The organism is Variovorax sp. OK212 (assembly GCF_900112425.1).
Lineage (GTDB): Bacteria > Pseudomonadota > Gammaproteobacteria > Burkholderiales > Burkholderiaceae_C > Variovorax.
Genome location: NZ_FOLP01000020.1, coordinates 1 through 110,774, shown reverse-complemented (window position 1 = coordinate 110,774; position 110,774 = coordinate 1). Strand labels below are relative to the sequence as shown.

The following is a 110,774-nucleotide window of genomic DNA, read 5'->3' as shown; positions in this document are numbered from 1 at the left end:
GCCACCGCCTGTACCCCGCCATGCCGTACCCGTCGTTCGCCCGCGTGAACGACGAGGACATGCACGCGCTCTTCACCTTCTTTCGCGGCGGCGTGCAGCCCGTCGCGCAGAAGCCGCCGGCCACCGACCTGCCATGGCCCTTCAGCATGCGCGGCCTGATGATCGGCTGGAACTGGCTCTACCTCGACAAGGGCGTGTACCAGAGCGACACCGCACGCAGCGCCGAGTGGAATCGCGGCGCCTACCTGGTGCAGGGCCTGGGCCATTGCGGCGACTGCCACACCCCGCGCAGCATGCTCGGCGGCGTGAAGGCGGCCAGCGACAGGAAGGGCGAGCTCTTTCTTTCGGGCGCGGTCATCGACGGCTGGTATGCGCAACCCCTGCGCCACACCGACCGCCCGACCATGGCGCAGTGGTCGTCCGAAGACATCGTGCAGTACCTGCAGACCGGGCGCACCAGCCACACCGCAGCATTCGGCGCGATGGTCGACGTGGTGCAGAACAGCACGCAGCACATGTCCACGCAGGACCTGCAGGCCGTGGCGGCGTACCTGCAATCGCTGGGCATGAAGGACGATGCGAAGGGTGCGTCTTCCCCGTCTTCCCCGTCGTCTCCGCCATCCCCGGCCTCGCTGGTGGCGGCCGCGCCCAAGCACCCCACCGCGCTCGCATTGCGCAACGGCACCGTCGAAGGCAACAGCGGCGCGATGGTCTACCTGAACAACTGCAACGCCTGCCACCGCTCCGACGGCACCGGCGCGGACAAGACCTTTCCGGCGCTTGCCGGCAACAGCGTGGTGAATGCGAAAGACCCGACCTCGCTCATTCGCCTGGTGCTCGCCGGCTCGGCCATGCCCAGCACCGCCAAGGCCCCGTCGCCCATCGCCATGCCCGACTTCGGCTGGCGCCTGACCGATGCCGACGTGGCCAGCGTGCTGAGCTTTGCGCGCTCGAGCTGGGGCAACCAGGGCGAGGCCGTGACGGCCGCGCAGGTGGCCAAGGTGCGCGACACGGTGAAGCCGGTGGTGGCGAAGAACCCCTGAGGCTGAGGCGCCCGAAGTACGGCCGAGCCCGACGGGGCCCGCCCGCTACTTCAGCGCCTTGCCCGCCGACGCGCCCAACGGCGTGTGCAACTGCGAGGCCACCCACGCACCGCTGTTGTCGTCGCGCCCCTGCAGCAGATAGCGCGTGTCGGCCTTGCCGTAGTTCTGCACGGCCATGGCCGAGAACTTGCCGATGTCCGTCTTCGGGTCGCGCAGGCGGTTGACGATCAGCACCTTCTTCGTGTCCGCAAAGTCGGCCATCATGTTCTGGTCGCCCTCGCTGTCGCCGGCCACAAAGCTCGGGCCGTAGCCGTACTTGGCGACCAAAAAGCGCTGGATGTTCTTCGTCTTGCCCGGCCCCTGCGTCTGGTCGTAGCCGCGGCGGAATTCGGGCTGAATCACGCCCTTGGCATCGCGCTCCAGCTCCATCGCCAGCACGCGCTCGGGCGGGTTGTTGTAGCCGAAGGCCGGGTTCGAGGAGATCTCCTTGATCACGTCGACGAACGAGGCCGAGCACACCCACACGTCGAAGCCCGCGTTGCGGAAAGCCGCATAGAGCTGCTGCATTTCGGGCTGCAGGCGCAGGCCGTTCTTCCAGCTCACCGACACCACGCCCGCGCGGCCCGGCAGCGCGGCCGGCGAGGTCCACTTGACCTTGGCGACCGGCTCCTTCAACTGCCACGCCACCGTGTCGGCCGTGAGCTTGCGCACCTGCGCCTCGGTCATGCCGACGAAGAGGTACGTCACCCACGGGTAGGCCGTGTCGTGGTCGAAGGTGTCGCCGATGGCTTCGTACAGGTAGCGCACCTTGGTGATGAAGGCGCCGTAGTGCGGGCTCATCGCCACCACCGCCAGCGACTGGTCGCCCTTCAGGCCCTTGTAGTTCTGGTACAGCCACGTGTAGCTGGCGACGATGTCGGGCACCACGCGGTCGATGTTCACGGCCTGGCCGGCCGCGTTGTTGTACGCGGGCAGGAAGTCTTTTTTCGGAATGTTCTTGCGCAGCGCCACCTCGAGCTGCGCGGGCGTGGCGCCGAAGACCAGGTTCTCGAGCTGGTAGATCAGCGAGGCTTCCTCGATGTCGAGGAAGACGCTGGTGTTGTCCCAGTCGAACACCACGTACGGCGGCTTGGCCGCGTTGTAGCCGGGGCTGGCCTTGCCCTGGCTGGCGATCAGGCCTTCGATCTGCGCGCGGTTGAACGCGTCCCAGTGGCCCGCATCGAGGCCGGCGCCTTTACCGGACGAGAGGCTGGCGCAGCCGGCGGCGACGAGCGCGGCGGCCATGGGGGTGAGAAGGACGAGACGGCGTTGCATGCGTTCCCTGTAGTTGTGCGTTGTTGAAGAGAGCCACGGAGCGTATGCAACGCCTGTGACAGTTCCGCGCGGAACTACGCATCAGTCGTGCCAGGCCGTTCGAGGCGTGGCGCGTACACGGCACGCGGCGGCGGCAAAGCTACAGTGAATGCCCCTGTGACCGTCCCCGTTTGAACCCACGGAGCCTCCGCGGGCTGGCGCGAGACCGGGACCGTTCAGCACCCTCAGACCCTGCAACCCCAAGCACGGAGACCCGAATGAGAAAGCTCAAAGTCATGGAACACATCTCGCTGGACGGCGTGATTCAGTCCTCCGGCGAAGACGACTTTCCTTACGCCGAGTGGACCGCGCTGTACCGTACGCCCGCAGGCCGCGACGAAGTCTTCGCCGCGCACGGCGATCGCTTCGATCTGCTGCTCGGGCGTCGCACCTACGACCTGTGGTCGGGCTTCTGGCCGAAGGCGCCGAGCAGCCCGATGTCCGACGGCTTGAATGCGGCGACCAAATATGTCGTGACGCACCGCCCGGAAAGTCTGGCCTGGGGCCCGTTCGAAGGCCTCGGGCCGGACATCGTCGAGGGCGTTCGCCGCATCAAGTCGCAGGCGGGCCCGGACCTGGTCCTGTGGGGCAGTTCCACGCTGACGTCGACGCTGTTCGAGCACGGGCTGGCAGACGAAGTGACGCTGATCGTCTATCCGGTCCTGCTGGGCACCGGGAAGCGCCTCTTCGCGCAGGGAAGCCCGCCACGTGCCTTCGAACTCGTCAGCACGAAGGCCATGCCGTCCGGTGTGATCCTCAGTTCCTACAAGTTCGCCGGCCCTCTGGCATCCGCGGCGAACTAGCGCCGGTGCCCTCGACGAGACCCAGCTCGCACCCCATGCAGCGACGAGCCAAAAGCTGACGTCGTCGTTGCGGGCAGACCGGCAAGAGATAAAAGCCAGGCTGATAGAACCTGTGATTCAACGGCACGCGTGCATTTGCACGCGCCGGTCGAACACACAGGAGAGTTCCGGATGTCCGAGACCCACAAGACAATTCTGCAGAAGGCCAATGCGGCCATCACCCAAGGCGACTGCGAGGGGTTCCTGGCGTTCTGCACCGACGACACGCAATGGAATTTCGTTGGCGACAGGACCCTCAGCGGCAAGCAGGCCGTTCGCGAATGGATGGCGACCGCCTACAAGGAGCCGCCCCGGTTCGAGGTGCATCGCCTGATTGCCGATGGCGACTTTCTCTCGGCCGTTGGCGAGATCACGCTGAAGGACGAAGCCGGCAAGACGGCGCGCCATGCGTACTGCGACGTCTGGCGTTTTCGCGATGGCAAGCTGGCCGAGCTGCAAGCCTTTGTCGTCGAGGCTCGCCTGGAAGGCGATGCACCCGCGCGGCAGGGCTGACGACGCTATTTGGGAAGCCCGGCTGCCCGCCCAAGCTCCGCCGCCCCACGCTGCTGCAGCACCGCCAGGTCGCTCTCGTCCTTCAGCCCGACGCCGGTCAACCCCCGGCGCAGCGACTCGCGCATCAGCCACGCCAGCTTGAACGCGGCCGTCTCGTACGCCAGCCCTTCGGGCCGCACGTTCGAGATGCAGTTGCGCTCGGCGTCGTGCCGGCCGCGCTTGGGGGAATGGGTCAGGTAGATGCCCAGGCTGTCCGGCGAACTCAGGCCCGGCCGCTCGCCGATCAGCATCACCGACAGCGCCGCGCCGAACAGCTCGCCCACCTCATCGGCCAATGCCACGCGGGCCTGCGTGGCGATGACCACGGGCGCGAAGCTGGTGTCGGCGGGCAGGTGCGCGCGCAAGGCGGCCAGCAGCGGCGCGGCATGGCGCGCCACCGCGAGCGATGAAAGGCCGTCGCCGACGACCACGCACACATCGCAGCCGTAGCGCCGGTCGCGCAGCAGGTGCGTGGCGTCGTCCTCGTGCAGCTGGCGGCCGAGGTCGGGGCGGCGCAGGTATTCGGTGCGGTCGGCGGCGCAGCTGTGTGCGCGTACCACTTGCCAGTGTTGTGCGCTCAGTGCGGCTTCGAGCGCATCGACGTCCAGCGGCGCGTGGATCGCGTCGCGCGCCATCGCGTGCGCCCAGCCGAAGCGCAAGGTCTCGTCGGTCGGCATGCCGGCGCCGGCGCGGCCCAGCGCCAGCCGCGCGGGCGTGGCCGAGCGCCATTGCGCCCAGGGGTTGGGGGTGACGGCGTCGCTCATGGTGTGAGTGCGCTGAGGCCGTTCAGGCCACTCAAGCCGCTCAAGCTGCTCATGTCGGCCAGCAGCCGGTTGGCCGATGGCGGCGCGAGTTGCCCCGCAGCGTCGGTGATCTGCATGCGCTGCAGCCAGGCCTCGAACTCGGGTGCGCGCTTCAGGCCCAGCGTGTCGCGCAGGAACAGCGCGTCGTGGAACGAGGTGCTCTGGTAGTTGAGCATCACGTCGTCGGCGCCCGGAATGCCCATGATGAAGTTGATGCCCGCCGTGCCCAGCAGCACCAGCAGGGTGTCCATGTCGTCCTGATCGGCCTCGGCGTGGTTGGTGTAGCAGATGTCGCAGCCGATGGGCAGGCCCAGCAGCTTGCCGCTGAAGTGGTCCTCGAGCCCGGCGCGAATGATCTGCTTGCCGTCGTACAGGTACTCCGGGCCGATGAAGCCGACCACCGTGTTGATGAGGAAGGGCTTGTAGCGCCGCGCCAGCGCATAGGCGCGCACTTCGCAGGTCTGCTGGTCGACGCCGAAGTTGGCGTTGGCCGACAGCGCGCTGCCCTGGCCGGTCTCGAAGTACATGACGTTGTCGCCGATGGTGCCGCGCTTCAGTGACAGCGCCGCCGCGTAGGCCTCGTCGAGCAGCTCGGGCGTCACGCCGAACGAGAGGTTGGCCTTCTCGGTGCCCGCGATCGACTGGAACACGAGGTCGACCGGCGCGCCGGCCTCGGCCAGCTTGAGCGTGTTGGTCACGTGCGTGAGCACGCAGCTCTGCGTGGGAATCTCGAAGCGCTGGATCACCTCGTCGAGCATGTGCAGCAGGCGGCCCAGCACGGGCATGCTGTCGGACGCCGGGTTCAGTCCGATCACCGCGTCGCCCGCGCCGTACAGCAGGCCGTCGAGCGTGGAGGCGGCCACGCCGCGCAGGTCGTCGGTCGGGTGGTTGGGCTGCAGGCGCACGGCCAGGTGGCCGGGCAGGCCGATGGTGTCGCGAAAGCGCGTGACCACGCTGCACTTCTTCGCGACCGACACCAGGTCCTGGTTGCGCATGAGCTTGGACACGGCGGCCACCATCTCGGGCGTGAGGCCCGGTGCGAGCGCGCCGAGCGTGGCGGTGGTGGCCGCTTGCGAAAGCAGCCAGTTGCGGAAGTCGCCGACCGTGAGGTGCGCCACCGGCGCGAAGGCCTGCGCGTCGTGGCCGTCGATGATGAGGCGCGTGATGTTGTCGCTCTCGTACGGGATCAGCGCCTCGCTGAGGAACTGCCTGAGCGGCGTGTCGGCGAGCACGTGGCGCGCGGCCATGCGCTGCTGCGCGGTGGCCGCGCCGATGCCCGCGAGGTAGTCGCCCGAACGCGCCGGGCTCGCGAAGGCCAGGACCTGCCGAAGGTCTTCGAAGCTGAAGACCTGGCCGGCGATGGTGGTGCGGTACAGCATCTTTTCGGTGTGCGGCTTCGCGTGTCAGGCGCCGGTGGTCGAAGACAGCATCTCGTCGGGCGCGGCGGCCTCGCGCTGCCCCGAGGTCAGCAGGAAGTAGCCGTAGGCCGCGGCCATCAGCACGATGAACAGCAGCGTGAGCATGGCGTTGAACCACACCATCGCGCCCAGGCACACCACGCCCAGGCCCAGCGCAATGGCCGGGAACACGGGGTAGAAGGGCGCGCGGTAGGTGCGCAGCAAGTTCGGCTCGCTATTGCGCAGCTTGAAGAGCGCGGCCATCGAGATCAGGTACATCACGATGGCGCCGAGCACGGCCATGGTGACGATGTTGGCCGTGAGCGTCTGCCCGCCGAACTGCACCCACTCGTCGCTGAAGATGGCGATGACGCCGATCACGCCGCCGGCCAGCAGCGCGCGGTGCGGCGTGTCGAAGCGCGGGCTCAGGCCGGCGAAGTAGCGCGGCAGGTAGCCCGCGCGCGCCAGCGCGAAGATCTGGCGCGAGTAGCCCATGATGATCCCGTGGAACGAAGCGATCAGCCCGAACAGGCCGATCCACACCAGCATGTGCAGCCAGCCGCTGTTCTCGCCCACCACCGCCTTCATGGCCTGCGGCAGCGGGTCGTTGATGTTGGCGAGCTTGCGCCAGTCGCCCACGCCGCCCGCGAAGATCATCACGCCGAAGGCCAGCACCACCAGCGTGACGATGCCCGTGGTGTACGCGATGGGAATGGTGCGGTGCGGGTCGCGCGCCTCTTCGGCCGCCATGGCCGCGCCCTCGATGGCCAGGAAGAACCAGATGGCGAACGGGATCGACGCGAAGATGCCCGAGATGGCCGCGCCGTTCAGCACGCTGCCGCCGGCCCAGCCGTTGGCCGTGAAGTTGGCCAGCGTCCAGCCCGGCGTGACCACGCCCATGAACACCAGCAGCTCGACGATGGCCAGCACCGTCACGAAGAGTTCGAAGGCCGCCGCGATGCCCACGCCGATCCAGTTGAGCCCGATGAAGATCACGTACGCGCCCAGCGCGAACCACTTCGGGTTGATGCCCGGGAACTGCACGTTGAGGTACGCGCCGATGGCCAGCGCGATGGCCGGCGGCGCGAACACGAATTCGATCAGCGTGGCAAAGCCCGCCACGAAGCCGCCGTTGGGGCCGAACGCGCGCCGCGCATAGGCGAAGGGGCCGCCCGCGTGCGGAATGGCGGTGGAGAGTTCGGTGAAGCTGAAGATGAAGGTGGTGTACATGGTTGCCACCAGCACCGTGGCCACCAGGAAGCCGAGCGTGCCGGCGGTGTTCCAGCCGTAGCTCCAACCAAAGTACTCACCCGAGATGACGAGCCCGACCGCGATGCCCCAGAGCTGGAAAGGGCCGAGCACTTTCTTCAGATGGCCGTGGCCTCCCTGTGCGGGGGAGGCGGCCGGCGTGGCGTCTGTGGCGGGCATGGAGCGTCCTCTCTTGGTGGATGGTGACAGTGCACCAGCAGCAAAGCAAGGGCTGTTCCAACGCAGGGGCAAGCCGGTGAAAGGCCCCGAATATCCCCTTACAGGCGCGACACGTGCGCTGGCCATAATCGGGGCCTCTCAACCTTCGAGGTGTTTCGTGAAGTCTCTTTTCTGTGCCGCGCTCGTGTCCGTTCTTGCTGTTCCCGCTGCCTTCGCGCAGTCCGCCCCGGTGACCACGCCCAGCGGCCTGATCTACCAGTCGCTCAAGGAAGGCACCGGCGCTTCGCCCGCGGCCACCGACGTGGTCAAGGTGCACTACCGCGGCACCTTCCCCGACACCGGCAAGGAATTCGACAGCTCCTACAAGCGCGGCGAACCCACCGAGTTCCCGCTCAACGGCGTGATCCCGTGCTGGACCGAAGGCGTGCAGAAGATGAAGCCGGGCGGCAAGGCCAAGCTGACCTGCCCGCCGTCGATTGCCTACGGTGCGCGCGGCGCCGGCGGCGTGATTCCGCCGAACGCCACGCTGAACTTCGAAGTGGAGCTGGTGTCGGTCAAGCGCTGAGCTGGCTTGAACTGACTTGAACTGAACTGCGGCCTGGCCCGGCCGCGGGTGGTTCAGATCTGCGCCATGCCGCCGTCGACGAACAGCTCCGCGCCGTTCACGAAGCTGCTGTCGTCCGAGGCCAGGAACACCACGGCCTTGGCGATCTCGTCGGGCGTGCCCACGCGGCCCAGCGGAATGCCTTGCGCCTGGCTTTCGATGAAGCCCGCCACCTGGTCCTTCGTGAGGCCGAGCAGGTCGTAGGCGGGCGTCGGCACCACGCCGGGGCTCACCGCGTTCACGCGGATGCCGGCATCCTTCAGGTCCACCGTCCAGCTGCGCGCAAAGCTGCGCACCGCGGCCTTGGTCGCGCTGTAGACGCTGAAGGCCGGCGTGCCCTTGATGCTGGTGATCGACGCATTGAGCACGATCGACGCGCCCTTTGGCATCAGCGGCAATGCCTTCTGCACCGTGAAGAGCAGGCCGCGCACGTTGGTGTTGAAGATCTTGTCGAAGTGTTCTTCGGTGATCTGTCCCAGCGGCAGCAGGCTGCCGCCGCCGGCATTGGCGAACAGCACGTCCAGGCGCCCCTTCTGTTGCTGGATGGCGGCGTAGAGCCGGTCGAGGTCTTCGAGCTTGGAGACGTCGCCGAGCACGCCCGTCACGTTGCGCCCGATGGTCTTCACGGCTGCGTCGAGTTCGGCCTGGCGGCGCCCGGTGATGAACACGTAGGCACCTTCGTCGACGAAGCGCTGTGCCGTGGCCAGGCCGATGCCACTGGTGCCGCCGGTGACGAGGGCGATCTTGTCGTTGAGCTTGAGGGTCATGATTTCTTCCTTGGTGGTTGTCGATGGAAGGAAGTTTGGGCGCGACCCCCGTGCGGACCAAGAGCCCGCACGCCATTTGTTTATTCACGATTCACCAATAATCCGGCGATGGACCAGATCACCGCCATGCGCGTGTTTGCCCGTGTGGTCGAGGCCGGCACCTTCACCCGCGCCGCCGACTCGCTGCAGATGCCCAAGCCCACCGTGACGAAGCTGGTGCAGCAGCTCGAAACCCGCCTGCGCGTGAAGCTGCTGCAGCGCACCACGCGCCGCGTGACGGTCACGCCCGAGGGCGCGGCCTACTACGAGCGCACCGCGCGCGTGCTGGCGGAGCTGGAAGACATCGAGTCGGACCTGACGAACGCGCAGGCGCATCCGCGCGGGCGCCTGAGGGTGGACATCGGCTCCTCGTTCGCCAACATGATCCTGATCCCGCAGCTGCCGGCGTTCCATGCGCGGTATCCGGAGATCGAACTCGAGATCGGCGTGAGTGACCGGCCGGTGAACCTGGTCGGCGATGCGGTCGACTGCGTGATCCGCGCCGGCGAGCTGACCGACCAGTCGCTGGTGGCGCGCCGCATCGCGACCCTGCGCTTCGTGACCTGCGCGACGCCGGCCTACCTGAAGCGCCACGGCGTGCCGAAGACGCCGGCCGATCTGGGCGACGGCACGCACCGCGTGGTGGGCTACTTCTCGTCACTGAGCAACCGGCCGATTCCGCTGCGCTACGGGCGTGACGACGAACGCGTCGAGATCCACGGCCATACCGTGGTGGGCGTGAACGAGAGCACCGCGCACCTGACGGCGGTGCTCACCGGCATGGGCGTGGCGCAGGTCTTCGACGTGATGGTGGCGTCGCACCTGGAGAGCGGCGCGCTGGTCGAGGTGCTGCAGGGCTGGACGCCGCCTCCGTACCCGCTGCACGTGGTGTACCCGACCAACCGGCACCTGAGCGCCAAGCTGCGCGTGTTCGTCGACTGGGCGGTGGAGCTCTTCGCGCCCTACAACGCGCGTGCAGCGCGTTGAGGGCGACCCGCGCGCAGCGCATTGAGGGTGGCCCGCGCGCAGCGCGGTGAGGGCGACTCGCGCACAGCGCATCGAGGGTGGCCCGCGCGCCGCGCGTCGAGGGTCACCCGCGCACGCCGAGGCCGATCACCCCGGTTGGTACTGGTACAGCCAGGTCTCGGTGAGCGTCTGGTCGCCGACCTTCAGGTACATGCGCATGTCGACCGGCTCGTTGCCTTCGGGCGTGAAGTCGAACTGCGCGCGCCAATGGCCCGGCACGCCGTTGGGCACGGCCTCGGCGAACACGTAAGAGAACTTGCCGCGCGCGGCCGTCAGCACCACCTCGGGCTTCACGCCGAAGGGCACGGTGGCCAGCGGCTCGCCGATGAACTCGACCATGAACTTGCGCACGCCCTGCGGCCGCGGCTGCCCCGGCTGCCCGCCGCGGCCGATGCGCGTGGCCACGCAGCGTGCGAGCGGTGAAGGAAACGGCTCCTGGTCTGTCCAGTGCAGGCGGTACTGCAGGCTGTAGCTGGAACCCGCCTTGGCTTCGGCCTTGGGCACCCAGAAGGCGACGATGTTGTCGTGGATCTCGTCGTCGGTCGGGATCTCGATGAGCTGCACCGAGCCTTCGCCCCAGTCGCCCAGCGGTTCGATCCACAGGCTCGGGCGCTTCTCGTAGTTCACGCCGTCCTGGTAGTGGTCGAACGCGCGGTCGCGCTGCAGCAGGCCGAAGCCGCGCGGCCGGGTGTCGGCGAAGGCCGAGGCGCGCGTCTGCGTCGGGTTGTTCAGCGGGCGCCAGATGCGCTCGCCCGCGCCGTTCCAGATGGCCAGGCCGTCGGAGTCGTGCACCTCGGGACGCCAGTCGATGGCGGTGGGCTTGATGGTTTCCGAGTACCAGTACATCGAGGTCAGCGGCACCAGGCCCAGGCGCGACACGTCGCGGCGCAGGAACATGCGCGCGTCGATGTCCATGATCACGGCCTTGTTGCGCTGCATCACGAACTTGAAGACGCCGGTGACGCTCGGCCCCTCGAGCAGCGCGTAGACCGTCATCGAGGTGGTGTTGTTCGCAGCCGGCGTCTCGAAGTAGAAGCGCGTGAAGGTCGGGAATTCTTCCGCCTTGTGGGGCACCGCCACGTCGAGCGCGAGGCCGCGCGCCGACAGGCCGTACTGGTAGAGCTCGCCGATGGCGCGGAAGTACGAGGCGCCCAGAAAGGCGACCCAGTCGTTCTTCTGCCAGTCGAGCTTGCTCTGGTCGCCCAGGCGGCTTTCCTGCAGGCGGAAGCCGGCAAAGCCGGCGCCGGGCGGCAGCGCGCGCGCGGGGCTGTCGGGCGGCATCGAGAAGTACGAGGGGTTGTAGAGCACTTCGCGCGCGAAGGCGTCGCCGTCGGTGTTCTCCAGCACGTGCATGCGCACCGGCGTCTGGAAGAAGCGCCCGAGGTGGAAGAAGGTGACCGGGAACGCGCCGGGGCCGTCGCGGAAGAGGGCGTTGGCGGGGTCGAACTTGATCTTGCCGTGGGCGTCGTAGTCGATGCGGTCGAGCACTTCGGGTGCCAGCGGCGCGGCGGCCACGTAGGGCTTGGCCGCGAGCGTCTTGGCCTGCGCCACCAGCGCGTCGAACGAGAAGGGCGTGGGCTGGCTCAGTTGCAGGCCGTTGGCGGCGAGCGCCTCTTCGGGCAGTCCGAGGGTGGCGAGCGCGGCAGCGGCACCGCCGGCGGCAAGGAAGGATCGGCGATCAAGCATGTGGTTCTTGAGGGTTGCGAATCTTGCGAGTCTGGGGAGAGAGGGGAGAAGCGGAAAGTGGGTGGCCTGCAGGGTCCGCGGGCTTTGAAACCATCGTAATGCAGGCCGCGCCACGGGGATTTTCCTCCGCGACCGGGAACAGCGCCCAGCTTGCGCCCTGCCGCGCCCGCGGCGCGTCAGCCATTCCGCGCACCCCGGGCCGGACAAAGCCGCCAATTTGCGGGATTCCGCGAAATTGTGCGTTTATGTATCGGCCTCGTCGACCGCCTGCAGCGCATACACCGCGTACAGCGGCACGCCGAGCAGCAGCATCACCATCGGCGCGAAGAGCGTGTAGGGCAGGCCGATGCCCTCGAGCACACGGAAGGTGGTGTCCAGGCGCAGGCGCGGATGGGCCTGTGCCAGCTCGCCGGTGCGGCGGATGCCCCAATGGAACTCCGCGCCCGTCGCGCGCACCGACGGATGCTGCTTCGCCCGGCCCACCGCGAGCCAGCACATCGCGTCGAAGGCCAGCACCGAGCCCGCGGGCGCGCGCTCGCCGAAGGTGGCGAGCACCGCCTGCACCTGCGCGGGCTGCAGGTACATGAACACGCCCTCGGTGAACAGGAACACCGGCTGCGCGTTGCGCTTGCGCGGCAGCCCGAGCTGCTCCCACCAGTCGGGCGCGGTGAGGTCGAGCGTGCGCACGTCGTGGCGCTCGTGGGTCTCGGGAATCAGCTCGCGGCGCAGCGCGAGCACCTCGGGCAGGTCGGCGTCGGTCATGCGGGACTTGCCGTCGTCCAGCCACTGGAAGTAGTGGCTCAGGCCGCAGCCCATGTTCACCACGCGCGCGCCCGGGTGCTGCTTGAGGAACTCCTGCGCCAGGCCGCGGAAGCGCCGCGTGCGCGAGAGGATGCCGTAGATGGTGGCCCGGTCTTCCGGCAGCGCGTGCCCGTCGTCGCGGATGCGCTCCAGGATGGCGGCGGCGTAGGCGTCGCCCACGGCCACCTGGGGAAACATCGCATCGCCCGAAACTCGCGCGGCCAGCGGAATACGCAGGGTGGAAGGAACTGCCGACAGGCCGCGCGCGGGTTTGGGAAGGGTCATGGATGCTCGGAATGGACCAGCCGCCAGTCTGGCCGCTCCGGCATCGGCGGGCAAGTCAGTCTTTGGTTGTGCCGGCCGGCGCATGGCGCGCGTCGACGTAGGCCCAGGCGTGCAGGCCCGAGGCCAGCACGACGCGGTCGCGGCGGTAGTCGTCGACCTCGTAGGCATCGGCATGCGCCAGTTCGGCCGGCGTGATGGCGAAGACGGCGCCTTCCACGGCGTCGCCGGGCACATCGCTCGGCGTGGCGATGGGGTGGTGCGTCTTGCCGCTGGTCGCGACCACGGCCGGGTCCTGGATGGCGAGCTGCGCGAGCCGGTAGCCGGGCAGGCTGTCGGCGTTGCCGTCGAGCGTGCGGCCGAAGGTGGCGACCTGCACGGCGGGAAGCTGCAGGGTGCCGTAGGAGAACAGTTGCTCGGTTGCTTCGGTCATGGCTCAGTCCGTGACCAGCTCGGCAATGGCCGCTGCGTCGTTCGCAGGCGGCACGTCGTCGGCCATCAGCAGGTCTTCGTAGAACGCGCCGAAGGGCCGCGTGGGGTGCGCGATCTGGATCTCCAGGATCCAGATGCCCGTGGCCGGGCACAGGCCGAAGTCGCCGAGCTTGCCGGCCTGGTAGATCGCATGCGGAAAGTCGCAGACGCGGTGGCCCTTGATGTCGAGGTTCAGCCGCCAGCCCATGGCCTCGGCGCGTTCGGCAGCGTAGGCATAGAGCGCCTGCCCGCTGAGCCGGTCGGCGCGCCAGCGCTCGGCCACGTCCTGCCACAGCACGCGCGCGGCCTCGGCGCAGGCGTGCATCTGCGGGTCGTCGCCCATCACGAAGGTGTCGCCGGCATCGCCCTCGTGGCCTTCCCACACCGGGCCAATGTCGACGAAGAAGATGTCCTGCGCGCCCAGCACGCGATCGGGGTCGGAGGTCTCGCGAAAGATCTTGAGCGTGTCCTCGCCGAAGCGGATGACGATCGGGTGCCAGTTGCGCTCCATGCCCAGCTTCTGCAGCGTGGCCATCGCGAGCTCGTGGCCCTGCGCATGCGTCATGCCGGGGTGCATGCCCGAGGCGATGCGGCTCACCGCGCGCTGCGACAGCGTGCGCGCCGCGCGCATCGCGCCGAGCGAAAACCGGGTGCCCGTGGCTTCGGTGCGGCCGGTGTCAGGTCTTGTCATTTGCAATGTCCAGGTTCAGGTTCGAGTTCAGGTTCAAGGGGTCAGCAGGCTGGCGGAACGGGTCGGCCTGGGCGGCGGCCCGCGGGATTGCGGACGGCACCCACGCGGACCACACCTGCCCCGGCAGCGCGTGGCTGCGCGGCGGTGGCGCCTCGACCACGCTGCCCAGGCTCACGAAGCCCGCGAGGAATTCCTCGGGCTTGACGCCGAGCTCGGCACTCAGGACCGGGTCGAAGCAGCGCTCGCCGCTGAGCATGATGGCGCCGAAGCCGAGCTGGTGCGCGGCATTGAGCAGGTTGCCCAGCGCGGCGCCCGCGCTCAGCCACTGCTCGCGCGCGGGCACCTTGCTGCGCGCGCGGGGCACCACGATGAAGGCCAGCAGCACGGGCGGGCGCGTGGCGTGTTCGCGCGCGCGGCGCAGATCGGCCGGCGAGGCCAGCGGATCGCGGCGGCGCTTTTCGGCCTCGAAGCGTTCGGCCAGCGCGGCACGCTGTGCCTCGCGAAACTCCACCACGCGCCAGGGATGCAGCCCGCCGTGGTCGGGCGCGCGCAACGCGGCCTGCAGGATCAGGTCGATGTGTTCCGCCCCGGGCCCGGGCGCGCGCAGGCGTTTCGGCGAGACGGAGCGGCGTTCCAGCAGCGGGGCGATGGCGCTTTCCTGTTGCACGGCATGCAGCTCGCGGCGCAGGTCTTCGCCGTGCTGCAGGAAGCTGCGCGCCCAGGCCAGCACCTGTTCGCCCTGCGGCGTGAAGCCCTGAAAGCCGCCTGCGCGCGGGCCGGGTTCGAGCAGTGCGTGGCCGTATTCCTCTTCGAGCGCGCGGATCGCCTCGCTCAGCTCGAGCTGCGAAACCTGGGTGGCCTGTGCGGCGCGCCCGAGGTGCCGCGCCTGCCCGAGCGCGACGAGGCAGCGGAGTTGACTGGTGACCATGGCGTGCGTGTTCTGTGTTCCAACGATGCTTCGCTGTATTTTAAGGAGCATAGCGCTGCGTTGCGGCATCGCTGCCGGCACGCCCCGCGGGAGGCCGGGGCTTGGGTGCGGTCTTGAGTGCGGTCTTCAGTGCGCCGGGGGCTTGCCGCGTTGCCGCGCGAGGTGGCGGTAGACGGTGCTGCGGTGCACGCCCAGCCGGCGCGCGGCCTTCGCCACGTCGTGGTCGCTGCCCTTGAGGGCTTCGTCGATCGCGTGGCGCGTGATGGCCATCAATGGTTCGGCATGCGGCGGTGCGGCGAAGGCGTTCGCGTCCGCGCACGCCGCTGCGGATGCGGGCGCCGGTGTGCCGAGCAGGTGCGCGGGCAGCATGGCCGCCGTCACCGCATCGCCCGCGTCGGCCAGTGCGACGACGGCGCGCAGCGTGCTGCGCAGCTCGCGCACGTTGCCGGGCCAGCGGTAGGCGGCCAGCGCCTCGAGCGCGTCGCTCTCCAGCCGCAGGTGCCTGGCCGCGCCGCCCGACTCCATGAACATGCGCGCGATCAGCGCATGCCGGTCGGCGCGCTGGCTCAGCGAGGGCAGCGCCACCGTGAACCCGGCCACGCGGTACATCAGGTCGGCGCGAAAGCGGCCCGCCGCCACCAGCGCGGGCAGGTGGCCATGGGTGGCGCAGACCAGGTCGAAGTCGACCGCCACGCCCTGGCCGCCACCCAGCGGCGTGACCACGCGTTCCTCGAGCACGCGCAGCAGCCGCGTCTGCAGGGCCAGCGGAATCTCCGCGATCTCGTCCAGGAACAGCACGCCGCCGTGGGCCTCGCGGATGCGGCCCGCCATGCCCTTGCGCCGCGCGCCGGTGAAGGCGCCTTCGTCGTAGCCGAACAGCTCCGACTCGATCAGCGTCTCGGGCAGCGAGGCGCAGTCGACCGCCACGAAGGGCCCCGCGGCGCGGCGGCTCGCGGCATGCAGGCGGCGCGAGAACACCTCCTTGCCGCTGCCGGTCTCGCCGTTCACCAGCACCGGCACGCCTTCGTTGAGCACGCGCACGGCCTTGTCGAGCAGCGGCTGCACGGCGTCGGCCTGGGCCGTGGCTTCATGCATGGCAGGCGCTGGCGCATTCGTCGGGGCACGTGCCAACGGCCGGCCCGCGGCGGGTGCATGCGAACGCTCCATCACCGTGGCAATCTGCCGCCCGTCCGGCAGCGTGAGCAGGCTGCGCCGGTGCGCCATGCGCGGCCAGTTCGTGCCCAGGAAAAGCTCGGCGTCCAGGTCGAGCAGGCCGTCCCACGAGCGCCCGAACAGTTCGAGCGCCACGCGGTTGGCCGCGACGATGCGTCCGCCCTCGATCACCATCAGGCCCTCGCGCGCGGTGCCGATCAGCGCCGGGCGCGCGTGGAAGCGCAGCACGTGGCCGCTGGCCTCGGCCAGCAGCATGCGGTGCTCGACCTGTTGCGCCGCCATGCGCACCAGCCCCAGCGCATGCTGGTTCACCCGCACCGTCTCGCCCGAGATGTCGAGCGCGCCGGCCACTTCGCCGCGCCCCGTGAAGATGGGCGCCGCCGCGCAGCCCAGTGCGCCGTTCTGCGCCAGGTAGTGCTCGCCGCCCAGCACCATCAGCGCCTCGCGCTCGGCCAGCGCGGTGCCGATGGCGTTGGTGCCGCGGTTGTGCTCCGACCATTCCACGCCGGGCTGCAGCGCGATGCGCTCGGCCTTGGGCAGGAAGTCGGGGCTGCCGACTTCCTCGAGGATCAGACCGCTCGCGTCCGACAGGATCACCACGCAGCCGTTGCCGGTCGCGTGCTCGGCCAGGCCGTCGAGTTCGGGTTGGGCGCAGTTCAGCAGCCGCATCGCCTGCTCGCGCCGTTCGCGCAGCAGGGCCAGCGCCATCGGCTCGGGGTCGATCGCCTGGTGGTCGACCGGGCGGCTGCGTTGCCACGAGCGCGAGATGTGCGGTGCGATCCAGGGCGCGGGGTCTCGCCCCTGCCCGAAGAAAAGCTCGCGGGCCTGCTCCACTCTGACCGATGGCAACTGCGCTTCGCTCATGCGTGTCTCCGATAGGGGTTTCGCCTTGTGCGACATCCTAGTCGCTATGTTCGCGGGAACATGTCGCAGATTGCGAATGAAAACCCGCTGCGGCAGCCGGTTGCCAAGAAGAAGTACTCAGGGAATGTCCCGATCCGCGCGGGTACGTGGCTTGCGGTTGTCTGTGCGGGTCGCCGCACGTCGCGGCGCCACCAACCCTGCAACCCTGCAACCCTGCACTGGAGACAAAGACATGGACATGCTCGAACCGGGCAAATTCGGTACCGCGGTGCCCTTCAAGAAGCGCTATGGCAACTACATCGGCGGCGAGTGGGTCGCGCCGGTGGACAACCAGTACTTTGAGAACATCACGCCCGTCACCGGCAAGGTCTTCTGCGAGGTGCCGCGCTCCACCGCGGCCGACATCGACCGCGCGCTCGACGCCGCGCACAAGGCCAAGGGCGCCTGGGGGCGCACCTCGACCACGGAGCGCGCGAACATCCTGAACCGCATTGCCGAGCGCATCCAGGAAAACCTGCCCATGCTGGCCGCGGCCGAAACCTGGGACAACGGCAAGCCGATCCGCGAGACCATGGCGGCCGACCTGCCGCTGGCGGTCGACCATTTCCGCTACTTCGCCTCGTGCATCCGTTCGCAGGAAGGCGGCATCAGCGAGATCGACCACGAGACCTTCGCGTACCACTTCCATGAGCCCATCGGCGTGGTCGGCCAGATCATTCCGTGGAACTTCCCGATCCTCATGGCCGTATGGAAGCTGGCGCCCGCGCTGGCCGCCGGCAACTGCGTGGTGCTGAAGCCGGCCGAGCAGACCCCGGTGTCGATCCTGGTGCTGATGGAACTCATCGGCGACCTGCTGCCGCCGGGCGTGCTGAACGTGGTGAACGGCTTCGGCGTGGAGGCGGGCAAGCCGCTGGCGTCGAGCAACCGCATCGGCAAGATCGCCTTCACCGGCGAAACCACCACCGGCCGGCTGATCTCGCAGTACGCGAGCCAGAACCTGATTCCGGTCACGCTGGAGCTGGGCGGCAAGTCGCCCAACATCTTCTTCGCCGACGTGATGGAGCGCGACGACAGCTTCTTCGACAAGGCGCTCGAAGGCTTTGCGATGTTCGCGCTGAACCAGGGCGAGGTGTGCACCTGCCCGTCGCGCGCGCTGATCCAGGAGTCGATCTACGACCGCTTCATGGAGCGCGCACTGAAGCGCGTGGCCGCCATCAAGCAGGGCAGCCCGCTGGACATGGCCACCATGATCGGCGCGCAGGCCTCCAGCGAGCAGCTCGAGAAGATCCTGTCGTACCTGGACATCGGCAAGCAGGAGGGCGCCAAGGTGCTGATCGGCGGCGAGCGCCAGAAGCTCGAGGGCGACCTGGCCGACGGCTACTACGTGAAGCCGACCGTGTTCCAGGGCCACAACAAGATGCGCATCTTCCAGGAGGAGATCTTCGGCCCGGTGGTGTCGGTCACCACCTTCAAGGACGAGGAAGAGGCGCTGTCGATTGCCAACGACACGCTGTACGGGCTGGGCGCCGGCGTGTGGAGCCGCGACATGAACCGCGCCTTCCGCATGGGCCGCGGCATCCAGGCGGGCCGCGTGTGGACCAACTGCTACCACCACTACCCGGCGCATGCGGCCTTCGGCGGCTACAAGCAATCGGGCATCGGGCGTGAGAACCACAAGATGATGCTCGACCACTACCAGCAGACCAAGAACCTGCTCGTGAGCTACAGCGAGAACAAGCTGGGCTTCTTCTGATGGCGGGCGATGTCCTGCGCGTCACCGCGACCGAAGCCGCGCTCGCGTTGATCGACAGGCTCGCCGCCAGGCACGGCCCGCTGATGTTCCATCAGTCGGGCGGCTGCTGCGACGGCAGCGCGCCCATGTGCTACGGGCGCGAGGAGTTCATCGTGGGCGACTACGACAAGCTGCTGGGCCACATCGGCGGCATGCCGTTCTACATCAGCGGGCCGCAGTTCGCGTATTGGCAGCACACGCAGCTGATCATCGACGTGGTGCCGGGGCGCGGGGGCATGTTCTCGCTGGAGGGGCCGGAGGGGGTGCGCTTCCTGACGCGCTCGCGGCTGTTCACTGACGAAGAGTGGGCGGTACTGGCGGCGGAGGAGGCCAGGTAGGCAGACAGGGCCCGGACGTCGGGGCGCGTGCGCCGATAGACTGGCGTGCTCGACATCCAAGGAGCACGCCATGAAGATCAGCGCACGCAACGTCCTGTCCGGCAAGGTCATCGCCATCGTCCGCGGCCCCGTCACGACCGAAGTCACGCTGGAAATCGCGCCGGGCGTGCAGATCGTCTCGACCATCACCAGCAGTTCGGCGCAATCGCTGAACCTTGCGGAAGGTGCGGATGCCTATGCGGTGATCAAGGCGTCGAGCGTGATGGTCGGGACCGACTGAGCATCGAAAAGCTGCTGTCGGAAGGCCTGCCGCGCGATGGGCAGGTCAGGGTAAACAGGCATAAAGCAGAAATTGTGCATAAAAATAATTTTGTGCATAATTTCAGCCATGCCCAGTCCTCTCACGCCCGCACCCGCCGTCGACAGCTCCGTTCCGCTTTCCGAGCAGGCCTTTCGCAGCCTGCGGCGCGACGTGCTCGTCGGCCATTTCGAAGCCGGCAGCAAGCTCAAGCTCGATGAACTCCAGGGCCATTACGGCTTTTCCAGCAGCCCGCTGCGCGAGGCGCTGAGCCGGCTCGCGCAGGAGGGCCTGGTGCGCGCCGACGAGCGGCGCGGCTTCCGCGTGGCGCCGATTGCGCTGGACGACCTCAACGACATCACGCACATGCGCCTGATGCTCGACGTGCAGGCGCTGGGCAGCGCCATCGCGCATGGCGACGACGCCTGGGAGGCCGCCATCGTGGCCGCCTTTCACCGCCTCGAGAAGATCGAATCGCGCTTCGGCGACGGTGCCCTCGTGCTCGACGACGAGTGGAGCGAGGTGCACCGCGGCTTCCATCTCTCGCTGCTGGCGGCTTGCGCGTCGGAGCGGCAGCGCATGTGGAGCGCCAGCCTGTTCGACCAGGCCGAGCGCTACCGGCGTTTCTCCGCGCGCCACCGACAGATCGCGCGGCGCAAGTCCAACGAGCATCGCAAGCTGATGGACGCCACGCTGGCGCGCGACGGCGACACCGCCTGCGCGCTGCTCACGGAGCACATCCAGAGCACGCAACGCAACGTCGAGGCGGCGTTGCGTCGAATGCAGGTCGCGGGCGCCTGACACCGCGCGGGCCTTCGCGCCCGCATGCCTTTCAAAGAACGACAGGAGACAAGACCCATGCTCAAGGTCGATCGACCCACGCCTTCGCATTTCGGCATCTACGTGAGCGACCTGGAGCGGATGGTGGCCTTCTATACCGAGGTGTTCGCGCTCACGGTCACCGACCGGGGCGTGGGCCGCACCTTCAGGAACCAGCTGGTCTTCATGAGCGCCAGCCCGCACCAGCACCACCAGTTGGTGGTGGCGTCGGGTCGCCCGGCGGACGCGGTGTTCAGCACGGTGATGCAGCTGTCGTTCGCGGTGCCGGGCCTGCAGTCGATGCGCGACATCTGGGCGCGAGCGGCGGCGCGCGGCGCCACCGACATTCGCGGCCTCAACCACGGCAATGCGCTGTCGGTCTACATGCTCGACCCCGAGGGCAACATGCTCGAGGTGTACGTCGACACCCCGTTCTACGTGGCACAGCCGCATGGCGATCCGCTCGACCTGTCGAAGAGCGACGACGAGATCATGCGCGAGACCGAAGCCATCTGCCGCAGCGACCCGACCTTCATGCCGCTTGCGCAGTGGCAGGCGCAGTTCGAGGCCCGCGCGCCGCATGCGGGCGGCTGAAAGCCCCTCGTCCGTTATCGCCTTTCCTCCTTCCTTTCACGCCATCGATCCATCGGAGACCCCATGAAACTTCTGTCGTTCATTCATCTTGGCCGCGAAACCTGGGGCGCCGTGGTCGGCGACCAGGTGGTCGACCTGGGCCGCGCCATGCCGCAGCACGCCACGCTGGCCGACTACATCGGCTCGGGTGACTACCTGCGCGCCGCCGAGCATGTGGAGGGCAAGGCGGGCGATGCGAAGCTGGCCGACATCACCTTCCTGCCCGTGATCCCGCGCCCGGAAAAGATCGTCTGCGCGGTGCGCAACTACATGGACCACCACCAGGAGGTGCTGGCCGCGGGCATGCAGCGCGAGCTGTCGGAACAGCCGCCGATCTTCCTGCGCGTGTGGCGCTCGCAGTGCGCGCACAACCAGCCCATCGTGCGCCCCGACGTGTCGGAGTCGCTCGACTGGGAGGGCGAACTGGCCGTCGTCATCGGCAAGCAGGGCCGCAACATTCCGGAGAGCGAGGCCTATGCGCACGTGGCGGGCTATGCCTGCTACAACGACGCCAGCGTGCGCGAATGGCAGTTTCACGCCAAGCAGATCGCCTCCGGCAAGAACTTCGAATCGACCGGGGGCTTCGGCCCGTGGATGGTCACGGCCGACGAAATTGCACCGGGCCGCGAGCTGAAGCTGGAGGTTCGCCTCAACGGCGAGACGGTGCAGTCCAGCCACACGGGCCACATGATCTTCAGCATTCCGAAGCTCATCGCCTACGCCTCGACCATCTTCACGCTGGTGCCGGGCGACGTCATCGCCACGGGCACGCCCGCCGGCGTGGGCTGGAGCCGCAAGCCGCAGCGCTTCATGAAACCGGGCGACGTGTGCGAGGTCGAGATCGAAGGCATCGGCACGCTGCGCAACCCGATCGCGGCGCAGCAGCACTGACCCTGCCGCAGCACGCACCCTGCGGCAACACCTTCCGGAGACGCGGCGGCACGCACTGCCGCGCCCGGCACAGGCATCGAAAAAATTGGAGACAAACCATGCAACGCAGACATTTCGCGGCGGCGGGGCTCGGCCTGGCCGCAAGCCTGGCACTGCCGGCCCGTGCGCAGGGCTATCCCGAGCGGCCGATCAAGGTCTACCAGGGCTTTGCGGCCGGCGGCAACGCCGACACCATTGCGCGCGTGCTCGGTGCCGAGATGGGCAAGGGCCTGGGCCAGCCCTTCGTGGTAGAGGCGCAGACCGGCGCCGGCGGCACCATTGCCGCGACCACGGTGGCGCGCGCCAAGCCCGACGGCTACACGCTGCTGCTGGCCACCGGCGGGCATGCGGTGGCGGGCGCGCTCTACAGCAAGCTGGCCTACCGGTCGGTGGCGGACTTCGAGATGGTCTCGACGATCACCTTCTTTCCGTTCCTGGTGGTGGTGCGGGCCGACTCGAATCACAAGAGCCTGCGGGAGCTGCTGGCGGCCGCGCGTGCGGCGCCGGGCAGCGTGTCCTACGGCACGGCGGGTATCGGCTCGACGCACCACCTGGCCGGCGAGCTGCTGAGCCGGATGTCGAAGACCGACCTGCTGCACGTGCCCTACCGCGGCGATGCCGCGTCGCTCACGGCGCTGCTCGGCGGCGAGGTGCCCTTCATCATCGCGCCGCCGACCATCGCCATGCCCAACATCAAGGCGGGCAAGCTGCGCGCCGTGGCCACGACCAGCCCGCAACGCTGGCCCGGCCTGCCGGAGGTGCCCACGGTGGCGGAGCAGGGCGTGCCCGGCTACGACGTGCGCTCATGGGCCGGGCTGATGGCGCCGGCCGGCACGCCGCAGGCCATCGTCGAGCGGCTCAACGGCGAGACGCTCAAGGCGTTGCAGGTCGCGTCGGTGAAGTCGCGGCTCGAGGACATGGGCGGCGAGGCGCGCGGTGGCACGCCCGATGAAATGAAGACCATGGTGGCCGCCGAAGTCCAGAAATGGGCGACGCTCGTGGCCGAAGCCAACATACCGAAACAGTGAGAACACCGTCATGTCCCTGATCCAGATCCGCAAGCGCAGCCTCAGCATCGAGACCATCTACCATGAGGGCGGCCCCGCGGCCGACACACCGTTGCGGCTGGCCGCGGCCTGCGCCGTGGTGCGCAACCCGTACGCCGGCCGCTACGAGCCCGACCTGATGCCCTTCATGGCCGAGCTGCGCTCGCTGGGCACGCTGCTCGCGCAGGAACTGGTGGATACGCTGGGCCGCGACAAGGTCGAGGTCTACAGCAAGGCGGCCATCGTCGGCGTGAACGGCGAACTCGAGCACGCGGCCGTGTGGCATGAAGCCGGCGGATGGGCCATGCGCGAGGTGCTGGGCGAACCGAAGGCGATCGTGCCGGCCTCCAAGGCCGTGGCCGCCACGGGCTACCGGCTGATGGTGCCGCTGCACTACATCCACGCGGCCTACGTGCGCAGTCACTACAACAGCATGGAGATCGGCATCCAGGACGCGCCGCGGCCCGACGAGATCCTGTACGCGCTGGTGATGGGAACCGGCGGCCGCGTGCACGCGCGCATCGGCGGGCTGAGCAAGGACAAGGTCGCCGTGCACGACGGCCAACGCTGAAAGGCCCCGCACATGAGCGACATGATGAAAGCGGTGGTGGTGCGCGTGCCCGGCGGGCCCGATGCGCTCGAGCACACCGAGCTGCCGGTGCCGCGGCCCGGCGCGCGGCAGGTGCTGGTGAAGGCGCATGCCATCGGTGCCGGCGGGCCCGACGTGCTCATTCGCAACGGCACCTACAAGTGGATGCCGCCGTTGCCGGCGGTGCCGGGCAACGAGATGGCCGGGGTCGTCGTTGCGGTGGGCGAAGGGGTCGCTGACCTGGCGGTGGGCCAGCGCGTGCTGGTGAGCTCGCGCGAACTGCCAGAGCGCGGCGGGTGCTACGCCGAGTACATCGCCGTGCCGGCCGACGCACCATTCGTGCTGCCCGAATCCATTTCCTTCGACGATGCGGTGAGCCTGGGCAACTTCCAGCTCGCGCAGGCGATGCTGCAGGGCTGCGGCGGCAGCACGCCGGCGAAGAGCATCCTGGTGCCCGGCGCGGCCGGCGGCGTGGCCACGGCGCTGGTGCAGATCGCGCGGCACCACGGCATGCAGGTGATCGGCACGGCCTCGACGCAGCACAAGCGTGCCTATGCGATGGAGAACGGCGTCAGCGTGCTGGTCGACGGCCAGCCGGCCGAGCTGCCGCTGCAGGTCATGGCGCAGACCGGCGGGCGCGGCGTCGACCTGGCGTTCGACCACGTCGGCGACGAGCTGTTCATGGCCTGCATCCGCTCGCTCGCGCCGTTCGGCACCGCGGTGTCGTACAACATCGCGGGCGGGCCGCCCGCGGGCGACGTGTTCATGGCGCTGCGTGCGCTGCTCAGCCGCAGCCTGGCCGTGCGCACGTTCTCCATCCACACCTTCGACAGCGACCGCGCGCAGCGGCGCGGCTTCATGGACAGCGCCATCGCGCTGATGGCCGCGGGGCACATCCGTGCGCCACGCACCACCGTGATGCCGCTGGGCGAAGTGCGGCGCGCGCACGAGATCCTGGACGCCGGGACCTCGCTCGGCAAGCTCGTGCTGCGGCCCTGACGCGGGCAAGCACCCAGGCCGGTGCAATCGGCCTGGTGCAATTGGCCCAGCGCATTCGGACAACAAAGGAACACACCATGAGCACCCTGGACATCGTCGGCCTCTGCGGCAGCCTTCGCACCGGATCCCTCAACCGGGCCGCACTGAACCTGGCCGGCGCGTCGATGCCGCCGTCGATGGCCATGGAGGTCGCCGAATGGCGCGAGATCCCCGTGTTCGACGCCGACGTGTTCGCCGAGGGCTACCCCGCAGCGGTGCAGGCCCTGCGCGACCGTATCCGCCGCGCCGACGGCCTGGTCATTGCCACGCCGGAATACAACTTCTCGATTCCGGGCGCGTTCAAGAACATGATCGACTGGCTCAGCCGGGGCGAAGACCAGCCCTTCGCGCACAAGCCGGTCGCCATCCTGTCGGCCTCGCCGGGGCCGCTGGGCGGCGCGCGCGTCCAGTACGACCTGCGCCGCGTGATGCTGTTCGTCAACGCGATGGTGCTGGTGAAGCCCGAGGTCTTCATCGCGGGCGCGGCCGCCAAGTTCGACGCGCAAGGGCAATGCACCGACGAGATCACCCGCAAGTTCGTCGGCGACCAGATGAAGGCGTTCGAGAAATGGACCGGGGCGGTGAAGCGGATGGCTTGAGGCTGTCGATCAGCCTGCTCAGGCGTCGCTTGCCGCCACGCCCTGCGCTCCCCACACCTGCGGGTTCGGTGCCCACCGACGATCGGGTTCTCTCTCGAGCAGGGCACAGGCGTAGGCGCCCAGGTCCACCTGGAAGAACTCGGCCGCGGCCTGGGCGCCGCTGTCCTCGCGCGCCGCATTCGATGCGAAGTGCACGAAGGCTTCCCAGTTGCGTCCCATCTGCTCGACCAGGATCCGTGCGAGCTCATAGGACAGCAGGTTGCCGTCGTCCGTCCTGAAGAACGAGTCGCCCGACCAGAACTCCTGGATCTGCGCCTCGCCCCAGAACGCCCGGTGCTTGCGCTTCCATTCCTGGATCGTGTACGGGGAGCGCGGCTCGCCGGTGAGCCTTCGCTCGGTGTTGACGGCCAGCCCCTCGTCCAGCCAGCGCGGCAGCTTCAGGTGAGAGAGCGCGCTGTGGGTCATCTCGTGGGCGATGACGGGCTCGATGGCCGCGAGGTCCGCGCGCTTTGCAAGGAAGTGCGCGCACCCCGCATCGACGAACATGCCGCCGCTGAACGCGAACTCGCCGCCGTCGGGGTAGTAGCTGGACACATAGGCGTAGTACGTCTCTTCGTCGTCCACGACCAGCAGGATGCTCTTGGCGTGTGCCTCGAAGTGCGCGATGCCGGCAAGCACGCGCTGGATGCGCTTGCGCGTGGACGCCACGTAGGCCGCCGTTGCGACGGCAACGACGTCTTCGAGCGACGACAGCACGAAGGCGTCGTCCGATTCGAAGAGGCGGAAATCGGGCCCGAGTGCATCCCTGAGATGCAGCAGCCATGCGCGCTTGCCCAGGGCGATGGCGGTGCGCTGCAGGTCCGCGTCGCCCGTCGACGACGCCCATGCATCCAGCGCCTGCCAGTCGAGCAAGGGGAGTCCGTCGTAGAGCGCCATGTGATCGCGCAGCGCGAAGCCGGGCCCGTCGCCGAGTGCGATGTGTTCCGGCGCCTCGTCGTGGGTGAAGCCGTCGGGCCATGCAGTGGACGCGGCCTTCGCGGCGCGCGGTTGCCGGGGCAGGTGCGTCCAGGCCAGGAACGCGCCCATGAAAGGGAGAACCCAGACCGTGGCGAGAAGCATGTTTCTTCGCAGCGGGTTGTCGTCGATGGCGCGAATGCGCCTGCTCAGGTACACGTTCATGGCGAGCCATGCGGCGCAGATGCCGGCGATCAGCAGCGTGCTCATGGGGTGGCGCCCTGTGGCGCGTGGCAGCGCGTGGCGGTGCCGTTCGTGGCATGTGGCATTTGTTCTTCTCCGCCGGCCAGCATAGCGGCTGCGTGTGGCGCTACGGCCCGGCCTGGCGCAGCAGGTGCGCGGCCAGCAGCTGCGCCGCAGGCGACAGCACGGCGCCCGTCTTCGTCGCCATCAGCAAGCGCCGCGTGGCCCATGCGTCGCTGAGCCGCACGACCTTCAGGTCGAGCGCCGCCACCTGCGCCTTGCAGGCCGCCAGCGGCACCACGCCGATGCCGAGGTTGGCCGCGATCATGTGGCACATCGCGTCGAAGCTGCGCACCTGCACGCGCAGGCGCATCGGAATGCCGGCCTGTTCGGCGGCGCGCGACGTGAGTTCGAGCAACGAGCTGCTGCGGTTCAGCCCCACGAACTCGTGCGCGAGGCAGGCCTTGAAGCCGACCTGCTTCGCACGGCTGCGCGCCAGCGGATGCTGCTTCGCGCACAGCACCACGAGCTCGTCGGTCTGGAACGGCGCCACGTCGAGCCCGTAGGCCGGCGTGTTCTCGGCGAACACGCCGACGTCGGCCAGGCCGTCGACCAGCGCACGCACGATGTCGCCGCTGAGCTGCTCCTCGACCTCGACGCGGATGTCCGGGTGCTGGCCCAGGAAGGTCGCGAGCGTGGCTGGCAGGAACTCGGTCAGCGCCGACATGTTGGCCCACAGCCGCACGTGGCCGCGCACGCCGCTGGAGTAGTCGTTGAGCTCGTTGCTGAACTGCTCGAAACCCTGGAAGAGCCGCATCGCATGCTGCATGGCCACATGCCCCGCGGGCGTGAGCGCGATGCCTTGCGCGCTGCGCTCGAGCAGCTTCGATCCGGCGGCGGCCTCGAAGTCCGACAACCTGCGGCTCGCCGCCGAAAGCGCGAGGTGGCACGCCTGCGCGCCCTTGGTGATGCTGCCCGACTGCGCCACCGCGCAGAACAGGCGCAGCGTCACGAAGTCGACGCGGGCGGGGTTGATGGAGTGGGCCATCGGCGGATTCTAGGGAGCGCGCAAGTGCCGAAAGTCACCATCCGGGTTGGAAGGAAAACAAAAGGGTTCGTTGACATGTTATGTCGGCAAACCTATAGTGAACCCCACAAAAGAATGTTGCGCTTCCATCGGTAGTCAACCACAAGGAGAGGTATGCAATCACTGCTCGATCAACTCAAGGGACTGGATGTGCTGGCCGGCGCAGAGATGGGCGGGCTGCCCGTGCAGCTGCAGCCCATTCCGGGCCGCACGCCGGTGATCCAGGTGAGCATCGAGGGACGCGACGAGCTGCCGATCTTCGTCACCAGTTCGGACATGCAGATCATCTGCATCTGCTACCTCTGGACCGAGGAAGAAGTGAAGCCCGAGCGCCGCACCGAGCTGCTCGAATCGCTGCTCGACCTGAACCCTTCGGTGCCGCTGTCGTCCTTCGGGCGTGTCGACGGCCGCTACGTACTCACCGGCGCGCTGGGCCGTGACGCCAGCGTGCAGGACATCGCACGCGAGGTTGCCGTTCTCAGCGACAACGCGCTCGATGCGCTCGACGCCCTGTCCGAATTCCTGAACTAAGCGGAGATCATCATGACAGTCATCAAGAAGCTGGTCACCTTGCTGCGCGGCAGCGCGCGCGAAATCGGCGAGAGCGTGGTCGACAGCAATGCCACGCGCATCTACGAGCAGGAAATCATCGACGCCAAGCACAGCATCGAGAAGGCCAAGGGCGACCTCACGGGCGTGATGGCCAAGGAGATGCAGTCGGCCCGCGAAATCGAGCGCCTGAAGAACGAGGTGTCGCGCTACGAAGGCCTGGCGCTGGAGGCGCTCAACAAGACGCAGGAAGGCCTGGCACTCGACGTGGCTTCCAAGGTCGGCCTGCTCGAGCAGGAGCTCGAGGAGCAGGCCAAGGCGCACGCGTCCTACGCGCTGCAGGTGGCCAAGCTCAAGGAGTTGATCAAGTCGGCCGAGGCGCGCATCCGTGAGCACGAGCGCGAGATCAACATCGCCAAGACCACCGAGAGCGTGTACCGCGCCACGCAGTCGATCTCCGAGAACATCGGCAGCGGCGGCTCGCGCCTGGCCAATGCGCGGGAATCGCTGGAGCGCATCCGCGCGCGGCACGAAGACCTGTCCGACCGCATGACGGCCAGCCAGCAGCTGGACAACGAGTTCGGCCACGGCGCGCTCGAGAAGAAGCTGGCCGCCGCGGGCATCGGCAACGACGCCGACCGCACGGGCAAGGTGATGGAGCGCATCCGCGCGCGCCAGGCCAGCCCCGCGAACGCCGCCAATGCCAACGGCGCCGCTGCCGGCACAGGGACCGGAGCCCCATAACATGCGCGCCAAGCCGGTCCGCTGGCAGGGCTCCGACGAGGCGATACGCGCCGTCCAGGTGGCGTTCGACGTGGAAGAGGCCGTGCTCGAGGCCGTGCGCAGCGCGGCGTTCGAGCAGCACGTGTCCACGTCCGACCAGATCCGGCAGGTGCTGGGCCTTGCGACCACCTCGAAGCCGAAGCGGCCGCGCCTCACGGTCTCGCTGAGCGCGGCCGACTATGAATTCCTGGCCCAGCGCTACGGCCTGGCCGCCGACGACCGCCTGGCCATCAAGGAGAGGGCCACGCGCGACCTGATCGCTTTTGCAGGAGATGCCGCAGGGGGTGCGCCCGCGGCGAGTGGAAAGAAGAACACCGGCACAGGGAAGCCGGGACGCGGCAAGTAGAACAACAAACAACAACCCGTACGCGGGAGGATCAATGGGCAATTTCATGGGAGCGGTGACGGGGTACCCCACCGCGATCTACACGGTGCTGCTGGGCGTCGTGGTGATCTACTGGGTGCTCGCGATGCTCGGCATGGTCGACATCGAACACAGCGGCCTGGACATCGACGTTCACATGCACACGCATGCCGACGGCGACGCCAGCGACATCGGCCACCTCGCCAGCTACGTGGTGGCCTTCGGCCTGAACGGCGTGCCGTTCTCGGTGGCCGTGAGCCTGCTGGTGCTCGTCTCATGGACGGTGTGCTGCCTCGGCGGCGAATGGCTGCTGCCGCTCGTGCCCACCTTGCCGCTGCAATTGCTGGCCGGCACGGTGCTGCTGGTGGCCAGCGCGGTCATCGCCATTCCCGTCACCGCGGTGGCCATCCGGCCGCTGCGCGGCCTGTTCGTGAGCCACACGGCCGTGACCAACGCCGCGCTGGTCGGCCAGCTCTGCCGCGTCGTCACCGGCGTGGTCAACGAGAAGGACGGCCGCGCCGAGGTGGCGCGCCGCGGCGCGAGCCTGAACATCCGCGTGTGGGCCGCGACGCCCAACACGCTCAAGCGGGGTTCGCAGGCGCTGATCGTCGAATACGACGAGGTGGCCGGCCGCTACCTCGTTGCCGCGCGCGACGACCTCGTCGCCTGAGCAAGCCCGCTCGAGCGCGCCTTGCCGGCGCGCCGCACCGTTCACCTGTTTCTTTCGCTCTCAAAGCAATTCTGGAGAAAAAATGGAGCCCATCATCTTCGCCATCGTCATATTGGCCGTCGTCATCCTCGGCCTGTTCGCGATGTTCGCCAAGTTCTATCGCAAGATCGAACAGGGCCACGCCCTCATCGTGAACACGCTGCGCGCGGAGCCCGAGGTGACCTTCACCGGGCGCATGGTCTACCCGATCATCCACAAGGCCGAGCTGATGGACATCTCGGTCAAGACGATCGAGATCGACCGCTCGGGCAACGAAGGCCTGATCTGCCGCGACAACATCCGCGCGGACATCAAGGTGAAGTTCTTCGTGCGCGTGAACAAGACGGCCGACGACGTGCTGAAGGTGGCGCAGGGCATCGGCTGCGCGCGCGCCTCCAACCACGAGACGCTCGAGGAGCTGTTCTCGGCCAAGTTCTCCGAAGCGCTGAAGACGGTGGGCAAGTCGATGGAGTTCGTCGACCTGTACCAGGCGCGCGACGGCTTCCGCGACCAGATCATCAGCCAGATCGGCAACGACCTCTCGGGCTACGTGCTCGAAGACGCGGCCATCGACTTCCTCGAGCAGACGCCGCTGTCGGAGCTCGACTCGAACAACATCCTCGATGCGCAGGGCATCAAGAAGATCACCGAGCTCACGGCGGTCGAGCACGTGCGCACCAACGAGCTGCGCCGCAACGAGGAAATGCAGATCAAGAAGAAGAACGTCGAGACGCAGGAAGCCATGCTCGAGCTCGAGCGCCAGCAGGCCGACGCCACCGCGCGCCAGCAGCGCGAGATTGCCAGCGTGCGTGCCCGCGAGGAAGCCGAGACGGCGAAGATCCAGGCCGAGGAGCGCACCAAGTCCGAAACCGCGCGCCTGGTCGCCGAGCAGTCGGTGTCGGTGCAGCAGGAGAACGTGCAGCGCGAGAAGGAAGTGGCCGAGAACAACCGCAAGCGCGCCGTGGCCGTCGAGGAAGAAAAGGTCATCCGCGCCCGCGACCTGGAGATCGTCGATCGCGAGAAGGAAGTGACGCTGCAGCGCATCGAGAAGGACAAGGCCGTCGAAGTGCAGAAGAAGGCCATTGCCGACGTGATCCGCGAGCGCATCGTGGTCGAGCGCACGGTGGCCGAGCAGGAAGAAGCCATCAAGGAACTGCGCGTGGTGGCCGAGGCCGAGCGCACCAAGAAGGCCGTCGTGATCATGGCCGAAGGCCAGGCCGACGAGAAGATGGTGCTCGACGTGAAGGCCGCCGAGACGCAGGAAAAGCGCGCGCGCCACAAGGCCGCCGAAGAGCTCACGCTGGCCGACGCCAAGCTGAAGGTGGCCGAGCGCGACGCCGAATCGAAGAAGCGCGAAGCCGAAGGCGTGGAAGCCATCTCGGCCGCGCCGGGCCTGGCGGCCGCCAAGGTCGAGATTGCGACCGCGCAAGCCAGGCTCGCGAGCTTCGAGGCCGAAGCCTCGGGCAAGGAGAAGCTGGGCCTGGCCGAAGTGCACATCCGCTCCGCCGATGCCGACGCCATCCTCAAGGCCGGCCAGGCCGACGCGCAGGTCATCGAGGCCCGTTCGCAGGCGGAAGCCAGCGGCATGCGCGCCAAGTTCGAGGCCGAGGCCTCGGGCAAGGAAAAGCTCGGCCTCGCCGAAGTCAACGTGCGCACGGCCGACGCCGAGGCCACGCTCAAGTCGGGCCAGGCCGATGCGCAGGTCATCGAGGCGCGCTTCGGTGCCGAGGCCAAGGGCCTGCACGAGAAGTTCGAGGCCATGAAGTCCATGAGCCCCGAGACGCGCGACCACGAGGAGTTCCGCATGCGCCTGGAGAAGTCGCACATCGAGACCCTCAAGGGCATCGACGCGCAGACCGCCATCGCCAAGGAACAGGCCGAGGTGCTGGGCACCGCGCTGGCCAACGCCAAGATCGACATCGTGGGCGGGCAGGGCGACTACTTCGACAGCTTCGTGCGCTCGCTGTCGGTGGGCAAGGGCATCGACGGCGTCATCTCCAAGAGCAACGCGCTGCAGGTGGCCTTCAAGGACCAGCTGTCGGGCGAGCGCGACGTGGTGAAGGACCTGCGCGACATCGTCGGCGCACTGGGCACCTCGTCGGGCGAAATCCAGAACCTGAGCGTGGCCGCGCTGATGAACAAGATCGCCAGCGACGGCAGCGAAAGCCAGAAGAACGCCCTGCAGAACCTGATCTCCACCTTCCGCAACTGAACCGGCGGCGCCCGATGAACCCGAACCTGAAGTGCAGTTGCTCGGCCCACGCGTCGATGCGGCCCGTGGCGCTGGCCGAGGCGCTGCTCGCGGTGGAGTGCGGCGACTGCAGCGGCATGCTGGTGGCCATGGACGACTGGCGCGCCTGGAAGGCCGGCGACGAGACCCGCGTGCCGCACGCGGTCGATGATGAGGTGATCGAGGTGTTCGACGCCGCGTCGGTGCGCCATTGCCCCGAGTGCGACCGCCTGATGCAGCGGCTGCGCGTGAGCGCCGGGCCCGACTTTCGCATCGACCGTTGCGTGGCCTGCCAGAACCTGTGGTTCGACAAGGGCGAGTGGCGCGCCATCGTGAGCCGCGGCCTGGCCGGGCGGCTCGACGAGCTGCTCTCCGATGGCTGGCAGCGCCGCCTGCAGACCGAGGAAGTGCGCGAGGTGCGCATTGCCGCGCTGCGACGGCGCTACGGCAACGACTGCATCGACGAGCTGGACCGCATCCGCGCCTGGCTCGACACCCAGCCCCACCCCGACGAACTGCTCGCACTGCTGCGCGCGGACTGAGCGCGCCGACCTATGCAACCAACGCAAGAATCGGGCACACCGCCCGGCGCCCAGGCGCAGTCCGACCCGACCGAAGCCCTGGTCTCGGGCAGTGGCAGCTACGACCTGCTGAAGAAGCGGCTCGAGACCCAGGGCGAAGGCCTGCTGAAGAAGACGCAGGCGCTCAACGAGCAGCGGCTGGCCGAGTTCGGCCGCTCCGACCAGACGCTGGTGCTGCGCACCCGCGCGCGCACCGAGAACAACGCGGTGGCGCGCGACCTGGTGCGCATCGGCGACCTGCTGCTGTTCGGCTACAACGTGTTCATCGGCCTGCGCAAGGAGACTACCGTCGGCGACGTGTTCGGCCTGTACCGGCTGGTGTCGCCGGGCGAAGCCGGGCAGGGCGCCGACAGCGACGAGCTGCAGCCGGTGCCGCTGGCCGGCAGCTTCCTGGAAGACGCGCGCTTCGCCTCCGACTTCCGCGAGCTGTACGCCTACTACAAGCAGGCCACGCTGCTGCAGCTGCGCGTGACGCAGGACAAGCTGCTCGCGTCCTTCCAGATCGGCCAGCAGGTCACCGACGTGCGCGTGTTCCGCTGGGCCATCGAGCGCGACGGGCGCATCAGCTACATCGACAACCGCGGCGAGCGCGACATCGCCCTGCCCGCGAGCCACGACTTCGAATGGACCGTGGCCACGCGCGAAGACCACGTGGGCGGCAAGCACCCGCACATCAACGTGCTCGACACGGTGTTCGTCGAGACGCTGGGCGGCGACCTCACGATCAAGATCGAGAACAACACCGAGACCGGGCTGGGCATCTACAGCGAGCCGGTGGAAGACCGCAGCCAGTCGCTGACCGACGCCGAGATCGCGTGGGCCAAGCTGGGCATGCTGATATTGCTGCGCGTGAAACCGTACCGCGAGCAGGTCACGCGCTACCTGGTGTTCAACATCCGCACGCAGCAGGTGGAGCGCATCGACGCCATCGGCGGTTCGTGCGTGCAGCTGCCGGAAGACCACGGCATCATCTTCCCGGGCGGCTACTACCTGCAGTCGGGCGAGCACAAGCGCTTCGACCTGCCCACCGAGATGGTGGAGAACCTGCGCTTCAAGCGCATGCTGCGCTCGCCCAACGGCGAAGACGTGGCCTACATCTTCTACGACCCGAAGCCGGGCCGCTACGCGCTGTTCAACTACAACCTGATCGACAAGAAGCTCGCCACGCCGATCATCGCCAACGGCTACGCGCGCTTTGCCGACGGCCGCATTCTGGTGTTCCACGACAACGACAGCGAGCCGACGCGCGTGCACCCGATGCAGCTGTGGCAGACGCCGTTCGCGAGCGAAGAGCACGTGAGCGCGCAGCCGCCCGCGACCGGCTTCTTCGGCAAGATCGGCAACGCCGAGCTGGTGCGCGGCGTGAGCGACCTGATGGGCATTGCGCGTGCGGTGCGCGAACAGGCGCCGACCAAGGCGGCCTACGAAGACCTGATTCGCCAGTGCACCCGCGTGAGCGACGCCTACTTCTGGCTCGAGGCGCCCGAGGCCGCCGGCCTCATGGCCGAGCTGCGCAGCATCAGCGAGGTGGCGCGCAGCACGCTGGCCGAGTTCGAGAAGGTCGACACCATCCGCCGCGACACCGCGCGTGCGCTGGCGCGCGCGGAAGACGAGCAGCACGCGCTGCTGGTCGACATTGCCAGCACCATCTGGCGCGCGCCCGACGACTTCGTGAAGGCGCTGGGCCGGTTGCGCGAGCGCCGCGGCGCGCTGCAGATGCTCAAGGAACTGCGCTACGCCGACCTGCCGCGCATCGCCGCGATGGACGCCGCGCTGGAGACCGAGCAGCAGCGCATCGGCGAGCGCGCCATGCAGTTCCTGGCGGCCGACACGGCCTTTGCCGGGCAGCGCCAGGCGCTGGACAAGCTGGCGCTCGACCTGCCCAACCTGGCCACGTCGCCGGCGCTGGGCCAGCTGCTGGCCACGCTCGACGAGCAGGCCGCCGGGCTCGACCTGCTGACCGAGCAGCTCGGCAGCCTGCCGGGGGGCGACGCGGTCATCCGCACGTCGATCCTCGACCGCATCTCGCTGATCTACGCCGACATCAACCGCATGCGCGCCGATGCGCGCGCGCGGCGCAAGTCGCTCGGCGCCACGGAGGCGCGCGCGGAGTTCGGCGCGCAGTTCAAGCTCTTCAGCCAGGCGGTGGAAAACGCGCTGGAGTTCGCCGACACGCCCGAGAAGTGCGACGACGCGCTCACGCGCCTGCTGGCCCAGCTGGAAGAAATCGAAGGCCGCTTCGCCGAGCAGGAAGACTTCCTGGCCGACATCGCCGAGAAGCGCGAGAACGTGTACGAGGCGCTCTCGGCCCGGCGCCAGAGCCTGGTGGAGGCCCGCCAGCGCCGCGCGCAGGGCGTGGTCAACGCGGCCGGGCGTATCCTGGACGGCATTCCGCGGCGCATTGCGCAGCTGGGCGAGCTGACCCAGGTGCACAGCTACTTCGCGGCCGACCCGATGATCGGCAAGCTGCACACGCTGATTGCCGACCTGCGCTCGCTGGGCGCGGCCGTGCCGGCCGACGAACTCGACACGCGGCTGAAGACCGCGCGCGACCAGGCGCTGCGCGCGGTGCGCGACAAACGCGAGCTGGTGAGCGAGGGCGGCGACACGCTGCGCCTGGGCCGCCACGCCTTCACCGTGCACCGCCAGCCGGTCGACCTGACGCTGGTGGCGCGCGAAGAGGGCATGGCCTACCAGGTGACGGGCACCGACTACCAGAGCCCGGTGGACGACGAGCGGCTGCGCGCGCTGCAGGTGTACTGGAACCAGTCGCTGGTGTCGGAAACGCGCGAGCTCTCGCGCGCCGAATACCTTGCCGGCCGGTTGCTCGAGGCGCTGCTCGACGGCAAGGCCGAGCGCAGCTGGGCCGACGTGCGCACGCTGCTGGCCGAAGACCCGCTGCACCCACAGCTGCTGGAAATGGTGCGCCGCTTCGCCGCCGCGCGCTACCAGGAGGGCTACCAGAAGGGCATTCACGACGACGACGCGCTGCGCCTGCTGGGCGCGCTGGTCACCATGCAGGACCAGGCCGGCCTGCTGGCCTGGGGGCCGACCGAGCGCGCGCTGGCCTTTCTCTACTGGCAGCACGGCCACCTGATCGCGCACCGCGAATCGCTGTTGCGGCGCGCGCGCGCGGCGCTGCAGATGCAGGAACTGTTCGGCCGGCACGATGCGCTCGCGCAGCTCGAAGCCGACACCGCACGCTCGCTGCAGCACTTCGCGCGCGAGGTGCTGCCCGACCTGTTGCCGCTCGCCGAGTCGGCCGACGACGAAGCGCGCGAGGCCCACAAGGGCCGCGTGGCCACCTTGTGCGACCAGGCCGCGGCCTACCTCGTGCGCGAACTGGCGGCGCATGCGGGCGAGACCTGGGTGGTTTCCGGCGCGGGCGAAGACCTGGCCGCCGCGCTGCTGCGCGAGCTCGAGCGCGGCGGCCGCCGCGAAGCCTGGCAGGCAGACCTCGACGCCGCCCCGCCGGCGGAGCGCTGGCGGCTGGCGCGCGACTGGGTGCATGCCTATGCCGTTCACCAGGCGCCGCAGTCGGCCGACTGGATCGACGACGCCGCCAGCGTGCTGGCGATGCCGCTGCAGCGCACGCGCGTCAACGTGGCGCTCGACCAGGCCGTGGAAGGCCTGCGCGGCGAGCACGTGCGCGTGGCCGACGGCCGCATGACGTTGAACCTCAACGACTTCTGGCGCCGCTTCCTGTTCCACGTGCAGCACGCGGTGCCGGGCTACGAGGCATTGCAGCGCCTGCGCCACGAGCTGCTGGAGCGCGAGAAGGGCCGTCTGAAGCTGGGCCAGTTCCAGGCCAAGCCGCTGTCCACCTTCGTGCGCAACCGGCTGATCGACGAGCTCTACCTGCCCATCATCGGCGACAACCTCGCCAAGCAGATCGGTTCTTCCGGCGAAGGCAGCCGCACCGACCGCATGGGCCTGCTGCTGCTGATCTCCCCGCCGGGCTACGGCAAGACCACGCTCATGGAGTACGTGGCCGACCGCCTGGGCCTGATCTTCGTGCGCATCAACTGCCCCGCGCTGGGCCACGGCGTGACGGCCATCGACCCGGCCAACGCGCCCAACAGCGCGGCACGCCAGGAACTCGAGAAGCTCAACCTGGGCCTGGCGATGGGCAGCAACGTGATGCTGTACCTGGACGACATCCAGCACACGAGCCCGGAGTTCCTGCAGAAGTTCATTGCGCTGGCCGACGGCACGCGCCGCATCGAGGGCGTGTGGAACGGCGAGCCGCGCAGCTACGACATGCGCGGCAAGCGCTTCGCGATCGTGATGGCGGGCAACCCGTACACCGAGTCGGGCGACGTGTTCAAGATCCCGGACATGCTGGCCAACCGGGCCGACATCTACAACCTGGGCGACGTGCTCTCGGGCCGCGAGGCGGCCTTCGCGCTGTCGTACATCGAGAACAGCCTGACCTCCAACCCCACGCTGATGCCATTGGCTTCGCGCGACCCGAAGGACGTGCAGCTGCTGGTGCAGATGGCGCAGGGCCACGAGGTGCCGAGCAGCGCGCTGTCGCACGCCTACAGCGCAGTCGAGCTCGAGGAGATCAAGGCGCTGCTGCTGCGCCTGTTCCGGGCGCGCGACCTGCTGCTGAAGGTGAACCTCGCGTACATCGAGTCGGCCGCGCAGCAGGAGACCTACCGCGTCGCGCCGCCGTTCAAGCTGCAGGGCAGCTACCGCAACATGACCAAGCTGGCGGGCAAGATCACCGCGCTGATGCGCGACGACGAGCTCGACGCGCTGCTGCGCGACCACTACCGCGGCGAGGCCCAGACGCTGACCACCGGCGCCGAGGAAAACCTGCTGCGCCTGGCCCAGCTGCTGGGCAGCCCGACGCCCGAGGAAGCCGCGCGCTGGAAGGAGATCTGCGACGAGTTCGTGCGCCAGCGCAAGCTGGGCGGCGGCGATGTGGACGGCAGCCAGCGCATTGCGAGCAGCATGCTCGACGTGGCGCGCGCGGTCGATGCATTGAAGCCCGGGCCGGTGGCACCCGCCGAAGGCCCGAGCGACAGCCAGCGCCTGGCCGACGCGATGCTGCAGATCGCCGTGACCTACCGCGAGCTGATCCTGCCGCTGGTGACCGCCACCGAGCGCCGGCTCGAGCTCGACCGCTCGATCACCCAGGACATGGAGCGCCTGGCCGCCGAGGTGAACGCCACGCGCACCGCACCGCGGCGCACGCCCAAGCCCGACAAGGACCAATGACATGTCCGCGCTGCCCTCGACCCCCGCCACCGAACCGCCGCCGGCGTTGCCCGAGCTGCTCGCGCAGCTCGACGCCACCCTGGCCGACGCGCGCCTGAGCGACGACGAGCGCCGTGTGCTGGTGCACACGCTGCGAGAGGCCTCGCCGCCGGAAGACGGCCTGCGCCAGCTGCGCAACCGGGCCTTCGACCTGGTGCGCGCGCGCACCGCCGACCCGGAGCAGCTGTCGCTGCTGAAATGGCTCGAAGGCGTGGTCCGCGCCATCGACACCGGCCGATCGCCCGACAACGCGGTGGTGCGCTCGCAGGCCTTCTTCAGCCCCGGCACGGCCTGCCTGCAGGCCATCCGGCAGCAGCTGCGCGCGGCCAAACGCTCGATCGACCTCTGCGTGTTCACGCTGTCGGACGACCGCATCACCGCCGAGGTGCTGGCCGCGCACCGGCGCGGCGTGTCGCTGCGCTGCATCTCCGACAACGACAAGGAGTTCGACCTGGGCAGCGACATCGGCCAGTTGCGCGCCGCCGGCATTCCGGTCGCGGTGGACCGCACCGACGCGCACATGCACCACAAGTTCGCCATCTTCGACGGCATGCGGCTGCTCAACGGCAGCTACAACTGGACGCGCAGCGCCTGCGATTTCAACGAAGAGAACCTGGTGCTGACCAACGACCCTTCGCTCGTTCGCCGCTTCGCCGACGAATTCGACACCTTGTGGAAAGAACTGCAGGCCCCCCGATGACCCGACGGATCGACTACGACTGGGAGCTGCCGCCCGAGCTGCAGCAGCGCCTGGGCACCTCCAGCTACGGCGCGCAGCGCGTGCTCCACGAAGCGGGGCACCTCATGGTGATCCTGCACGAGCCGCCTGCCGGCACCGGTGCGGAGCGCAAAAACGCCGTGTTCCTGCGCAAGCCCGACGGGGCGTGGCTGCACAAGGGCAACAACCCGGGCGAGCGGGCGCTGCAGAAGCTGCTCGAAAGCTACCGTGCGGCGCTGAGCGCCTTCGAGATCCGGCACGAGGCGGCCGACAACTCCGGTGCGCTGTTCCAGATTCTCGGGCCGCTCATTCCGCTGTCGCGCGCCGCGTCGAACATGCAGACCGCGCTGCAGGCCGCGCGCGAGGCGGTGCCTGAAGACGCGCTCATCACCGACATGCGCGACCGCGCGGTCGAGATCGCGCGCGGCATCGAGCTGCTGCTGGCCGACACGCGCATGTCGCTGGACTACCGGCTCGCGCACGCGGCCGAGCAGCAGGCGCACGCGGCCATGGAAGTGAGCCGCGCGCAGCACAAGCTCAACACCATCGCGGCGCTGACCTTCCCGCTGATGGCCATCGGCGCGGCCTTCGGCATGAACCTGCACAGCGGCATGGAAAGCCTGCCGGGCTGGGTGTACTGGGCCATCTTCGGCGCGGGGCTCTTCATGGGCTTGCTGCTGCGCGGCTGGGTCAAGGCGCCGGAGCCGCTGCCGACCGCGGCAAAGCCCGGGCTGCCCCGGAAGAAGTAAGCCGCAGGGCAGCGCACCGAACCCAACCGAACCCAACCGTGCCGGGCCTTCGCGTTCTGCGAAGGCCTGCTGCCGTCAAAGCAATTCCGCGCCGCGCCGTCTGTTCCTAGAGTTGGGCCCAACCCAACATGGAGACAGACGCGGACATGAATGCACTCGAAGGCCTGAAGGTGCTGGAGCTCGGCCAGCTCATTGCCGGGCCCTTTGCCGGCAAGACGCTCGCGGAGTTCGGCGCCGACGTCATCAAGATCGAGCCGGCCGGCGTCGGCGATCCGCTGCGCAAGTGGCGGCTGCTGCGCGACGGCACGTCGGTGTGGTGGGAAGTGCAGTCGCGCAACAAGCGCTCGGTGTGCCTCGACCTGCGCAGCGCAGAAGGCCAGGAGGCCGTGCGCGCCCTGGCGCTCGAGGCCGACGTGCTCATCGAGAACTTCAAGCCCGGCACGCTCGAAGGCTGGGGCCTGGGCTGGGAACAGCTGCACGCGCTGAACCCGCGCCTCATCATGCTGCGCATCTCGGGCTACGGCCAGACCGGCCCCTACCGCGACAAGCCCGGCTTCGGCGTGCTCGGCGAATCGATGGGCGGGCTGCGCTACCTGAGCGGCGAGCCGGGTCGGGTGCCGGTGCGCGTGGGGGTGTCGCTGGGCGACACGCTGGCGGCGCTGCACGGCGTGATCGGCGTGCTGACCGCGCTGCACCACCGCACGGCGCATGGCGGCGAAGGGCAGTTCATCGACGTGGCGCTGTACGAGTCGGTGTTCAACGTGATGGAAAGCCTGCTGCCCGAGTACGACGCCTTCGGCGCGGTGCGCGAGCGGGCCGGCAGCGCCTTGCCCGGCATCGCGCCGACCAACGCCTACCGGTGCAGCGACGGCCACTACGTGCTGGTGGCCGGCAACGGCGACAGCATCTTCCGGCGGCTGATGCGGGCCATCGGGCGCGAAGACCTCGGGTGCGACGAGCAACTGAAGCACAACGACGGCCGCGTGCTGCGCGTGGCAGAGATCGATGCGGCCATCGAGGCGTGGACGCTGCCGCGCAGCCGCGACGAGGTGCTGGCCGTGCTCGACGCGGCCGGCGTGCCGGTCGGGCGCATCTACACCGTGGCCGACATCGCGAGCGACCCGCAGTACCTGGCGCGCGAAATGATCGTCGAGGCCCCGGCGTCGGACGGCACCACGCTGAAGGTGCCCGGCGTGGTGCCCAAGCTCAGCGCCACGCCGGGCCGCATCGCGCACCCCGCGCCGCGGCTGGGCGAACACAGCGGCGACCTGCAGGCCGGCGGATGGCCCGCGCGGCGCGATGAGCGGGAGGCCGCATGAAGACCGGCCACGGCACGCGGCTGTACATCAACGAGGTCGCCACGCGCGACGGCTTCCAGATGGAAAGCCGCTTCATCCCGACCGACGACAAGGTCGCGCTGGTCGACCGGCTCGGCACGCTGGGCTACGCGAAGATCGAAGTGACCTCGTTCACGTCGGCCAAGGCCATTCCCGCGCTGCGCGACGGCGAAGAAGTGATGCACCGCATCGCGCGCCGCCCCGGCGTGGTCTACACCGCGCTGGTGCCGAACCTGCGCGGCGCGCAGCGCGCGCTGGAAAGCCGCATCGACGAGTTCAACATCGTCATGTCGGTGAGCGAGACGCACAACCTCGCCAACCTGCGCATGACGCGGGAGCAGTCGTTCGCGCAACTGGCCGGCGTGATCGCGCTGGCGAAGCAGGCGGGCGTGCCGGTGAACGTGTCGCTGGCGTGCGTGTTCGGCTGCCCGATGGAGGGCGAGGTGGCAGGGGACGGCGTGCGCAGCTGGATCGACCGCTTCGCGGCGCTCGAGGTGCAGGGTGTGACGCTGTGCGACACCACGGGCATGGCGCACCCGACGCAGGTGCAAGCCATCTGTGAGGGCGCGATCGCCGCGCGCCCGTCGATGGACTGGACGGCGCACTTCCACAACACGCGCGGCATGGGCCTCGTCAACACGGTGGCCGCCGTCGAGGCCGGCATCCGGCGGCTCGACATGTCGCTCGGCGGCATCGGCGGTTGCCCCTACGCACCCGGCGCCACCGGCAACGTGGCGACCGAAGACGTGGTGCACATGCTGCAGTGCATGGGCTACGACACCGGCATGGACCTGGACGGCCTGATCGCCGCGGCGGCCGAGCTGCAGTCGCTGGTGCGGCACGACCTGCCGGGCCAGGTGTCGCGCGCGGGGCATCGCCTGACGCGGCACGCGCCGCCCGCGGATTTCGACGACACCCTTGCGCGTGCCCGCGCGCGCGAACCGCAACGGCAGAAGGAGCCTCACCCATGATCGATCACCTGGACCACCTGGTGCTGACCACCGCCGACGAGGCCGCCTGCATCCGCTTCTATGTCGAGGCGATGGGCATGTCGCTGGAGAGCTTCGGCGCCGGCCGCAAGGCGTTTCGCTTCGGCAACCAGAAGATCAACCTGCACCTGAAGGGCCACGAGTTCGAGCCCAAGGCGCAATGGCCCACGCCGGGCTCGCTCGACCTGTGCTTCATCGCCAGCGTGCCGCTGGAGGCCGTGATCGCGCGCTTGAAGGACAAGGGCGTGCCCGTAGTCGAAGGCCCGGTGATGCGCACCGGCGCCACCTCGCGCATCCGCTCGGTCTACGTGCGCGACCCCGACCGGAACCTGATCGAGATCTCGGAGCTCGCGCCCTGACGGGCCGGGGAATTCGGGCAGACCCCAGGACAAACCAACGGAGACAAACCATGAAACCCGCTCACTGCTTCATCGCGCTCGGCCTGGCATGGGCGGCCTGCGCCGCCAGTGCCGATGCCAATGCTGATACCTGGCCTTCCAGGCCCATCACCTTCGTCGTACCCACCGCGCCGGCCGGCTCCACCGACATCATGGCCCGCCTGGTCGGCGAGCCGCTTCAGCGCGCGCTGGGCCAGCCCGTGGTGGTCGACAACCGGCCCGGTGCCAGCGGCAACATCGGCGCCGAGTTCGTGGCGCGCGCGGCGCCCGACGGCTACACGCTGCTGATGCAGTACTCGGGCTACCACGTCGGCAACCCCTCGCTGTACCCGAACCTCAAGTGGAGCCCGACCAAGGACTTCGTGCCCGTGGCGATGGTGATGCGCGCCCCGCACGTCGTCGCGGTGAGCGGCAAGCTGCCCGTGAACTCGATGAAGGAGCTCATCGAATACGGCAAGAAGAAGGAGGGTGGCCTGTTCTTCGCCTCGTCGGGCAACGGCTCGATCCAGCACATCGCGGGCGAGCTGCTGGCGCGCCAGGCGAAGGAGCCGATGACGCACGTGCCCTACAAGGGGTCGGGTCCGGCCATCAACGACCTGATCTCGGGCAATGTCGACATGTTCATCACCACGCCGCCCTCGGTCATCGGCCACTTCGCGAGCGGGCGCATCAAGGCGCTGGCGTACACCGGCAGCAAGCGGCATGCGTCGATGCCCAATGTGCCCACCTCGGCCGAGGCGGGGCTGCCGGGCTACGAGGTGGAATCGTGGTTCGCGGTGTTCGCGCCGGCGAAGACGCCACCCGAGGTGGTGGCGAAGCTCAGCGCGGAGATCAGGAAGATCGTCGAGAGCGAGTCGTTCCGCAAGAAGGTGGACGACCAGGGCGCCTTCGCGACCTACATGGACCCGCCCACGCTGGCGAAATTCGTCGACCAGGAATTGGCGGCCTGGTCGAAGGTGATCAAGTCGGCGGACATCAAGCCCGACTGAGCACGCGTGCGTGCGGGTACGCAAGCACGCACGCGAGGCGGTACTACAGCCTGACGTTGATGATCGACAGGATGATGGCCGAGAGCGTGAGCGCCACCGGCAGCTTCTGCACCGCGAGCGCATGGGCCTTTGCGACAGAGGCTTGCGTTTGCAGCAACAGGCTCTTTTCGGAATGAAGGGGTGTGGACATTTTCGGACTCCTGGGTGATTGCGGGCTTCGTGCCCTGCATGGCTTCAACGATAGACCTCCCAGTGCGCGCCGGCGGCTCCGGTTCGACGACACGGCGTTTCCGTTTCTGCAACGATCGGCGGGCGATCCGCTGGAACTTCTGGCGGCCTGCGCTGTCGCGCCCGACCGTTGCGCGCCCAGTGCGCAGCGCCTTGCACGCCGCGCTGCAAATGACGCGGCGCAGATTGCAGGCTTCAGCCCGCGATCAGCTTCTGCACCAGCTCCGCGGTGGTGGCCGCCGCGTACTTGCGCATCAGCCGTGCCCGGTGCAGCTCGACCGTGCGGTGGCTGATGCCGAGCGCCTTGCCGATCTCCTTCGAGGTGAGCCCGCGCATCACCTGCGCGGCCACCTCGCGCTCGCGCGGCGTGAGCTCGGCCTTGACGGCGCGGCGTGAGCCCAGGTCCTCGAAGGTCCAGATGCCGGCCTCGTGCGGCGCCGCGCGGTTCAGCGCGTGGCCGGTGACGTGGCACCAGAAGGTCTCGCCCGCAATGGCGCCGTGCAGGCCGCCCAGGCGTCTCATCATGCGGTTGTCGGCGTAGTTGCCGCTGGCGTTCAGGAAGGGCTCCATGCGCTTGCCGATGCGCTCGAACTCGGCCACGCTGGGGTACAGGATGCTGAATGAATGCCCCACCAGCGCCGGGGGCGTTGCGCCGAAAATTTCGCACACCCGCAGGTTGCAGGCGACGATGGTGCGGTTGCTCGAAACCACCATGCCGACGGGCGCGTGCTCAAAAGCCAGCCGGTAATCGATCTCGGGCATCGGGGGTCACCATTACGAAATACTACGTATGCGGGTACGTAGTATCGTTCAGGGCTTTCCCACCCACTCTCCATTCATCCATCAAGGAGCCCGAGTGAACAAGATCTATCCCTCCGCCGACGCGGCACTCAAGGGAGTCGTGGCCGACGGGCAGATGCTCGCGGTCGGCGGCTTCGGCCTTTGCGGCATTCCCGAAGCGCTGATCGACGCGCTGAAGGACTCCGGCGTGCAGAACCTGACCGTCGTGTCGAACAACGCGGGCGTCGACGGTTTCGGCCTCGGCAAGCTGCTGGAAACGCGCCAGATCAAGAAGATGGTCGCGTCCTACGTCGGCGAGAACAAGGAGTTCGAGCGCCAGTACCTGGCGGGCGAACTGGCACTGGAGTTCACGCCCCAGGGCACGCTGGCCGAGAAGCTGCGCGCCGGCGGCGCGGGCATTCCGGCCTTCTTCACCAAGACCGGCGTGGGCACGCAAGTGGCCGAAGGCAAGGAACTGCGCGAGTTCAACGGCGAAACCTACGTGATGGAGCATTCGCTGGTGCCCGACGTGGCGCTGGTGAAGGCCGACGTGGCCGACAAGTCGGGCAACCTGCGCTTCCGCCTGACGGCGCGCAACTTCAACCCGGCCGCCGCCATGGCCGGCAAGGTCTGCATCGTCGAGGTCGAGAAGATCGTCGAAGTGGGCGAACTGGCCCCCGACGACATCCACCTGCCGGGCATCTACGTGCACCGCATCGTGCTCAACGCCAACCCCGAGAAGCGCATCGAGAAACGCACCGTGAGCGCCGCCGCGCCGGTGGACGCCGCCGCCGCCAAGGTCGAGGCCCAGGCCGTGATCGCGCAGGCCGCTGCCGGCACCGAAGTGCCCGTGCCCACCGTGCCCGCCAACAAGAAAGAAGGAGCCTGAGATGCCCTGGACCCAAGACCAGATGGCGGCCCGTGCCGCCCAAGAACTCGAAGACGGCTTCTACGTGAACCTGGGCATCGGCATTCCGACGCTGGTGGCCAACCACACCGGCACCAAGGAAGTGTGGCTGCAGAGCGAGAACGGCATGCTGGGCATCGGCCCGTTCCCGACCGAAGACAACGTCGACGCCGACCTGATCAACGCCGGCAAGCAGACCGTCACCACGCTGCCCGGCTCGGCCATCTTCGGCAGCCATGACAGCTTCGCGATGATCCGCGGCGGCAAGATCAACCTGTCGATCCTGGGCGCCATGCAGGTGAGCGCCAAGGGCGACCTTGCCAACTGGATGATCCCCGGCAAGATGGTCAAGGGCATGGGCGGCGCCATGGACCTGGTGGCCGGCGTGAAGCGCGTGATCGTGCTCATGGAACACGTGGCCAAGAAGAAGGACGGCACCGAAGACCTGAAGATCCTCGAGGCCTGCACCCTGCCGCTGACCGGCGTGGGCGTGGTCGACCGCATCATCACCGACCTGGCCGTGATGGACGTCGTGCCCGAAGGCCTGAAGGTCGTCGAGCTGGCGCCGGGCGTGAGCTTCGACACGCTGCAGGGCAAGACGGGTGCCAAGCTGATCCCGTAAGGCTGCCCGCCTTGCAACAGGCACAAGCAGGGCCGCGCGAGCGAGCCCTGCTTTTTTCATGGGAGAACGCAGATGGATTCGAATGAAATTCTGGCCGCGATCTGGCGGCAGGCGGGCCTGCCCGAAGAAGCCCTGCCGTTTGCGCGGCTCACGGGCGCCGACCCCGTGCTGCCCTCGTCCTTCGCGGTCGGCGCCGCAGCGCAGAGCACCATCGCGGCCGCCGCGCTCGCGGCCTGCGAGCTGGCGCACGCGCGCGGCGTGCCGAGGCAGGACGTGTCGGTCGACATGCTGCACGCGGCGCTCGAATGCACGGGCTGGTTCAGCCTCGACGGGCACGTGGCCGACATCTGGGACAAGTTCTCGGGCCTCTACCCATGCGCCGACGGCTGGGTGCGCGTGCACGCGAACTTCGCGCATCACCGCGACGGCGCGCTGCGGCTGATGAAGCTCGACCCCGCGACCGCCACGCGCGCCGATGCCGAAGCGGCCATGGCCACGTGGAAGGCGCGCGATTTCGAAGACGCCGCTGCCGCACAAGGCCTCGTCGTCACCGCATTGCGCAGTTTCGACGAATGGGATGCCACGCCCCAGGCGCAGGCCCTGGCCACGCAGCCACTGTTCACCATCGAGCGCATCGGCGACGCGGCGCCGTTGCCGCTGCCGGCGCTGAATGAAGACCAGCGCCCCTTGAGCGGCGTGCGCGTGCTCGACCTCACGCGCATCCTGGCCGGCCCGGTCGGCGGCAAGGCGCTCGCGGTCTACGGGGCCGACGTGATGCTCATCAACTCGCCGAAGCTGCCCAACATCGAAGCCATCGCGGACACCAGCCGCGGCAAGCTCAGCGCGCACGCCGATCTGCGCACCGACGAAGGCCGCGCCACGCTGCACGAGCTCATCGCCGATGCGCATGTGTTCGTGCAAGGCTACCGGCCCGGCGGCATGGCCGCTCTGGGCTTCGGGCCGCGCGAGGTCAGCGCGCTGCGCCCGGGCATCGTCTGCGTGTCGCTCACGGCCTATGGCACGCAGGGGCCCTGGGCGCAACGCCGCGGCTTCGACTCGCTCGTGCAGACCGCCACGGGCTTCAACGACGCGGAAGGCAAGGCGGCCGGCGACGGCAAGCCGCGCGCCTTGCCGATGCAGATCCTCGACGAGGCCACGGGCTACCTCATGGCCTTCGGCGCGGCCGCCGCCCTGTGGCGTCAGCAGCGCGAGGGCGGCAGCTGGCATGTTCAGGTATCGCTTGCGCAGACGGGGCGCTGGCTGCGCTCGCTGGGCCGCGTGGCCGATGGGCTGGACATCGCGAAGCCGTCGTCCACACCGTATGTCGAGACTTCGAAGTCGGGCTTTGGCGAGCTGGCCGCGCTGCGCCACAGCGCGCAGCTGTCCCGTACGCCGGCCGCCTATGCGCGCCCCTCCGTGCCGCCGGGCACCGATGCGCCCGTTTGGCCTGTTTGACGCACTGTGGCCAGGCAATGAGAAACTGGGCCCCATGGCCTACCTCGACAACGACAACCTGCAAGCCCTTTTTCTCGATGACGCCGCGCTGGCCGCGCGTCACCTGCAACGCAAGCGCTGCGGCGCGCTGAACATCACGAGCGGGCGCGTCGTCGCCTGCGACGCGCTGGTGCAGCCCGAGCGCGCACCGTTCGCCGTGAACGTGCAGGTGCGCGGGCGCTTCGACGTGGAGCTGCTGCACGACAAGGGCCGCAATGCGCTGGCCGTGCTGTGGCTGCGGGACCGCGCCAGCCTCGCGGCTGGCGATCTGACATGGGCGTTGGCCCTGCGCGAAGGCGAGTCCCCCGAAGCGCTGGGCGACGGCGAATTCTTCGGCTATCCGGTCGATGCCGGCGTCGGCTGCTTCATGGACGCCGACACGCCCGCCGCCATGGCCGAGCGCGACGCGAAAGAGTCCGCCGACCCCGACTACGTGAGCTACTTCGACAACGTGATCGACGCCGAGATGGGCGACGACCGCAGCGTCGACCACTACCCGCTGGGCGCAGGCTCCGCGAACAACGTCGTCATCTTCAGCGCGGGCTGGGGCGACGGCACCTATCCGAGCTTCTGGGCCTTCGACGCGGCCGGCGAGCCTGTCGCGCTGGTCACCGACTTCATGACGATCAAGGGCGGCGACGCGCGCGACGAAGACGACAAGCGCGGCGATGCGTACAAGGCCAGCCTGTCGCCCGAGAAGCTGGCGGCGCTCGACGCACTGGGCGCGGCGGTTGTCCGCGGAGATACCGATGCGGCCCGGGCGTTGCTCGCCGAGGGCGTGGCCGGTGCGAACGAGATCATTCCGTCGCTGGGCGAAACCGCGATCACGAGCGCCATCCGCATGAACCAGCTGGAAGCTCTGGGCGTGTTGCTGGGCACGATGCCATCGCTGCCCACACCGCCGCAGTTCTATACGGTGGACGAGGAAGAGAGCTACCTGGTCTATGCGCGCCGCCTCAAGAAGCCGCGTGTGCCGGGGCTGATCGAGTTGCTCGAAAAAGCCGAGGCCGCTGTTGCTGCCGAGCCGGCTGCGGGCAAGAGCCTCTGGAGGCGCCTGTTCTCCTGAGCCGCGTCGCCGCTCGTCTGCCTGTCTAACGCGCATCGGCGCCGCCAACCGCCGGCAGCCCTGTGAACAGGTGAACCGCCAGCGCGTGCTTGCAGGGTCCGCGCGTGCCGCTGTACTTGGCCTCGAACAGGCAGGTGCATTGCAAGCGTCCCTGGTGCGGCACGACCCAGTAGGTGCCGTGCTCGCCCTCCACGCGATGGCGGTCTGCCTGGGTGCTCACGGCGCCGTCGGCCACCAGCTTCTTGGCGGCTTCGAGCCGCGGATAGTTGTGGCGCACCCTGTCTTCGCCGAAAGGCAACTGCCGGTGGAAGTAGCGCTGCTCATGCAGGTCGAAACCAACCTGGCCGCTGGTGGCCAGCACGGTCAGCGCGTGTCCGACCCGATCGACCGGCAACTGCGCTTCCTGCGCCAGCGCGGCGGGATCGATGCAAGGCTCCCAGGCCAGCAGGGCCGACAGCGTTTGCGCATCGGCGTTGTCCGCGCGGCCCAGCGAGGCGAGCACCGCGCCTTCGCCCGAGAAGCCGCGGTACGGTTCGGGTGAGAGCATCAGCGACAGGCGCGCGCCTGGCAGCTGGAATTCCCACACGCCGATGGCGCTCGGCGTGCTCTCCGACACCTCGGGTCCGTACATGCGCACGCGTTGCACCAGGTGCTGGAGCCTCCTGATGGCGGACAGCCGGGCTGTGCCGTTCAGCGCCACGGCGCCGCGCTGCGGTCGCCGCGTCTGCCGCAGGCCACCGGGGCTGGGCACGACCCACAGGCTGGTTCCCGCGCCGTTGCCGCCGGCCGTGCTGAGCCCTTGCGCGAAGCGCCGCCATGCCATGCCGTCGAGTTCGGCGCGCAAGACCATGCCGCTGGCGAGGCACTGCGTCTCGGCGAGCGCGCGCACCCAGCGCTCCGGCAGCGCGACCTTGCGTTCGGTGTGCTGGCCGCCCGGCATCGCGAAGGTGATCTGCTCGGGGCCCACTTGCAGGTGCAGCGGCTCGTGCTGCGCGATGCCCGCGAGCGCCAGGGCCAGCAGCGGGTTGATGTCGATGTTGGTCGTGCCGAAACCCAGGGCCCGTTCGTCGAGGCTCTGGCCGAGCAGGTCCAGCCGCGCATAGACCCCGTTGCACGCTGAAAAGGCCTCGCAGCGCAGGCGGTCTCCCTGCGCCGTCACGATCGGGTCGAGCGAGGCGAAGCCGCCGGGAATCGGATTGAAGTAGCGGGTGGAGGCGATCTCCACCAGGCTGCGCAGCCCGCCGGCCGCCACGTCGGGCCGCAGCACCTGGCCGCTGAAGAGCACGGGGTGCTGTACCAGGCCGTGGGGCGTGAGGCCGACGGCCGTTTCGAGCACCAGCGCGCCTTGCTGGTCACGGTCGCGCCGGTCGATGAAGCGCGATTCGCGCAGATAGCCGGTGTCGACGAGATCGGCGGTGGGTGTCTGCATGGGGGCTCTTCGCTTCTTCAGTGGGTATGGCGGTCCATCAGTCCATCAGTCGGTCAGGCAGGCATGCAGGCGCAGCGCCTGCGCTTCGAGTTTGTTGGGCTTGCCCTTGATGCCTTCCGCAAACGCGGCGAGCTGCGCAATGCGTTCCTTGACACCCAGTGCCTTGGCAACCCGAACCCCCAGTTCCAGCAGATCGGCCGTGGCGGCCGGTGCGCGCGCCATGCCCAGGGCTGCGATCGCACCCGCACGCACCAATTCCCAGACTGCGGCGGTCTCGCCGGCTTCATGCACCTGCGCCAGCGAAGCGGCAAGGCGACCCGGCTTGACGCTGCCGCAATCGATGCAGGCAGTGAGCAACTGACAGGCCAGCGCGCCGTCGCAGCGGCCTTGTTGCAGCAGCGTGACGAGCGCGTCGCTGCCCGCCAGGCGAGGCGACGCGTCGTTGGCCGTCATGGCATAGAGGATCGCCAGGTGGAGTGCGGGCCCGGCCGGCCCGTGGGCGGCAAGGAACAAGGGCAGTCTTTCGGCAACGACCTTGCCGCCGTCGGTGCCGTATTCGAGCCCGGCTCGGCGAAAGCCCCACAGGTGCAGCGCCGCCAGCGCTTCGGCGTTGTTCGGCAGCACGGGGGTGATCCAGTTCGGCGCCATGTCGAACTCGCTCGCGACAGGGGCGGTTTCGGGTTCGAAGCCCCAGGTCCATTCAAGGCGTACGCCGTCGATGGCCGGAGGGTGTGGCATGGGCGGCATGGCAACGCACACCTCGCGCCTTTCGGGCGATAGCCATTCGGCGAACTCGCAATGGCGTTGGGCATGGGGCGCACCGGGGCCACCGACCACGAGCCAGCGCGTCTGCAACTGCATCGCCCCGCCGGCCGCCAGGAATTCCGTGGCGATGATCGCCTGGGTGCTGCCGATCGCGCGCAGCGCAGCCAGTGCTTCCGGCTCGCAGGGCTCCGTGCGCAGCAGGGCCGTCAGCAGGTCGTAGGGCATGGCTGTCTGGCCGGCGACGGCCAGCGCAGCCAGGCGTTCAACCAGGCGGGCGGGCGCGATCGCGCCATGCGCGTAGCTGGGCGTCGAAATGAAGGTGAATGGCTTTCCCCGCTCCAAGGCCTCTTTCAGTTCCTTCAAGCGCAGGCAGGCGATCACGGACACGTCGCGTCCCTTGAATGTGTCGAAGCGAATGCCCAGCCAGAACGACATGTCGCCACCAAGCTGCTCGGCGATCGCGCGGCCCCAGGCGGTCTGGCCTCCGTTGATGGCATCCACGCCCGCCTGGATCGCGCGTTCGAACTGGTAGGCATCGCGTGCCAGGCGGTAGGCGTTCAAGCTGAACTTCACCTCGGCGGGCATGCGCGAGGGGTCTGCCAAGGGCTCGAAACGCTGCTTCACCAGGCCCACGCGTTCAGGGGCCGAGCTCGCTGCCGGCTGCCGGGCACCTTCCGCTGCTGACGCGGACGCTGGCGCTGCTCCGGTGCAGCGTTCCCAGAGCGACCGGTACAGCTTGTCGTCGAGCACGCCCCCGCTCGCTTCTATCTGCGCGAGGATCGCCGCGTGCGCGTGTGCTGGCAGCGCGGGCCAGGCCGCCTCGACGGCCGCGGCGGCATCTTTCTGCAAGGCGTGATCGGCGCAAAGAAGTGCCTCGGTCATACCCAGCACCGCCGACGTCGCCGAAGCTGCGCGCGCGGCACGCTGCCTGGCCCAGGCCAGCTGTTCCTGGCGCAGCCCCTTTTCCTTGCGCGCGAACACCATCTGGCAACCGGTGACGAACAGGTCGTCGGGCAGCGCGGCCGCTGCATCGGCGCGGCTCAGCAGTTCCTGCGCAGCGCTCGCGGCTGCGCCGGTGCCGCTGCCCATCAGGTTGGCCAGCACGCGGGCCTGTTCGACCACGACCTCGGTGGCGCCGTGCGCCGTCATCAGCAGCCGCGTCTGGAGCCGTTGGCAGCTCACCGAGTCGCCACGGCTCAACGCTGCGATGGCCTGGCGTGCCAGTTGCGAGGCGTCGACCACGCCGTCCGCAACCAGCTTGGCCACCACCTCCGCGGCCTGGTCCATGGCGAGCTGCCCGCCGTTGCGCACCATGGTGCCGACGGCGTCCCGATGGTCGAACAGCGACAGCAGCATGGGCCCGGTGGCCTGTCCCAGGCGCACGGCCTCGTGCGCGCTGTGGACGATGACATCGCGGCCCCGCACCGACCAGTTGCCGTCGATGTGTTCGAGTTCCAATGCCGGCGCCGTGTGCGCGTAGAGAGACGGGTCCGCCACCTGCCGGTCGGAGGGCAGCATGTGGCTGAAGCGGACGGCCCAGAGTTCGCTCATGACCGGCGTGGTCGGCAGTGCGAGCGCATGCGCATGTGCCATGAGCAGCAGTACATCCACGAACATCGGCCTGGATTTCTTTGTGTCGGCGACAAGCTGCATGTAGTGCGCGCACCATTCGGGGCCACGGGCGATCGCGCTCTGCGCGAGAGCGGCAATGGCCTCGGCGCTGGCAGGCGCGGGAATGCTCTCGCCGGCGCGCCAGGGGATGCCGTACTCCGCATACAAGTGCCGAACGGGAATGGCCAACGCCTTCTTGGGGTCGGCTGCCGTGGCCGTCAATGCGACCAGTAGGCGCATCCAGCGGGCGAAGGGTTCGGTGGCATCGCGCGGGTGCGCGAAGGAGGAAGACGCTGCGCGCTGCTTCCAGTCCGCCGTGATCCAGCTGGCGGCGGCCTTGCGCTGCTTGGGGTTCAGTGCGCGGATGGTGTCGAGCAGCTCGGCGTAGCTGCCGGTGTCGATGGTGTTCGAGATTTCCTGCATTTTTCCGGCGAAGTGATCCTGTGGTGCGCTCACGGTTGCGTGCATCGGGTTTGCCGGTGCGCGAAGGCAGCGCCGCGACTCTATAGCAAGCCCTCGGCACCCAGTGCCGTCCCGGCGGGCCATTGCAGCCCTTGCGGAAACGCCATGTCGATCTGCGCTTGCAGCAAAATCGCAGCGCGAGCCCGGTCGACGGGCGACAACCTGTGAAAGCCGACGACAAGGCGGCACACAACGATGAACAGATACGAAGGAAGGCCGCTGCTGCGGCTGGTGGATTGCCTGGTGCTCGACGCCATCGACCAGCTCGACGACCAGAAACGGGCCACGCTCGAGGCGCTGGAGCCCCGGCTCGCGCAGACTTTCAGCGCCAGCGGCACCTGGCAGGAAATCGTCAGCAGCCAGATGGGTTTTGCCGACGACGTGCCCGACAGGATCCGGCACTTCTGGCGCCGCTACCTCGACCATGCGGACACGGAGAACCATCGCGTGGACCCGCAGGCCTTCGTGGTCGACTTCGTGGCCCAGAACTTTCCGGACATCGCCCCGCCGCGGGGCTGAGGCGCGACCTCAGGCCGGGGGCAACAGCAACAGTTGCTGCTGCGCCTGCGCCGTGTTGCGCAAAAACTCCCACACCGCCTGCATCCGCACCAGGTGCTTGGTCTCCGCCGGCATCGACATCCAGAAGGTGCGCGTGAAGTTCGCCTGGCCCGGCAGCACCGGCTTCAGCGCGCCGTCGTTCTCCGCCACGAAGGCCGGCAGCACGGCGATGCCCGCTCCGGCCACCACCGCGCTGTGCTGCGCGAGCACGCTGGTGCTGCGCAGCGCGAAGGCGTCGGGGCGGTGCAGTTCGTCCAGGTACTGCAGCTCCTTGCTGAAGAGCAGGTCGTCCACGTAGCTGATGAAGGTGTGGCCGCGCAGGTCTTCGCGGGTCTTGATGGGCTTGTGCGCGGCCAGGTACTTCTTCGATGCATAGAGGCGCAAGGTGTAGTCGGTGAGCTTGCTGACCACCACCGGCCCGCGCGCGGGGCGCTCGAGCGAGATGACGATGTCGGCCTCGCGCCGCGACAGGTGCACCAGCCGCGGCATGGCGAGCAGGTCGATGGTGAGCTTGGGGTGCTGCACCGCGAACAGCGCCAGCTGCGGCGCCAGCACCACCGTGCCGAAGCCCTCGGTCGCGCCGATGCGCACCAGCCCCGACAGCCCTTCCTGCGAAGCCGGCGCCGTGCTCTCCACGGCCTGGAACGCGCTTTCCATCGCCTCGACCTGCGGCTGCAGCCGCCGGCCCGCCTCGGTGAGCCGGTGGCCGCCCGATTCGCGCGAGAAGAGCGGGGCGCCGACTTCTTTTTCGAGCGCCTGGATGCGCCGCGCCACCGTGGTGTGGTCGACCTCGAGCCGGCGCGCCGCGCTCATCAGCGTGCCCGAGCGGGCCAGTTCCAGAAAGTACCGCAGGTTGTCCCAGTCCATGTGTGCCCTTGTGTGGCCGGATCGCCGCGCCATCGAGGAGGGGGCTTTGCATTTTTGCAAAGCGGCCGCGCATATTTGTCTATTGTCATGGCAAATCTGCAAAGCTAGGATGCGTGGCTGAACCGGTTCAACCGGCACCCGTATTCACTGGAGACAAACCCTCATGGACGCCACCACCACCCCCTCGACGCAAGTCGCCACCGTCAAGCTGCTGATCGGCGGCAAGCTGGTCGAATCCAAGACCACCGAATGGCGCGACGTCGTCAACCCGGCCACGCAGCAGGTGCTGGCCCGCGTGCCCTTCGCCACCCCGGCCGAGCTGGACGCCGCCGTCGCCTCCGCCAAGGAAGCCTTCAAGACCTGGCGCAAGACGCCCATCGGCGCGCGCGCGCGCATCTTCCTGAAGCTGCAGCAGCTCATTCGCGAGAACATGGGCGAGCTCGCCGCGATCCTCACGGCCGAGCAGGGCAAGACGCTGCCGGATGCGGAGGGCGACGTGTTCCGCGGCCTCGAGGTGGTCGAGCACGCCTCGAACATCGGCAACCTGCAGCTCGGCGAACTGGCCAACAACGTGGCCAACGGCGTGGACACCTACACGCTGCTGCAGCCGCTGGGCGTGTGCGCCGGCATCACGCCGTTCAACTTTCCCGCGATGATCCCGCTGTGGATGTTCCCGATGGCCATCGTCACCGGCAACACCTTCGTGCTGAAGCCCTCCGAGCAAGACCCGATGGTCACCATGCGCCTGTGCGAACTGGCGCTCGAAGCCGGCATTCCGCCCGGCGTGCTGAACGTGGTGCACGGCGGCGAAGCCATCGTCAACGGCATCTGCGACCACAAGGACATCAAGGCGATCAGCTTCGTCGGCTCCACCAAGGTCGGCACGCACGTCTACAACCGCGCCACGCTGGCCGGCAAGCGCGCGCAATGCATGATGGGCGCGAAGAACCACGCCATCGTGATGCCCGACGCGAACAAGGAGCAGACGCTCAACGCACTGGCCGGCGCGAGCTTCGGCGCCGCGGGCCAGCGCTGCATGGCGGTGTCGGTGGCGGTGCTGGTGGGCGATGCGCGCAACTGGGTGCCCGAGCTCATCGAGAAGGCCAGGACGCTGAAGATCGGCGCCGGCACCGAGAAGGGCGTGGACGTGGGCCCGCTGGTGTCGTGCGCAGCGTACGACCGCGTGAACAACCTCATCGAACGCGGCGAGGCCGACGGCGCCAAGCTGGTGCTCGACGGCCGCAAGCCCACCGTGCCCGGCTTCGAGAAGGGCAACTTCGTCGGCCCGACGATCTTCACCGGCGTGAAGCCCGGCATGACGATCTATGACCAGGAAGTGTTCGGCCCGGTGCTGTGCGTGGCCGATGCCGAGACCATCGACGAAGCCATCGAGCTGATCAACAGCAACCCGAACGGCAACGGCACGGCCATCTTCACGCAGTCGGGCGCCGCGGCGCGCCGCTTCCAGGAAGACATCGACGTGGGCCAGGTCGGCATCAACGTGCCGATTCCGGTGCCGGTTCCGATGTTCTCGTTCACCGGTTCGCGCGCGTCGAAGCTCGGCGACCTGGGCCCGTACGGCAAGCAGGTCATCATGTTCTACACGCAGACCAAGACCGTCACGGCGCGCTGGTTCGACGACAGCACCGTCTCGCACGGCGTGAACACCACCATCAGCCTCAAATGAGGCGAGGGTTTCGCATCGCGGCCTGGGGCGCGGTGGCGACGGTCGCGTTGCTCGCCGGCAGGGCGCAGGCCGCTGCCGACGCCGGCGCGACCGACTGCAACCCCAACGGGAACCAGCAGGAAATGAACGAGTGCGCGGCGCGCGATTTTCGTGCGGCCGACGCCACGCTCAACATCCGGTACGGCGAGGTGATGAAGACGCTCTCGCCGCAGATGCGCGTCGCGCTGCGCAACGAACAGCGGGCCTGGCTCAAGGGCCGGGACCCCGCCTGCAAGCGTGCGGCGAAGGCGAACGAGGGTGGCTCCATCTGGCCGCTGGTGTTCAGCTCCTGCCTGGAAAAATCAACCCTCAAACGAAGCGCTGAACTGGATCGCTGGAAGGGTCGCGAGCAATGAATTTCGAACTTTCCGAAGAACAGAACGCCTTCGCGCAGAGTGCGCGCAGCTTTGCGCAAGCCGAGTTCGCGCCGCACGCGGCGCAGTGGGACGCCGAGGCCATCTTCCCGAAAGAGGCCATCGCCAAGGCCGGCGAGCTGGGCTTCTGCGGCCTGTACGCGCCCGAGCGCATCGGCGGCCTCGGCCTGCCGCGGCTCGACGCGGCGCTGGTGTTCGAGGAGATGGCCGCGGTCGACCCCTCGACCACGGCCTTCATCACCATCCACAACATGGCGACGTGGATGCTCGGCACCTGGGCGAGCGACGCGGTGGCCGCGCAGTGGGGCGAAGACCTGACGAGCGGGCGCAAGCTGGCCTCGTACTGCCTCACGGAGCCGGGCGCGGGGTCTGACGCGGGCTCGCTGAAGACACGCGCCGAACTGCAGGGCACCGAGTACGTCATCAACGGCGGCAAGGCCTTCATCTCGGGCGCGGGCGCGACCGACGTGCTGGTGCTGATGGCGCGCACGGGCGGCGCGGGCGCGAGCGGCATCTCTGCCTTCGCGGTGCCGGCCGACGCGCCGGGCGTCAGCTACGGCAAGAAGGAACACAAGATGGGCTGGAACAGCCAGCCCACGCGCACCATCAACTTCGACAACGTGCGCGTGCCGGCGCAGAACCTGCTGGGCAAGGAAGGCGAGGGCTTTCGCATTGCCATGAAGGGGCTCGACGGCGGGCGCATCAACATCGCGACCTGCTCGGTGGGCGCGGCGCAGGGCGCGCTCGACGCGGCACGCCGCTACCTGCACGAGCGCCAGCAGTTCGGCAAGCCGCTCGCGAGCTTCCAGGCGCTGCAGTTCAAGCTGGCCGACATGGCGACCGAGCTGGTCGCGGCGCGGCAGATGGTGCGCCTCGCGGCCTCCAAGCTCGACGCGGGCCATGCCGACGCCAGCACCTACTGCGCGATGGCCAAGCGCTTTGCGACCGATGCGGGCTTCAACGTCTGCAACGACGCGCTGCAGCTGCACGGCGGCTACGGCTACCTGAGCGAGTTCCCGCTGGAGCGCCTGGTGCGCGACGCGCGCGTGCACCAGATCCTCGAAGGCACGAACGAAATCATGCGCGTCATCGTTGCGCGAAAATTGCTCGAAGGCGACAGCGACATCCGCTGAGCGTCGTGCACATGGAATCTTTCAAACAATGACCGACAACGTAGTTCTCTTCGACGAAATCAAGACCGCCGGCGGCCAGCGCTTCGCGGTGGCCACGCTCAACGCCCCGGCGTCGCTCAACGCGCTGTCCGTGGACATGGTGCGCCTGCTCACGCCCAAGCTGCGCGAGTGGGCACGGGACGACGGCGTCGTCGGCGTGCTGCTGCAGGCCGCGGGCGAGAAGGCCTTCTGCGCCGGCGGCGACCTGCGCCAGCTCTACCAGACGCTGCTGGACTGCGGCCCCGAGCGCAACACCTACGCCGAAGACTTCTTCCGCGAAGAGTACGAGCTCGACCACCTGATCCACACCTTTCCCAAGCCCTTTTTGTGCTGGGGCCACGGCATCGTGATGGGCGGCGGCGTGGGCCTGCTGGCCGGCGCCTCGCACCGCGTGATGACGCTGCAAAGCCGCATCGCCATGCCCGAGATCAACATCGGCCTGTACCCCGACGTGGGCGGCAGCTGGTTCCTGCGCCGCACGCCGGGCCGCACGGGCCTGTTCCTGGCGCTCACGGCGGCCAACGTCAACGCGCACGACACCATCTTCTGCGGCCTGGCCGACGTGCTGGTGCCGCAGGAGCGCAAGGCCGACGTGCTGGCGGCCATCGCCTCCACGCAATGGGCCGGCGGCGACGCCAGGGCCGACCGTGCCACGCTGTCGCGCATCCTGGCCAAGGCCGGCGAGGGCGCTGAAATGCCGCCCTCGAAGGTGCGCGAGCACTACGACGCCATCAACGCGCTGATGGCCGGCGACGACCTGCTCGACATCGCCAGGCGCATGCGCGAACTGCAAAGCGACGACGCCTGGCTGCAGGGCGCCGCCAAGACCTTCGCCAAGGGCGCGCCGAGCTCGGCCGCGCTGAGCTTCGAGCTCTGGCAGCGCGTGCCGCGCATGTCGCTGGCCGAAGTGTTCCGCCTGGAGTACTGGGCCTCGCTGGGCTTCTGCGCGCACAAGGACTTTGCCGAAGGCATCCGCGCGGTGCTGGTCGACAAGGACCGCAACCCGCGCTGGAACCCGGCCACGCTCGAGGAGATCACGCCCGCCTTCATCGAAGACCACCTGCGCCCGCGCGGCGAGATGCCGCCGGAGCTGGCCTCGCTGGTCTGACTCTCACCATTTCCTGCACAGAACAACGGAGACAAGACACATGAAGATCGCTTTCATCGGCCTGGGCAACATGGGCGGCCCGATGGCCATGAACCTGCACAAGGCCGGCCACACGCTCAGCGCCTTCGACCTTTCGGCGGAAGCCTGCAAGAAGTTCGGCGGCGAGGGCCTGCCCATCGCCAATTCGGCCGGCGAGACCGTGGCCGACGCCGACGTGGTCGTCAGCATGCTGCCGGCCAGCGCGCACGTCGAGGGCCTGTTCCTCGGCGGCGGTGGCAAGCCCGGCCTGCTCGACAGCATCCGCGCCGGCACGCTGGTGATCGACAGCAGCACCATCGCCGCGGCCACGTCGCGCAAGGTGGCCGAGGCGGCCAACGCCAAGGGCATCGCGATGATCGATGCGCCCGTGTCGGGCGGCACCGGCGGCGCCATTGCCGGCACGCTGACCTTCATGGTCGGCGGCGATACCAAGGACCTGGAGCGCGCGCGCCCGGTGCTCGAGAAGATGGGCGCGAACATCTTCCACGCCGGCGCGGCCGGTGCGGGGCAGACCGCGAAGATCTGCAACAACATGCTGCTCGGCATCCTGATGATCGGCACGTCGGAAGCGCTGGCGCTGGGCGTGGCCAACGGGCTCGACCCGAAGGTACTGTCTGAAATCATGCGCCGCAGCTCGGGCGGCAACTGGGCGCTCGAGAAGTACAACCCGATGCCGGGCGTGATGGAGACCTCTCCCGCCTCCAAGAACTACGCGGGCGGCTTCGGCACCGACCTGATGCTGAAAGACCTGGGCCTGGCGCAGGAGAACGCCACCGCCGTGCGCGCGGCCACCCCGCTGGGCGGCCTGGCGCGCAGCCTGTATGCGGCGCACAGCCTCGCGGGCCACGGCGCGCTCGATTTCTCCAGCGTGCTGAAGCTGGTCCAGAAGTCCTGAGGCAGCGACGGCGCGGGAACGGTCCGGCGCGGCCCGGCGCGGCGCTTGCCGCGCGGGGCCTGCATTTCAGCTGGACGTCGACGACTTCGGCATCGCGATCAACAGGCCCATCGCCGCGAAGTTCGCCGCCGCGCTTGCGAGGATCGGCAGCAGGTAGCTGCGGCTGACGTCGAAGGCGAAGCCCGCGGCCGACGGGCCGACCAGCGTGCCCACCGCCACGCTGGTGTACAGCACGCCGATGATCGCGCCGATGTGGCGCCCGCCGAAGTAGTCCATCACCAGCGCCGGCAGCAGCGCGACGAAGCCGCCGTAGAACACGCCGTAGGCAAAGGCGAACATCGCCAGCCCTGCGAACCCACCGGACACCGCCCACACGAGCAGCGACAGCGCCATGCCCGCGAACATCAGCATCAGCGCGAGCGCGCGGCCCATGCGGTCCGCCAGGCCGCCCAGGAAGAAACGCCCCGCGGTGCTCCCGATGCCGATCATGGCCAGCAGCAGCACGGCCGAGCCGGGCGCCACGCCATGGTCGAGCGCATACGGCACCAGGTGCACGAAGGGCACGAACAGCCCGAACGAGCAGACCAGGCAGGCCGCATACAGGCCGATGAAGCGGCGCGTGCGCAACGCCTCGCGCACCGTGAAGCCCGCGGGCGCCGACGACAGCGACTGCGGTTGCGGCGGGTCGCCGTCGGGGCCCAGGCCGCGGTCGCGCGGATCGTTCTCCACCAGCAGCGCCAGCCCCGTGCCGACCACCGCCGCCAGCACGCCCAGCACCAGGTAGGCGTGGCGCCAGCCCTGCGTGTCGATCAGCCAGGAGGCCAGCGGCGGCATGGCGAGCGTGCCCACGCCGATGCCGCTGACCGCCAGCCCCGACGCGAAGCCGCGCCGCCGCAGGAACCAGCGCTGCACCGCGCCGACCACCGGCACGTACGACGCGCCCACGCCCAGTCCCACGCCGAGGCCGTACGCAAGGTAGACCTGCACCAGGCTCTGCGCCCGGCTGGCCGCGGCCAGCCCGAGCCCGACCAGCAGCATGCCCGCCACCGCGAGCCGGCGCGAACCCCAGCGGTCGGCCAGCGGGCCGCTGAGCACGCCCAGCCCGAAGTAGAGAAAGCCCGCGAGCGAAAACACCAGCGAGACCGAGCCGCGCGAGGCGTTGAAGTCCTTCTGCAGCGATTCGACGAAGGCGCTGAAGGTGTAGGCGCTGCCGAAGCCGACGAAGGTCACGGCGAACGCGCCCGCGACCACGAGCCAGCCGCGAAAGAGGCGCGGGCTGCCCGAGGTGGTTGCAGTGGCGGCGGGGGTAGCGGTGGTGGGAAGGGTGTCCATGCGGTGTCTCCCTAGTCATGTTGGCGCGGGTGTGCGTTTCAGTCCAGCGGGGCGACGGCGGTGCCAGCCTGTGATGCGCTGGAAGGCCGCGCCCGCGCGCAGCAGCGTCGCCTCGTCCATCCGCGCCGCGACCAGCTGGAAGCCCAGCGGCAGTCCGCCGGGGGTGAAGCCACCGGGCAGGGTGAGCGTGGGGTGGCCGGTCATGTCGAACGGGCAGGTGTAGCGCAGCAGCGCGCTCACGCGCCCGGGCTGCTCGCCGAGCGCCTGCATCTCGGCCACGGTGGGCGCTGCGAAGGGCTGCACCGGCGCCAGCAGCAGGTCGACGCTGTCGAACAGCGCATCGACCCGGCCGCGCAGCGCCATGCGGCGCAGGCGGATTCTCTGCAACTCGATGCCATGCACGGCGTGGCCCGCCTCGAGCACCGAGGCGAGCACCGCTCCGTAGGCATCACGGTGCGCGGGGTAGGTGGCCTCGTGCGCCACCGCGGCCTCGACGGCACACAGCGGGAACCAGTCGGCGACTGCCTGTGCCATGTCGGGCACGCGCAGTTCGACGGTGCGGACGCCGAGCGAGCGAAAGGCGTCCACCGCGCCGGCCAGCATCGCGCGCGTGACGGCATCGACGCCGTCGCCGTTCCACGCGGGATCGAAGCCGATGCACAGGCCTTGCGCGCCCTGGCCGGTGGCCGCGGCACAGTCGGGCACCGGATCGGCGGCGGTGGTCGGGTCGTTCGCATCGCGGCCCGCGATGGCCGCGAACAGCAGCCCCGCATCGACCGCGCTGCGCGCCATCGGGCCGACGTGGTCGAGCGAGGCCGCGAGTTCGAACACGCCGTGGCGGCTCACGCGGCCCCAGGTCGGCTTGAGGCCCGTGAGCCCGTTGGCCGCGCAGGGAAAGCGGATCGACCCTCCCGTGTCGGAGCCCAGCGCGCCCTGGCACAGGCCCGCCGCAACGGCCACGCCCGGGCCGCTGGACGACATGCCGGGCCAGTGCGCGGCGTTCCATGGGTTGACCGGCGGCGTGATGCTCGGGTGATGGTCGGCGTAGGCGCCCTCGGTCATCTGCAGCTTGCCCAGCAGCACGGCGCCCGCGTCCTTCAGGCGCTTCACCACGGTCGCGTCTTCGGTGGGAACGCGGTGCTCGTGGAGCGCCATGCCCGCGGCCGTGGGAATGCCGGCGGTTGCGCAGAGGTCCTTGACGGCGAGGGGCACGCCGTGCAGCGGACCGCGGTACCGGCCGGCCGCGATTTCGGCCTGCGCCGCTTCGGCCTGGGCCATCGCGGCGTCGGCTGTCAGGTGGGCGTAGCTGCGCAGGCGGCCGTCGAGCGCGGCGATGCGCTCGAGCTGTGCGCGCGTGGCCTGCACCGGCGAAACCTCGCGCTGCCGGATGGCCGCGGCCAGCGTGGCGATGTCGAGGCAGGGTAGATTCTGAAGATCAGAATATCTAAGCTCATCGGTTTCGGTGGGGTGACGCAAGGTGGTTCTCTTTCAGCTGTCGACGTGCCAATATTCCGGCCCCTGCGCGTTTGCCGCAAACCAGGATTTCTGCCTGATTCAATTCAGATTTACTGAACCATGGAACATCAACTGCCCCCGCTCAACGCCTTGCGCGCCTTCGAGGCCACCGCGCGCCATCTCTCGGTGAAGAACGCGGCCGACGAACTCTGCGTAACCCCGGGGGCGGTGAGCCAGCTCGTCAAGACGCTCGAGCTGCACCTTGGCGTGCAGCTGTTTCGCCGCGTCAACCGCGGCGTCTTCCTGACCGACGCGGGCCAGGCCTACCTGCCGCCGGTGCGCCATGCGTTCCGCCAGATCAGCGATGCCACGCAGAAGGTGGCGGTGCCCGCGGAAACCGGCCTGCTCACCGTGAGCACCACGCCGTTCTTCGCCTCCGCGTGGCTGGTGCCGCGCCTCAAGTCCTTCCAGGACGCGCACCCCGACATCGACCTGCAGCTGCTTACCAGCCACGCGCTGGCCGACTTCGCGCGCGACGGCGTGGACGTCGCCATCCGCCACGGCATGGGCCACTACCCCGGGCTTGCGAGCCAGCGCGTGCTCACGGTCGAGATGGTGGCGGTCGCGTCGCCCGCGCTGGTGGCCCAGCTCGGCATGCCGGGCCAACCCGCCGACCTGCTTCGCTGGCCGCGCGTGAACGACGTGCAGCGCAAGGGCTGGCGCGCGTGGTTCGAGGCGCAGGGCGTACAAGACGCCGGGCCGGTGCGCGGGCCGTCCTTCGACGACGCGGGCCTGCTGTTGAAGGCCGTGCTCGCGGGGCAGGGCGCGGCCCTGCTGCCGGCGGCGATGATGGCGCCCGAGATCGCAGAAGGCCGGCTGGTTGCCCTTTGCGGCGCCAGCTGGATCGAAGACTTCGCGTACCACCTCGTGTGCCCGCAGAGCAGCTCGCAACGGCCCAAGGTGGCGGCGTTTCGTGACTGGCTGCTCGAAGCGGTTCGAAAGAAGCCCGTTTCGTCAGGTCGCCGCAAGACTGCATCGCCGACAGTCGAAGGCCCGGCCCCCGTGCCGCCGCGGCGCGCCGGTCTGCGGCGCGCCGCTTCCAGGACCCCATGAAGATTCCAAGACACCCGTTCCTGCGCCAGATGGCCGTCCGGCCGCGCCTGTTCATTGCCACGGCCATCGCCATCGCGGTCGGCGTGCTGTTGCCCTCGGCGGTGGAGGCGCACCTGGTCACGCGCCTGCTGATCGCCTGGAACACGGGCGCCTGCCTGTACGTGCTGCTGGCGGCCGTCATGATGACCCGCTCGTCGCAGCAGCACATGCGCTACCGCGCGAAGATGCAGGACGAGGGGCAGATCGTCATCCTCGTGCTGGTGGTGGTGTCGGCCATTGCGAGCCTGGCGGCCATCGGCGGCGAGCTCGCGGTGGTGAAGGACATGCACGGGCTCGAGAAGATCGCGCATGTCGCGCTGGCCGGGCTCACGGTGGTGTCTTCGTGGGCCTTCACGCAGGTCATGTTCACGCTGCACTACGCGCACGGCTACTACGCCGCCGACCCGGCAGGCCCGGCCGGCGCAGCGGGCGGCCAGCGGCGCAAGCCCGGCATCCAGTTTCCGGACGACGACGCGCCGACCTACGGCGACTTCTTCTACTTCTCGGCGGTGATCGGCACCTCGGGGCAGACGGCGGACGTGTCTTTCGTGTCCAAGCCCATGCGGCGCATCGGCTCGGTGCATTGCATCCTGGCCTACCTGTTCAACACCACGGTGCTGGCGTTGCTCATCAACATCGGCGCGAGCCTGTTCTGAACACGATGGCACGCACATACGCACGCCCAAACCCACGCCCAAACCCACGCACGCACCCCAGCGCATACCCGCGCATTGCCGCCGCGGCCCTGCTGTGCCTCGCCCCCGTCGCGTGGGCGGACGACGATGCGGCCGAGCTGCCCTTCAAGCTCACCGTGGGCGCCTACCGCGTCTCGGGCGGCGGCCTTCCTTCCGGGCCGGGGCTGGACCTGAACCTTCGCTACACCTACGGCGACGGCAACGTGTGGGTCGGCTGGTTCCGCTCGCCGGTGCTCGACTTCGCGCAGCCGCGCGTGGGCTGGGACCACACCTTCACCTGGGGGCCGGTGCGGGTGCTGCCGTCGCTGCAGGCGGCGTCCGGCGGGTTCGTGGGCGGCAGCCTGGCCGTGGAGACGGGCGACAGCTGGTTCGTGGGCGCGGGGCTGGGCCGCACCAACCTGCGCAACTACGCGAACCTCAACTTCGACCCGAACGACTCGTACACCGTGTACGGCGGCTACAAGTGGACGGACGGCACCGCGCTGTCGCTCTCGCTGATCCGGGACAACCGCCTGAACCCCGACCAGCAGGACGTGCACCTCGTCTACCGCCTGCCGCTGCCCGAGCGTCAACGCCTGACGGTCGACCTGCTGGCCAAGCAGGGCACGGTCGACGGGCAGTTCATTCGCCGCGCCGGACTCACCGTCACCTACGACTGGCCGCGCTGGTTCGTCCGTGTGGCGTACGACCCGAAGGTGAATTTCACGCCGCAGAACATGGTGCGGTTGTCGGTGGGGACGCGGTTCTAGTTTTTCCTTTGCCCTAAGCGGAACAGCGCGATGCGGGCTACAGCAGCTCGATTCCCGGCAGGCTCTTGACGCAGCTCTCGCGCGTGACGCGCACGAAGTCCGCGAGCCATGGCTGCGCCGACGTGCCCTGCGTGCACGACATCCACTCGCCGCGGGTGCCCTCGGTCGACGAAATCGTGCGCCTCATGGGCAAGGCCGCCGGCGTGGTGCCGCACGAGAGCCTGTGGATCAACCCCGACTGCGGCCTGAAGACCCGTGGCTGGCCCGAGACCGAGGCGGCGCTGTCGAACATGGTCACGGCGGCCAAGCTGTTGCGCAGGGAATTGGCGGCGGCCTGAGCGCAGGCGCCAAAATGGCGCCATGCTTTTCCTGAATCGCCTTCATCTTCTCGCTTCCCCTCGCATCTTCCTGTCGCTGCTGTTGCCCCTGGCGCCCCTGGTGTTCGCCGTCCCGTTGACGGGCTGGGCCCAGGGCCGCGCCGAGGCCCTGCTTCAGTTCGAAGGGGTGCAGGCGCGCTACCAGGCGTCCTACGCACCTGGCGCCGTCGCGCGCGGCGCGAAGGAACTGCTCGAGCCCGACGACCAGGCCATCGCGGGCAAGGCGCTCAAGGCGCTCGACACGGCCGCCGGGCGCGCATTCAACGTCAAGGCGTCGGTGGCCGCCATCCAGCAGGAGGTGGCCTCGGCCGGCAATGGCGGCGCCGCGCCCAGCCCTGAATTGCGGGCCGCCGTGGCCCGCTTCGCCAAGCTGCGTGCCGACTACAACGCCATGAGCGAGGCCGGCCGGGCCGAGTTCTTCAACCGCGAGCGCGCCCGCCCCGCGGATGCGGCGCGCACCGAGCTGCTCGAACGCATGAGCGTGGCCGACGTGCGAGAGGTCGACTTCTCCAGCCAGCTGCTCATGAGCGCGGTCGTCAAGCAGCTTGCGCGCGGCAACGGCGGCCAGCTCAGCGGCCTGCCCGACAGCACGTTGGACATGGCGCTCGACACGCTGTGGTCGCGCGGCGTGACCTCCACGCGCCCGCGCAACCTGCTGATCGTGGCGCGCGAGTTCGAGAAGCAGGTCACGCAGGCGCTCATCGCGGCCACGCCCGACGCCGACGTGGCGGCCCTGCTGGCCTGGCGCAACGACCCGCAGGCCGCGGCCGAGCGTGAGGCGCTGGTGGGCACCTACCGCGCCGAGGTCAAGGGCAGCGGCGGGGTGGCGCTGCGCACGCTGGTGCGGTCCTGGCCGCGGTCCTGAGACCCGAGGCTTCCCGCAACGGTGCACGGCGGCTGGCATGCAACCTGCTTGACCGTGGTGCCGTCAAGCAGCCGCTTGACGAATTAGAGAAAAAGTACGCAAACTAAAAAGCGGATTCCGGATCCGCCTTTGGGGCGCATGTCAGTGCGTTTACGCACAGAAAGGGCATTTGAGTTAGCGACGCCAGAAAGTTCCTCGTCATTGTTTCAGTTTCATGAACACTGCGATTCGATTCGAATAGGGTTTTCCCTAGGAGTCGCGGTGCACACTTGCGGCACCCAAAAGCCGAACAAAGAAAGAACTGAAATGAAGACCTCGAACATCCTCGCCGCCGCCGCTCTGTCCCTGCTCGCCGCCGCCGGCGCCCACGCAGAAACCTACGAAGGCGTGCAAGCCGTGACCTCCGGCTACAGCCGTGCCGACGTGGCACCCCAAGCCGTTGCAGCCGCTCGCGCCGGCAACGTGTACGGCGACGGCGTCTCGTCGGCCGTGGCACCCGCCCTGACCGCATCGGCCGACCGCGCCACCATCCGCACCGAAGCCGTGGCTGCCGCTCACGCTCCCGGCCAGAACCTGCGCCGCGAATCGTTCGCCGACAGCGTGGTGCCCGCGCAAGCCAAGGCCCGCACCTTCACGCGCCAAGCCGGCCTGTGATCTGAAGGCGGCGCAAGCCGCTTCGATTCCCGTGCCCAAAACCGGACCCTGCGAAAGCAGCGTCCGGTTTTTTCATTGGGCTTCGGGCTTGTGTTTGTGCTTCGCCCCGTGCCGGTGGCAGTCGTGCGCGTGGTCGTCCACGATGCCCGTGGCCTGCATCCACGCATAGACGATCACCGGCCCGACGAACTTGAAGCCGCGCTTTTTCAGCGCCGCCGAGATCTCTTCCGACAGTGGCGTCTTCACCGGCACGCTGCCGGTGCGGTTCACGATGGGCTTGCCGCCGGCCATGCCCCAGATGAATGCCGAGAAGTCTTCGCCCGCCGCCTGCATTGCGAGGTAGGCGCGCGCGTTGCCGATGGTCGCCTCGATCTTCGAGCGCGAGCGCACGATGCCGGCGTCCTGCAGCAGCCGCTCGATGTCGGCCTCGGTGAACTTGACGATCTTCTCGGGCACGAAGCCCTTGAACGCCTTGCGGAAGGCGTCGCGCTTGCGCAGGATGGTGAGCCACGACAACCCGGCCTGGAAGCCGTCGAGCATGAGCTTCTCCCACAGCGCGCGGCTGTCGTGCTCGGGCACGCCCCATTCGGCGTCGTGGTAGGCCGCCAGCAGCGGGTCGGTCCGGGCCCAGGCGCAGCGGATCTTGTCGGTGGTGTTACTCATTGTTCGGGTCTTCGCTCGGCTATGGTCGGGAGGTTGTTCTGGAACGAGGGGTCACGCGGATGCAGCATTTTCGATTTTCATTGTCTGCCCTGTCGGCGGTTGTGCTCGGCCTCGGTTTTCCGGGTGCAGGCGCGCACGCCGACGTGCTCAGGAAGCCCCAGCTCGACCGGCTCGCCGCCGCGTGGCAAGCGGGCAAGCCCCCCGCGAACTTCAATGCCTTTCTCGCGCAGGCCGCCAAGGCCGAGCCCGCGCTGAAGCCGGGCGTGGCCGCGTACCGTGCCAGGAAGGCGCTGGCTGGCGACGACCTCGTGAACATCGCGCGCCTGCTCGGCCTGTACAACCGCCTGCAGAACCAGCAGGCCGTGATCGCGAGCATCGGCACCATGGTGGCGATTCCCACGGTGCGCAACGTGCAGGTGCCGCCCCATGAAAGCCCGCAGATCCTCGAGTTCGGCAAGCTGGTCGAGAAGATGGCGGGCGACTTCGGCCTTGCGTACCGCAATGTCGACAACCGCATCTTCGAAGTCAGCCTGAAGGGCAAGGGCAGCGAGGAGTTCGGCATCCTCACGCATGCTGACGTGGTGCCCGCGGTGCTGTCCGAATGGGTGCTCGACGACGGCACGCGGCTCGACCCGTTCAAGATGCAGCGCGTGGGCGACTTTCTCTACGGCCGCGGCACCATCGACGACAAGGGCTCCATCGCCGCCGTGCTCTACGCTATGAAGGCCGTGAAGGACAGCGGCCTGCCCATCGATCGCAGCATCCGCCTGATGATCGAGACCACCGAGGAAACCGGCGGCGACGCGATGCAGTACTACCGCATCAAAACGCAGCTGCCGGCCTACAACATCGTGCTCGACAGCAAGTACCCGGCGGTGGTGGCCGAGAAGGGCTCGGGCGCGCTGAAGGTGCTGTTTGCGGCCGAGCCGGCCGATGACGCATCGACGGCCATCACGGCGATGAGCGGGGCCGCATCGGCCAATGCGATCTCGCAGACCGCAACGGCCACGCTCAAGGGCGGCGACCTCGCGGGCATCGCGGCAAAGCTCGAGGCCGCCAAGCCGGGCTTCCTGCAGAAGTACGAAGGGCAGGGCGGCAAGTTTTCGATCGACATCGCGCGCGGGGCCGACAGCATCGAGCTCAAGGTCACGGGCGTTTCGGCGCACGGCTCGCGCCCCGAGGAAGGCGTGAACCCGCTGCCGCGCCTCGCGCTGTTCCTGCAGGAAAGCGGCGCGCCGCTGGCCGCCAACCACTACCTGGAGGCCGTGAAGTACATCGACGCGCTGTACGGCACCGGCTACCTCGGCGAGAAGATGGGCCTGGGCTACGCCGACGACTTCATGGGCCCGCTGACCTTCTCGCCCAACCTCGTGCGCATGGGCAAGGACGACAGGCAGCTCGAGGTCACGGTCAACGTGCGCATGCCGCGCGGCCGCACGCCCGACGAACTGAAGGCGCAGGTCACGTCGAAGATCGACGCATGGGCGAGCGCCAACGGCGTGAAGCTCGAGGTGGTCTACGACCAGGGCAACTGGATGGCGCGCGACCCCAAGGGCGCGTGGCTGTCCACGCTGCTGAACATCTACGGCGACACCACCGGCCTCGAGGCCAAGCCCGTGCCCACGGCCGGCAGCACCACCGCCAAGCTGATGCCCAACGCCATCAACTTCGGCCCCGCGATGCCGGCCAAGAAGTACACGGCGCACAACGCCAAGGAATACAAGGAAGTGCCCGACCTCGACGCCGACATGCAGATGTTCACCGAGATGCTGGTGCGCATCGGCAACCTGCAGCAGATGCAGTAGGCACTGGCCGGGCCGTCTGCGCGGGCTGCAGCAGGGCGAACCCTTTTAGCTCGAGCAGTTCGTCCAGGATGGGGCAGGCGGGCTGGTGGTCGCCCAGGCACAGGCTGGCCAGGCGCTCGAGCACCCGCTTCGCCGCCTGCAGTTCCTCGATGCGCGATTCGAGTGCTTCGGTGCGCGTCAGGGCGATGCGCTTCACGTCGGCGCTCATGCGGTGCGTGTCCTGGCGAAGCGCGAGCAGCCTGGCGATGTCGCTCATGCCGAAGCCGAGTGCGTAGGCCCTGCGGGTGAAGCGCAGCACGCTGATGTGTTCCTGCGTGTACCGGGCTTCGGAAGTGCCGATGCGTCCGGCGCCGCGCAACAGGCCGCGGGCCTCGCACTGGTGCAGCAGCCGCTGCGAGACACCCGCGCGGGCCATGAGTTCGTCGATGCCGAAGCGACGGCCGTCGTCCGCGGCGTGGTCGGGCGTGCCTGCTTCGGGGCGCGCCTGCGGTGCGTTGGCGGTGGCGCTGGTGTCGTGGGTGCGAGGGTTCATGCGACCTCCTGTTGAAGAGGCTCGAAGTCTTCCGTCTCGCACGGTGTCAAGGTCAAGCGGCCGGGCCGTTTTCCCCTGGCGCCGAAAGGGCGATGCGCCTCGCGAGGCGCATCGACGGCCTACCCCAACCTGTGCGCGTGCAGCACGGCCTTGAGCCGCCGCACCTCGTGCTGCAGGTCGAGAATCAGCGCCGCGGCGTCGAGCCCCACGCCGAAGTCGCGCTCCAGCCGGCGCGCTTCCAGCGCGTGCTGCAGGTCGGCGCTGGAGAACTGCCAGCGCTCGGGCTGCGTCTCGGTGGTTTCGATGTGCAGGATGCCGACCTCGACCAGCTGCACGACCCACGCGGTGTCGGCGCCGACGGCGTGCGCCAGCTCGTTGGCCGCTAGCGGCTGCGAGGCGCTGATGGCGGTGGTGGTTGTCAGTGTGAAATTCACCATGCTCAGACTCCCAGATGCTGGCGTGGGTGGAACGATGCCGTGGCTTGCGCCAGCTGTTCGTAGGCCTTGCGGGCCTCGTCGCTGTCGGCGGGCGGCAGGGCGATGTCGATCAGCAGGTACAGGTCGCCCGGTGTCTTGCCCGCGAGCCCGCGGCCTTTCAGCCGCAGCTTCAGGCCGTTGCGCGCGTTGCGCGGCACCGTGACCTCGACCACGCCGCCCGTGGGCGTGGGCACCTGCACCTGCGCGCCCAGCGCCGCCTCGGCGGGCGTGACGGGCAGCGTCATGTACAGGTCGCGCTCTTCCACGCGGTAGAGCGTGTGCGGCGCAATGCGCACCTCGAGGTACAGGTCGCCCGCGCCTTCGCCGCCGTGGCCCGGCATGCCTTGCCCCGCGAGGCGGATGAACTGGCCCGGGTGCACGCCCGGCGGGATCTTCACGCTGAGCGTGCGGTTCTCCCACTGCGGGTGGCCCTGCGCGTCGACGGTCTGTGCGCGCAGCGTGATCTCGCGCTCGACGCCGTTGAGCGCGTCTTCCAGCGCGATCTCGATGGCCGCATGGTGGTCTTCGCCGCGCGCGCGAAAGTTCTGCCGCGTGGCGCCGCGGCGCTCGGCCTCGCCGAACAGCGACGAGAAGAACTCGCTGAAATCGGCGTGGTCGGCCGGGCCCTGGCGCGGGCCGCGGTGGAACTCGAAGCCCTCATCCCAGCCCGGCGGCGGCTGGAAGCCTCCTTCGGGGTGGCCGCCGCGCGCAACGCGGTCGGCCAGCGCGTCGTAGGCGGCGCGCTTTTCCTTGTCGCCGAGAACGTCCTTGGCCTCGTTGATGTCGCGCATGCGCTGCTCGGCGTCGGGCTCCTTGCTGACGTCGGGGTGGTACTTGCGGGCGAGCTTGCGGTAGGCCTTGCGCACTTCGTCGTCGGACGCGGTGCGCTCGATGCCCAGGGCGCTGTAGTAGTCCTTGAAATCCATGGTGTGTGGCGGTTCGTTGGGTGGACGGCTTGGCGGGTCTGGGCTCGGGCGCCGGGTCGGCGCTAGGCCAGCGACGCCTCGCCGTCGGCATGCCGCAACAGCGGCGTTACGCCCCATGTGGGGCCTGTGCGTTCGAATCGCAATGGCTGCGCATTGCCCATCAACTGGAAATCGACCGGCACGCCCAAGAGCGCCGCCAGCACGTACAGCGTGCCGCCGTGCGCCACCACCAGCACCGGGCCGGGCTGCTGCAGCGCGGCGTCGAGCGCGGCGCGCTTGCGCGTCACGAACTGCGCGAGCGTTTCGCCGCCCTCGGGCTCGCAGGCCCAGTCGATGTTGGCCGACGAGGTGCCGATGAGCGCGCCGAAGTTGCGCTCGCGCAGCGTCTCGTGCGCGGTGGGCGTCAGGCGCAGCGAGGCGGCCACGGTGTGGGCCGTGTCGAAGGCGCGCCGCGCGTCGCTGCACACGATGGTGCGGATCGGCTCGCCCGCCAGCAGCTCGGCCGCCCGCGCGGCCTGCTGCAGGCCCAGTTCGCTCAGCGGCTCGTCGGGCGCCTGGAACACGCGCTGCGCGTTGCGGCCGGTCTGGCCGTGGCGCAGGAAGTAGAAGTGGTCGCAGGCCGGCGCAAGCGGCTGCGCCTGGGCGATGCGGATCAGCTCGTCGAGCCCGCCGGCGGCGGTGTGGGTGGGTGGGTTCTGTGATGACATGGTTTGCAGTATCGGTGGGCTCATGCCTGTGAGCTCATGGCTGTGAGCTCAATAGGCCAGCTGCAGCGGCTTGCCTTCGCGCTGCGCCTGCACGTCGGCCGGGTGGAACGGCAGCGCATGCCACTGCTTGGCCGCGAACAGCGGAAGCTGGTCGTAGGCGCGGGGTGAAGCCAGGTCGCTGCTCTGGCCGTAGGTGAGCAGGCCCTGCGCAACCGGGCCGCGCTCGTCGAAGGTCACGACCTGCATGTAGCTGCTGCCGTAGTTGACGTTGTAGCCCTTCGGATCGATCAGCGACTGCCCCTGCGACTCGAGCTTGTTGAGCACGCCCTCGAACTCGTCGCCGCCGTGCAGCGCAATCTGCTGGCCGCGCACCAGGCGCGACTGCGGCACGCCCAGCGCCACGTCGGCCGCGAAGCCGGCGGTGCGCAGCGTGGCGACGGCGTCGCCCACCGCCTTGAACACCGCTTCGCGCGTGGCGGGCGTGGCCATGTCCAGGCCGGCCGGCGTGGTCACGGGCTGTGCCGGGTCGAAGGGCTGGCGCCACACCTTCGGAATGTCCTTGGCCTTGCGCCAGAACTCGCGGAACAGCGCGGCGCCCTTCGAGTCGGCGTTGCTGGTGCGGTCCCATGCGCCCAGCACGCGGCAGCCTTGCGACTGCTCCACCGTGAGCGATGCGCCCGCGCCGGCACAGGCCGCGCGCAGGTCGTCCATCACCAGCATGCCGGCCAGGTTCCTGTCGCGGAAGATCACGCTGCGCAGCTCGGCCGCGCCCATGCGGTTGCCCGGCAGGCCGTCGTTGCCGGCCAGGCGGCCTTCGATTTCCATGACGGCGCTGCGCGTGCGCAGCCGCTGCGGCACGCCGATGGGGCCGACCAGCGGAGACACGCCGGCCATCGGCGCCACGCGCGGGTTGGCGAGCCAGAAGCTGTCGTTGCTGTTCTGCACGTAGTCGGGCGTCACCAGCACCGGCATGCGCGCCGGCGCGATGATGCCGGGCGCGGCCGCCGCGGCGTCGCGGTTCCAGGCGCAGGCGCTGCGCGAACCGTCGAGCACCGGCAGGCCGGCCGCGTTGAGCAGCGCGGCGGCGGCGGGCGAGGGGGCGCAGGCGCGCAGCATGTCGGCCGACACGTCGGGCACCACCGACAGGTCGGCGTACATCGCGTTGCCGTCGCGGTCGGCCGCGATGGTGTTGATCCACGGCATGCCCTGGTTGCCCATGGCGGCGCGCAGCTCTGCCACGTTGCGTGCGCGCGCCATCTGCATCCAGCTCTCGGCGGAGCGCACGTTGAGCGTGTTGGCGTCGCGGATGGCGTAGGCCTTCTGCGCGGTCCAGCCCAGGCCGGCGCGCGGCAGCGAGATCACCGGGCCCCAGTCGGTCGCATAGAAGGTGTGCTGAACGGCGGGCCCGTTGCCATCCGTGGCGGCGGCCGGCAGCACCACGGTGCGCGCCACCATCTTCTTCGGCTGGCCGTCTACCCAGTACACGGTCGGGTCGTTGGGGTCGAGCTTGAGCTCGTACAGCGTGAAGCGCTTGCCGGTCGACACGGTGTGCGTCCAGGCCACGTCCTTGTTGAAGCCGATCGACACCACCGGGCTCAGGCCGCCGGTGGCGCCCATCACGTCGAGCTGGCCGGGAATGGTCAGGTGCATCTGCCAGAAGCGGTTGGTGCCGTTCCACGGAAAGTGCGGATTGCCCAGCAGCAGGCCGCGGCCGTCCGGCGTGGCGTTGCGCCCGAAGGCCCAGCCGTTGGAGCCCAGTTCGCCGCCCTCGGGGTTGGCGTTGAAGCTGTGGCGGCCGATTTCGGCGACGGCTTCCTTCAGGTCGACCGGCGCGGCGCCGGTCTTGGTGCCGGGCACCGGCGGCACGGCGGCCAGCACCGCGCCGGCCAGCGCGCCCAGGCCGCCCTGGATCATCGATTGCTCGGTGGCGCGCGCCAGGTCGTTGGGCGTCATCGGGCGCACCCACGGCTTGCCGCGGCAGGCGGCGGGCAGGCCCTGGCCGCCGTTCGCGCCTGCGTCCTGCAGGTAGCGGTTGTAGCCCGCCACGTAGCCGCGCAAGGCGGCCTGCACCTCGGGGCTGGTGGTGGCGCCCGCGCGGGCCAGCGCCGCGTCGTCCATGTGATAGCGGATGAACAGGTCGATCTGCGCGTTGGGCACGCGGCCCAGGCCCAGGTCGCCCGTGTTCTGCGCGCCCAGGAACTGCGAGCGCTCGCCGCGCAGCGTGAGCAGGTGCTCGGCGGTCTGGCAGACGTTGTCCTGCGCGTGCGCGTAGGCGCTGCCGTAGGCCAGGCCTTCGTAGTCGGGCGCCGTGATGTGCGCGATGCCGAAGGTGGTGCGCTCGATGGTCACGCTGCGGGCGCCGGGCGGCGGCGCGCTGGCGCAGGCGGCCAGCAGGGCGGCTGAGCCTAGGGCGAGCGCCGTCAGCGAAAAGCGCGAGAAAGGGGAGCGCGAGAGCGGGGCGGTTGTCTTCTTGGGTGTCATGGTGCGGGCGTGTTGTTCTCGAATAAGACCGGGATCCGATTAAAAGACGTGCCCGCCGCCGCGCGTTGTCACCAGCGCGCCACGCCGCGCCGCGCCATGGTCAGCCGAACTTCATGCCTTTGGGGCGCGCCTGCAGCCGGTGGATGTAGGCATCGATCTTCGGCCGGTTCGAGCGCCCGCCAAAAGCGCGGTGCCAGATGAACATCGAGCCGATCATCACGTCCGCCGCCGTGAACTGCGCGCCGAACAGGTAGGGCCCGTCGCCCAGTTCGCGCTCGACCGCGTCCTTGGCTTCCTCGAAATCGGTCCAGCCGCGCGCGCTGTTGTTGCTGCGAACCTTCAGCAGGCTGTCGCCCATCGAGGGTTCCAGCTGCGAGGTGGAATAGACCATCAGCGACAGGTAGCGGCCCCGCTCGGGCGAGCCCACGGGCGGTGCCAGCCGCTTGCCGGGAAACTTCTCGGCCACGTACATGCAGATGGCCGCGTTCTCGAACACGCGCGTGCGCCCGTCCACCAGCGCGGGCAGCTTGCCGGCGGGGTTGATCTTCAGGAACTCGGGCTTCTTGTGCGCCTTTTCCTTGAGCAGCGTGGTGACGATCTCGTAGTCGACACCGGCTTCGTCGAGCATCCACCTGGCCACCTGCGAGCGGCTGTGCGGATCGAAGTACAGCTTCATGGTCATCGGTGTGTCTCCTGGGCCTTGCCTGGTCTCGAGGGAATTCAGAACTTGGGGATGCGCAGCGTCTTGCTGATCATGAGCGTGCCCGACAGCGCGAACATCAGCGTGAGCGGGTGCAGCTGCCACGGGCCGACGACCCAGGCGCCGCCCCACAGCGCATTGCCGATGTGGCCCTGCCAGGCCGCGTACGCGAGCACGCCCACCAGCACCACGCTGGTGGGAATGGGCGTGCCCTCGAAGTACTTCACCTTGTTGGCGCCTTCGGAGAGCGCCTCGGCAGTCACGTTGTAGCGCGCGAGCCGGCTCACGCCGCAGCACACGAAATAGATCAGGAGCATGCAGTCCCAGCCGCCGTTCAGGCCGGCCGCGAAGCCCAGCGCAGCCGGGGCCACGCCGAAGGAGATGATGTCGGCCAGCGAATCGAGCTCGCGCCCGAGCGCCGACTGCGTCTGGCGCCAGCGCGCGATGCGGCCGTCGAACACGTCGAAGATGAAGGCCGCCGGCGCCAGCGCCGCCGCCCACAGGAACTGCGCGAGCGACTGGCTCGCCATGAAGGCCATTGCCAGGAACACGCCGCCCACCCCGCATGCCGCGTTGCCGAGCGTGAAGACGTCGGCAAGGTGAAACTCCCGGATCATCGAAAAATGCTTGCGGGGGGGCGTGGGAGAAGGGGTGGTCATGAAGTGGTCGGAATGTTTCGGAAACGGCGAATGGACCGCACCTTAACCGAAGCGCGGGGGGCTTTTTGTAGTCGCGATCCGACGAAAAGGCGGCGCCAGGCCGAACCGGCCGCCCCGGCTTCAAACGCCTTCGTGCGCTTCGACGATGCGCGCGAAGCGCCCGAGCAGTCCGGCCGCCGCATCGGTCGCGGCCACGCGCTCGCGCAGCGCGGCGGGGTCGGCGCCTTCGGTGCGCAGGCCGTCGGCCAGCATGTCGATGTAGCCGCGCATGGTGTCGGCGTCGAACTCGGGGTGGAACTGCACGCCCCAGGCGTTCTCGCCCACGCGAAAGGCCTGCACGGGCTCGTGGTCGTTGCCGGCCAGGCGCACCGCGCCTTCGGGCAGGCGCAAAGCGCTCTGCCAGTGCACCACGTTCGCCGCAAACTCCGCGGGCAGGCCGCGCAGCAGCGCGTCGGTGGCGGCGGCCTCGTCGAGCGTGACCGTGACGGTGCCGACTTCCGCGCCCTGCGGGTGGTTGCCCGCCTCGCCGCCCAGCGCATGCGCCAGCAGCTGGTGGCCGTAGCAGATGCCCAGCACCGGCGTGCGGCGCGCCACCAGCTGCGCGAGCCACGCGGCGGTGGTTTCGCTCCAGGGCTCGCGATGCGACACCATCGCGTGCGAGCCCGTCACCACCGCGCCCGACACCGCCTGCGCGTCGGGCAGCGTGTCGCCGCGGCGCGGGTCGATCACCAGGATCGGCAGCGCCTGCGTGTCCAGCCCGTCGGCAATCCAGTGCTCGAAGTCGCCGCGCTCTGCGCGAAGGGCTTCGAAAGTGCTTCCAACCTTGACGATGACGAGCGGATGCGGGGGCGTTTTTTCCATGCCCGCGATCATGCCGCAGCCCGAAAGCACAGGTTCAGCGGGCGGCTTCCCGGCGATGCAGCAGGTCCATGAAGGCCCGGCCCACGGGCGAGGGCGACCGGCCCGCGCGGGTGATGAGCCCGATGGGCCGCGACATGGCCGGGCGCTGCAGCGGCACCGTCACCAGGTCGTCGTTGCGCGTGAGCTGCAGCGCCAGCCGCGGCAGCGCCGTGATGCCCAGGCCCGCGGCCACCAGCGCGCCGGCCGCGGCCACGCTCGGGTACTCCAGCGCCGGCACCACCTGCAGCCCGCGCTGGAGAAAGGCCGCATCGGTGATCGGGCGGATGCTGCTGCGAAAGCCGCTGGCAATGAAGGGCCGCGTCGCGAACACCGACCACGCCACCGTCGCCCGCGCCGCCAGCGGGTCGTCACGCCGGCACAGCAGCATGAACGGGTCGTCGATCAGGTGGCGGTACAGCATCGGCTCCTGCGGGCCGGGGCGCACGCTGATGCCGAAGTCGGCCCGGCCTTCGTCCACGGCCGAGCGCACCAGCTCGGCCGGGCCTTCCATCAGCGAGAACGCCACCTGCGGGTGGCTGCGGCGGAACTCCGCGATCGCATGGGGCAGCACGGCCACGCCGATGGAGGGCAGCGCCGCAATGGTCAGGTGCCCGCTTCGGCCCTCGAGAAACTGCGACAGCTCGCTGAACGAGCTGTGAAAGTTCTCCAGGATGCGCAGCGCAATCGGCAGCAGCTCGCGCCCGGCGGGCGTGAGCTCCACGTGGCGCGTGTCGCGGTCGAACAGCCGCGCGCCGGCCAGGTCTTCGACGATGCGGATGGTGCGGCTCAGCGCGGGCTGCGACACATGCAGCGCGAGCGCGGCGGCGCGGAAGTTCGAGGTCTTCGCCACTTCGGCGAAGGCCTCCAGCTGCTGCAGCGTGATGTCGATTCGCACGGGCGCATCCCTTGTGGATTGATCCACTCAAGTTATCACAGATATAGAAATATTCGTCTTCCCAGATCAATGCGGGAAGCCCAGACTGGCGCCACCGAAACGAGACAACGGGCCTGAGACACGGGCCTGAAAGCAGGCAGCAGACATGCAGAAAATACTGGAAGGCATCCGGGTGCTCGAACTCGGACAGGTGCTGGCCGGGCCGTTCGCGGGGGCGATCCTCGCGGACCTGGGCGCCGACGTGGTCAAGCTCGAACGCACCGAAGGCGGCGACGACGCGCGCCACATGGGCCCGGCCTTCCGGCACGGCGACGCGCTCAACTTTCATGTGTTCAACCGCGGCAAGAAGTCGGTGGCCATCGACCTCAAGAGCGCCGACGGCATGGCGGTGTTCGAGCGGCTGGCGGGCGAGTCCGACATCCTCATCCACAACCTGCGCCCCGGCGTCACGCAATCGATGGGCATCGACGGCCCGGCGCTGTGCGCGCGCCACCCGCGCCTCGTCTATTGCGAGATATCCGCCTTCGGCCACGCCGGCCCGCTGGCCATGCAGCCGGGCTACGAGCCGCTGATACAGGCCTTCAGCGGGTTGTCGAGCATCAACGGCGGCCCCGAAGACCCGCCGCTGCGCACCGGCGCCTCGGTGTGCGACCAGGGCACCGGCATGTGGGCCGTGATCGGCGCGCTGGCGCTGCTGCAGCGGCGCCACGCCACCGGCAAGGGCGGCGTGGTGAGCGCCTCGCTGCTCGAAACGGCGCTGGTCTGGACCGGCCAGAAGGCCGACGCCTATGCCAACGAAGGCCGCCTGCCCGATCGCCACCGCTCGGGCCACCCGGGCTTCGTGCCCTACGAATCCTTCGACACCGCCGACGCGCCGCTGCTCGTGTGCTGCGGCAACGACCGGCTGTTCGCCAAGTTCGCCAACGAGCTCGGCCACGGCGACTGGACCGCCGACGAGCGTTTTGCCACCAACCGCCAGCGGCTGCGCCACAAGGCGGCGCTGTTCGAGCAGATCGTGCCGCTGCTGCGCGCACGCACCCGCGACGACTGGGCCGCGCGCTTCGCCGCGGCCGGCGTGCCCTGCGCGCCGGTGCACACCGTGCCCGAGGCCATCGCGCACCCGCAGGTCGAGGCGCTGGGCATGCTGCAGGCGGTGCCGGGCGAAGACTTCAGGCTGACCGCGCTGCCGCTGTCGATCGACGGTGCGCGTCCATCGCACCGCGCGGTGGCGCCGCGGCTGGGCCAGCACAACGCGGAGTTCGGCGCGCCCGCCATGCCGCCACAGAAAGACCAGGGAGCCGCGCATGTCTGACTTGCCACGCCGCGTTCACTTGCATGAGGAAGGCCCGCGCGAGGGCTTCCAGATCGAGGCCGGCCCCATTGCGTCGGCCGACAAGGTGCGCCTGATCGAGGCGCTGGCCGAGACGGGGCTCGAAGAGGTGCAATGCGTGTCCTTCGTCAACCCCGAGCGCGTGCCCGGCATGGCCGACGCCGAGCTGGTCGCCCGCTCGATCCGCAAGCGCGAAGGCGTGCGCTACTCGGGCCTGTGGCTCAACCTGCGCGGCATGCAGCGCGCCATGCGCACGCAGCTCGACATCGAAGGCACCATCGGCACCAGCGCGTCGGAGGCCTTCTCGGTGCGCAACAACGGCAAGGGCCTGGCCGCGCTGCGCGAGGCCCAGCGCGAAACGCTGGCGTTCTGCGTGGACCACGGCATTGCGGTCACGCGCGGCATCGTCACCACGGCCTTCGGTTGCAACCTCGAAGGCGCGATCGCCCCGGCCACCGTGGTCGAGCGCGTGGCGCAGATGCTCGACACCATGGCCGAGTTCGGCCTGCGCCTGCCCATCCTGCGACTGGCCGACACCGTGGGCTGGGCCCAGCCCAACGCCATTGCCGCGGTGGTCGGCGCCGTGCGCGAGCGCTGGCCCGAGCTGCGGCTGGGCCTGCACCTGCACGACACGCGCGGCACGGCCATGGCCAACGCGCTCATGGGCCTGCAGATGGGCATCGACACCTTCGACAGCGCCTGCGCCGGCTTGGGCGGCTGCCCGTTCGCGGGCCACACCGGCGCGGCCGGCAACATCTGCACCGAAGACCTGGCCTTCATGTGCGAAGAGATGGGCATCGAGACCGGCGTGGACCTCGAGGCGCTCATCGGCTGCGCGCAACTGGCCGAGGACATCGTCGGCCATCCGCTGCCGGGCAAGCTCATGCGGGCCGGCACGCTGGGCCGGTTCCGGCACTGAGCGCATCACGCCACCGCGCAAGCCGAATAAAAAAACATTCCACAGGAGACAACGACATGCAGACCTTCTTCTCCCGGCTCTGTGCCGCCTCGGCGCTCTGCGCGGCCGTGCTGGCCGCCGCCCCGGTGCACGCGCAGCCGTACCCGAGCAAGCCCATCACCATCGTCGTGCCCTTCGGCGCCGGCAGCGGCACCGACCAGCAGGCACGCAGCATGGCGCAGGCGCTGGGCGCCGAGTACAAGGTGCCCGTCATCGTGGACAACCGGGCCGGCGCCAGCGGCTTCATTGCCGCGCAGTATGTGGCCAAGGCCGCGCCCGACGGCTACACCCTGCTCATGACCACCAACACCACGCACGCGGCCAACGAGCACCTGTTCAAGAAGCTGCCCTACGACCCGGTGAAAGACTTCACCCCGGTCACGCTGCTGTCCAAGGGCCACATGCTGCTGCTGGTGAATGCCGAGTCGCCCATCAAGTCGGTGGCCGACCTGGTGGCCGCGGCGAAGAAGTCGCCCGGCAAGCTCAACTTCGGCAGCGGCAGTTCGTCGAGCCGCGTGGCCAGCGAACTGCTCAAGCAGATGGCCGGCATCGACATGGTGAACGTGCCCTACAAGAGCAACCCGCTGGCCATCACCGACCTGCTGGGCGGGCAGGTCGACTTCATGTTCGCCGACGCGCCCACCGCGCTGCCGCAGGTCAAGGGCGGCAAGCTGCGCGCGCTGGCTGTCAGCGGCAACAAGCGGCTCGCCGCCGTGCCGGCGCTGCCCACCGTGGAAGAGGCCGGCGTGAAGGGCTACGACATGTCGTACTGGACGGCCGTGTACCTGCCGCCGGGCGCGCCCGCGGCCGTGACGCACAAGCTCAACGAGATGATGATCAAGGTCTCAGCCGCGCCCGCCGTGGTCGCCTACCAGACCACCACCAGCGGCGAAGCCGTGACCAGCACGCCCGAGGGGCTTGCGCAGTTCCAGGCGGCCGAGTCGCAGAAGTGGGGGCAGGTGATTCGCGCGGCCGGCATCCAGCCGGAATGACGATGCGGTGAGTGGGGCCGGGTGCCGGGGGCTCGCAAGGCAGGCAGGGTGCGGCTACAGTTGGCGCATCTTTCGCCGCCGACCTGCAACCCGACCAGGTCCATTCACCGATGCGTTCCCTGGCACTGTTCCTGTCGATCTTCGCCGCCGCGGCGGGCGCGCACGCGGAAGTGGTGCGCTGCACCGATGCCAAGGGGGCCATCTCGTACACCAACGTCGAGTGCCCGGCGGGCAGCAAGCAGTCGCGCCAGGTGCAGATCCTGGAAGCGCCGGCGCCCGACCCCAACCGCCGGCCCGACTACGCTGCGCCATCCGCGTCACCGGCACCGCCACCCGCCCAGGTGGCCGCCAACCCGCCGTCGGGCCCCGCCATCATTCCGCGCTACCCCGCCGGTACGCAGGAGCTGCAGCAGCAGCAGCCGGCCGCCGACCCGCCCGTCGTCATCCTGAGCCCCGACCCGTACTACGACGGCGCGCGCCCCATCCGCAGGCCGCCGCCGCACCTGCGCGACCCCGGCCCACCGCCCGGCCAGCGGCCTTGCCAGAACCTGGCGGGCATCAAGCGCAGCAACTGCTGAAGGCCGGATGAGCGCGAGCGACAGCGGCGGGCCGGCAGGCTCTGCCTGGACCGTGTATTGCGACGGCAGCGCCATGCCCAACCCCGGGCGCATGGGCATCGGCGCCGTCATCACCGCGCCGGACGGCACGCGCCACACGCTCTCGCAAGCCACGCACGCCATCGGCTGCAACAACGAGGCCGAGTTGCGCGCGCTCACGCTCGCGCTGCAGGACCTGCGCGCACGCGGTGTCACCGCCGTGCGGGCCTACAGCGACAACAGCATCCTGGTGGAACAGCTCGGCGCGACCGAAACCAAACCGATCGCGCGCATGGCCGAGCTCTTCGACGATGCCCGCGCCTTGCTCGGCAGCTTCGAGCACGCGCAGGTGCAATGGATTCCGCGCCACCGCAACGGCGAGGCCGACGCGCTGGCCCGCGCCGCATTGGGCTTTGCGCCCAAGCCGCCGGCCCGTCCCGGAAAGAAGCGCCGATAGGCCCCGGCGCGGCAACAGGTGCGGGAACCCCTATCATCACGCGCCATGACAGAAGCTACTCCCCGCCCACCCCTTCCCGACCACCTTTCCATCGACGCGCGCAGCCCGCACCACGTGGCCGCCGTCTTCGAGCACGACATCGGCATCCGTTTCAACGGCAAGGACCGCCTCGACGTCGAGGAATACTGCATCAGCGAAGGCTGGGTCAAGGTGCCCGCCGGCAAGACCCTCGACCGCAAGGGCAAGCCGCTGCTGATCAAGCTCAAGGGCACCGTCGAGGCTTACTACAAGTAAGCCGGCGCGCCCGTCACAGCCGCCGTCACCGCCACTGCAGCAGCAGCGACCAGGGCTGGCGGCTCATGTGGCGGTCGATGCACCCGGCAACGCCCGGTGTGCATCCCTCGGGCAGGTAGCTCGGGTCCAGCCAGCGCGTGCCCGGCGCAAAGTCGAGCCGCCGCCGCGTGACCGACTGCAGCACATTGCCTCCCACCGCTTCGAACCCCGTGGCGTCCACCGCCACCACCACGTCGCAATGCATCGGCAGCGCCTCGCCGCCGGTGTCGCGCGTGGCCAGCACCTCGCCAATCTTGTCGAAGGTGTCCAGTTCGGCGCCCGCGCCGCGCGCCTGGCACACCAGGTCGCCCACGCGTGGCGGCGTGCGCGTCAGGTCGCAGGCGCGCATCGCATAGCGCGTGGGGCGGCCCGCCGATTCCTCTGCGCCGGCCTGCCAGGCGGCGCCCGCGTAGTCGACGTGCGCCTCCGAGAACACGAACTCGTCTTCCGCCAGCCCCGCCTGCCGCGCCAGCCAGCTGACGAAGGCGGCCGACCACGGCGTGTCGATCACCGAGGCCCGCGCCAGCGCCACCTGCACCGCGCGCAGCTCGTTCGACTCCAGCCCCTCGTCGGGCCCGACCCCCAGGCCTTGCAGCCGCCCGGCCGTTGCCTCGTTCAGTGCCTGCATCAGCAGGTGCCGGTTGGCCGGGCGCAGCGCGCCGTAGCGCACCTGCGTGGGCAGCCGCGGGTCGACCGCCTGCCAGTAGCCCAGCACCCGCTGCCAGGGCGCGAGGCTGGGCACCGTGTGGCGCGTGTCCTCGGCCTCGGCGTCGCCGGCCTGGGTCATCCGGCCTTCGGCGTCCATCGTCTGGCCGCCGAAGGCTTCGTGCTCCTGCACGGCGAAGGTGGCCATGGCGAGCGCGCGTGACGGGGAGGGGGATTGCATGGCGGTGTCCAGGCAGCCCGGCGCGGCGAAGGCCAGCGCGGGGGCGCCCGCGAGCCAAAGGGCCGCGAGCACAGTGCCCGTGCAGCGTGAAGAAGAGAAGAAAGCGTGGCGTGGCGGCATGTGCCGGCGAGCATAGCCCGGCGCCGCCGCGCTTCGTATTCACCACGGGGCGCGCCGTGCCGGCGAGAACGAAGGCAGCACCGGCGCGCGTTCCGCAATCCATCATTCATGGGAGCCGGCGGCGTCCAACGGCGCGCGCGCTTCGATCAGAATCAGGGCGATGTTTGTTCCCTCGCCCCATGTGACAGATCGAGTCCAGCGACTTGCAAGCCAGGTCGGCTGCGCTGTCGGGGACTTCGCCGAGCCGTATGGCGCCCCCAAGCCCGCGCTTCTCGGGAGTCTTTCCAGCGTCGCCATGACCTTGCGCGAGTTCGGCGCTCGCTGGGACCGCACGGACAAGGTGTACTTCTTTGCGAACTGGGCGTTGCTCGAAGCCGCACTCCAGCATCTGGTCGACAAGCGCGTCTGAGGCCGATGCTGCCTGGCCCCGGCGGGCTCAGCAAGGTTCAGCAAGGCCACTCGCATCGCGTTGCATGCTCATGGCCCGGCGCTCACAGCTTGCCCTGGGCGAGCAGCTCACGCGTGCGCTTCAGCGTCGACAGCAGGGCGCTTTTGTAGCCCTTGTCCGCACTGTCGAACTGCGCCTGCTCGGCCTGTTCCTCGGGGCCGCCAGGTTCCTTGCCGCGCAGGCCGATGTAGCAATAGAACCGAAGCTGCAGCTCGCCGGCCGCATCCTCGAACAGCTCGTTGACGATCGCGCCTTCGCGCGGACCGGTCGCCTGGAAGAAGGTGACCTTGCGCTGAGGCTCGAGCGTGATGATTTCGCGCAGCTCGGCGCCGGCAATCGTGGCCTCGCGCACGAAGTGGGTGGCGCTTTCCTCCACGACGTCGCAGCGCGTGCACAGGCCGGGCGGCAGGAAGAGCCGCGCATCGCGCGCTTTCAACTCGAGGCCCTTCCAGGCCTGTTCGCGGGTCAGCGGGGTCTCTCCGTCCGGGTTCACGGCAACGGTGGCGGTTGAATGGATCATGGTGAAATTCTCTGGTTGGTGTTGATCGGAACGGCCGCTCAGGCCGAGGCGGAAAGCTCGGAAGCGAAGTCGCGGTACGAGCGCAGCGGGCGCCCCAGCAGCTTCGTCAGGCGCTCCACGTCACCGGCCTCCGGCGTCATTCCGTCCGACAGGAAGCGTTCGGTCATGAGGCGCATGTCGTAGGCCATCCAGCTCGGCATGAAGTTCAGCAGGTTCTTCTCGAAGCCCGCGGTGTCGTCGCCGCCGTAGACGACGGGGCGGCCCAGCACGGCCGACCAGGTCTCGGCCATGCCGGTGCCCGTCAGCGTGTCGGGACCGACCAGGTTGATGCGCTTGAGCGGGAGCGGCCCGGACGCGTCGCGGCTCAGCAGTTCGACGGCGGCGATCTCCGCGATGTCTCGCGTGTCGATCATGGCGAGCCCCTTGCTGCCGATCGGCATCGGGTAGACGCCATGCCCGAGCACCACATCCTTGATCGTGAGGTCGTTCTGCATGAAGTAGGCCGGCCGCAGGATGGTGGCCCCGAAGCCCATCTGCTCGAGCATCCGCTCCACCCCGAACTTGCCCGCGAAGTGGGGAACGTTCAGGTACTTGTCGCTGTGAATCACCGACAGGTAGACGACGCGCTCGATCCCCGCATCGCGCGCCAGGTTGAGCGTGACAAGGGCCTGGGTGAACTCGTCCGGGACGACCCCGTTGAGCAGGAACAGCGTGGAAACCCCCGCCAAGGCGCGGCGCAGCGCCGCCACGTCCAGCAGGTCGCCCTGCACGACTTCGACGCCATCAGGGAAGGTGGCTTTGGACGGATCGCGCACGAGTGCGCGCACTGTGGCACCGCGGTCGACGAGTTGCTGGACGACCTGGCGGCCCACGTTGCCGCTGGCGCCGGTGATGAGGATGGTCATGGAATTGCTCCGGTTCGTTGAAGGAGCCTCGATCTTCAAAGTTCCACCGACGGACCGATAGCCCCTATATTTGGACACCTCGTCTCACTGTTGGAACGTATGGACCTCCTTGCCCTCACCGACTTCAACCTTGTGGCGCGTCACGGCGGCTTCGGGCGCGCTGCCCGCGAGTCCGGGCGGCCCAAGGCGACCCTGTCGCGCCGGGTCGCCGACCTGGAAAGCGGGCTCAACCTGCGCCTGTTCGAGCGGGGCGCACGCACCCTGAAGCTCACCGAGGAAGGCCGCGCGCTCTACGAGAGAACCTCGGGGCTGCTGACGGAACTCGACGAAACCGCGGCCGCCATCGCGTCCGGCGCTGAGGCGCCGCGCGGCAGGTTGAAGGTGAGTGCGCCGCTGCTCTTCTCGCAGGCCGCCATGGGCAAGCTGGCCGCTCGGTTCGCTCTGAAGTACCCAGACGTCCGGCTCGAGGTCACGACGGAGGACCGCGCAGTCGACATGGTGGAAGAGGGTTATGACGTGGTGATCCGCGTGAACCCGGACCCTGATGCGCGCCTGGTGGGGCGGATCTTCCTGAGGGATCGGCTCGTCGTGGTCGCGAGCCCGACGCTCGCGCTGCCGGCAGGCACCGCGCCTGCGCCTGCCGTGGTGCGTGAAAGCGGCGCAGCGGACCCGAATTCGACATGGGAGATGACCGGTCCGTCCGGCACGAAGCGCATCGCCGTGGAGCCTGTGCTGCGCCTGTCCTCCTTGTTCATGGTGCGTGACGCGGTCAGGGCGGGCGTCGGGGCCGCGCGCCTGCCCTTGTCGCTGGTCACGCAGGACTTGCGTGCGGGGAGACTGGCGCACTGGGGCGATGTCGAAGGGCCCGAGATCGCGCTCTGGGCGCTGTATCCGTCTCGCAGGTTGCTGAGCAGCCGCGTTTCAGCGTTCCTGGACTTCCTGAAAGAGGCATTTCCCGTCGGATCGCCCGATGAGCTGGCGTCCTTCATCGATTGAAAGTCGCGGGCAGCTACAGTTTTCCCGCACGAACCGTCATTCACCGCGCGCGGCCCACCCGCGCAGCCCCAGGCATGCAAAAGAAACTCATCAAACTCGCGGAAGAATCCGCCGACAAGGGCCGTTGGGCCCTGGCCGCCGCGGCCACACGCGCTTCGGTCAGCGACACGGTCGACGACCACATCAACGTGCTCGGCGCCATGCACGAAGCCGGGCTGCTGAAAAACAGCCTGGCCCCGTTCGCCAAGGTCTGGCGCGCCGACGCATCGGCTTTTGCCGCTGCCTGCGCGACGCGCCTCGACAAGGGCGATGCGGACTACTGGGCGCTTGCAGCCCTGCTCGGCATGGGCGTTGCCGACGTTGCGCCGGTGTTCATCGGGATGGGCTTCGAGCTGCTGGCCATCGCGCGCATCCCGGCATTCAAGGACCCGGAGCTGCACGTCGCAACGCTCGCTCGCTGCCAGGCGGCCAGCCCCGAAGTGCTGACGGCACCCGTCGACTTGGGCTGGAACGCCAAGACGGGCGAGCTGCTGGACGTGAGCCGCTGGCGAGCCATCGTCCTGGAGGAACACACGGGGGCGCCGCCGCAATTGAGCGGCAGCGGCTTCGGCAGTTACTACATGCGTGCCAAGCTGCCGTTCGGTTGCTGGCGTTTGCTTCACGACAAGTTCTCGCTCGATGCGAACGCGGCAGTGCTGCCCGAGGCAACGCTTTGGAAAGAAGAAGGGCGATAGGCCGTGGCGCGTGTCGCCGAGTGACGGTCGTCGCATGAGGGCCGGCTCGGGTTGCCGCTGACAAGACGGTGCGGTAGCCTCCCGGCTCCAACAGTCCACAGGAGTCTTCCGATGTCCCGTCGCTTCGTTCTCTACACCGGCGCCGCCGTCGCAGCTGCCGCCCTGATCGTCGGTTGCGGTGCCATGGGCTCGTCGGGCGGCAACCCCATGAGCTTCTTCATCACCAGCGCCAACCCCGGCAAGGGCGGTGACCTTGGTGGCGTGGCTGGCGCCGACCGCTTCTGCCAGTCGCTGGCGACCAGCGCCGGGGCGGGAAACAAGACCTGGCACGCCTACTTGAGCACCGCTGCCATGAACGGGCAGCCGGCCGCCAACGCGCGCGACCGCATCGGCACCGGGCCGTGGACCAACGCCAAGGGCGTCGTCGTCGCGACCAGCGTGGCCGACCTGCACAGCGCCAACGCCAAGGTCGGCAAGGACACCTCGCTGAACGAGAAGGGCGAGGTTGTCTCCGGCTTCGGCGATGCGGTCAACCGCCACGACATCCTCACCGGCTCGCGCCCCGACGGCACCGTGGCCGTGCCCGATCCCGGCAAGGACACCACCTGCGGCAACTGGACCAGGAGCGACGGCGGCTCCGCCATCGTGGGTCACCACGACCACAAGGGCACCAACCCCGACCCGGTGGCCAACGCGTCGTGGAACTCCTCGCACGGCACGCGCGGCTGCAGCGTCGACCAGCTCAAGATGAGCGGCAGCGCGGGCCTGATGTACTGCTTCGCGGTGAACTGACCTGGACAGAAGGGCGGGCTTCGGCCTGGGCATCGTTGCCCAGTTCGCGCATGGCCATGAAGTGCGCCCCGTCAGCCTGCCGAAAGGAGGGGCGCGGGGGGCGCGGGGGCCGCGTTGATCGCCAGTTGCGCGGCAAACGCCCGCTGGTAGGCCGGCCGCGCTTCGCCGCGAGCGACATAGGCAGCCAGGCTGGGAAACTCGTTCAGCAGGCCCGACGGCCTCAACCGGAGCAGCACCGACACCATCAGCAGGTCGCCTGCGCTGAAGCCGCCGTCCAGCCATTCGGCGTCGCCCAGGCGAGCGGCCAGTGGGGTCAGCCGGGCGCGCACCCGGTCCTCGACGAGCGACAGGCGCTCGGCCTTCCAGGGCTTGTCGCCTTCCACGAACTTGACGGTGACTATTTCGAGGATGGGCGGCTCGACCGTGTTGAGCGCCGCGAACATCCACATGACGGCGCGTGCCCTTGCGTTGGCATCGGCGGGGAACAGGCCCGGGTGGCGCTCGGCGATGTGCAGCACGATGGCGCCCGTCTCGAACAGCGCAAGCTCGCCTTCCTCGAAGGTGGGGATCTGGCCGAAGGGATGCAGCGCCAGGTGCGCGGCCTCCTTCATCGCGCGGAAGGACACCAGGCGCACCTCGTAGGGCTGGCCGGCTTCCTCCAGTGCCCAGCGCACGCGCGTGTCGCGCGCCAGGCCCTTGCCGCCGTCGGGCGAGCGTTCGAAAGCGGTGATGGTGATGGTCATCGTGAGTGCTTTTTTCGAAGAGTGCTGTGCGCGGGCATCAGGCAAATCCAGATCGTCAGTCGCCGGGCCTGCGTCTCGTGGGGTTGGTGAATTAAGCGCGGGGCGAAGGCACCTTGGCAATGCCTCTGCCGAAGCCCACAGCCCTTTGCACACGTTGCACGCATTGGAGGCCGTCTGCAAACGCGTGTCTGTCTGCGGCCTCCTGCGCGGGCTCGGCACCGACCCCACTGGCGAGCGCACGCCGGGTGCTTAGGATGCACGCAGGAGCACCCCGCATGAACGTCACCCTTCGCCAGCTCAGGTACTTCGTCGAGATTGCGCGCAGCCGCAGCTTTTCGCGCGCCTCGGAGCACCTGAACATCGCGCAACCCGCGCTGAGCCAGAACATTTCTTCGCTCGAGCAAGACCTGGGCAGCCCTCTTTTCGAGCGCCGCCCGCGCGGCGTCGAGCTCACGGCCGCCGGCCATCGCCTGCTGGCCAGCGCCACCGAGCTGCTGGCGCGCGCCGACGCACTCAAGGAAGACATCGTCGACGGCGGCGAGGCCCGGCCCACCGGCGCGGTGCGGCTGTGGGTGGCCGGCTCGCTGGCGGGCACGCTGGTGGCGCCGCTGTTCAAGGCGGTGGCCGCGCAGTGCCCGGGCGTGGAGCTCACGGTGCGCGAGGGGCTGTCGTTCGAGGCGTCCGCGCTGGTCGAGTCGGGGCAGGCGCACCTGGCCGTGATGCCCAGCCCCTCAGAGCTGCTGGGCATGGAGTCGCTGCCCATCTTCGAAGAACGCTTCATGCTCTTCGGCGCGTACGCGGCCATGCGCCGCAAGCCGCGAGAGATCGCTTTTTCCGATGTCTGCAGCCTGCCGCTGGCGCAGCCCGACCGCGCGCACGACCTGCGCAAGATCATCGAACGCGCAGCCAACGCCATCGACCGCCGGCTCGACGTGCGCTACGAACTCAACAGCCCGGCCATGCTCGTGGGCGTGGTGAAGGAGGGCCTGGCCTTTTCGATCATGCCGCCCAGCCCCTGCCACGAGGCCGTGACGGCCAAGGCCATTGCGGGGCGGCCCGTGGTGGGGCCCGAGCTCTCGCGCGTGCAGGCCGTGGTGTGGCCGCGCGACCGGCCGCTGAGCACGGCGGCAGCGGCGGTGCGCGACATGCTGGTGAAGCTGATCCGCGAGATGGTGCGCGACGGCCGCCTCGAAGGGCGCTTGATTGGCGCGAGCCATAAGAAAAAATGATCCCGCGCCATGCCGAGACAGTATTGGATTTGTCCGGCCCGCGCGATCACAGTCTCTTCGAAAGGGCGCAAGCACACGCCCTTGCAGGAGACAAACACATGGCACAAAAAAACGTCGTGGTCATCATGTCCGATGAGCACGATCCACGAATGATGGGCTGCTCCGGACATCCCTTTGTCCAGACGCCGAACCTCGATGCGCTCGCCGCTCGCGGCGTGCGCTTCACCAGCGCCTACACCCCCAGCCCCATCTGCGTACCGGCCCGCGCCGCCTTCGCCACGGGCCAGCGCGTGCACACGTTGCGCCTGTGGGACAACGCCATGCCCTACACCGGCGAGCAGCGCGGCTGGGGCCACGTGCTGCAGCAGCACGGCGTGCGCGTGGAAAGCATCGGCAAGCTGCACTACCGCAACGAGGAAGACCCCGCCGGCTTCGACGCCGAGCACCTGCCCATGCACGTGGTGGGCGGCCACGGCATGGTGTGGGCCTCCATTCGCAACCCCTACCGGCCGCGCGCCGACGGCCCGCGCATGCTGGGCGAGCGCATCGGCCCCGGCGAATCGTCGTACACGCAGTACGACCGCGCCGTGACGCAGCGCGCGGTCGAGTGGCTGCAGGATGCCGGCACGCGAAAAAGCGAAGGCGAGGGCGAGGGCGAGGGCGATGGTGCAGGCTTCGTGCTCTACGTGGGCCTCGTCGCGCCGCACTTTCCGCTCGTCGTGCCCGAGGAGTTCTACAAGCTCTACCCGCCCGGCCAGATGCCCGAGCCCAAGCTCACGGCGGCCAGCGGCTACCAGCGCCACCCGTGGGTGCAGGAGTACTGCGACTTCATGGGCTCCGACGAAAAGTTCGTCGACGAGGCCGAGCGCCTGCGCGCCTTCTCGGCCTACTACGGCCTGTGCACCTGGCTCGACCACAACGTGGGGCAGATCCTCGGTGCGCTGCGCGCCGCGGGGCTCGAAGACAGCACGCAGGTCGTCTACACCTCCGACCACGGCGACAACCTGGGCGCGCGCGGCGTGTGGGGCAAGTCCACGCTGTACGAAGAGAGCGCCAAGGTGCCGATGCTCATTGCAGGCCCCGGCATTGCGCCAGCAGTGTGCGAGACGCCGGTCGACCTGCTCGACCTGTTCCCGACCATCCTGCAAGGCGCGGGCATCGACCCCGCGCCCGAAATGGGCGACCGGCCCGGCCGCGCGCTCACCGACCTGGCCACCTCGGCGCCCGACCTGGAGCGTCCCATCCTCAGCGAATACCACGCGGCGGGCAGCAACTCCGGCGGCTTCATGCTGCGCAAGGGCCGCTGGAAGTACCACTTCTACGTGGGCTTCGCGCCCGAGCTGTTCGACCTGCAGGGCGACCCCGAGGAACTGCACGACCTGGCCGCCAGCCCCGCGCATGCGGAGGTGCTCGCGAACATGCACGCGGCCCTGCTCGCCATCTGCGACCCCGTGGCCGTCGACGCCCAGGCGCAGGCCGACCAGGCCGCGCTCATCGAGCACTACGGCGGCCTCGAGGCGGCGCACAAGCTGGGCTCGTCCACCTCGACGCCCGTCAAGCTGCCGGCCGCGGCCTGAGCCCATGGACGCGCGATTTCTCAACGACTGGAGCGGCGTTGCCGGCGGCACGCCGAGCGAAGTCCATCGCCCGGCGAGCACCGAGGAGGTGGCCGCCATCGTGCGCCGCTGCCAGTCGCAGAACCAACGCATCACCGTGCAGGGCGGCATGACCGGTCTTGCAGGCGGCGCGGTGCCCGGCGACGGCGACGTGGTGATCAACCTCGAGCGCATGAACCGCATCGAGGACATCGACGAACTCGAAGGCGTGATGCTGGTGCAGGCCGGCGCCACGCTGCAGCAGGTGCAGGAGGCCGCTGCGCAGCGCGGCTGGCTGTTCGCGCTCGACCTTGGCGCGCGCGGCAGTTGCCAGGTGGGCGGCAATGCGGCGACCAATGCGGGCGGCATCCGCGTGATCCGCTACGGCACCATGCGCGACGCGGTGCTGGGCGTGGAGGCCGTGCTGGCCGACGGCACCGTGGTGTCGTCGCTGTCGCGGCTGGTGAAGAACAGCACGGGCTTCGATCCGCGCTTTCTGTTCATCGGCACCGAGGGCACGCTGGGCATCATCACGCGGCTCACGCTGCGCCTGCATCCGCCAATGGGCGAACTGTCTGCGGCGTGGGTCTCGGCCTCGCGCTTCGAGGCGCTGCCCGAACTGCTGCGCACGCTCAAGGCGCGGCTCGGCGCGTCGCTGTGCGCCTTCGAGTTCATGTCGGGTGCGTTCGTGCGGCTGGCCTCCAGGCTTTGCGACCAGGAGGCGCCGCTGAATGCATCGGCCGACTGGCATGTGCTCATCGAGGCGGCGGGTGCATCGGGTGCATCGGCTGAAGACGCACTGCAGGCCGCGCTGGCCGACGCGCTGGACGCCGGCGTCATCGACGACTGCGCGCTGGCTTCCAGCATTGCGCACCGCCACGCGTTCTGGCGCCTGCGCGAGTCGATTCCCGAGGTGCTCACGCACCTGAAGCCGGCCGCGGCGCTCGACATCGGCATGCCGTGGTCGCAGACCGCCGGCTACATGCAGGAAGTGGAGGCCGCGCTGAAGCAGGCGCGCCCCGATGCGCAGCACCTGTTCCTGGGCCACCTGGGCGACAACAACCTGCACCTCATCAGCGGCCCGGTCGACGCGCAGGGCCTGCATGAAGTGGACGACATTGCCTACCGCGCGCTGCAGGGCCGCCACGGCACCATCAGCGCCGAGCACGGCGTGGGCCGGCTGAAGAAGCCTTACCTGCACATGACCCGCTCGCCCGGCGAGATCGGCCTCATGCGCCGCCTGAAGCAGGCCATGGACCCGGCGCACCTGCTGAACCCGGGCCGGATATTCGACGACGATAAAAACGGAGACACACGATGCAACGCAGAACCGCACTCACCGCACTAGGCGCGTCCATGCTCGGCGCGATGGCGCCCGCATGGGCGCAGGGCTTTCCCAGCGCACCCATCAAGCTCATCGTGCCGTACTCGGCGGGCGGCGGCGCCGACGCCGTGGCACGGCTGCTGGCGCTCGGCATGGGCGAAGAGCTGAAGCAGGGCGTGATCGTCGACAACCGCGCGGGCGCGGGCGGGATGGTCGGTGCCGAGGCCACGGCCAAGGCCGCGCCCGACGGCTACACCGTGCTCTTCGGAGGCAACCCCGAGCTCACCATCGTGCCGTGGCTGCACCCCAAGCTGCCCTATGCGCCGCTCACCGACTTCACGCCCGTGGTGCTCGTGTCGCAATCGCCGAACGTGCTGGTGGCCAACGCGTCGCTGTCGGCCAGGACATTGCGCGCCGCGCTCGACGCCGCGCGCAAGGCGCCCGGCGGCATCACCATCGGCACGCCGGGCAACGGCACGCCGCAGCACATCGCGGTGGAGCTCCTCAAGCAGCAGACCGGCATGGACATCGTGCACGTGCCGTACAAGGGCGCGAGCCCGGCGACCGTGGCGGCGCTGGGCGGCGAGGTGTCGTTTGCGCTGGTGGGTGCGCCGCCGCTGTTGCCGCACCTGGCCTCCGGCAAGCTGGTGCCGCTGGCCGTGACCCAACCCAAGCGCTCGCCGCTGTTGCCCGAGGTGCCCACCGTGGGCGAAGCCATCGGCATGATGCGCGACGACGACTTTGTGGCGTGGTACGGCGTGCTGGTGCCCTCGCGCACGCCGCCCGAGGTGGTGAAGCAACTCGAGAAGGCCGCCTTTGCCGTGCTCAAGCGGCCCGACACCAGGGCCAAGTTCGCGGCGCTGGGCACCGACCTTGCGGCGATGCCGGGCGACCAGTTTGCGCAGCGCATGCGCAACGAGACCAAGCTCTACGGCGACATCATCAAGCGCTTCGGCATCAAGGCGGCCTGACGGCCGGCGGGTTCAAGGGCAGGCCGAGCGGCACACCTCGAGCACCTCGTTGCGCAACCAGCGGTGGGCCGGGTCCTGGTCCAGGCGCGGATGCCAGGTGGCCGCCACGATGAAGGGTGTCGTGCGTACGGGCAACTCGAAGTGCTGCAGGCCGGGCACGGACTGCACGCCGTGCACGCCGTGCACGGCCTGCGCGGAAATCAGGTCCGGCGCCAGCGGGTTGCCGAGGCAGGAATGCGGAACGACGGCGAGCAGCTCCGAGCGCCGCGCGACCTGCATGGCGTTGGTAGCCGGCTCATACCTTGCTCCGATCGGCGCGCGCCCTTGCCGCGGGCGCTTCGCCGCTGGCCACCTGCTTGAACGCCCTGGCGCGCGGAACCAGCATGCCGACCTCTCTGCGATAGGCGCGATACCGCTCGCCGAATTGCGCCAGCAGGTCGCGCTCCTCGAAGGCAATGCCGATGAGGGTGTACGCACTCAGCCCGAGCGCGAACAGCAGTCGCCCGGCCGTCATGACCGGCACGCACCAGAAGCCCAGCAGCAGGCCCACGTAGAGCGGGTGCCGCACGTAGCGGTAGAACAGCGGCGTCTTGAAGTCGCTCTGCGGCGCGCTGCGTTTCGTCAACGCGGCAAAGGCCTGCTGGAGCCCGAACAGCTCGAAATGGTTGATCAGGTACGTGCTCACCACCACGACCAAGCAGCCGAGCCCGAACAGGCCCCACAGCAGCGCCACGGCCGCTTTGTTCTCGACCCGCCACACGACCGGCGCGGTAATCGGCACCCACAGCCAGAACATCAGCGCCAGCACGACGCAGGTGGCCACCACGAAGGTGCTGCGCTCGACCACCGCGGGAACAACCCGCGTCCACCAGCGCTTGAAGCCGCGGCGGGCCATCACGCTGTGCTGTACGCCGAACAGAACCAGCAGCAGCACGTCGGTGCCGACGGCTTCGATCCACCCGGTGGTGGCGCCCACGTCGACCGACTTGGGCACGTACAGGTTGCCGCTGAAGCCGATGAAATAGGTCAGGGTGGCCATGCACGCCACGTAGGCGGCCAAGGCGTAGAGAAACGAGAGCAGTGCGCGCACGGTGATCTCCTTGTGCAGCTGAAAGCGCAAAGATAGGAGCGGGGCGTCCCTTCAGCGTCCCTCGGCGTCCCTTCGCATCCCTCTGCGTCGTTCCGCGTCCCTCCACGCCGCTTCCGCAATCCCTTGAAAGTCCCTAGGCAACGCCACCCCGCGCGGTTATAAACCGCGCAATGCCTCGCTCCTCCAGATCAGCCCCCAGTGAGCGGCCGCGCCTGGAACTGCAGCTATTCGGCGTGCCCACGGTCGTGGCGCAGGGGCATGCAACCTCGCTGTCGCTCAAGCGCGCCTTCGCGCTGCTGGCCTACCTCGCGTACCACCCGGGGCCGGTACCCCGGGCGCACCTGGCCACGCTGCTTTGGCCGGACGCCAGCGAAGCGACGGGCCGCACGCGCCTGCGCAGGCTGGTCTACACGCTGGAGGGCGCGGTCGCCTGCAAGGTGCTCTCGACTGAAAACGACTGCCTCGCGCTCTTGCCCGGCATGGTCGAGACCGATGCGCTGCGCTTCGCACAGTTCGCGCGCCGCGCCGTTACCGCGCAGGCGCTGGACGACGCCGCGCTGACCGAGGCGCGCCAGTGGATTGCCAGTGCACGCCGCACGCTGCTGGAGGGCATCGCCTTCGGGTCCGAGTCTTTCGACGACTGGCTGAAGGCGCTTTCCATCGAGCACGAGCACCTTCTGGCGCGCCTGCTCGAGCGGGTCGTCGACGCGCTGGCCCGGCGTGGCGAGTTCGCATCGGCGCTCGAACTGGTCGAGGTTCTCCTGGCGCTGGATGCCTACCGAGAACCCAGCTACGTTCTGCTGATGCAGCTGCATGCGCAGCAGGGCCACAGCGCCGGTGTCGAGGCCGCGTACACGCGCTGCGCGCAGGTGCTGCGCGCGGAGTTCGGCATCAGGCCCGGTCCGCAGACCGAGGCGGCCTACCTGCGCATGACCGAAGACCTGCAGCGGCTGCTGTCCCACCGTGTCGAGCGGCCCGCCGTGCGCTTCGCCGAAAGCGCGGCCGGGGCCATTGCCTACACGGTGCTCGGCGCGGGCGAGCAGACCATGGTCATCTGCCCCGGGTTCGTGTGCCACATCGAACTGGCCATGGATCACCCGCCGCTGCGCGCCTGCGTGCAGGCACTGGCCGAGCGCTTTCGCGTCGTGTTGTTCGACCGGCGCGGCATCGGCCTGTCGGAGCGCCTGCGCGCCGCGAGCACGCCTGACGCGCTGGCTCACGACATCGCGGCCATCCTCGACGACGCGGGCGTGCCGCGCGCCTGGCTCTTCGGGTCGTCCGAGGGCGGCCTGGGCGCGATGCGCCTGGCCGTGGACCGCCCGGAGCGCGTGAGCGGGCTGTGCCTTTTCGGGGCACTGGCGCGGGGCTGCGCCGCGCCCGACTATCCGTGGGCCTTGCCCGCGGCCGCATACGACGTCTGGCTGAAGCGGCTCGTTGCCGGTTGGGGCGGGCCCGTGGGCATCGAGACCTTCGCGCCCAGCGAGCAGGGCGACCCCGCGCTGCGCGCGTGGTGGGCGCGCCTGGTGCGCCACGCCGCGTCGCCCGGCGGGCTGGAGGCCATTCTGGCCGGCCTGCGCGATGCCGACATGCGGGCCGAGCTGGCGCGCATCGGCGTGCCGACCCTAGTGATGCACAGGCGCGGCGACCGCGCCGTGCGGTTCGAAGCAGGGGAGCATCTGGCCCGGAGCATTCCCGGTGCGGTGTGGCAACCGCTGGAAGGCACGGATCACTTCTGGTGGAGCGGGGACAGCCAGCCGGTTGTTCAGGCGGTGTTGAAGTTTGCGGGGGCATCGCACTGAAAACCATCTCGGCGCAAGCGCGTCAATAGAGAAAAGGAGCAAGGGCACACGGCCGTTCAGCCCGCAAACTCCGGCTTGCCTTCAACTCCCGGCCCTCAGGCCCGAGACCTCAGATGCAACGTCGAACCTTCGTGGCCGCCATGGGCGCAACCCCCGCCTTGCATCCGTTGCTGGCCGCTGCACAAGACGACCCCTGGGGCGCCGAGGCCGGCTACCCGACGGGCTGGGGCACGCCGCGAGGGCTGTCGCGCGAGAAGCGTTTGTACGTGGGCAACTTCTCGGGCGGCTTCGAGACGATGCTGCCGAACAACACCATCCAGTGCGGTGCCGAAGACCCGTTGCGCGACAAGCCCCGCACCGACCTGCGCTACCGCCTGAACGGCGTTGCCAGGAGCCCCGACGACTACATGGCCGCCTGGCCCGTGACCGGCCTGCTCATCGCGCGGCGTGGCGAGGTGTGGTTCGAGAAGTACCAGTTCGGCCGCAGCGCCGACATGCGCATGACGGGCTGGTCGATGTCCAAGAGCGTGACCTCGCTGTTGCTGGGCATCACGGTCGACCGCGGCAAGATCACCTCGCTCGAGGACACGGCCGCCAAGTACGTGCCGTCGCTGGCCGGCACCCTGCACGGCGAAACCAGCCTGCGCAACCTCATGAACATGTCGAGCGGCGCCGACATCGTTCACGAGCAAGGCAACAACACCCTCTACCCCGCGGCACTGACCGGCCCGCGCGCAAACATCGAGCAGACCGTGCACAACTGGAACACGCGGCGCGAACCCGCGGGCACGCGCTTCAACTACAACGAGCTGTGCCCGCTCACCATTGGCATGGTGCTGCGCGCGGTGAACAGCATGAGCATGTCGGAGTTTGCCGAGCAGGCCTTGTGGAAGCCGCTGGGCGCCGAAGCCAACGCCACGTGGCTCACGGACGCTCATCACAACGAGTTCAACTGCATCGGGTTTGCAGCGCGCCTGCGCGACTGGAGCCGGCTGGGCCGCCTGGTGGCGCAGCGCGGGTATGCCAACGGCAGGCAGATCGTGAGCCGTGAATGGATGGAGAGCTACAGCCGATGGGAAGCCAACGAGGCGCAGGTGCGCTACGGGGCGCTGGGCAAGCCGGCAGGCGCGGCCTACAAGGCCTTCATGTGGCACGCGAAGGCGAACGGCACACGGCCGCTGTTCAGCGGTGCGTATGGGCAGCGCGTGCTGGTGGACCTTGAGACGGAGACGGTGATGGTGCAGACGGCGGTGGATGAGGTGGGGGATTGGGCGCGGGAGATGTTTATGTTGTTTCAGGGGGTGGTGGGGGTGGGGTGAATGGTGGGTGCAGGGCTGCTTTGCAGCGATTGCCGCCAATGGCGCGCGCTCCGTCAATTCACGGTGACGGCCGCATTGCAATCGTTGAAAGCCCTCGACACATGTCAAGTGCAATGACCGGTTGCCGGCAATGGCATGGCAAAGTCGACGGTGACGGTGACGGTGACGGTGACGGTGACGGTGACGGTGACGGTGACGGTGACGGTGACGGTGACGGTGACGGTGACGGTGACGGTGACGGTGGCGATGACTGGCCCAGAGAGCTGCTGGGAGGATATCTTGGGCGTCTGCCCATGCCTCTGCACACTGACAAGAAGGAGGAGGTCAACGCGGCATGCATGCCGATCAGGTATTGGAATCGGCGGCGCAAGCAACTTGCATCAGCGCGGTCAATCCCGTACGCTGGCTCGGCGTCCGCGCGCAACACTCGAGCCCTTGCGGGCCGCCGGGCCGGCCTTGCGGACGCGCAAAGGAGTTCAGCCATGCCAAGCCGATCGAACAGCCTCGCGGCCGAAATGGAAGCAGTGCGAACGCTGGCGTTCGTTGGCGCCGCAGCCACCGGCAAGAGCTCCCTCGCCGAGGCCTTGTTGTACAAGGCGGGTGCCATCGGAGCGTGCGGCAGCATCGAGCGCGGCAGCACCGTCAGCGACCACGACCCGCTGGAGCGCCGCATGCAGCACTCGCTCAACGCATCGGTGATGCACCTCACGCATGCCGGCACGCGCATCCACTTCATCGACACGCCCGGGGGCCCCGACTTCCTCGGCCAGAGCCTGCCGGCGCTGGAGGCGGTCGAGACGGCGGCAGTGGTCATCAATGCCGTCACCGGCATCGAGCCGATGACGGTGCGCATGATGGCGTACGCGGCCTCGCGCCACCTCGCCCGCATGATCATCGTTAACAAGATCGACTCGCAGGGCGTCTCGCTGGCGGGCCTGCTGGCCGACATCCAAGCGACCTTCGGCCGCCAATGCCTGCCGCTGAACCTGCCCGACCGGGTCGGCAAGCGAGTGGTGGACTGCTTCTTCAACCGCTTCGGGCAGTCCGACTTCGGCCCCGTCGAAGCAGCGCATCGCGCGCTGGTGGAGCAGGTGGTCGAGGTCGACGCGGCCTTCGTCGACCGTTACCTCGAGGAGGGCGACGTGGATCCGGCCGAGCTGCACGCGCCGCTCGAGCAGGCGCTGCGCGAAGGTCACCTGATCCCGGTATGCTTCGTCTCGTCGCGCAGCGGTGCCGGCGTGGCCGAGCTGCTGGACGTGATCGTCAAGCTCCTGCCCGACCCGACCGAGGCCAACCCGCCGGACTTCATCGTTGGCGAGGGCGCAGAGGCCCAGCCCATGGAGGCCAAGCCCGACCCGACGCTGCACGTGCTGGCGCATGTGTTCAAGGTCATGATCGACCCCTATGTCGGCAAGATGGGCATCTTCCGCGTGCACCAGGGCACGCTCACCCGCGACAGCCAGCTCTACATCGGCGACGGCCGCAAGCCCTTCAAGGTGGGGCACCTGTTCATGCTCCAGGGCAAGGACCATGTCGAGGTGTCGCGCGCGGTGCCGGGGGACATCGTGGCGGTGGCCAAGGTCGAGGAGATCCATTTCGACGCCGTGCTGCACGATGCGGCCGAAGACAGCCATGTCCATCTCGCGCCGCTGGCGTTCCCGGTGCCGGTGCACGGCCTGGCCGTGGAGCCCAAGCGCCATGGCGACGAGCAGCGCGCCTGGGAGATCCTCGGCAAGCTCGCGGCCGAGGATCCCTGCCTTCGCATCGAGCATGTGGCCGCGACCAACGAGACGGTGCTCTACGGGCTCGGCGAGCTTCACCTGCGCATCGTGCTCGAGCGCCTGCGCGAGGTGTACCGCTTCGAGGTCCTGACGCGATCGCCTACCGCGAGACCGTGACCGTGACCGCGCCCGCCGAGGGCCACCACCGCCACAAGAAGCAGACCGGCGGCGCCGGCCAGTTCGCCGAAGTCTTCCTGCGCATCGAGCCGCTCGCGCGCGGCGCGGGGGTCGAGTTCGCGGACGAACTCCGGGACGGCGCGATCCCGGGCCAGTTGATCCCCGCTGTCGAGAAAGGCGTGCGCGAGGTGCTGGCGTGCGGCGCGATCGCCGGCTACCCCGTGGTCGACGTGCGCGTCGTGGTGCACGATGGCAAGCACCACAGCGTCGACAGCAAGGACATCGCCTTCGCGACCGCCGGCCGCAACGCCTTGATGGCCGCGATCCGTGAGGCCCGGCCAGTCGTGCTCGAGCCGATCGTCCAGATCGAAATCGCCGTGCCTGAACATTCTGTCGGCGATGTCACAAGCGACCTGTCGTCGCGGCGCGGCCTGGTCACTGGCACATCGGTCATGGGGGGCGGCACAGTGGCCATCGGCGGGCAGGTGCCCGAGGCCGAGCTGGCCAACTACCAGTCGCGGCTCAATGCGATGACCGGTGGCCAGGGCCGGTACACCATCGCGTTGTCGCACTACGAAGCCGTGCCGCCGACCGTTCAGCAGACGCTGATGGGCCAGTGCAGGGTGCGCGAAGACGCGTAGGAGAAGCTCAGAGCAATTCGAACGTGATGTCCTGTGCGCCTACAGCACCTTGTTGCCGAGTGAACGCAACTGTTCTTTGCACTTTGCCTCTCGCTACTACCCGCAGATAACGCAGACGCGATTTTGCTGAACTGGCTGGCTGGCCCAGGCCGCCCTGCTGCTCTTCTTGCACGCACGCCGCCGAGCAATCGACTAGGGCGTATCGTGAGGTCAAAATGCTTCCTCGCTCGGCTATTGCGATCACCCTAATTCTTGTGGCACATGTCCGATACGCAGCGTGTGCTGTCCTTCGACCTTATGAGTTCGGCGCCTAAAAGGGGGCGCTCAACGTTCGCGGTAAACGGACGCGCCAACTGCGTTGGCGCAGGTCAGCTTGACCGAAGAATTAAAGGAGACCGAGTTTTCAGCTGTCGTGAGATTCGAGGGCGCTGATTGGTGCGGAAGCGGCCTCGTGGGCTGACGTGTCAGTTGCCACAGCTTCAGGCCATAGTCGCAATGTCACACCCGCCCGTCCCCACTGCCGAACAAGGTATGTAAGACGCCCGTCATTACCCTTGCTCGGCGGTGCCTTCCCGCCGATTCCGCCACCGCCGGCACGCGCATGCGGCACCAAAACGCATTACGTCAAGCAGACCGACCCCTTAGTAGCACTCCCACCCGACCACCTGACCACCATCGCCCTGGATCACAAGTAGGTTCCGTGCCGCGGCCGCCCTTGACCTAGCTGCGGCAAGAAGCACGTCTTTTGATGCTTCGATCTTGACTGCGGTGGATCGCCCTTCGAGCTCCTCTCGCCATTTACTTCCAGCAGGAAAAACCTTGCGGATGGTGATGTCGGCGGCGCTTACCTTAGCTTGTCCGTGAAGGTACGGTGCGTCGTGGAGCCGCAGCTTTGAGAGCGCGCAGGACAGAAGGGCATCGAAGCCAATTGCGATGGCAAGAGCCTCCTTCGAAAATTGCTGTAAGTCAGTTTGAGGCGTGTCGGCATGGGCGACATGCGCAGCGCGGTGTCTCCGAATAGCGGCAGACCTGTACGTCTCATCCAGGGGAAGAGCAGCGAGACTGAGACGCGACGCAATTCGAGTGATTTCTCCCCAAGGATTGTCGATTTGAAAGCATTTCAGCATTCCCTTGATCGTCTCGTCTTGAACGTTGGCTTGGTCGTATCCAAGCGCATGCGGCGTCAAGTTGTACGCCGCCGTCGCCGTAGAGGCTATTTTTTGAGTGTGCTCCTGCGCGTACAGGATGCGGTCGGACTTGTTGGGGCGAAGTCCCATCTGATAGCTGATCGCTGATAGGGCCTCAAATGTCACCGCATATTGCAGTTTTTCCGGAAGACGACCGAAGGGAACGTTAGTTGAACCAACTTCGGACAGGACCTCTGAAATTCGCGACTTGATGAAGTCTTCGAGAGCGGCAAACCCGACGACGGCCAAACCGTTTCGGAGCATGCGCGCCACATCATTGTGCGCCTGCTCGGTCAACGGTCTCGCTTGGACTGCGTCAATGCCTAGCGAGTTGACTAGTGAGGCAATCCTGCTATTGAACAGCGAGCGCGCATTCGACATAGTCAAGCTGCGGCAATGGCTTTGAGAATCTCGTGCATCCTTTGAACACGCGTCCGAACGGCCGATGGCGTGTTCGTTCCTTGTGACACAGCCTTCGCAAAATCTGCGTTATCAAGAAAAAGCTTCTTTGTCGCGTTCACCACAAGCTTCTTGTGATTGACAAGCGCATTTGTCGCGCTCTTTGGCAACATGGCAACGGCAATCATCTGCGCGTCATACAGCGGTGAAATGAGTTGGTCACGCCACCCAGCTGTGTTGGGCTTATGAAAGGCGTGAGTCCCCCAAATCTGCTCGCATATGCCGAGGGTATTGAGGAACAGATTCTTTTGCATTGCTGAAGCTTTTTCTCTATGCTTGGCCATGTACTCATCCATAGCTTCGCTAAGCGAGCCACCTGTTGCCTGCCATCGCTCGTGGAGTGTGAAGAATCGAAGGACGTGCTCGACGTCGTCCATGTTCCGGAACGCCGCGGACTTGTCATTTGCAATCTTTAGTCTATTCCTGAGGAACGGTGCGGCTGAGAGTTCGAAGAGCATGTCATTTAGCGCTCCCGCATACGCCACATTCCGAATCTCCTGATTCTTCAACGTATCGCCGCCAGTGTTCAGTCGAAGGAACACCTCGTACTTCAAGCCCGGGTCGGATTGCTTGAGGAGGGTGGTCACACGAATGTATGGACGAACCGTGAGGGCGTTCTGCAACTGGACGGGAAGGTCTTTGAATCGTGACCCTTCCAACTCGGGAAACTTCTTGAGGTCTCGAAGGCGCAATTCTCCGCTCAAGAAGTCCTGGATGGCGGTAATTCGCTGCTTTCCGTCGATGACGCTGTACTGCCCGTACTCGTCCTCAGATAAGTAAATGGGCGGAACAGGGACGTTAAGCAAAAACGACTCAATCAAAGCCGACTGCTTGTCCGAGGGCCATCGGTCTCGACGTTGATAGTGCGGTGAGACGTCGATTGCCTGTTTCTGGACCATGTCGTAGATGGCAAGCAGCGAAAAGTCGGACTGCTGAATTACCAAACTGTTCTGTGCGGCCTTGAACCGATCAGTGATGTCTTTTTGCATTGGTATTGGTTCTCTCGCCGAAAGGCAATGGGGCATTATGTGGTTGATTTCAATGTCAACTTTCAGTGGGCAAGTGGCATGCGGGTCGAGATACGCAGTGAGGCCAGCAAATGTCTATGGGCGAAGGCGATCACAAGCAGGCCAAGACCCGCCTTACCCCATTCGCTGTGCCACAGCCTCGCGACTCATCTCCTTCTGGCTGGCTGCGACATTCGAATGCTCCAGGAATCTGGTGGGCACGCGGATGTGGCCACGACGATGATCTAATGCCAGATTCTCATGGCTGGGCGGTGGCACGCTGTGCGAAGCCCCCTGGACGCCTGCGTGGTATGGAGTTGCCTCGAAGCAGCCCTTGGTGAATTTCAGCAATCAGTCTGAAGCGGTCCCAGGACTGATGTCCAAACGAGGCAGGCCACGGAACCCGCAAGCCCGCCAAGAAAACCTCGCAGCCTGCGTCAGCCCCTCTCGTTCCGCGCCTTCTCACTCAACTGAAACAGCTCCTCCGCGTCCTCGGCCATGTCCGCCAGCACCCAGAGCACGGTGTCCAGGTGTTCGCGTGCTTTTCCATCGAACCAATCGACGACGCCGCCGTAGCAGAGCCAGGTCATCGATCTGAGTTGCGTCAGCTTGTTCTCGAGCAAGTCCGTCGGGTCTTGCGTGTTGCCGTCGCGGGAAGATGCTCGCGCGCGGCGGCGGGCTATAGTCTTGGAAGCCATTTGGTGTGCGCCTTTCGAAAGATATGCACGTCACTTGGTTAGACGGCCATGGGTGTTACTGCACCTTGGCCGTCGCCTTTTGATACCTCGCATTTGCATCGTTGCTTGCGCACCGACAACCCGCCGCGAGGCCAAGCGGTTGTTGTTCATCTGTTCATCGATCTGTTCATTGACCAGGGCTGCTGACGCGGCCGATGCGGTGTTGCCTTCCATGCCCCCTTGGCGGGGTGTTGAGTGACAGGGGCATTCACTGTAGGCAAGCGCGGGGCGGCGTGCCCGCGCGGCGCGTCATGAAGTCGCGATTAGCGCCAACAAATACAGTTTCGGCCGCGGGACCTTGCACAGAGGTCGTTGGTACTCGTCTTGTCGGACAACGACCACGACACAGAGTGGAAAAGACCGAGTCGCAGCGCGTAACTTTTGCCACCGAATGGCAACGGGAGGCGTGGCTTCAAGTTCGTTCGATTCGCGGCGGCGCTCTTCCATCCAACATGGTCGATTTCACTTCAAGCAGCGACGCTTCAACCCTCACGGCAGCCGACGATGTGCTCGTGCGATGGGTGCGCGCCGACCAGCTGCTTTCGGTGCGCCGCAGCGTTCGCGCGGTGGTGCCTTCGGGCATGGCGGTGGGCCTGGCCGCGGCCGGGGTCGCCCTGTACTCGTCGGCCTCCAGCACCGAGCCGCTCGCTTGGTTGCTGCTGGTGGTGCTCTCCAACGCGTTCCGGGCGTTCGTGTGCCGCTCGGTGCGCGCGTCGGAGCGAAGCCCGGGCGGGCTCGACGAGCTGGGCATTGCCGGGCAGCTTCGGCTGGTCACGCTGTCGTCGTTTCTCTCGGGCTGCGTGTGGGCGCTGTTGCCCATGTTCTGCAGCAGCGAGGTGCCGTCGCAAACGCTGTTCTTCATGACGGTGGTGTGCGGCGTGTGCGCCGGCTCGGTGATCTACAGCGCGGCCTATGCGCCGGTGCCGGTGGCCTTCGTCACGCCCGCGCTGCTGTCGGTCACGGGCTGGCTGCTGTGGACCGGCGGGTTCTATCACAACGCGCTGGCGTTGATGGTGGTGATGTACCTGGGCACGCTCGTTCACGCCTCGCTGCGCGGCGATCGCGCCTACCAGGTCAGCAGCCGGCTGAAGAACGAGGCGCTGTTCATGGCCTCGGAGCTGCGGCAGACGCATGCGCAGTCGAGCCGCACGGCGCGCGAGCTCGACTTTCGGGCCAACCACGATTCGCTGACGGGCCTGTTCAACCGCGAAGGCTTCTTCGAGGCCGCCTCGCGCTTCAACCACGCCATGGGCTCGCGCCACGACCACGCGGCGCTCATGCTCGACCTCGACGGCTTCAAGGCGGTGAACGACGCCTTCGGCCACAAGACGGGCGACCAGGTGCTGCAGGACGTGGGCCGGTGGCTGCAGGCGCGGCTCGCGAAGCACGACGCGGTGGTCGGGCGCTGGGGCGGGGACGAGTTTGCGGTGTTCTATCACCCGCGAGGCGAACAGGTAGGGCAGGGCGGGAAGGAAGGGCATGAAGGGCAGGGCGCGCAGGGCCCGCACCAGGGGCCTGACGCTCCGGAGGCGGTGGCGGAGGAGCTGATCCGCTCCATCGGCCAGGCCACCTCGAGCTACGGCGGCCAGTTGGGCCTGAGCATCGGCATCTGCACGGGGCACGACTGCTCGGTGGCCGAGATGCTGAGCTTTTCCGACGAGGCGCTGTACGAGGCCAAGCGCCTGGGCCGCAACCGTTGCCACCGCTTCGACCACGCGCTGCACAGCCGCCTGCTGAGCCGCCGCGACATCGAGCGCGACCTGGCCGAGGCCATTGCCTCCAACGCCATCTGCGTGTGGTACCAGCCCATTCTGGGCGAGGGCGGGCATCGCCTGCACAGCCTGGAGGCGCTGCTGCGCTGGCAGCACCCCAGGCACGGCTGGGTGGCGCCGGCCGACGTCATCTACGCGGCCGCCAACACCGGGCTGGCCGAGCGGCTGCTGCGGCACATCCTCGGCGAGATCTGCAAGGGCATCGAGCAGCTGTCCGCGGCCGGCGCGCGCTTCGACGACGTGCCGGTGGCCATGAACGTGTCGCCGCGCGAAATGTCGCAACTGCCGGTCGACGCCATCGTGCTCGACTGCCTTGCGAAGCACGGCCTGCCCACGCACCGCTTGCAGATCGAGATCACCGAAGAGGTGGCGCTCGACACCTCGGCCGCCAAGATGCGGCTGCGCGCGCTGGCGGAGGCGGGCATCTCCATCGTGATCGACGACTTTGGCGTGGGCTACTCGTCGCTCGCGTCGCTGCGCGGCGAGCATGTGCGCCAGGTGAAGATCGACCGCAGCTTCATCCTCAACCTGGCGTCTTCGCCCGGCAGCCGGCTGATGGTGGAGGCGGTGATCCGGCTGGGCCAGTCGCTCTTCATCGAGGTGGTGGCCGAGGGCGTGGAGAACCGCGAAGAGCTCGAGGCCTTGAAGGCGCTGGGCTCGCCCTTGCTGCAGGGCTACTACTTCATGCGGCCCGCGCCGCTCGCCAAGGTCATTGCATGGGCCGAGCAGCGCGAAGACGCGGCCACGGCGCAGTCTTGAGGGCTTGCGTGCTTTGGCTGCGGCATGCAGGCCATCAACCCAGCGTGTCGAACAGCCGGAAGATCCAGGAGAGCTGGTAGGCCAGCATGGCAATGACGAAGGCCGTGTGAAAGCGCTTGCTGGCCGTTCTGGCGGCCACGACGCACAGCACCACCAGGATGGGCGTGCGTATCAGGTACTCTGTGGCAAAGCGCGCGAAGTGCGCCTCGCCCTTGACCAGCGTGTCGGCCACGTCGAGCAGGTAGGTGGCCGCCAGCAAGCCGAAGAACCACGCGCGCCGTGCGTAAAAGTAGTCTTCATAGCTCGCGTAGTCCTGCATGCTGTCGGGGAACAGCAGCGCGCACAGCAGGAACAGCACGATGGCGTAGCTGACGATGAAGGCATAGGTGCCAAAGGTCCAGATCTCGACCTGGTACAGGCCAAACTCCCACCACCAGAAGTGCACCAGCGCCAGAAGAATCGAAGCGACCCAGGCCAGGTGAACGCCGTACAAGCGGTACTGGTTCGGGTGCTGCACGATGCGCGCAAGGCCCGAGAGCAACCGCGTGAGGCCCAGGCCAATCACCATGCCCATCACCACGCGGATGTGCAGGAAGATGTCGTTGGCGGAGAGGGCTGCCTGGTGCATGGCGGGGGGGTGGTTTGGAACGCCTTTGATGGCTGGAGGCGGAGGGTATGTGGCGTCGAAGGGTTGCCTTGCTGCGCGCCCTTGGATTTTGGCCCAATGCGCCATTGAACCTGCGCGGCATTCAATGCTGCGCCTTTTGTCCGTTGTGGGGGTGATGCTCAGCGACGCGCTTTGCGCCCCTTGGCGGACATCAGGCCCTTCTAGAAGCGGACGCCCAACGCGAACGGCCGGAATGGGCAGCGGATCGTGTTGAAAAAATCCCCAAGATCTTGGGAACTGGCGCGCCGTTTGCATGCCTCTCGTCATCGACGGCGGTACGCATCATGATGGGTCAGAGCATCGTTCAGGATCGGCTGTTCTACGCATTCGATCTCGAAGGTCACGTGCCGCGCGATCACCTCCTGCGAGGCGTCGACCGATTCCTCGATCTCGGAGAGCTGGGCCAACATCTAGCGCCGCTCTACAGCCACACCGGCCGGCCAACCGCACCGCCTCTGCATTTTTCGGCGGCACGGTCAGGCAACACCCACTCTCGGCATCAAGCCGATTTACGACTTGACCAGACGTTTCCTAGTTCGTGATCGCGCGGATGCAACGAGACCAAAAGTTAAAGTTCTTGGGTTGCTCGATGGAAAATCCTCGAGGACTTTTTCGAACGAAGTACACGTATGCCGAATTTGCCGGATCCAGTGCGGGTTCGGTAGAACTCCAGTAATAAATCTGGAGTTGATCAATGATTCCGTTGGCCACCAGGTTGGCGTCAACGTTCTGAATGGCCCCGCCAGTTGACCCATTGCAACTGACGCCAAGATCGACAACAGCGGTTGAAGAAAGTTCGCAGATCGCCGGCAAGTACCAGTTCGTGTAGCGACCGTCAATCTTTTCGGTGCAAGTGCGCGCCAAAGAACCTTGACTCGTGCCCAGTGCAGCAACGATTGCTGCGGTATTGGAAGCGCCATCGGTCGAGCTCTGGCCGCCTGTATTAATGCCGATCCCGCCAAAAGACTGAAAACCTGAATTGGTCGAAAGCGCGGCGACCTTCCCTCCGATGCTCCCCGTGGGAGGCGTGGTGTCATCCACGGCAAACAGATAGCCTGACTGGTAGACGCTGCCATAGCCCAGGATGCTGATCGTTGAGGTGACTGCGGCAGTGTTCTCACCCTGAACGGTCAGAACGAGCGGCGTCGGCGCAGTGTCGGACGGCGCTGCGGTGGGCGTTGCTCCGGGCGCAACCGTCAGGACGCAGGTGCTGCCAGCAGCGATCGGGCCGCAAGCCGCAGGAGTGATCGTCGTGCCGGCCGGTAAAGCCGGCGACACCGAGTAGGTCACGGCCTTCGCTTCATACAGTCCGGTGTTCGCAATCGTGATGGTGCGGGGTGTCCCTGTGAGGGCGGCGTTCACGCTCGGTGCATTCACCGACAGAGCGAGCTTTGAAACGCTGGATGAAAGCGTCGTTGGTGTTGGTGCGGGCGGCGGCTCCGTGGCGGGTGCTGGCGCTGGGGGGGCAGGAGGAGGAGGAGCAGGAGCAGGAGGCGCAGGAGCAGGAGCCGGAGCCGGAGCCGCAGGGATGGTGGGAAAAGCGATCCCGCCGCCGCCACTCCCGCCGCCGCACGCCGTGATGAAGAGCGCTGCCAGCACGCCGCCGGTCCCACGAAGACGAAACCTCAAATGCCGCCGTACCATTTCTACAACCCTCTTGTCACTATTAATAGTGCGGGAGAGTAGTTAAGAGTGGTTGTTCACGCTATACCCGAGAACAAGTAGAAGGCATTCCTGCGGAACGGCAGTGTTCATTGGTCGACGCGCCATTGAACTTTCGTAGGCGGGCGGAGGATGGCCGCCGATTGCAGCTACATTCCGGCCGGGGCGCGGGAGAATGCGATCAACAGCCGGAGCCGGGACCAGTCATTCGACAGCTTGCTTCAATTCACACGAAGGCGCTCCAGGGGGCAGTCCGCCCGTGGCGCTAATGCGTAGCGCACCCTTCAGACCTCAGGTCGAACATCCGGCGGCGCCCGGTACACCAACACCTTCAGCGACCGCTCGTCGGACACGTCGGGAAAGGTGCTTGGATTCGCCAGTCTCTCCACGAAATCCAGCTCTGGCGCCAGTTCGCTCATTTGCTCCTGCAGGAATTTTGGTCCCAGTTCTGGGGCATTGAGGCATAGCAGGACAACGCCGTCGGGCTCCAGCAGGTCAGGCAAGCGCTTAATCAGCCGGGCGTAGTCCTTGGTCGCAACGAAACTTCCCTTTTGATAGCTCGGTGGGTCAACGATGACCAGCCCGTAAGGGCCTCCGCGCGTGATTTTCCCCCACGAACTGAAAAGGTCATGGGGAAGGAAGCTCGCGCCGGCGAGCACGCCGTTGGCGCGGTGGTTCTGTTGCCCCACCGCCAGAGCGCCCTTGCTCATGTCCAGGTTGGTGACGTGCCGGGCCCCTGCCTGCAATGCGACCACAGAAAACGCGCAGGTGTAGGCGAACAGGTTGAGCACCTTGACGCGCGACCGGGCGTCTGGGCGCGCCTTCACAAACGCACGAACCCAGCGCCGTCCTTCGGCCATGTCGAGAAACAGCCCGTGGTTCTGGCCCCGGCCCACGTTGACGCGATAGCGAGCACCCTCCTCGGTGACCCAATGCGGGTCGGGCACCGAACCGCCCATGAGCTGTGTGCTGCTCTGGCCTTCATGCCGGCACTGAAACACCCATTGCAGCGTTTCACCCGGTGCCACCTGTGACCAGCGACGCTCCAGTGCGGCGCCAATTGCAGCCAGTTCGCCGTCGGTCGCAGGCTTGAAGCTGGTCAACACCCAAACCGGTGGGAAAAAGTCCAGCGACAAGTGAGCGCACTCGGGATGAAGCCCACCGCGGCCGTGGAAGATGCGCTGCGCGTCCACCGGTGCGGACATTGAAGCGATTGCGTCGAACAGGGGCTGCATAGGCAAAGGCTCTCATTCTGACCGGATATCGCGGTGGTCCTGGCCAAGACTTCACTGGGCGAACTGGACCGCCAAGCCTCGGAAGAGGCCGGAAGCACCAGAAGCATGCTGACCACGAGCACACCTGCTCCGGCGACGAAATCCAACCAGCCGATTTCATCGCGAAGGAGCTGAGGGCGAGCCTTGCCGCCAGCCATCCTTCAACCAGCCAACGTGGACTGCGCATAGGCAAACGCCTCACTTCCATCGAGCCGCAGGACATTCACTTGCGAGAAGAGGCTCTCGACGACCGGCAACAGGTGTTCCTGGTGGCTGGGCGGGAACGCAGCCGCCGACTGCAGCAGACCTTGCCGGCTGCGGCACCCTTCAAACAGGCTTCGCTCACATCCTGACCATCACCAATACGGGTGGGGCGGCTCTGGGATTGCGGATTTGCTTCTGACGGACCTGGCCGCCGGGACGGAAGCGGCCGAAGTCAACACCTGGGGTACAACTTTGCGACGCGAGTCGCGGGGAGGTACGCAAGAGAATGCGCGAGCGCCCCGGTAGCATGACGGTCGGCGGTCGGCCAAAACCAATCATTCGCAACAGCTCACAAAAATGGACGTCACACGCATCCAGCGCTCGGTTTTCTACCGGTATCAGCACGTGACCGGTACGAAGTGCGTTTTAGTTTCCGTCCGATTTGGAAAGTCTCCGCCGAGCGGCCCTCCGGTGATTCGGCTACTTGCGATGAACCGAACGGAGAGCGCGCTCCAGTTTGATCTGGCGAATCACGTGTCAGAGATACTTGCTGGCGTTGCTCGGGCAAATTCTGAACATGGAACCTGTCTCGAAGTCGAAGCGATTGAAGTGGGTCCTGACGACTACCCAGGAAAGGGACAGGCTGAGCATGCGGCGTATCAAATCGCCTTGGCCGTGGGCCGGGGCGTCGTATAGCTGCAGCCGGCCAGGAGCGGCCGTTCGCTGGTCCGGCAGAATGCGCCCCAAAGCGGTCTGTCATCTGGGCAGCGGCAGCCCTTACCAAGCTTTCAGGTCAGACGTGACCCAAGGAAATTTGGGGTGACAACAACTTGCCACGGCACAACGGGAGGAGAAAATCATGGCTCAAGGGAATCAGTATCTACGAGGGGGATTTGCCAAAGGGACTCGTGTGCAACTGCGCGATTCGCATTGCGCGATCGAAGAAGTTCAGTTGGGCGACGAAGTGCTGGCTGCACACAATGAATCGCCCCGGCTTTCATGGAGGCCGGTTGGTTTAAGTCATGCCGCCATCGTGGCGGTCTGACTGGCGAGTTGCCAGTAATAGTTTGCCTCAGCTTCTGCAGGCGGGATGTAGCCGATGGGTTCGAGCAGGCGTTGGTGGTTGAACCAGGACACCCATTCGAGCGTGGCGAACTCCACCGCCTCCTTGGTCTTCCACGGTGCCCGGCGATGGATCAGCTCGGCCTTGTAGAGGCCGTTGATCGTTTCGGCCAGGGCGTTGTCGTAGGAATCGCCTTTACTGCCCACTGATGGCTCAATGCCAGCCTCGCCCAGTCGTTCCGTGTACCGGATGCTGACGTATTGCGAGCCGCGATCGGAGTGACAAATCAAGCTGCCGTCACGCTCGGGCTGACGGTCGTACAGCGCTTGCTCCAAAGCATCGAGCACGAAGTCCGTGCGCATCGAGCTGCTGACCCGCCAGCCCACGATGCGCCGGGCGAACAC

Annotated in this window: 108 protein-coding genes and 3 pseudogenes (1 of these 111 running past the window's edge); 67 read left to right on the top strand and 44 right to left on the bottom strand. The window is 68.2% G+C overall.

Annotated elements, in window-relative coordinates; translation table 11 throughout:
* On the top strand, window positions 1-1,043 hold the 3' portion of the coding sequence (locus BM004_RS33735) for a cytochrome c (protein WP_093220043.1). It extends 391 nt beyond the left edge of the window; 1,043 of the gene's 1,434 nt are visible here — the last part of the coding sequence; its start codon lies off the left edge, out of view; its stop codon occupies window positions 1,041-1,043.
* A gap of 45 nt (window positions 1,044-1,088) precedes the next feature.
* On the opposite strand, the gene BM004_RS33730 is transcribed toward BM004_RS33735, so the two are convergent.
* Complete coding sequence (locus BM004_RS33730) at window positions 1,089-2,357, bottom strand: HAD family hydrolase (RefSeq protein ID WP_093220040.1); 1,269 nt, start codon at window positions 2,355-2,357, stop codon at window positions 1,089-1,091.
* 257 nt (window positions 2,358-2,614) lie between these two features.
* On the opposite strand from BM004_RS33730, the gene BM004_RS33725 reads away from it, so the two are divergent.
* The gene (locus BM004_RS33725) at window positions 2,615-3,199 is read left to right on the top strand and encodes a dihydrofolate reductase family protein (protein ID WP_093220038.1); all 585 of its coding nucleotides are present in this window, start codon (window positions 2,615-2,617) and stop codon (window positions 3,197-3,199) included.
* 129 nt (window positions 3,200-3,328) lie between these two features.
* A complete protein-coding gene (locus tag BM004_RS33720) occupies window positions 3,329-3,751 on the top strand; it encodes a nuclear transport factor 2 family protein (protein ID WP_371271176.1) in 423 nt (140 codons plus the stop codon).
* Between the two features lie 5 nt (window positions 3,752-3,756).
* On the opposite strand, the gene eutC is transcribed toward BM004_RS33720, so the two are convergent.
* The 3 genes from eutC to eat are packed head-to-tail and all read right to left on the bottom strand — an operon-like array spanning window position 3,757 to window position 7,418.
* Window positions 3,757-4,554 carry an ethanolamine ammonia-lyase subunit EutC gene (eutC, locus tag BM004_RS33715; RefSeq protein ID WP_093220031.1) on the bottom strand — a complete coding sequence of 266 codons (798 nt, stop codon included), beginning with the start codon at window positions 4,552-4,554 and terminating at the stop codon, window positions 3,757-3,759.
* Complete coding sequence (locus tag BM004_RS33710) at window positions 4,551-5,972, bottom strand: ethanolamine ammonia-lyase subunit EutB (RefSeq protein WP_093220028.1); 1,422 nt, start codon at window positions 5,970-5,972, stop codon at window positions 4,551-4,553. Before BM004_RS33710 ends, eutC begins: the two co-directional genes overlap by 4 nt.
* Window positions 5,973-5,996: 24 nt before the next feature.
* The gene (gene eat, locus BM004_RS33705) at window positions 5,997-7,418 is read right to left on the bottom strand and encodes an ethanolamine permease (RefSeq protein WP_093220025.1); all 1,422 of its coding nucleotides are present in this window, start codon (window positions 7,416-7,418) and stop codon (window positions 5,997-5,999) included.
* A gap of 157 nt (window positions 7,419-7,575) precedes the next feature.
* Between eat and BM004_RS33700 the strand changes: the two genes are divergently transcribed.
* Entirely contained in the window at window positions 7,576-7,983 is a 408-nt protein-coding gene (locus BM004_RS33700) for an FKBP-type peptidyl-prolyl cis-trans isomerase (RefSeq protein WP_093134257.1), read from the top strand.
* A 53-nt stretch (window positions 7,984-8,036) separates the two neighbouring features.
* Here BM004_RS33700 and BM004_RS33695 read toward each other — a convergent pair whose 3' ends face one another.
* Entirely contained in the window at window positions 8,037-8,789 is a 753-nt protein-coding gene (locus tag BM004_RS33695) for a glucose 1-dehydrogenase (RefSeq protein WP_093134260.1), read from the bottom strand.
* Window positions 8,790-8,897: 108 nt separating this feature from the next.
* Here BM004_RS33695 and BM004_RS33690 point away from each other — a divergent pair, with 108 nt between their 5' ends.
* Entirely contained in the window at window positions 8,898-9,815 is a 918-nt protein-coding gene (locus tag BM004_RS33690; protein ID WP_093220023.1) for a LysR family transcriptional regulator, read from the top strand.
* Between the two features lie 126 nt (window positions 9,816-9,941).
* Here BM004_RS33690 and BM004_RS33685 read toward each other — a convergent pair whose 3' ends face one another.
* From BM004_RS33685 to BM004_RS33660, 6 genes are all read right to left on the bottom strand, one after another.
* A complete protein-coding gene (locus tag BM004_RS33685; protein WP_093220020.1) occupies window positions 9,942-11,540 on the bottom strand; it encodes an OpgD/OpgG family glucan biosynthesis protein in 1,599 nt (532 codons plus the stop codon).
* A gap of 243 nt (window positions 11,541-11,783) precedes the next feature.
* Window positions 11,784-12,626, bottom strand: coding sequence for a class I SAM-dependent methyltransferase (locus tag BM004_RS33680; protein ID WP_093220019.1), 843 nt, complete (start codon window positions 12,624-12,626; stop codon window positions 11,784-11,786).
* A 55-nt stretch (window positions 12,627-12,681) separates the two neighbouring features.
* Entirely contained in the window at window positions 12,682-13,056 is a 375-nt protein-coding gene (locus BM004_RS33675; RefSeq protein WP_093220016.1) for a gamma-glutamylcyclotransferase family protein, read from the bottom strand.
* Window positions 13,057-13,059: 3 nt separating this feature from the next.
* Window positions 13,060-13,785 carry a M24 family metallopeptidase gene (locus BM004_RS33670; RefSeq protein WP_093220014.1) on the bottom strand — a complete coding sequence of 242 codons (726 nt, stop codon included), beginning with the start codon at window positions 13,783-13,785 and terminating at the stop codon, window positions 13,060-13,062.
* Window positions 13,772-14,713, bottom strand: a complete 942-nt coding sequence (locus BM004_RS33665; protein ID WP_093220012.1) for a nitroreductase — start codon at window positions 14,711-14,713, stop codon at window positions 13,772-13,774. The genes BM004_RS33670 and BM004_RS33665 overlap by 14 nt, the downstream gene beginning before the upstream one ends.
* A gap of 126 nt (window positions 14,714-14,839) precedes the next feature.
* A complete protein-coding gene (locus BM004_RS33660) occupies window positions 14,840-16,750 on the bottom strand; it encodes a sigma-54-dependent Fis family transcriptional regulator (RefSeq protein WP_093220010.1) in 1,911 nt (636 codons plus the stop codon).
* Window positions 16,751-16,982: 232 nt separating this feature from the next.
* Here BM004_RS33660 and adh point away from each other — a divergent pair, with 232 nt between their 5' ends.
* The 10 genes from adh to BM004_RS33610 all read left to right on the top strand — a co-directional run bounded on the left by adh (window position 16,983) and on the right by BM004_RS33610 (window position 24,832).
* Window positions 16,983-18,503, top strand: a complete 1,521-nt coding sequence (gene adh / locus BM004_RS33655) for an aldehyde dehydrogenase (protein WP_093220008.1) — start codon at window positions 16,983-16,985, stop codon at window positions 18,501-18,503.
* Window positions 18,503-18,880 (top strand): DUF779 domain-containing protein, encoded by a 378-nt coding sequence (locus BM004_RS33650; RefSeq protein ID WP_093134282.1) that lies wholly within the window; start codon window positions 18,503-18,505, stop codon window positions 18,878-18,880. Before adh ends, BM004_RS33650 begins: the two co-directional genes overlap by 1 nt.
* Window positions 18,881-18,950: 70 nt before the next feature.
* A complete protein-coding gene (locus BM004_RS33645; protein WP_093220006.1) occupies window positions 18,951-19,160 on the top strand; it encodes a TOBE domain-containing protein in 210 nt (69 codons plus the stop codon).
* Between the two features lie 108 nt (window positions 19,161-19,268).
* Window positions 19,269-19,979 carry a GntR family transcriptional regulator gene (locus BM004_RS33640; protein WP_093220003.1) on the top strand — a complete coding sequence of 237 codons (711 nt, stop codon included), beginning with the start codon at window positions 19,269-19,271 and terminating at the stop codon, window positions 19,977-19,979.
* A gap of 57 nt (window positions 19,980-20,036) precedes the next feature.
* The gene (locus BM004_RS33635; protein WP_093220001.1) at window positions 20,037-20,591 is read left to right on the top strand and encodes a VOC family protein; all 555 of its coding nucleotides are present in this window, start codon (window positions 20,037-20,039) and stop codon (window positions 20,589-20,591) included.
* A gap of 63 nt (window positions 20,592-20,654) precedes the next feature.
* Window positions 20,655-21,521: a fumarylacetoacetate hydrolase family protein gene (locus BM004_RS33630; protein WP_093219998.1), complete on the top strand. Its 867-nt coding sequence runs from the start codon at window positions 20,655-20,657 to the stop codon at window positions 21,519-21,521.
* A gap of 98 nt (window positions 21,522-21,619) precedes the next feature.
* On the top strand, window positions 21,620-22,588 hold the full coding sequence (locus BM004_RS33625) for a tripartite tricarboxylate transporter substrate binding protein (RefSeq protein WP_093134295.1): 969 nt from the start codon (window positions 21,620-21,622) through the stop codon (window positions 22,586-22,588).
* A 10-nt stretch (window positions 22,589-22,598) separates the two neighbouring features.
* Window positions 22,599-23,177, top strand: a complete 579-nt coding sequence (locus BM004_RS33620) for an amino acid synthesis family protein (protein WP_093134298.1) — start codon at window positions 22,599-22,601, stop codon at window positions 23,175-23,177.
* 12 nt (window positions 23,178-23,189) lie between these two features.
* A complete protein-coding gene (locus BM004_RS33615) occupies window positions 23,190-24,194 on the top strand; it encodes a zinc-dependent alcohol dehydrogenase family protein (protein WP_093219996.1) in 1,005 nt (334 codons plus the stop codon).
* A 77-nt stretch (window positions 24,195-24,271) separates the two neighbouring features.
* Window positions 24,272-24,832 (top strand): NADPH-dependent FMN reductase, encoded by a 561-nt coding sequence (locus tag BM004_RS33610; RefSeq protein WP_256220171.1) that lies wholly within the window; start codon window positions 24,272-24,274, stop codon window positions 24,830-24,832.
* An 18-nt stretch (window positions 24,833-24,850) separates the two neighbouring features.
* Here BM004_RS33610 and BM004_RS33605 read toward each other — a convergent pair whose 3' ends face one another.
* Entirely contained in the window at window positions 24,851-26,056 is a 1,206-nt protein-coding gene (locus tag BM004_RS33605; protein ID WP_093219994.1) for a hypothetical protein, read from the bottom strand.
* A gap of 100 nt (window positions 26,057-26,156) precedes the next feature.
* Window positions 26,157-27,077, bottom strand: coding sequence for a LysR family transcriptional regulator (locus BM004_RS33600; RefSeq protein ID WP_093134305.1), 921 nt, complete (start codon window positions 27,075-27,077; stop codon window positions 26,157-26,159).
* A gap of 153 nt (window positions 27,078-27,230) precedes the next feature.
* On the opposite strand from BM004_RS33600, the gene BM004_RS33595 reads away from it, so the two are divergent.
* The 13 genes from BM004_RS33595 (at window position 27,231) to BM004_RS33535 (ending at window position 42,777) form a co-directional block, all read left to right on the top strand.
* Window positions 27,231-27,647 carry a YjfI family protein gene (locus tag BM004_RS33595; RefSeq protein ID WP_093134308.1) on the top strand — a complete coding sequence of 139 codons (417 nt, stop codon included), beginning with the start codon at window positions 27,231-27,233 and terminating at the stop codon, window positions 27,645-27,647.
* Window positions 27,648-27,659: 12 nt separating this feature from the next.
* On the top strand, window positions 27,660-28,409 hold the full coding sequence (locus tag BM004_RS33590; protein ID WP_093134311.1) for a PspA/IM30 family protein: 750 nt from the start codon (window positions 27,660-27,662) through the stop codon (window positions 28,407-28,409).
* A gap of 1 nt (window position 28,410) precedes the next feature.
* On the top strand, window positions 28,411-28,794 hold the full coding sequence (locus tag BM004_RS33585; protein WP_093219990.1) for a hypothetical protein: 384 nt from the start codon (window positions 28,411-28,413) through the stop codon (window positions 28,792-28,794).
* A gap of 34 nt (window positions 28,795-28,828) precedes the next feature.
* The gene (locus BM004_RS33580; RefSeq protein WP_093219988.1) at window positions 28,829-29,482 is read left to right on the top strand and encodes a ubiquinone biosynthesis protein; all 654 of its coding nucleotides are present in this window, start codon (window positions 28,829-28,831) and stop codon (window positions 29,480-29,482) included.
* Window positions 29,483-29,564: 82 nt separating this feature from the next.
* Window positions 29,565-31,733 carry a hypothetical protein gene (locus BM004_RS33575; RefSeq protein ID WP_093134319.1) on the top strand — a complete coding sequence of 723 codons (2,169 nt, stop codon included), beginning with the start codon at window positions 29,565-29,567 and terminating at the stop codon, window positions 31,731-31,733.
* A gap of 14 nt (window positions 31,734-31,747) precedes the next feature.
* Window positions 31,748-32,293, top strand: a complete 546-nt coding sequence (locus BM004_RS33570; protein ID WP_093219985.1) for a TFIIB-type zinc ribbon-containing protein — start codon at window positions 31,748-31,750, stop codon at window positions 32,291-32,293.
* Window positions 32,294-32,305: 12 nt separating this feature from the next.
* Complete coding sequence (locus BM004_RS33565; protein ID WP_093219983.1) at window positions 32,306-37,558, top strand: DNA repair ATPase; 5,253 nt, start codon at window positions 32,306-32,308, stop codon at window positions 37,556-37,558.
* Window position 37,559: 1 nt separating this feature from the next.
* Entirely contained in the window at window positions 37,560-38,297 is a 738-nt protein-coding gene (locus tag BM004_RS33560; protein ID WP_093134327.1) for a phospholipase D-like domain-containing protein, read from the top strand.
* Window positions 38,294-39,064 (top strand): hypothetical protein, encoded by a 771-nt coding sequence (locus BM004_RS33555; protein WP_093219980.1) that lies wholly within the window; start codon window positions 38,294-38,296, stop codon window positions 39,062-39,064. Before BM004_RS33560 ends, BM004_RS33555 begins: the two co-directional genes overlap by 4 nt.
* Before the next feature lie 146 nt (window positions 39,065-39,210).
* Window positions 39,211-40,383, top strand: coding sequence for a CaiB/BaiF CoA transferase family protein (locus BM004_RS33550; protein ID WP_093220059.1), 1,173 nt, complete (start codon window positions 39,211-39,213; stop codon window positions 40,381-40,383).
* Window positions 40,380-41,372 (top strand): hydroxymethylglutaryl-CoA lyase, encoded by a 993-nt coding sequence (locus BM004_RS33545; RefSeq protein ID WP_093219977.1) that lies wholly within the window; start codon window positions 40,380-40,382, stop codon window positions 41,370-41,372. Before BM004_RS33550 ends, BM004_RS33545 begins: the two co-directional genes overlap by 4 nt.
* Window positions 41,369-41,749: a VOC family protein gene (locus BM004_RS33540; RefSeq protein ID WP_093134337.1), complete on the top strand. Its 381-nt coding sequence runs from the start codon at window positions 41,369-41,371 to the stop codon at window positions 41,747-41,749. Before BM004_RS33545 ends, BM004_RS33540 begins: the two co-directional genes overlap by 4 nt.
* Before the next feature lie 50 nt (window positions 41,750-41,799).
* Window positions 41,800-42,777 carry a Bug family tripartite tricarboxylate transporter substrate binding protein gene (locus BM004_RS33535; RefSeq protein WP_093219975.1) on the top strand — a complete coding sequence of 326 codons (978 nt, stop codon included), beginning with the start codon at window positions 41,800-41,802 and terminating at the stop codon, window positions 42,775-42,777.
* Between the two features lie 43 nt (window positions 42,778-42,820).
* Here the strand turns inward: BM004_RS33535 and BM004_RS41650 are convergent, their stop codons facing one another.
* The gene (locus BM004_RS41650) at window positions 42,821-42,967 is read right to left on the bottom strand and encodes a hypothetical protein (protein WP_177206695.1); all 147 of its coding nucleotides are present in this window, start codon (window positions 42,965-42,967) and stop codon (window positions 42,821-42,823) included.
* Window positions 42,968-43,200: 233 nt separating this feature from the next.
* Complete coding sequence (locus BM004_RS33530; RefSeq protein WP_093134342.1) at window positions 43,201-43,767, bottom strand: LuxR C-terminal-related transcriptional regulator; 567 nt, start codon at window positions 43,765-43,767, stop codon at window positions 43,201-43,203.
* A gap of 94 nt (window positions 43,768-43,861) precedes the next feature.
* Here BM004_RS33530 and BM004_RS33525 point away from each other — a divergent pair, with 94 nt between their 5' ends.
* From BM004_RS33525 to BM004_RS33510, 4 genes are all read left to right on the top strand, one after another.
* Entirely contained in the window at window positions 43,862-44,674 is an 813-nt protein-coding gene (locus BM004_RS33525) for a CoA transferase subunit A (protein ID WP_093219972.1), read from the top strand.
* 1 nt (window position 44,675) lies between these two features.
* Complete coding sequence (locus tag BM004_RS33520) at window positions 44,676-45,314, top strand: 3-oxoacid CoA-transferase subunit B (protein WP_093134347.1); 639 nt, start codon at window positions 44,676-44,678, stop codon at window positions 45,312-45,314.
* 72 nt (window positions 45,315-45,386) lie between these two features.
* Window positions 45,387-46,769, top strand: a complete 1,383-nt coding sequence (locus BM004_RS33515) for a CoA transferase (RefSeq protein WP_093219970.1) — start codon at window positions 45,387-45,389, stop codon at window positions 46,767-46,769.
* 34 nt (window positions 46,770-46,803) lie between these two features.
* On the top strand, window positions 46,804-47,874 hold the full coding sequence (locus BM004_RS33510; RefSeq protein WP_177206694.1) for a DUF4241 domain-containing protein: 1,071 nt from the start codon (window positions 46,804-46,806) through the stop codon (window positions 47,872-47,874).
* A 25-nt stretch (window positions 47,875-47,899) separates the two neighbouring features.
* Here BM004_RS33510 and BM004_RS33505 read toward each other — a convergent pair whose 3' ends face one another.
* Both BM004_RS33505 and BM004_RS33500 read right to left on the bottom strand, forming a co-directional pair.
* Entirely contained in the window at window positions 47,900-49,303 is a 1,404-nt protein-coding gene (locus tag BM004_RS33505) for an SWIM zinc finger family protein (protein ID WP_093219965.1), read from the bottom strand.
* Window positions 49,304-49,348: 45 nt separating this feature from the next.
* A complete protein-coding gene (locus BM004_RS33500) occupies window positions 49,349-52,147 on the bottom strand; it encodes a hypothetical protein (protein ID WP_143072600.1) in 2,799 nt (932 codons plus the stop codon).
* A gap of 189 nt (window positions 52,148-52,336) precedes the next feature.
* Between BM004_RS33500 and BM004_RS33495 the strand changes: the two genes are divergently transcribed.
* Window positions 52,337-52,660 carry a hypothetical protein gene (locus BM004_RS33495; RefSeq protein WP_093219960.1) on the top strand — a complete coding sequence of 108 codons (324 nt, stop codon included), beginning with the start codon at window positions 52,337-52,339 and terminating at the stop codon, window positions 52,658-52,660.
* A gap of 9 nt (window positions 52,661-52,669) precedes the next feature.
* Here the strand turns inward: BM004_RS33495 and BM004_RS33490 are convergent, their stop codons facing one another.
* Window positions 52,670-53,566, bottom strand: coding sequence for a LysR family transcriptional regulator (locus BM004_RS33490; protein WP_093134364.1), 897 nt, complete (start codon window positions 53,564-53,566; stop codon window positions 52,670-52,672).
* A gap of 163 nt (window positions 53,567-53,729) precedes the next feature.
* Here BM004_RS33490 and BM004_RS33485 point away from each other — a divergent pair, with 163 nt between their 5' ends.
* The 5 genes from BM004_RS33485 to mmsB are packed head-to-tail and all read left to right on the top strand — an operon-like array spanning window position 53,730 to window position 58,880.
* Window positions 53,730-55,253, top strand: coding sequence for a CoA-acylating methylmalonate-semialdehyde dehydrogenase (locus BM004_RS33485; protein WP_093219957.1), 1,524 nt, complete (start codon window positions 53,730-53,732; stop codon window positions 55,251-55,253).
* Window positions 55,250-55,648: a lysozyme inhibitor LprI family protein gene (locus BM004_RS33480; RefSeq protein WP_093219955.1), complete on the top strand. Its 399-nt coding sequence runs from the start codon at window positions 55,250-55,252 to the stop codon at window positions 55,646-55,648. Before BM004_RS33485 ends, BM004_RS33480 begins: the two co-directional genes overlap by 4 nt.
* The gene (locus tag BM004_RS33475; protein WP_093219952.1) at window positions 55,645-56,799 is read left to right on the top strand and encodes an acyl-CoA dehydrogenase family protein; all 1,155 of its coding nucleotides are present in this window, start codon (window positions 55,645-55,647) and stop codon (window positions 56,797-56,799) included. The genes BM004_RS33480 and BM004_RS33475 overlap by 4 nt, the downstream gene beginning before the upstream one ends.
* Before the next feature lie 28 nt (window positions 56,800-56,827).
* The gene (locus tag BM004_RS33470; protein WP_093134374.1) at window positions 56,828-57,946 is read left to right on the top strand and encodes an enoyl-CoA hydratase/isomerase family protein; all 1,119 of its coding nucleotides are present in this window, start codon (window positions 56,828-56,830) and stop codon (window positions 57,944-57,946) included.
* Window positions 57,947-57,986: 40 nt separating this feature from the next.
* Window positions 57,987-58,880, top strand: coding sequence for a 3-hydroxyisobutyrate dehydrogenase (gene mmsB, locus BM004_RS33465; protein WP_093134376.1), 894 nt, complete (start codon window positions 57,987-57,989; stop codon window positions 58,878-58,880).
* A gap of 66 nt (window positions 58,881-58,946) precedes the next feature.
* On the opposite strand, the gene BM004_RS33460 is transcribed toward mmsB, so the two are convergent.
* Together BM004_RS33460 and BM004_RS33455 are read right to left on the bottom strand one after the other, a co-directional pair.
* The gene (locus BM004_RS33460) at window positions 58,947-60,212 is read right to left on the bottom strand and encodes an MFS transporter (protein WP_093219949.1); all 1,266 of its coding nucleotides are present in this window, start codon (window positions 60,210-60,212) and stop codon (window positions 58,947-58,949) included.
* A gap of 15 nt (window positions 60,213-60,227) precedes the next feature.
* A complete protein-coding gene (locus BM004_RS33455) occupies window positions 60,228-61,688 on the bottom strand; it encodes an amidase (protein WP_093219946.1) in 1,461 nt (486 codons plus the stop codon).
* A gap of 99 nt (window positions 61,689-61,787) precedes the next feature.
* Between BM004_RS33455 and gcvA the strand changes: the two genes are divergently transcribed.
* The 6 genes and pseudogenes from gcvA to BM004_RS33425 all read left to right on the top strand — a co-directional run bounded on the left by gcvA (window position 61,788) and on the right by BM004_RS33425 (window position 66,159).
* Window positions 61,788-62,780 (top strand): transcriptional regulator GcvA, encoded by a 993-nt coding sequence (gcvA, locus tag BM004_RS33450; RefSeq protein WP_093219944.1) that lies wholly within the window; start codon window positions 61,788-61,790, stop codon window positions 62,778-62,780.
* The gene (locus BM004_RS33445) at window positions 62,777-63,475 is read left to right on the top strand and encodes a DUF1345 domain-containing protein (protein WP_256220170.1); all 699 of its coding nucleotides are present in this window, start codon (window positions 62,777-62,779) and stop codon (window positions 63,473-63,475) included. The genes gcvA and BM004_RS33445 overlap by 4 nt, the downstream gene beginning before the upstream one ends.
* A 5-nt stretch (window positions 63,476-63,480) precedes the next feature.
* Entirely contained in the window at window positions 63,481-64,263 is a 783-nt protein-coding gene (locus BM004_RS33440; protein WP_256220169.1) for a hypothetical protein, read from the top strand.
* A gap of 125 nt (window positions 64,264-64,388) precedes the next feature.
* Window positions 64,389-64,601 (top strand): annotated as a pseudogene (locus BM004_RS33435) (hypothetical protein); the annotation flags it as partial.
* 22 nt (window positions 64,602-64,623) lie between these two features.
* Window positions 64,624-65,505 carry a hypothetical protein gene (locus BM004_RS33430; RefSeq protein ID WP_256220168.1) on the top strand — a complete coding sequence of 294 codons (882 nt, stop codon included), beginning with the start codon at window positions 64,624-64,626 and terminating at the stop codon, window positions 65,503-65,505.
* A 306-nt stretch (window positions 65,506-65,811) separates the two neighbouring features.
* Window positions 65,812-66,159 carry an alpha/beta hydrolase gene (locus tag BM004_RS33425; RefSeq protein ID WP_093134389.1) on the top strand — a complete coding sequence of 116 codons (348 nt, stop codon included), beginning with the start codon at window positions 65,812-65,814 and terminating at the stop codon, window positions 66,157-66,159.
* A gap of 72 nt (window positions 66,160-66,231) precedes the next feature.
* Here BM004_RS33425 and BM004_RS33420 read toward each other — a convergent pair whose 3' ends face one another.
* Complete coding sequence (locus tag BM004_RS33420; RefSeq protein WP_093219939.1) at window positions 66,232-66,822, bottom strand: DNA-3-methyladenine glycosylase I; 591 nt, start codon at window positions 66,820-66,822, stop codon at window positions 66,232-66,234.
* 59 nt (window positions 66,823-66,881) lie between these two features.
* Here BM004_RS33420 and BM004_RS33415 point away from each other — a divergent pair, with 59 nt between their 5' ends.
* Window positions 66,882-68,627 carry a dipeptidase gene (locus BM004_RS33415; protein WP_093219937.1) on the top strand — a complete coding sequence of 582 codons (1,746 nt, stop codon included), beginning with the start codon at window positions 66,882-66,884 and terminating at the stop codon, window positions 68,625-68,627.
* On the opposite strand, the gene BM004_RS33410 is transcribed toward BM004_RS33415, so the two are convergent.
* From BM004_RS33410 to BM004_RS33370, 9 genes are all read right to left on the bottom strand, one after another.
* Entirely contained in the window at window positions 68,581-69,159 is a 579-nt protein-coding gene (locus BM004_RS33410) for a MerR family DNA-binding protein (RefSeq protein WP_093219936.1), read from the bottom strand. The genes BM004_RS33415 and BM004_RS33410 overlap by 47 nt on opposite strands.
* 119 nt (window positions 69,160-69,278) lie before the next feature.
* Window positions 69,279-69,596 carry a chaperone modulator CbpM gene (locus BM004_RS33405; protein WP_093134398.1) on the bottom strand — a complete coding sequence of 106 codons (318 nt, stop codon included), beginning with the start codon at window positions 69,594-69,596 and terminating at the stop codon, window positions 69,279-69,281.
* A gap of 2 nt (window positions 69,597-69,598) precedes the next feature.
* Window positions 69,599-70,561: a DnaJ C-terminal domain-containing protein gene (locus BM004_RS33400; protein ID WP_093134400.1), complete on the bottom strand. Its 963-nt coding sequence runs from the start codon at window positions 70,559-70,561 to the stop codon at window positions 69,599-69,601.
* 62 nt (window positions 70,562-70,623) lie between these two features.
* Window positions 70,624-71,268, bottom strand: a complete 645-nt coding sequence (locus BM004_RS33395; RefSeq protein ID WP_093134403.1) for a histidine phosphatase family protein — start codon at window positions 71,266-71,268, stop codon at window positions 70,624-70,626.
* A gap of 48 nt (window positions 71,269-71,316) precedes the next feature.
* On the bottom strand, window positions 71,317-73,749 hold the full coding sequence (locus BM004_RS33390; protein WP_093219933.1) for a penicillin acylase family protein: 2,433 nt from the start codon (window positions 73,747-73,749) through the stop codon (window positions 71,317-71,319).
* A 100-nt stretch (window positions 73,750-73,849) separates the two neighbouring features.
* Window positions 73,850-74,431 (bottom strand): glutathione S-transferase family protein, encoded by a 582-nt coding sequence (locus BM004_RS33385; RefSeq protein ID WP_093219929.1) that lies wholly within the window; start codon window positions 74,429-74,431, stop codon window positions 73,850-73,852.
* Window positions 74,432-74,469: 38 nt separating this feature from the next.
* Window positions 74,470-75,108, bottom strand: a complete 639-nt coding sequence (locus tag BM004_RS33380; protein WP_093219925.1) for a CDP-alcohol phosphatidyltransferase family protein — start codon at window positions 75,106-75,108, stop codon at window positions 74,470-74,472.
* Between the two features lie 120 nt (window positions 75,109-75,228).
* A complete protein-coding gene (locus tag BM004_RS33375) occupies window positions 75,229-75,969 on the bottom strand; it encodes a glutamine amidotransferase (protein ID WP_093220051.1) in 741 nt (246 codons plus the stop codon).
* Window positions 75,970-76,003: 34 nt separating this feature from the next.
* Window positions 76,004-76,903: a LysR family transcriptional regulator gene (locus tag BM004_RS33370; protein WP_177206693.1), complete on the bottom strand. Its 900-nt coding sequence runs from the start codon at window positions 76,901-76,903 to the stop codon at window positions 76,004-76,006.
* 145 nt (window positions 76,904-77,048) lie between these two features.
* Between BM004_RS33370 and BM004_RS33365 the strand changes: the two genes are divergently transcribed.
* The 6 genes from BM004_RS33365 (at window position 77,049) to BM004_RS33340 (ending at window position 81,530) form a co-directional block, all read left to right on the top strand.
* Window positions 77,049-78,215 carry a CaiB/BaiF CoA transferase family protein gene (locus tag BM004_RS33365; RefSeq protein ID WP_093219922.1) on the top strand — a complete coding sequence of 389 codons (1,167 nt, stop codon included), beginning with the start codon at window positions 77,049-77,051 and terminating at the stop codon, window positions 78,213-78,215.
* The gene (locus tag BM004_RS33360) at window positions 78,208-79,152 is read left to right on the top strand and encodes a hydroxymethylglutaryl-CoA lyase (protein ID WP_093219919.1); all 945 of its coding nucleotides are present in this window, start codon (window positions 78,208-78,210) and stop codon (window positions 79,150-79,152) included. Before BM004_RS33365 ends, BM004_RS33360 begins: the two co-directional genes overlap by 8 nt.
* Window positions 79,153-79,208: 56 nt before the next feature.
* A complete protein-coding gene (locus tag BM004_RS33355; RefSeq protein ID WP_093219917.1) occupies window positions 79,209-80,183 on the top strand; it encodes a Bug family tripartite tricarboxylate transporter substrate binding protein in 975 nt (324 codons plus the stop codon).
* Window positions 80,184-80,293: 110 nt separating this feature from the next.
* Entirely contained in the window at window positions 80,294-80,761 is a 468-nt protein-coding gene (locus BM004_RS33350) for a hypothetical protein (protein WP_093134424.1), read from the top strand.
* A gap of 7 nt (window positions 80,762-80,768) precedes the next feature.
* Window positions 80,769-81,236, top strand: a complete 468-nt coding sequence (locus tag BM004_RS33345; RefSeq protein WP_093219914.1) for a ribonuclease HI family protein — start codon at window positions 80,769-80,771, stop codon at window positions 81,234-81,236.
* A gap of 45 nt (window positions 81,237-81,281) precedes the next feature.
* Window positions 81,282-81,530: a DUF3297 family protein gene (locus BM004_RS33340; protein WP_093134429.1), complete on the top strand. Its 249-nt coding sequence runs from the start codon at window positions 81,282-81,284 to the stop codon at window positions 81,528-81,530.
* A gap of 25 nt (window positions 81,531-81,555) precedes the next feature.
* On the opposite strand, the gene BM004_RS33335 is transcribed toward BM004_RS33340, so the two are convergent.
* Window positions 81,556-82,455 carry a DUF2272 domain-containing protein gene (locus tag BM004_RS33335; RefSeq protein ID WP_256220167.1) on the bottom strand — a complete coding sequence of 300 codons (900 nt, stop codon included), beginning with the start codon at window positions 82,453-82,455 and terminating at the stop codon, window positions 81,556-81,558.
* Between the two features lie 280 nt (window positions 82,456-82,735).
* Here BM004_RS33335 and BM004_RS40985 point away from each other — a divergent pair, with 280 nt between their 5' ends.
* A complete protein-coding gene (locus tag BM004_RS40985; RefSeq protein ID WP_093334571.1) occupies window positions 82,736-82,984 on the top strand; it encodes a hypothetical protein in 249 nt (82 codons plus the stop codon).
* Between the two features lie 82 nt (window positions 82,985-83,066).
* Here the strand turns inward: BM004_RS40985 and BM004_RS33330 are convergent, their stop codons facing one another.
* A complete protein-coding gene (locus BM004_RS33330) occupies window positions 83,067-83,543 on the bottom strand; it encodes an SRPBCC family protein (protein WP_093219910.1) in 477 nt (158 codons plus the stop codon).
* Window positions 83,544-83,581: 38 nt separating this feature from the next.
* Window positions 83,582-84,448 carry an SDR family oxidoreductase gene (locus BM004_RS33325; RefSeq protein WP_093219907.1) on the bottom strand — a complete coding sequence of 289 codons (867 nt, stop codon included), beginning with the start codon at window positions 84,446-84,448 and terminating at the stop codon, window positions 83,582-83,584.
* Window positions 84,449-84,547: 99 nt separating this feature from the next.
* Here BM004_RS33325 and BM004_RS33320 point away from each other — a divergent pair, with 99 nt between their 5' ends.
* From BM004_RS33320 to BM004_RS33310, 3 genes are all read left to right on the top strand, one after another.
* The gene (locus tag BM004_RS33320) at window positions 84,548-85,444 is read left to right on the top strand and encodes a LysR family transcriptional regulator (RefSeq protein WP_093219905.1); all 897 of its coding nucleotides are present in this window, start codon (window positions 84,548-84,550) and stop codon (window positions 85,442-85,444) included.
* 74 nt (window positions 85,445-85,518) lie between these two features.
* Window positions 85,519-86,178 carry a hypothetical protein gene (locus tag BM004_RS33315; protein ID WP_093219902.1) on the top strand — a complete coding sequence of 220 codons (660 nt, stop codon included), beginning with the start codon at window positions 85,519-85,521 and terminating at the stop codon, window positions 86,176-86,178.
* Window positions 86,179-86,289: 111 nt separating this feature from the next.
* Complete coding sequence (locus BM004_RS33310; RefSeq protein ID WP_093219900.1) at window positions 86,290-86,970, top strand: hypothetical protein; 681 nt, start codon at window positions 86,290-86,292, stop codon at window positions 86,968-86,970.
* A 71-nt stretch (window positions 86,971-87,041) separates the two neighbouring features.
* Here the strand turns inward: BM004_RS33310 and BM004_RS33305 are convergent, their stop codons facing one another.
* The gene (locus BM004_RS33305; protein ID WP_093219897.1) at window positions 87,042-87,713 is read right to left on the bottom strand and encodes a glutathione S-transferase family protein; all 672 of its coding nucleotides are present in this window, start codon (window positions 87,711-87,713) and stop codon (window positions 87,042-87,044) included.
* Window positions 87,714-87,988: 275 nt separating this feature from the next.
* On the opposite strand from BM004_RS33305, the gene BM004_RS33300 reads away from it, so the two are divergent.
* From BM004_RS33300 to BM004_RS33285, 4 genes are all read left to right on the top strand, one after another.
* Window positions 87,989-88,942, top strand: a complete 954-nt coding sequence (locus BM004_RS33300; protein ID WP_093219895.1) for a LysR family transcriptional regulator — start codon at window positions 87,989-87,991, stop codon at window positions 88,940-88,942.
* Between the two features lie 98 nt (window positions 88,943-89,040).
* Window positions 89,041-90,519, top strand: a complete 1,479-nt coding sequence (locus tag BM004_RS33295) for a sulfatase family protein (RefSeq protein ID WP_093219893.1) — start codon at window positions 89,041-89,043, stop codon at window positions 90,517-90,519.
* Window positions 90,520-90,523: 4 nt separating this feature from the next.
* Entirely contained in the window at window positions 90,524-91,885 is a 1,362-nt protein-coding gene (locus BM004_RS33290; RefSeq protein ID WP_093219890.1) for an FAD-binding oxidoreductase, read from the top strand.
* The gene (locus BM004_RS33285) at window positions 91,855-92,832 is read left to right on the top strand and encodes a Bug family tripartite tricarboxylate transporter substrate binding protein (RefSeq protein ID WP_093219888.1); all 978 of its coding nucleotides are present in this window, start codon (window positions 91,855-91,857) and stop codon (window positions 92,830-92,832) included. The genes BM004_RS33290 and BM004_RS33285 overlap by 31 nt, the downstream gene beginning before the upstream one ends.
* A gap of 12 nt (window positions 92,833-92,844) precedes the next feature.
* Here the strand turns inward: BM004_RS33285 and BM004_RS33280 are convergent, their stop codons facing one another.
* Together BM004_RS33280 and mddA are read right to left on the bottom strand one after the other, a co-directional pair.
* Window positions 92,845-93,111: a type 2 periplasmic-binding domain-containing protein gene (locus BM004_RS33280; protein ID WP_093219887.1), complete on the bottom strand. Its 267-nt coding sequence runs from the start codon at window positions 93,109-93,111 to the stop codon at window positions 92,845-92,847.
* Between the two features lie 16 nt (window positions 93,112-93,127).
* A complete protein-coding gene (mddA, locus tag BM004_RS33275) occupies window positions 93,128-93,922 on the bottom strand; it encodes a methanethiol S-methyltransferase (RefSeq protein WP_218152762.1) in 795 nt (264 codons plus the stop codon).
* 233 nt (window positions 93,923-94,155) lie between these two features.
* Between mddA and BM004_RS33270 the strand changes: the two genes are divergently transcribed.
* Entirely contained in the window at window positions 94,156-95,721 is a 1,566-nt protein-coding gene (locus BM004_RS33270; RefSeq protein ID WP_177206692.1) for a bifunctional AfsR/SARP family transcriptional regulator/alpha/beta hydrolase, read from the top strand.
* A 113-nt stretch (window positions 95,722-95,834) separates the two neighbouring features.
* Window positions 95,835-97,040 (top strand): serine hydrolase domain-containing protein, encoded by a 1,206-nt coding sequence (locus BM004_RS33265; RefSeq protein WP_093219882.1) that lies wholly within the window; start codon window positions 95,835-95,837, stop codon window positions 97,038-97,040.
* A 104-nt stretch (window positions 97,041-97,144) separates the two neighbouring features.
* Here the strand turns inward: BM004_RS33265 and BM004_RS41645 are convergent, their stop codons facing one another.
* Window positions 97,145-97,345 carry a hypothetical protein gene (locus BM004_RS41645; protein ID WP_177238195.1) on the bottom strand — a complete coding sequence of 67 codons (201 nt, stop codon included), beginning with the start codon at window positions 97,343-97,345 and terminating at the stop codon, window positions 97,145-97,147.
* A 177-nt stretch (window positions 97,346-97,522) separates the two neighbouring features.
* Between BM004_RS41645 and fusA the strand changes: the two are divergent.
* Window positions 97,523-99,579 (top strand): annotated as a pseudogene (gene fusA, locus BM004_RS33255) (elongation factor G).
* 641 nt (window positions 99,580-100,220) lie between these two features.
* Here fusA and BM004_RS33250 read toward each other — a convergent pair.
* A complete protein-coding gene (locus tag BM004_RS33250; RefSeq protein WP_143072599.1) occupies window positions 100,221-101,063 on the bottom strand; it encodes a hypothetical protein in 843 nt (280 codons plus the stop codon).
* 86 nt (window positions 101,064-101,149) lie between these two features.
* Complete coding sequence (locus BM004_RS33245) at window positions 101,150-102,214, bottom strand: DUF262 domain-containing protein (RefSeq protein ID WP_093219874.1); 1,065 nt, start codon at window positions 102,212-102,214, stop codon at window positions 101,150-101,152.
* 27 nt (window positions 102,215-102,241) lie between these two features.
* On the opposite strand from BM004_RS33245, the gene BM004_RS42170 reads away from it, so the two are divergent.
* Window positions 102,242-102,481: a tyrosine-type recombinase/integrase gene (locus BM004_RS42170; protein WP_093219872.1), complete on the top strand. Its 240-nt coding sequence runs from the start codon at window positions 102,242-102,244 to the stop codon at window positions 102,479-102,481.
* Between the two features lie 188 nt (window positions 102,482-102,669).
* Here BM004_RS42170 and BM004_RS33235 read toward each other — a convergent pair whose 3' ends face one another.
* Window positions 102,670-102,930: a hypothetical protein gene (locus tag BM004_RS33235; RefSeq protein ID WP_093219869.1), complete on the bottom strand. Its 261-nt coding sequence runs from the start codon at window positions 102,928-102,930 to the stop codon at window positions 102,670-102,672.
* Window positions 102,931-103,475: 545 nt separating this feature from the next.
* Between BM004_RS33235 and BM004_RS33230 the strand changes: the two genes are divergently transcribed.
* On the top strand, window positions 103,476-105,500 hold the full coding sequence (locus BM004_RS33230) for a putative bifunctional diguanylate cyclase/phosphodiesterase (RefSeq protein WP_256220166.1): 2,025 nt from the start codon (window positions 103,476-103,478) through the stop codon (window positions 105,498-105,500).
* A 34-nt stretch (window positions 105,501-105,534) separates the two neighbouring features.
* On the opposite strand, the gene BM004_RS33225 is transcribed toward BM004_RS33230, so the two are convergent.
* Window positions 105,535-106,128, bottom strand: coding sequence for a hypothetical protein (locus BM004_RS33225; RefSeq protein ID WP_093136196.1), 594 nt, complete (start codon window positions 106,126-106,128; stop codon window positions 105,535-105,537).
* Between the two features lie 323 nt (window positions 106,129-106,451).
* Here BM004_RS33225 and BM004_RS42535 point away from each other — a divergent pair.
* Window positions 106,452-106,622: pseudogene (locus BM004_RS42535) on the top strand (IS5/IS1182 family transposase); the annotation flags it as partial.
* A 76-nt stretch (window positions 106,623-106,698) separates the two neighbouring features.
* Here the strand turns inward: BM004_RS42535 and BM004_RS40975 are convergent.
* Entirely contained in the window at window positions 106,699-107,529 is an 831-nt protein-coding gene (locus BM004_RS40975; protein WP_177206689.1) for an Lcl C-terminal domain-containing protein, read from the bottom strand.
* Window positions 107,530-107,558: 29 nt separating this feature from the next.
* On the opposite strand from BM004_RS40975, the gene BM004_RS41635 reads away from it, so the two are divergent.
* The gene (locus BM004_RS41635) at window positions 107,559-107,747 is read left to right on the top strand and encodes a hypothetical protein (RefSeq protein ID WP_177206688.1); all 189 of its coding nucleotides are present in this window, start codon (window positions 107,559-107,561) and stop codon (window positions 107,745-107,747) included.
* Between the two features lie 366 nt (window positions 107,748-108,113).
* Here BM004_RS41635 and BM004_RS33215 read toward each other — a convergent pair whose 3' ends face one another.
* Window positions 108,114-109,064, bottom strand: a complete 951-nt coding sequence (locus BM004_RS33215; RefSeq protein WP_093219862.1) for a class I SAM-dependent methyltransferase — start codon at window positions 109,062-109,064, stop codon at window positions 108,114-108,116.
* 1,102 nt (window positions 109,065-110,166) lie between these two features.
* Here BM004_RS33215 and BM004_RS40970 point away from each other — a divergent pair.
* Window positions 110,167-110,352, top strand: coding sequence for a hypothetical protein (locus tag BM004_RS40970; RefSeq protein ID WP_143072597.1), 186 nt, complete (start codon window positions 110,167-110,169; stop codon window positions 110,350-110,352).
* Here BM004_RS40970 and BM004_RS33205 read toward each other — a convergent pair.
* The coding region (locus tag BM004_RS33205) for a DDE-type integrase/transposase/recombinase (RefSeq protein WP_143120475.1) at window positions 110,328-110,774 on the bottom strand (447 nt) is incomplete at its 5' end. The two genes, BM004_RS40970 and BM004_RS33205, sit on opposite strands and share 25 nt — an antisense overlap.

Bases quoted from the DNA above. Each gene is read 5' to 3' on its own strand.
- BM004_RS33730 (WP_093220040.1), bottom strand. From the start codon at position 2,357: ATGCAACGCCGTCTCGTCCTTCTCACCCCCATGGCCGCCGCGCTCGTC.
- BM004_RS33725 (WP_093220038.1), top strand. From the start codon at position 2,615: ATGAGAAAGCTCAAAGTCATGGAACACATCTCGCTGGACGGCGTGATT.
- eutC (WP_093220031.1), bottom strand. From the start codon at position 4,554: ATGAGCGACGCCGTCACCCCCAACCCCTGGGCGCAATGGCGCTCGGCC.
- BM004_RS33710 (WP_093220028.1), bottom strand. From the start codon at position 5,972: ATGCTGTACCGCACCACCATCGCCGGCCAGGTCTTCAGCTTCGAAGAC.
- eat (WP_093220025.1), bottom strand. From the start codon at position 7,418: ATGCCCGCCACAGACGCCACGCCGGCCGCCTCCCCCGCACAGGGAGGC.
- BM004_RS33695 (WP_093134260.1), bottom strand. From the start codon at position 8,789: ATGACCCTCAAGCTCAACGACAAGATCGCCCTCGTCACCGGCGGCACC.
- BM004_RS33690 (WP_093220023.1), top strand. From the start codon at position 8,898: ATGGACCAGATCACCGCCATGCGCGTGTTTGCCCGTGTGGTCGAGGCC.
- BM004_RS33685 (WP_093220020.1), bottom strand. From the start codon at position 11,540: ATGCTTGATCGCCGATCCTTCCTTGCCGCCGGCGGTGCCGCTGCCGCG.
- BM004_RS33680 (WP_093220019.1), bottom strand. From the start codon at position 12,626: ATGACCCTTCCCAAACCCGCGCGCGGCCTGTCGGCAGTTCCTTCCACC.
- BM004_RS33675 (WP_093220016.1), bottom strand. From the start codon at position 13,056: ATGACCGAAGCAACCGAGCAACTGTTCTCCTACGGCACCCTGCAGCTT.
- BM004_RS33670 (WP_093220014.1), bottom strand. From the start codon at position 13,785: ATGACAAGACCTGACACCGGCCGCACCGAAGCCACGGGCACCCGGTTT.
- BM004_RS33665 (WP_093220012.1), bottom strand. From the start codon at position 14,713: ATGGTCACCAGTCAACTCCGCTGCCTCGTCGCGCTCGGGCAGGCGCGG.
- BM004_RS33660 (WP_093220010.1), bottom strand. From the start codon at position 16,750: ATGAGCGAAGCGCAGTTGCCATCGGTCAGAGTGGAGCAGGCCCGCGAG.
- adh (WP_093220008.1), top strand. From the start codon at position 16,983: ATGGACATGCTCGAACCGGGCAAATTCGGTACCGCGGTGCCCTTCAAG.
- BM004_RS33650 (WP_093134282.1), top strand. From the start codon at position 18,503: ATGGCGGGCGATGTCCTGCGCGTCACCGCGACCGAAGCCGCGCTCGCG.
- BM004_RS33645 (WP_093220006.1), top strand. From the start codon at position 18,951: ATGAAGATCAGCGCACGCAACGTCCTGTCCGGCAAGGTCATCGCCATC.
- BM004_RS33640 (WP_093220003.1), top strand. From the start codon at position 19,269: ATGCCCAGTCCTCTCACGCCCGCACCCGCCGTCGACAGCTCCGTTCCG.
- BM004_RS33635 (WP_093220001.1), top strand. From the start codon at position 20,037: ATGCTCAAGGTCGATCGACCCACGCCTTCGCATTTCGGCATCTACGTG.
- BM004_RS33630 (WP_093219998.1), top strand. From the start codon at position 20,655: ATGAAACTTCTGTCGTTCATTCATCTTGGCCGCGAAACCTGGGGCGCC.
- BM004_RS33625 (WP_093134295.1), top strand. From the start codon at position 21,620: ATGCAACGCAGACATTTCGCGGCGGCGGGGCTCGGCCTGGCCGCAAGC.
- BM004_RS33620 (WP_093134298.1), top strand. From the start codon at position 22,599: ATGTCCCTGATCCAGATCCGCAAGCGCAGCCTCAGCATCGAGACCATC.
- BM004_RS33615 (WP_093219996.1), top strand. From the start codon at position 23,190: ATGAGCGACATGATGAAAGCGGTGGTGGTGCGCGTGCCCGGCGGGCCC.
- BM004_RS33610 (WP_256220171.1), top strand. From the start codon at position 24,272: ATGAGCACCCTGGACATCGTCGGCCTCTGCGGCAGCCTTCGCACCGGA.
- BM004_RS33605 (WP_093219994.1), bottom strand. From the start codon at position 26,056: ATGAGCACGCTGCTGATCGCCGGCATCTGCGCCGCATGGCTCGCCATG.
- BM004_RS33600 (WP_093134305.1), bottom strand. From the start codon at position 27,077: ATGGCCCACTCCATCAACCCCGCCCGCGTCGACTTCGTGACGCTGCGC.
- BM004_RS33595 (WP_093134308.1), top strand. From the start codon at position 27,231: ATGCAATCACTGCTCGATCAACTCAAGGGACTGGATGTGCTGGCCGGC.
- BM004_RS33590 (WP_093134311.1), top strand. From the start codon at position 27,660: ATGACAGTCATCAAGAAGCTGGTCACCTTGCTGCGCGGCAGCGCGCGC.
- BM004_RS33585 (WP_093219990.1), top strand. From the start codon at position 28,411: ATGCGCGCCAAGCCGGTCCGCTGGCAGGGCTCCGACGAGGCGATACGC.
- BM004_RS33580 (WP_093219988.1), top strand. From the start codon at position 28,829: ATGGGCAATTTCATGGGAGCGGTGACGGGGTACCCCACCGCGATCTAC.
- BM004_RS33575 (WP_093134319.1), top strand. From the start codon at position 29,565: ATGGAGCCCATCATCTTCGCCATCGTCATATTGGCCGTCGTCATCCTC.
- BM004_RS33570 (WP_093219985.1), top strand. From the start codon at position 31,748: ATGAACCCGAACCTGAAGTGCAGTTGCTCGGCCCACGCGTCGATGCGG.
- BM004_RS33565 (WP_093219983.1), top strand. From the start codon at position 32,306: ATGCAACCAACGCAAGAATCGGGCACACCGCCCGGCGCCCAGGCGCAG.
- BM004_RS33560 (WP_093134327.1), top strand. From the start codon at position 37,560: ATGTCCGCGCTGCCCTCGACCCCCGCCACCGAACCGCCGCCGGCGTTG.
- BM004_RS33555 (WP_093219980.1), top strand. From the start codon at position 38,294: ATGACCCGACGGATCGACTACGACTGGGAGCTGCCGCCCGAGCTGCAG.
- BM004_RS33550 (WP_093220059.1), top strand. From the start codon at position 39,211: ATGAATGCACTCGAAGGCCTGAAGGTGCTGGAGCTCGGCCAGCTCATT.
- BM004_RS33545 (WP_093219977.1), top strand. From the start codon at position 40,380: ATGAAGACCGGCCACGGCACGCGGCTGTACATCAACGAGGTCGCCACG.
- BM004_RS33540 (WP_093134337.1), top strand. From the start codon at position 41,369: ATGATCGATCACCTGGACCACCTGGTGCTGACCACCGCCGACGAGGCC.
- BM004_RS33535 (WP_093219975.1), top strand. From the start codon at position 41,800: ATGAAACCCGCTCACTGCTTCATCGCGCTCGGCCTGGCATGGGCGGCC.
- BM004_RS41650 (WP_177206695.1), bottom strand. From the start codon at position 42,967: ATGTCCACACCCCTTCATTCCGAAAAGAGCCTGTTGCTGCAAACGCAA.
- BM004_RS33530 (WP_093134342.1), bottom strand. From the start codon at position 43,767: ATGCCCGAGATCGATTACCGGCTGGCTTTTGAGCACGCGCCCGTCGGC.
- BM004_RS33520 (WP_093134347.1), top strand. From the start codon at position 44,676: ATGCCCTGGACCCAAGACCAGATGGCGGCCCGTGCCGCCCAAGAACTC.
- BM004_RS33515 (WP_093219970.1), top strand. From the start codon at position 45,387: ATGGATTCGAATGAAATTCTGGCCGCGATCTGGCGGCAGGCGGGCCTG.
- BM004_RS33510 (WP_177206694.1), top strand. From the start codon at position 46,804: ATGGCCTACCTCGACAACGACAACCTGCAAGCCCTTTTTCTCGATGAC.
- BM004_RS33505 (WP_093219965.1), bottom strand. From the start codon at position 49,303: ATGCAGACACCCACCGCCGATCTCGTCGACACCGGCTATCTGCGCGAA.
- BM004_RS33500 (WP_143072600.1), bottom strand. From the start codon at position 52,147: ATGCACGCAACCGTGAGCGCACCACAGGATCACTTCGCCGGAAAAATG.
- BM004_RS33495 (WP_093219960.1), top strand. From the start codon at position 52,337: ATGAACAGATACGAAGGAAGGCCGCTGCTGCGGCTGGTGGATTGCCTG.
- BM004_RS33490 (WP_093134364.1), bottom strand. From the start codon at position 53,566: ATGGACTGGGACAACCTGCGGTACTTTCTGGAACTGGCCCGCTCGGGC.
- BM004_RS33485 (WP_093219957.1), top strand. From the start codon at position 53,730: ATGGACGCCACCACCACCCCCTCGACGCAAGTCGCCACCGTCAAGCTG.
- BM004_RS33480 (WP_093219955.1), top strand. From the start codon at position 55,250: ATGAGGCGAGGGTTTCGCATCGCGGCCTGGGGCGCGGTGGCGACGGTC.
- BM004_RS33475 (WP_093219952.1), top strand. From the start codon at position 55,645: ATGAATTTCGAACTTTCCGAAGAACAGAACGCCTTCGCGCAGAGTGCG.
- BM004_RS33470 (WP_093134374.1), top strand. From the start codon at position 56,828: ATGACCGACAACGTAGTTCTCTTCGACGAAATCAAGACCGCCGGCGGC.
- mmsB (WP_093134376.1), top strand. From the start codon at position 57,987: ATGAAGATCGCTTTCATCGGCCTGGGCAACATGGGCGGCCCGATGGCC.
- BM004_RS33460 (WP_093219949.1), bottom strand. From the start codon at position 60,212: ATGGACACCCTTCCCACCACCGCTACCCCCGCCGCCACTGCAACCACC.
- gcvA (WP_093219944.1), top strand. From the start codon at position 61,788: ATGGAACATCAACTGCCCCCGCTCAACGCCTTGCGCGCCTTCGAGGCC.
- BM004_RS33445 (WP_256220170.1), top strand. From the start codon at position 62,777: ATGAAGATTCCAAGACACCCGTTCCTGCGCCAGATGGCCGTCCGGCCG.
- BM004_RS33440 (WP_256220169.1), top strand. From the start codon at position 63,481: ATGGCACGCACATACGCACGCCCAAACCCACGCCCAAACCCACGCACG.
- BM004_RS33430 (WP_256220168.1), top strand. From the start codon at position 64,624: ATGCTTTTCCTGAATCGCCTTCATCTTCTCGCTTCCCCTCGCATCTTC.
- BM004_RS33425 (WP_093134389.1), top strand. From the start codon at position 65,812: ATGAAGACCTCGAACATCCTCGCCGCCGCCGCTCTGTCCCTGCTCGCC.
- BM004_RS33420 (WP_093219939.1), bottom strand. From the start codon at position 66,822: ATGAGTAACACCACCGACAAGATCCGCTGCGCCTGGGCCCGGACCGAC.
- BM004_RS33415 (WP_093219937.1), top strand. From the start codon at position 66,882: ATGCAGCATTTTCGATTTTCATTGTCTGCCCTGTCGGCGGTTGTGCTC.
- BM004_RS33410 (WP_093219936.1), bottom strand. From the start codon at position 69,159: ATGAACCCTCGCACCCACGACACCAGCGCCACCGCCAACGCACCGCAG.
- BM004_RS33405 (WP_093134398.1), bottom strand. From the start codon at position 69,596: ATGGTGAATTTCACACTGACAACCACCACCGCCATCAGCGCCTCGCAG.
- BM004_RS33400 (WP_093134400.1), bottom strand. From the start codon at position 70,561: ATGGATTTCAAGGACTACTACAGCGCCCTGGGCATCGAGCGCACCGCG.
- BM004_RS33395 (WP_093134403.1), bottom strand. From the start codon at position 71,268: ATGTCATCACAGAACCCACCCACCCACACCGCCGCCGGCGGGCTCGAC.
- BM004_RS33390 (WP_093219933.1), bottom strand. From the start codon at position 73,749: ATGACACCCAAGAAGACAACCGCCCCGCTCTCGCGCTCCCCTTTCTCG.
- BM004_RS33385 (WP_093219929.1), bottom strand. From the start codon at position 74,431: ATGACCATGAAGCTGTACTTCGATCCGCACAGCCGCTCGCAGGTGGCC.
- BM004_RS33380 (WP_093219925.1), bottom strand. From the start codon at position 75,108: ATGACCACCCCTTCTCCCACGCCCCCCCGCAAGCATTTTTCGATGATC.
- BM004_RS33375 (WP_093220051.1), bottom strand. From the start codon at position 75,969: ATGGAAAAAACGCCCCCGCATCCGCTCGTCATCGTCAAGGTTGGAAGC.
- BM004_RS33365 (WP_093219922.1), top strand. From the start codon at position 77,049: ATGCAGAAAATACTGGAAGGCATCCGGGTGCTCGAACTCGGACAGGTG.
- BM004_RS33360 (WP_093219919.1), top strand. From the start codon at position 78,208: ATGTCTGACTTGCCACGCCGCGTTCACTTGCATGAGGAAGGCCCGCGC.
- BM004_RS33355 (WP_093219917.1), top strand. From the start codon at position 79,209: ATGCAGACCTTCTTCTCCCGGCTCTGTGCCGCCTCGGCGCTCTGCGCG.
- BM004_RS33350 (WP_093134424.1), top strand. From the start codon at position 80,294: ATGCGTTCCCTGGCACTGTTCCTGTCGATCTTCGCCGCCGCGGCGGGC.
- BM004_RS33345 (WP_093219914.1), top strand. From the start codon at position 80,769: ATGAGCGCGAGCGACAGCGGCGGGCCGGCAGGCTCTGCCTGGACCGTG.
- BM004_RS33340 (WP_093134429.1), top strand. From the start codon at position 81,282: ATGACAGAAGCTACTCCCCGCCCACCCCTTCCCGACCACCTTTCCATC.
- BM004_RS33335 (WP_256220167.1), bottom strand. From the start codon at position 82,455: ATGCAATCCCCCTCCCCGTCACGCGCGCTCGCCATGGCCACCTTCGCC.
- BM004_RS40985 (WP_093334571.1), top strand. From the start codon at position 82,736: ATGTTTGTTCCCTCGCCCCATGTGACAGATCGAGTCCAGCGACTTGCA.
- BM004_RS33330 (WP_093219910.1), bottom strand. From the start codon at position 83,543: ATGATCCATTCAACCGCCACCGTTGCCGTGAACCCGGACGGAGAGACC.
- BM004_RS33325 (WP_093219907.1), bottom strand. From the start codon at position 84,448: ATGACCATCCTCATCACCGGCGCCAGCGGCAACGTGGGCCGCCAGGTC.
- BM004_RS33320 (WP_093219905.1), top strand. From the start codon at position 84,548: ATGGACCTCCTTGCCCTCACCGACTTCAACCTTGTGGCGCGTCACGGC.
- BM004_RS33315 (WP_093219902.1), top strand. From the start codon at position 85,519: ATGCAAAAGAAACTCATCAAACTCGCGGAAGAATCCGCCGACAAGGGC.
- BM004_RS33310 (WP_093219900.1), top strand. From the start codon at position 86,290: ATGTCCCGTCGCTTCGTTCTCTACACCGGCGCCGCCGTCGCAGCTGCC.
- BM004_RS33305 (WP_093219897.1), bottom strand. From the start codon at position 87,713: ATGACCATCACCATCACCGCTTTCGAACGCTCGCCCGACGGCGGCAAG.
- BM004_RS33300 (WP_093219895.1), top strand. From the start codon at position 87,989: ATGAACGTCACCCTTCGCCAGCTCAGGTACTTCGTCGAGATTGCGCGC.
- BM004_RS33295 (WP_093219893.1), top strand. From the start codon at position 89,041: ATGGCACAAAAAAACGTCGTGGTCATCATGTCCGATGAGCACGATCCA.
- BM004_RS33290 (WP_093219890.1), top strand. From the start codon at position 90,524: ATGGACGCGCGATTTCTCAACGACTGGAGCGGCGTTGCCGGCGGCACG.
- BM004_RS33285 (WP_093219888.1), top strand. From the start codon at position 91,855: ATGCAACGCAGAACCGCACTCACCGCACTAGGCGCGTCCATGCTCGGC.
- BM004_RS33280 (WP_093219887.1), bottom strand. From the start codon at position 93,111: ATGCAGGTCGCGCGGCGCTCGGAGCTGCTCGCCGTCGTTCCGCATTCC.
- BM004_RS33265 (WP_093219882.1), top strand. From the start codon at position 95,835: ATGCAACGTCGAACCTTCGTGGCCGCCATGGGCGCAACCCCCGCCTTG.
- BM004_RS33245 (WP_093219874.1), bottom strand. From the start codon at position 102,214: ATGCAAAAAGACATCACTGATCGGTTCAAGGCCGCACAGAACAGTTTG.
- BM004_RS42170 (WP_093219872.1), top strand. From the start codon at position 102,242: ATGGGGCATTATGTGGTTGATTTCAATGTCAACTTTCAGTGGGCAAGT.
- BM004_RS33235 (WP_093219869.1), bottom strand. From the start codon at position 102,930: ATGGCTTCCAAGACTATAGCCCGCCGCCGCGCGCGAGCATCTTCCCGC.
- BM004_RS33225 (WP_093136196.1), bottom strand. From the start codon at position 106,128: ATGCACCAGGCAGCCCTCTCCGCCAACGACATCTTCCTGCACATCCGC.
- BM004_RS33215 (WP_093219862.1), bottom strand. From the start codon at position 109,064: ATGCAGCCCCTGTTCGACGCAATCGCTTCAATGTCCGCACCGGTGGAC.
- BM004_RS40970 (WP_143072597.1), top strand. From the start codon at position 110,167: ATGGCTCAAGGGAATCAGTATCTACGAGGGGGATTTGCCAAAGGGACT.